At 67.2% G+C, this 107,262-nt stretch carries 95 protein-coding genes and 3 pseudogenes (1 of these 98 cut by a window edge); 41 read left to right on the forward strand and 57 right to left on the reverse strand.

Annotation, left to right across the window (positions count from 1 at the left end; all coding sequences use genetic code 11):
- Both BLW05_RS20670 and BLW05_RS20675 read right to left on the reverse strand, forming a co-directional pair.
- On the reverse strand, nucleotides 1–91 hold the start of the coding sequence (locus BLW05_RS20670; RefSeq protein WP_143044876.1) for a carbon-nitrogen hydrolase family protein. Its footprint begins 725 nt before the window's first position; 91 of the gene's 816 nt are visible here — the first part of the coding sequence; the start codon lies at nucleotides 89–91; its stop codon lies beyond the left edge, outside the window.
- Between the two features lie 19 nt (nucleotides 92–110).
- Nucleotides 111–4,271 carry a YhdP family protein gene (locus BLW05_RS20675; protein ID WP_093165443.1) on the reverse strand — a complete coding sequence of 1,387 codons (4,161 nt, stop codon included), beginning with the start codon at nucleotides 4,269–4,271 and terminating at the stop codon, nucleotides 111–113.
- A gap of 25 nt (nucleotides 4,272–4,296) precedes the next feature.
- Between BLW05_RS20675 and glnE the strand changes: the two genes are divergently transcribed.
- Both glnE and BLW05_RS20685 read left to right on the forward strand, forming a co-directional pair.
- Nucleotides 4,297–7,083, forward strand: a complete 2,787-nt coding sequence (gene glnE / locus BLW05_RS20680) for a bifunctional [glutamate--ammonia ligase]-adenylyl-L-tyrosine phosphorylase/[glutamate--ammonia-ligase] adenylyltransferase (RefSeq protein WP_093165444.1) — start codon at nucleotides 4,297–4,299, stop codon at nucleotides 7,081–7,083.
- Entirely contained in the window at nucleotides 7,076–8,119 is a 1,044-nt protein-coding gene (locus tag BLW05_RS20685) for a septal ring lytic transglycosylase RlpA family protein (protein ID WP_256330415.1), read from the forward strand. Before glnE ends, BLW05_RS20685 begins: the two co-directional genes overlap by 8 nt.
- Nucleotides 8,120–8,250: 131 nt before the next feature.
- Here the strand turns inward: BLW05_RS20685 and BLW05_RS20690 are convergent, their stop codons facing one another.
- Complete coding sequence (locus BLW05_RS20690; RefSeq protein WP_093165445.1) at nucleotides 8,251–9,108, reverse strand: ferritin family protein; 858 nt, start codon at nucleotides 9,106–9,108, stop codon at nucleotides 8,251–8,253.
- Between the two features lie 141 nt (nucleotides 9,109–9,249).
- On the opposite strand from BLW05_RS20690, the gene BLW05_RS20695 reads away from it, so the two are divergent.
- The gene (locus tag BLW05_RS20695) at nucleotides 9,250–9,825 is read left to right on the forward strand and encodes a glutathione peroxidase (RefSeq protein WP_371126954.1); all 576 of its coding nucleotides are present in this window, start codon (nucleotides 9,250–9,252) and stop codon (nucleotides 9,823–9,825) included.
- A gap of 293 nt (nucleotides 9,826–10,118) precedes the next feature.
- Here BLW05_RS20695 and BLW05_RS20700 read toward each other — a convergent pair whose 3' ends face one another.
- Entirely contained in the window at nucleotides 10,119–10,730 is a 612-nt protein-coding gene (locus BLW05_RS20700; RefSeq protein WP_093165447.1) for a glutathione S-transferase N-terminal domain-containing protein, read from the reverse strand.
- A gap of 165 nt (nucleotides 10,731–10,895) precedes the next feature.
- Here BLW05_RS20700 and purB point away from each other — a divergent pair, with 165 nt between their 5' ends.
- Together purB and BLW05_RS20710 are read left to right on the forward strand one after the other, a co-directional pair.
- Nucleotides 10,896–12,275, forward strand: coding sequence for an adenylosuccinate lyase (gene purB, locus BLW05_RS20705; protein WP_093165448.1), 1,380 nt, complete (start codon nucleotides 10,896–10,898; stop codon nucleotides 12,273–12,275).
- A gap of 82 nt (nucleotides 12,276–12,357) precedes the next feature.
- On the forward strand, nucleotides 12,358–12,918 hold the full coding sequence (locus tag BLW05_RS20710; protein ID WP_093165449.1) for a YaeQ family protein: 561 nt from the start codon (nucleotides 12,358–12,360) through the stop codon (nucleotides 12,916–12,918).
- Between the two features lie 130 nt (nucleotides 12,919–13,048).
- Here the strand turns inward: BLW05_RS20710 and BLW05_RS20715 are convergent, their stop codons facing one another.
- Both BLW05_RS20715 and BLW05_RS20720 read right to left on the reverse strand, forming a co-directional pair.
- On the reverse strand, nucleotides 13,049–13,354 hold the full coding sequence (locus tag BLW05_RS20715) for a hypothetical protein (protein ID WP_093165450.1): 306 nt from the start codon (nucleotides 13,352–13,354) through the stop codon (nucleotides 13,049–13,051).
- 4 nt (nucleotides 13,355–13,358) lie between these two features.
- The gene (locus BLW05_RS20720; RefSeq protein WP_093165451.1) at nucleotides 13,359–13,829 is read right to left on the reverse strand and encodes a DUF3717 domain-containing protein; all 471 of its coding nucleotides are present in this window, start codon (nucleotides 13,827–13,829) and stop codon (nucleotides 13,359–13,361) included.
- Nucleotides 13,830–14,241: 412 nt separating this feature from the next.
- Here BLW05_RS20720 and BLW05_RS20725 point away from each other — a divergent pair, with 412 nt between their 5' ends.
- The 3 genes from BLW05_RS20725 to BLW05_RS20735 are packed head-to-tail and all read left to right on the forward strand — an operon-like array spanning nucleotide 14,242 to nucleotide 15,870.
- A complete protein-coding gene (locus tag BLW05_RS20725) occupies nucleotides 14,242–14,979 on the forward strand; it encodes a TerC family protein (protein ID WP_093165452.1) in 738 nt (245 codons plus the stop codon).
- A gap of 56 nt (nucleotides 14,980–15,035) precedes the next feature.
- Nucleotides 15,036–15,500 carry a hypothetical protein gene (locus BLW05_RS20730; RefSeq protein ID WP_093165453.1) on the forward strand — a complete coding sequence of 155 codons (465 nt, stop codon included), beginning with the start codon at nucleotides 15,036–15,038 and terminating at the stop codon, nucleotides 15,498–15,500.
- A 16-nt stretch (nucleotides 15,501–15,516) separates the two neighbouring features.
- Nucleotides 15,517–15,870 carry a phage holin family protein gene (locus tag BLW05_RS20735; protein WP_093165454.1) on the forward strand — a complete coding sequence of 118 codons (354 nt, stop codon included), beginning with the start codon at nucleotides 15,517–15,519 and terminating at the stop codon, nucleotides 15,868–15,870.
- 6 nt (nucleotides 15,871–15,876) lie between these two features.
- Here BLW05_RS20735 and BLW05_RS20740 read toward each other — a convergent pair whose 3' ends face one another.
- A complete protein-coding gene (locus tag BLW05_RS20740; RefSeq protein WP_093165455.1) occupies nucleotides 15,877–17,448 on the reverse strand; it encodes a M48 family metalloprotease in 1,572 nt (523 codons plus the stop codon).
- Between the two features lie 66 nt (nucleotides 17,449–17,514).
- Here BLW05_RS20740 and moaC point away from each other — a divergent pair, with 66 nt between their 5' ends.
- The 8 genes from moaC (at nucleotide 17,515) to BLW05_RS20785 (ending at nucleotide 26,511) form a co-directional block, all read left to right on the forward strand.
- A complete protein-coding gene (moaC, locus tag BLW05_RS20745; RefSeq protein WP_093165456.1) occupies nucleotides 17,515–17,997 on the forward strand; it encodes a cyclic pyranopterin monophosphate synthase MoaC in 483 nt (160 codons plus the stop codon).
- A gap of 300 nt (nucleotides 17,998–18,297) precedes the next feature.
- Nucleotides 18,298–18,798, forward strand: a complete 501-nt coding sequence (locus BLW05_RS20755; RefSeq protein WP_305516979.1) for a type IV pilin protein — start codon at nucleotides 18,298–18,300, stop codon at nucleotides 18,796–18,798.
- Between the two features lie 19 nt (nucleotides 18,799–18,817).
- Nucleotides 18,818–19,405 (forward strand): GspH/FimT family pseudopilin, encoded by a 588-nt coding sequence (locus BLW05_RS20760; protein ID WP_093165534.1) that lies wholly within the window; start codon nucleotides 18,818–18,820, stop codon nucleotides 19,403–19,405.
- A gap of 14 nt (nucleotides 19,406–19,419) precedes the next feature.
- The gene (locus BLW05_RS20765; RefSeq protein WP_218135200.1) at nucleotides 19,420–19,863 is read left to right on the forward strand and encodes a type IV pilus modification PilV family protein; all 444 of its coding nucleotides are present in this window, start codon (nucleotides 19,420–19,422) and stop codon (nucleotides 19,861–19,863) included.
- A 5-nt stretch (nucleotides 19,864–19,868) separates the two neighbouring features.
- Complete coding sequence (locus BLW05_RS20770) at nucleotides 19,869–21,011, forward strand: PilW family protein (protein WP_093165459.1); 1,143 nt, start codon at nucleotides 19,869–19,871, stop codon at nucleotides 21,009–21,011.
- A 60-nt stretch (nucleotides 21,012–21,071) separates the two neighbouring features.
- Nucleotides 21,072–21,716, forward strand: a complete 645-nt coding sequence (locus BLW05_RS20775) for a hypothetical protein (RefSeq protein WP_093165460.1) — start codon at nucleotides 21,072–21,074, stop codon at nucleotides 21,714–21,716.
- 45 nt (nucleotides 21,717–21,761) lie between these two features.
- A complete protein-coding gene (locus BLW05_RS20780; protein WP_093165461.1) occupies nucleotides 21,762–25,760 on the forward strand; it encodes a pilus assembly protein in 3,999 nt (1,332 codons plus the stop codon).
- A gap of 7 nt (nucleotides 25,761–25,767) precedes the next feature.
- Nucleotides 25,768–26,511 (forward strand): energy transducer TonB, encoded by a 744-nt coding sequence (locus BLW05_RS20785; RefSeq protein ID WP_093165462.1) that lies wholly within the window; start codon nucleotides 25,768–25,770, stop codon nucleotides 26,509–26,511.
- A 44-nt stretch (nucleotides 26,512–26,555) separates the two neighbouring features.
- Here the strand turns inward: BLW05_RS20785 and BLW05_RS20790 are convergent, their stop codons facing one another.
- The 9 genes from BLW05_RS20790 to sucC all read right to left on the reverse strand — a co-directional run bounded on the left by BLW05_RS20790 (nucleotide 26,556) and on the right by sucC (nucleotide 35,601).
- Nucleotides 26,556–26,900 carry a hypothetical protein gene (locus BLW05_RS20790; RefSeq protein WP_093165463.1) on the reverse strand — a complete coding sequence of 115 codons (345 nt, stop codon included), beginning with the start codon at nucleotides 26,898–26,900 and terminating at the stop codon, nucleotides 26,556–26,558.
- A 464-nt stretch (nucleotides 26,901–27,364) separates the two neighbouring features.
- The gene (locus tag BLW05_RS20795) at nucleotides 27,365–27,874 is read right to left on the reverse strand and encodes a pilin (RefSeq protein ID WP_093165464.1); all 510 of its coding nucleotides are present in this window, start codon (nucleotides 27,872–27,874) and stop codon (nucleotides 27,365–27,367) included.
- 206 nt (nucleotides 27,875–28,080) lie between these two features.
- Nucleotides 28,081–28,887 (reverse strand): 3',5'-cyclic-nucleotide phosphodiesterase, encoded by an 807-nt coding sequence (locus BLW05_RS20800; RefSeq protein ID WP_093165465.1) that lies wholly within the window; start codon nucleotides 28,885–28,887, stop codon nucleotides 28,081–28,083.
- A gap of 34 nt (nucleotides 28,888–28,921) precedes the next feature.
- Nucleotides 28,922–31,165 carry a CHASE2 domain-containing protein gene (locus BLW05_RS20805; protein WP_093165466.1) on the reverse strand — a complete coding sequence of 748 codons (2,244 nt, stop codon included), beginning with the start codon at nucleotides 31,163–31,165 and terminating at the stop codon, nucleotides 28,922–28,924.
- Between the two features lie 39 nt (nucleotides 31,166–31,204).
- A complete protein-coding gene (locus tag BLW05_RS20810; protein WP_093165467.1) occupies nucleotides 31,205–31,861 on the reverse strand; it encodes an FHA domain-containing protein in 657 nt (218 codons plus the stop codon).
- A gap of 61 nt (nucleotides 31,862–31,922) precedes the next feature.
- Entirely contained in the window at nucleotides 31,923–32,735 is an 813-nt protein-coding gene (locus tag BLW05_RS20815) for a Stp1/IreP family PP2C-type Ser/Thr phosphatase (protein ID WP_093165468.1), read from the reverse strand.
- A 20-nt stretch (nucleotides 32,736–32,755) separates the two neighbouring features.
- Nucleotides 32,756–33,445, reverse strand: coding sequence for a TerC family protein (locus BLW05_RS20820; protein WP_093165469.1), 690 nt, complete (start codon nucleotides 33,443–33,445; stop codon nucleotides 32,756–32,758).
- A gap of 92 nt (nucleotides 33,446–33,537) precedes the next feature.
- Nucleotides 33,538–34,431, reverse strand: coding sequence for a succinate--CoA ligase subunit alpha (sucD, locus tag BLW05_RS20825; protein WP_093165470.1), 894 nt, complete (start codon nucleotides 34,429–34,431; stop codon nucleotides 33,538–33,540).
- Between the two features lie 9 nt (nucleotides 34,432–34,440).
- Entirely contained in the window at nucleotides 34,441–35,601 is a 1,161-nt protein-coding gene (gene sucC, locus BLW05_RS20830; protein WP_093165471.1) for an ADP-forming succinate--CoA ligase subunit beta, read from the reverse strand.
- 170 nt (nucleotides 35,602–35,771) lie between these two features.
- On the opposite strand from sucC, the gene argC reads away from it, so the two are divergent.
- The gene (gene argC, locus BLW05_RS20835) at nucleotides 35,772–36,695 is read left to right on the forward strand and encodes an N-acetyl-gamma-glutamyl-phosphate reductase (RefSeq protein ID WP_093165472.1); all 924 of its coding nucleotides are present in this window, start codon (nucleotides 35,772–35,774) and stop codon (nucleotides 36,693–36,695) included.
- Between the two features lie 12 nt (nucleotides 36,696–36,707).
- On the opposite strand, the gene BLW05_RS20840 is transcribed toward argC, so the two are convergent.
- The 10 genes from BLW05_RS20840 to recA form a co-directional block, all read right to left on the reverse strand.
- A complete protein-coding gene (locus BLW05_RS20840) occupies nucleotides 36,708–37,526 on the reverse strand; it encodes a M55 family metallopeptidase (protein WP_093165473.1) in 819 nt (272 codons plus the stop codon).
- 7 nt (nucleotides 37,527–37,533) lie between these two features.
- Nucleotides 37,534–38,598, reverse strand: a complete 1,065-nt coding sequence (locus BLW05_RS20845; RefSeq protein ID WP_093165474.1) for a DmpA family aminopeptidase — start codon at nucleotides 38,596–38,598, stop codon at nucleotides 37,534–37,536.
- Nucleotides 38,595–39,512: a glutathione ABC transporter permease GsiD gene (gene gsiD / locus BLW05_RS20850; RefSeq protein ID WP_093165475.1), complete on the reverse strand. Its 918-nt coding sequence runs from the start codon at nucleotides 39,510–39,512 to the stop codon at nucleotides 38,595–38,597. The genes BLW05_RS20845 and gsiD overlap by 4 nt, the downstream gene beginning before the upstream one ends.
- 7 nt (nucleotides 39,513–39,519) lie before the next feature.
- Nucleotides 39,520–40,443, reverse strand: coding sequence for a glutathione ABC transporter permease GsiC (gene gsiC / locus BLW05_RS20855; protein WP_093165476.1), 924 nt, complete (start codon nucleotides 40,441–40,443; stop codon nucleotides 39,520–39,522).
- Between the two features lie 37 nt (nucleotides 40,444–40,480).
- Entirely contained in the window at nucleotides 40,481–42,034 is a 1,554-nt protein-coding gene (gene gsiB / locus BLW05_RS20860) for a glutathione ABC transporter substrate-binding protein GsiB (protein WP_093165477.1), read from the reverse strand.
- 69 nt (nucleotides 42,035–42,103) lie between these two features.
- Nucleotides 42,104–43,999 carry a dipeptide ABC transporter ATP-binding protein gene (locus tag BLW05_RS20865; RefSeq protein WP_093165478.1) on the reverse strand — a complete coding sequence of 632 codons (1,896 nt, stop codon included), beginning with the start codon at nucleotides 43,997–43,999 and terminating at the stop codon, nucleotides 42,104–42,106.
- A 21-nt stretch (nucleotides 44,000–44,020) separates the two neighbouring features.
- A complete protein-coding gene (locus tag BLW05_RS20870; protein ID WP_093165479.1) occupies nucleotides 44,021–44,998 on the reverse strand; it encodes an isoaspartyl peptidase/L-asparaginase family protein in 978 nt (325 codons plus the stop codon).
- Nucleotides 44,995–45,942 (reverse strand): MurR/RpiR family transcriptional regulator, encoded by a 948-nt coding sequence (locus BLW05_RS20875; protein WP_256330416.1) that lies wholly within the window; start codon nucleotides 45,940–45,942, stop codon nucleotides 44,995–44,997. Before BLW05_RS20875 ends, BLW05_RS20870 begins: the two co-directional genes overlap by 4 nt.
- A gap of 152 nt (nucleotides 45,943–46,094) precedes the next feature.
- The gene (recX, locus tag BLW05_RS20880) at nucleotides 46,095–46,562 is read right to left on the reverse strand and encodes a recombination regulator RecX (RefSeq protein WP_093165480.1); all 468 of its coding nucleotides are present in this window, start codon (nucleotides 46,560–46,562) and stop codon (nucleotides 46,095–46,097) included.
- Nucleotides 46,552–47,640, reverse strand: a complete 1,089-nt coding sequence (recA, locus tag BLW05_RS20885) for a recombinase RecA (protein ID WP_093165481.1) — start codon at nucleotides 47,638–47,640, stop codon at nucleotides 46,552–46,554. The genes recX and recA overlap by 11 nt, the downstream gene beginning before the upstream one ends.
- Before the next feature lie 146 nt (nucleotides 47,641–47,786).
- Here recA and BLW05_RS20890 point away from each other — a divergent pair, with 146 nt between their 5' ends.
- From BLW05_RS20890 to BLW05_RS20900, 3 genes are all read left to right on the forward strand, one after another.
- Nucleotides 47,787–48,272, forward strand: a complete 486-nt coding sequence (locus BLW05_RS20890; protein ID WP_093165482.1) for a MarR family winged helix-turn-helix transcriptional regulator — start codon at nucleotides 47,787–47,789, stop codon at nucleotides 48,270–48,272.
- A gap of 126 nt (nucleotides 48,273–48,398) precedes the next feature.
- Nucleotides 48,399–49,073 (forward strand): response regulator, encoded by a 675-nt coding sequence (locus BLW05_RS20895; protein WP_093165483.1) that lies wholly within the window; start codon nucleotides 48,399–48,401, stop codon nucleotides 49,071–49,073.
- Nucleotides 49,074–49,098: 25 nt separating this feature from the next.
- Entirely contained in the window at nucleotides 49,099–50,562 is a 1,464-nt protein-coding gene (locus BLW05_RS20900) for a sensor histidine kinase (RefSeq protein WP_093165484.1), read from the forward strand.
- A 21-nt stretch (nucleotides 50,563–50,583) separates the two neighbouring features.
- Here BLW05_RS20900 and BLW05_RS20905 read toward each other — a convergent pair whose 3' ends face one another.
- From BLW05_RS20905 to BLW05_RS20915, 3 genes are read right to left on the reverse strand one after another with little or no spacing between them, the layout of a single operon-like run.
- Nucleotides 50,584–50,769: a sporulation protein gene (locus BLW05_RS20905; RefSeq protein WP_256330417.1), complete on the reverse strand. Its 186-nt coding sequence runs from the start codon at nucleotides 50,767–50,769 to the stop codon at nucleotides 50,584–50,586.
- Complete coding sequence (locus tag BLW05_RS20910) at nucleotides 50,769–51,566, reverse strand: biotin--[acetyl-CoA-carboxylase] ligase (RefSeq protein ID WP_093165486.1); 798 nt, start codon at nucleotides 51,564–51,566, stop codon at nucleotides 50,769–50,771. Before BLW05_RS20910 ends, BLW05_RS20905 begins: the two co-directional genes overlap by 1 nt.
- 2 nt (nucleotides 51,567–51,568) lie before the next feature.
- Complete coding sequence (locus tag BLW05_RS20915; protein ID WP_093165487.1) at nucleotides 51,569–52,189, reverse strand: SET domain-containing protein; 621 nt, start codon at nucleotides 52,187–52,189, stop codon at nucleotides 51,569–51,571.
- An 85-nt stretch (nucleotides 52,190–52,274) separates the two neighbouring features.
- Between BLW05_RS20915 and BLW05_RS20920 the strand changes: the two genes are divergently transcribed.
- Together BLW05_RS20920 and BLW05_RS35995 are read left to right on the forward strand one after the other, a co-directional pair.
- The gene (locus BLW05_RS20920) at nucleotides 52,275–55,190 is read left to right on the forward strand and encodes a DNA topoisomerase III (protein WP_093165488.1); all 2,916 of its coding nucleotides are present in this window, start codon (nucleotides 52,275–52,277) and stop codon (nucleotides 55,188–55,190) included.
- Nucleotides 55,191–55,207: 17 nt separating this feature from the next.
- On the forward strand, nucleotides 55,208–55,375 hold the full coding sequence (locus BLW05_RS35995) for a hypothetical protein (RefSeq protein ID WP_177142749.1): 168 nt from the start codon (nucleotides 55,208–55,210) through the stop codon (nucleotides 55,373–55,375).
- Between the two features lie 10 nt (nucleotides 55,376–55,385).
- Here the strand turns inward: BLW05_RS35995 and BLW05_RS20925 are convergent, their stop codons facing one another.
- Nucleotides 55,386–56,267 carry a gamma-glutamyl-gamma-aminobutyrate hydrolase family protein gene (locus tag BLW05_RS20925; protein ID WP_093165489.1) on the reverse strand — a complete coding sequence of 294 codons (882 nt, stop codon included), beginning with the start codon at nucleotides 56,265–56,267 and terminating at the stop codon, nucleotides 55,386–55,388.
- Between the two features lie 164 nt (nucleotides 56,268–56,431).
- Between BLW05_RS20925 and BLW05_RS20930 the strand changes: the two genes are divergently transcribed.
- The gene (locus tag BLW05_RS20930; RefSeq protein WP_093165490.1) at nucleotides 56,432–57,487 is read left to right on the forward strand and encodes a sugar phosphate isomerase/epimerase family protein; all 1,056 of its coding nucleotides are present in this window, start codon (nucleotides 56,432–56,434) and stop codon (nucleotides 57,485–57,487) included.
- Between the two features lie 10 nt (nucleotides 57,488–57,497).
- Here the strand turns inward: BLW05_RS20930 and BLW05_RS20935 are convergent, their stop codons facing one another.
- Together BLW05_RS20935 and BLW05_RS20940 are read right to left on the reverse strand one after the other, a co-directional pair.
- Nucleotides 57,498–58,580 (reverse strand): S1C family serine protease, encoded by a 1,083-nt coding sequence (locus BLW05_RS20935; protein WP_093165491.1) that lies wholly within the window; start codon nucleotides 58,578–58,580, stop codon nucleotides 57,498–57,500.
- 84 nt (nucleotides 58,581–58,664) lie between these two features.
- A complete protein-coding gene (locus tag BLW05_RS20940; protein WP_093165492.1) occupies nucleotides 58,665–59,627 on the reverse strand; it encodes a DMT family transporter in 963 nt (320 codons plus the stop codon).
- 376 nt (nucleotides 59,628–60,003) lie between these two features.
- Here BLW05_RS20940 and infA point away from each other — a divergent pair, with 376 nt between their 5' ends.
- The 4 genes from infA to BLW05_RS20955 all read left to right on the forward strand — a co-directional run bounded on the left by infA (nucleotide 60,004) and on the right by BLW05_RS20955 (nucleotide 62,311).
- Nucleotides 60,004–60,273 carry a translation initiation factor IF-1 gene (gene infA, locus BLW05_RS20945; protein ID WP_093165493.1) on the forward strand — a complete coding sequence of 90 codons (270 nt, stop codon included), beginning with the start codon at nucleotides 60,004–60,006 and terminating at the stop codon, nucleotides 60,271–60,273.
- A gap of 7 nt (nucleotides 60,274–60,280) precedes the next feature.
- Nucleotides 60,281–61,678 carry an ATP-dependent RNA helicase DbpA gene (gene dbpA / locus BLW05_RS20950; RefSeq protein ID WP_093165494.1) on the forward strand — a complete coding sequence of 466 codons (1,398 nt, stop codon included), beginning with the start codon at nucleotides 60,281–60,283 and terminating at the stop codon, nucleotides 61,676–61,678.
- A gap of 36 nt (nucleotides 61,679–61,714) precedes the next feature.
- A complete protein-coding gene (locus BLW05_RS36000) occupies nucleotides 61,715–61,885 on the forward strand; it encodes a hypothetical protein (RefSeq protein ID WP_177142750.1) in 171 nt (56 codons plus the stop codon).
- A 96-nt stretch (nucleotides 61,886–61,981) separates the two neighbouring features.
- On the forward strand, nucleotides 61,982–62,311 hold the full coding sequence (locus BLW05_RS20955; RefSeq protein WP_093165495.1) for a hypothetical protein: 330 nt from the start codon (nucleotides 61,982–61,984) through the stop codon (nucleotides 62,309–62,311).
- Here the strand turns inward: BLW05_RS20955 and BLW05_RS20960 are convergent.
- Nucleotides 62,308–63,000: a TetR/AcrR family transcriptional regulator gene (locus tag BLW05_RS20960; protein ID WP_177142751.1), complete on the reverse strand. Its 693-nt coding sequence runs from the start codon at nucleotides 62,998–63,000 to the stop codon at nucleotides 62,308–62,310. The genes BLW05_RS20955 and BLW05_RS20960 overlap by 4 nt on opposite strands.
- Before the next feature lie 97 nt (nucleotides 63,001–63,097).
- On the opposite strand from BLW05_RS20960, the gene BLW05_RS20965 reads away from it, so the two are divergent.
- The 3 genes from BLW05_RS20965 (at nucleotide 63,098) to BLW05_RS20975 (ending at nucleotide 65,215) form a co-directional block, all read left to right on the forward strand.
- Nucleotides 63,098–64,054: a VOC family protein gene (locus BLW05_RS20965; RefSeq protein WP_093165497.1), complete on the forward strand. Its 957-nt coding sequence runs from the start codon at nucleotides 63,098–63,100 to the stop codon at nucleotides 64,052–64,054.
- The gene (locus tag BLW05_RS20970) at nucleotides 64,051–64,962 is read left to right on the forward strand and encodes a c-type cytochrome (RefSeq protein ID WP_093165498.1); all 912 of its coding nucleotides are present in this window, start codon (nucleotides 64,051–64,053) and stop codon (nucleotides 64,960–64,962) included. The genes BLW05_RS20965 and BLW05_RS20970 overlap by 4 nt, the downstream gene beginning before the upstream one ends.
- A gap of 61 nt (nucleotides 64,963–65,023) precedes the next feature.
- A complete protein-coding gene (locus tag BLW05_RS20975) occupies nucleotides 65,024–65,215 on the forward strand; it encodes a hypothetical protein (RefSeq protein WP_093165499.1) in 192 nt (63 codons plus the stop codon).
- 10 nt (nucleotides 65,216–65,225) lie between these two features.
- On the opposite strand, the gene BLW05_RS20980 is transcribed toward BLW05_RS20975, so the two are convergent.
- Nucleotides 65,226–65,537: a plasmid stabilization protein gene (locus BLW05_RS20980; RefSeq protein ID WP_093165500.1), complete on the reverse strand. Its 312-nt coding sequence runs from the start codon at nucleotides 65,535–65,537 to the stop codon at nucleotides 65,226–65,228.
- Nucleotides 65,538–65,725: 188 nt separating this feature from the next.
- On the opposite strand from BLW05_RS20980, the gene BLW05_RS20985 reads away from it, so the two are divergent.
- Nucleotides 65,726–66,496, forward strand: a complete 771-nt coding sequence (locus tag BLW05_RS20985; protein ID WP_177142752.1) for a GDSL-type esterase/lipase family protein — start codon at nucleotides 65,726–65,728, stop codon at nucleotides 66,494–66,496.
- Here BLW05_RS20985 and BLW05_RS20990 read toward each other — a convergent pair.
- The gene (locus BLW05_RS20990) at nucleotides 66,437–68,791 is read right to left on the reverse strand and encodes a helicase C-terminal domain-containing protein (RefSeq protein ID WP_093165502.1); all 2,355 of its coding nucleotides are present in this window, start codon (nucleotides 68,789–68,791) and stop codon (nucleotides 66,437–66,439) included. The genes BLW05_RS20985 and BLW05_RS20990 overlap by 60 nt on opposite strands.
- A 58-nt stretch (nucleotides 68,792–68,849) precedes the next feature.
- Complete coding sequence (locus BLW05_RS20995) at nucleotides 68,850–70,145, reverse strand: Nramp family divalent metal transporter (protein WP_093165503.1); 1,296 nt, start codon at nucleotides 70,143–70,145, stop codon at nucleotides 68,850–68,852.
- A 105-nt stretch (nucleotides 70,146–70,250) separates the two neighbouring features.
- On the opposite strand from BLW05_RS20995, the pseudogene BLW05_RS21000 reads away from it, so the two are divergent.
- Nucleotides 70,251–70,482, forward strand: a pseudogene (locus BLW05_RS21000) (SDR family oxidoreductase); the annotation flags it as partial.
- Between the two features lie 16 nt (nucleotides 70,483–70,498).
- Here BLW05_RS21000 and BLW05_RS36750 read toward each other — a convergent pair.
- Together BLW05_RS36750 and BLW05_RS36825 are read right to left on the reverse strand one after the other, a co-directional pair.
- Nucleotides 70,499–77,749 carry an autotransporter-associated beta strand repeat-containing protein gene (locus tag BLW05_RS36750; RefSeq protein WP_305516998.1) on the reverse strand — a complete coding sequence of 2,417 codons (7,251 nt, stop codon included), beginning with the start codon at nucleotides 77,747–77,749 and terminating at the stop codon, nucleotides 70,499–70,501.
- A 9-nt stretch (nucleotides 77,750–77,758) separates the two neighbouring features.
- Nucleotides 77,759–77,875 (reverse strand): annotated as a pseudogene (locus BLW05_RS36825) (ESPR-type extended signal peptide-containing protein); the annotation flags it as partial.
- 312 nt (nucleotides 77,876–78,187) lie between these two features.
- On the opposite strand from BLW05_RS36825, the gene BLW05_RS21010 reads away from it, so the two are divergent.
- Nucleotides 78,188–78,667: an FKBP-type peptidyl-prolyl cis-trans isomerase gene (locus BLW05_RS21010; RefSeq protein ID WP_093165505.1), complete on the forward strand. Its 480-nt coding sequence runs from the start codon at nucleotides 78,188–78,190 to the stop codon at nucleotides 78,665–78,667.
- A gap of 3 nt (nucleotides 78,668–78,670) precedes the next feature.
- On the opposite strand, the gene BLW05_RS21015 is transcribed toward BLW05_RS21010, so the two are convergent.
- The gene (locus tag BLW05_RS21015; RefSeq protein ID WP_093165506.1) at nucleotides 78,671–78,934 is read right to left on the reverse strand and encodes a hypothetical protein; all 264 of its coding nucleotides are present in this window, start codon (nucleotides 78,932–78,934) and stop codon (nucleotides 78,671–78,673) included.
- Nucleotides 78,935–79,166: 232 nt separating this feature from the next.
- On the opposite strand from BLW05_RS21015, the gene BLW05_RS21020 reads away from it, so the two are divergent.
- Complete coding sequence (locus BLW05_RS21020) at nucleotides 79,167–80,237, forward strand: pirin family protein (protein ID WP_093165507.1); 1,071 nt, start codon at nucleotides 79,167–79,169, stop codon at nucleotides 80,235–80,237.
- Nucleotides 80,238–80,243: 6 nt separating this feature from the next.
- On the opposite strand, the gene BLW05_RS21025 is transcribed toward BLW05_RS21020, so the two are convergent.
- Complete coding sequence (locus tag BLW05_RS21025) at nucleotides 80,244–81,149, reverse strand: LysR family transcriptional regulator (RefSeq protein ID WP_093165536.1); 906 nt, start codon at nucleotides 81,147–81,149, stop codon at nucleotides 80,244–80,246.
- A 70-nt stretch (nucleotides 81,150–81,219) separates the two neighbouring features.
- On the opposite strand from BLW05_RS21025, the gene BLW05_RS21030 reads away from it, so the two are divergent.
- Nucleotides 81,220–82,221 (forward strand): bile acid:sodium symporter family protein, encoded by a 1,002-nt coding sequence (locus tag BLW05_RS21030; RefSeq protein ID WP_093165508.1) that lies wholly within the window; start codon nucleotides 81,220–81,222, stop codon nucleotides 82,219–82,221.
- A gap of 4 nt (nucleotides 82,222–82,225) precedes the next feature.
- Here BLW05_RS21030 and BLW05_RS21035 read toward each other — a convergent pair whose 3' ends face one another.
- The 3 genes from BLW05_RS21035 to BLW05_RS21045 form a co-directional block, all read right to left on the reverse strand.
- Nucleotides 82,226–83,236 carry an aldo/keto reductase gene (locus BLW05_RS21035; RefSeq protein ID WP_093165509.1) on the reverse strand — a complete coding sequence of 337 codons (1,011 nt, stop codon included), beginning with the start codon at nucleotides 83,234–83,236 and terminating at the stop codon, nucleotides 82,226–82,228.
- 88 nt (nucleotides 83,237–83,324) lie between these two features.
- Complete coding sequence (locus tag BLW05_RS21040) at nucleotides 83,325–87,662, reverse strand: DEAD/DEAH box helicase (protein ID WP_093165510.1); 4,338 nt, start codon at nucleotides 87,660–87,662, stop codon at nucleotides 83,325–83,327.
- Between the two features lie 63 nt (nucleotides 87,663–87,725).
- A complete protein-coding gene (locus BLW05_RS21045; protein ID WP_093165511.1) occupies nucleotides 87,726–88,715 on the reverse strand; it encodes an acrylyl-CoA reductase (NADPH) in 990 nt (329 codons plus the stop codon).
- Nucleotides 88,716–88,863: 148 nt separating this feature from the next.
- Between BLW05_RS21045 and BLW05_RS21050 the strand changes: the two genes are divergently transcribed.
- The gene (locus tag BLW05_RS21050) at nucleotides 88,864–90,666 is read left to right on the forward strand and encodes an NAD(P)/FAD-dependent oxidoreductase (protein WP_093165512.1); all 1,803 of its coding nucleotides are present in this window, start codon (nucleotides 88,864–88,866) and stop codon (nucleotides 90,664–90,666) included.
- Here BLW05_RS21050 and BLW05_RS21055 read toward each other — a convergent pair whose 3' ends face one another.
- The 10 genes from BLW05_RS21055 to BLW05_RS21100 form a co-directional block, all read right to left on the reverse strand.
- Nucleotides 90,667–91,014: an FHA domain-containing protein gene (locus BLW05_RS21055; protein WP_093165513.1), complete on the reverse strand. Its 348-nt coding sequence runs from the start codon at nucleotides 91,012–91,014 to the stop codon at nucleotides 90,667–90,669.
- A gap of 82 nt (nucleotides 91,015–91,096) precedes the next feature.
- Complete coding sequence (locus tag BLW05_RS21060; RefSeq protein WP_093165514.1) at nucleotides 91,097–91,774, reverse strand: nucleotidyltransferase family protein; 678 nt, start codon at nucleotides 91,772–91,774, stop codon at nucleotides 91,097–91,099.
- Between the two features lies 1 nt (nucleotide 91,775).
- Complete coding sequence (locus tag BLW05_RS21065; protein ID WP_093165515.1) at nucleotides 91,776–92,654, reverse strand: XdhC family protein; 879 nt, start codon at nucleotides 92,652–92,654, stop codon at nucleotides 91,776–91,778.
- Between the two features lie 58 nt (nucleotides 92,655–92,712).
- A complete protein-coding gene (locus tag BLW05_RS21070) occupies nucleotides 92,713–93,879 on the reverse strand; it encodes a vWA domain-containing protein (RefSeq protein WP_093165516.1) in 1,167 nt (388 codons plus the stop codon).
- Nucleotides 93,876–94,781 carry an AAA family ATPase gene (locus BLW05_RS21075; protein ID WP_093165517.1) on the reverse strand — a complete coding sequence of 302 codons (906 nt, stop codon included), beginning with the start codon at nucleotides 94,779–94,781 and terminating at the stop codon, nucleotides 93,876–93,878. Before BLW05_RS21075 ends, BLW05_RS21070 begins: the two co-directional genes overlap by 4 nt.
- A 4-nt stretch (nucleotides 94,782–94,785) precedes the next feature.
- Nucleotides 94,786–95,412, reverse strand: coding sequence for an SRPBCC family protein (locus BLW05_RS21080; RefSeq protein ID WP_093165518.1), 627 nt, complete (start codon nucleotides 95,410–95,412; stop codon nucleotides 94,786–94,788).
- A 10-nt stretch (nucleotides 95,413–95,422) separates the two neighbouring features.
- Nucleotides 95,423–97,837 carry an aerobic carbon-monoxide dehydrogenase large subunit gene (locus BLW05_RS21085; RefSeq protein WP_093165519.1) on the reverse strand — a complete coding sequence of 805 codons (2,415 nt, stop codon included), beginning with the start codon at nucleotides 97,835–97,837 and terminating at the stop codon, nucleotides 95,423–95,425.
- Nucleotides 97,834–98,325 (reverse strand): (2Fe-2S)-binding protein, encoded by a 492-nt coding sequence (locus BLW05_RS21090; protein ID WP_093165520.1) that lies wholly within the window; start codon nucleotides 98,323–98,325, stop codon nucleotides 97,834–97,836. Before BLW05_RS21090 ends, BLW05_RS21085 begins: the two co-directional genes overlap by 4 nt.
- 28 nt (nucleotides 98,326–98,353) lie before the next feature.
- The gene (locus BLW05_RS21095) at nucleotides 98,354–99,217 is read right to left on the reverse strand and encodes an FAD binding domain-containing protein (RefSeq protein WP_093165521.1); all 864 of its coding nucleotides are present in this window, start codon (nucleotides 99,215–99,217) and stop codon (nucleotides 98,354–98,356) included.
- Nucleotides 99,218–99,413: 196 nt separating this feature from the next.
- Nucleotides 99,414–100,160, reverse strand: coding sequence for a LytTR family transcriptional regulator DNA-binding domain-containing protein (locus BLW05_RS21100; RefSeq protein ID WP_093165522.1), 747 nt, complete (start codon nucleotides 100,158–100,160; stop codon nucleotides 99,414–99,416).
- A gap of 106 nt (nucleotides 100,161–100,266) precedes the next feature.
- On the opposite strand from BLW05_RS21100, the gene BLW05_RS21105 reads away from it, so the two are divergent.
- Nucleotides 100,267–100,494, forward strand: coding sequence for an oxidoreductase-like domain-containing protein (locus BLW05_RS21105; protein ID WP_093165523.1), 228 nt, complete (start codon nucleotides 100,267–100,269; stop codon nucleotides 100,492–100,494).
- 12 nt (nucleotides 100,495–100,506) lie between these two features.
- On the opposite strand, the gene BLW05_RS21110 is transcribed toward BLW05_RS21105, so the two are convergent.
- Nucleotides 100,507–101,154 carry a TetR/AcrR family transcriptional regulator gene (locus BLW05_RS21110; protein ID WP_093165524.1) on the reverse strand — a complete coding sequence of 216 codons (648 nt, stop codon included), beginning with the start codon at nucleotides 101,152–101,154 and terminating at the stop codon, nucleotides 100,507–100,509.
- 115 nt (nucleotides 101,155–101,269) lie between these two features.
- Here BLW05_RS21110 and BLW05_RS21115 point away from each other — a divergent pair, with 115 nt between their 5' ends.
- Nucleotides 101,270–101,692 carry a VOC family protein gene (locus tag BLW05_RS21115; RefSeq protein ID WP_093165525.1) on the forward strand — a complete coding sequence of 141 codons (423 nt, stop codon included), beginning with the start codon at nucleotides 101,270–101,272 and terminating at the stop codon, nucleotides 101,690–101,692.
- Between the two features lie 91 nt (nucleotides 101,693–101,783).
- The gene (locus BLW05_RS21120) at nucleotides 101,784–102,092 is read left to right on the forward strand and encodes a putative quinol monooxygenase (protein WP_093165526.1); all 309 of its coding nucleotides are present in this window, start codon (nucleotides 101,784–101,786) and stop codon (nucleotides 102,090–102,092) included.
- Between the two features lie 146 nt (nucleotides 102,093–102,238).
- Here BLW05_RS21120 and gap read toward each other — a convergent pair whose 3' ends face one another.
- Both gap and tkt read right to left on the reverse strand, forming a co-directional pair.
- Complete coding sequence (gap, locus tag BLW05_RS21125; RefSeq protein ID WP_093165527.1) at nucleotides 102,239–103,240, reverse strand: type I glyceraldehyde-3-phosphate dehydrogenase; 1,002 nt, start codon at nucleotides 103,238–103,240, stop codon at nucleotides 102,239–102,241.
- Between the two features lie 45 nt (nucleotides 103,241–103,285).
- Complete coding sequence (tkt, locus tag BLW05_RS21130; protein WP_093165528.1) at nucleotides 103,286–105,325, reverse strand: transketolase; 2,040 nt, start codon at nucleotides 105,323–105,325, stop codon at nucleotides 103,286–103,288.
- A 101-nt stretch (nucleotides 105,326–105,426) separates the two neighbouring features.
- Between tkt and speD the strand changes: the two genes are divergently transcribed.
- Both speD and BLW05_RS21140 read left to right on the forward strand, forming a co-directional pair.
- A complete protein-coding gene (gene speD / locus BLW05_RS21135) occupies nucleotides 105,427–105,816 on the forward strand; it encodes an adenosylmethionine decarboxylase (protein WP_093165529.1) in 390 nt (129 codons plus the stop codon).
- A gap of 14 nt (nucleotides 105,817–105,830) precedes the next feature.
- The gene (locus BLW05_RS21140; RefSeq protein ID WP_093165537.1) at nucleotides 105,831–106,520 is read left to right on the forward strand and encodes a nucleotidyltransferase family protein; all 690 of its coding nucleotides are present in this window, start codon (nucleotides 105,831–105,833) and stop codon (nucleotides 106,518–106,520) included.
- 59 nt (nucleotides 106,521–106,579) lie between these two features.
- Here BLW05_RS21140 and BLW05_RS36005 read toward each other — a convergent pair.
- Nucleotides 106,580–107,262 (reverse strand): annotated as a pseudogene (locus BLW05_RS36005) (hypothetical protein); the annotation flags it as partial.

Below are 107,262 nucleotides of genomic sequence, written 5' to 3' on the forward strand. Positions count from 1 at the left end.
CCTCTGCGGCTTCTGCGAGCAGCGAGTGGGCGCGCGCGAGATTGGCCTCGCGCTCGATGGCCGACACCATCTGGATTGCAGCGACTCTCATGTGTGATGACTCCTTGTCCTCATCGCGGGGCCGGCGTGGCGGGCGAACCCGCCGCTTCGGACGCCAGCCGGCGCGGCACCCGGGTGATTTTCGGGTCGGTCCAGGTGCCGTCGATCTTGAATTCCTGCGTCGCGGCCGCGACCAGCGGCCTGCTCAGCACCATCTGCGCAAGGAAGGTGCCAAGCCCGATCGCGGGATTGATCGCGGTTGCGACGAGCGCGGCGGTACCGGCGTTGATCTCGGGCACGACCACGACGCGCAGGCTTTGCGTCTCGCGCGCGAGGTCGGCGGAGCCGTCCATCAACACGGCCGCATTGACGCCCTTCATCTGCAGATTGTTGGTGGAGGCTACACCCTGATCGATCTGCACGTCGCCGCGCAGGAAATCGAAGGCGAAGCCTTCGCTGAACACATCGCGGAAGTCGAGCGTGAGCCGCCGCGGCAGGGCCTGCAGGCTGAGCACGCCGAGCAGCTTGGCAATGCCCGGGTCGGCCTTGAGGAACTGCCCCGATTCGACGTTGATCTGCAATTGCCCGGCGAGGCTCGGGTAATCGAGCGAGAAGGGCGAGCCGTTCCAGCTCACGTCGCCGTCGAGCCGGCCCCGGCCGCGCCGGACCACGTCCTTCATGCCGAACCGGCCGAGCAGCGCGCCGGCATCGGCGATTTCGAGCTTGAAGTCCATGCTGGTGCGGCGCGCGTCGCGGCCGGCACCCGTCGCGCCCGTCACGCCCGGCGCCGCCGCCCAACTGCCCTGCGCGGTGAATGTCGCATCGGGATTGATCATCGCGAGCCGGTTGAGCCGCCATTCGCGCCCCAGGCCGCCGCGGTTGACCGCATCGATCTCGGCGCGACCGAGCCGGTGCCCGAACAACTCGAAGTCATCGACCACGATGTCGAGCGCCGGCAGCGTGCTCGGTTGCTCGTCGAGCAGCGACTCGACCGCGGTGGCCTCGGAGCGCGCGATCTTCAGGCGCGCCAGCCGCGCGTACAAGCGCCCTGCCTGCGCGTGCCGGTATTCGGCATAGCCGCTGAGTTCGGTCGCATCGACGTTGGCGCGCCACACCGGCCCGTCGCGCGTGCCGCCGAGCACCACGTTATGGAGCGTCCTGCCGCCGAAGGCGAGTTCCTGCGCGCGCAACGCGATCTGCGTCGGCAGGAATTCATCCGCCGCATCGCCGCTGCCCGCATCCGATGCCTTGCCGGCCGAACTGCCGGTGGTTTCGCCGAAGAGCGCCTGCCACGCCGCGATGTCGAGCCGTTCGAATCGCAGGTTCGCGAACACCCCGCGCTCGGGCGGCGCGGCCGATTCGCCGGCGGCCAGCCCCACGCCGATGCCGCCGCGCAGCACGCGCGCGTCGTCGCCGGAGATGTCGCGCACGTAGGTCGCCGAGACGGCGCGACCGAGTTCGGCGGAGATCTGGTCGATCACCACCGGCTTCGCGCCGCCTGACCGGTTCTCGCGCGACACCACCTTCTTTTCCACCTTGAGGGGCATCGACTCCTCGGGTGCCTTGGTCAGAGGATGCGGCAGTTGCAGGCCGAGCCCCTGCAGGCTGCTGGTGACCAGGAACTCTGGCGTGCCGTCGCGCACCGAGAGATTGGCAGCGTAGGCGGTGCTGCCCGACGCGTTCTTCGCAAGGCGCGCGAGCCAGTCGACTTCGCGCGTCGCACGCAGGCCTTCGGCGGTCGCCGTGCCTTGGGCGCGGAAGCTCATGTCGCCCGACGCGCCGAAGCGGCCGCTCCCATCGAGGCGCACCGCGCCGCCCGCCGCGCGGGCCTGGATGCCGGCCAGCGAGAAGCCGGCCTCGGTGAAATTGAGCGTGCCGCGCGCCTGCGTCAGCGAAGGTGCGGCCGGCGCGAGCTGGATCTCGTTGTCGAGCAGCGCGACGCTGGCCTGCACCTTCGACTTCTCCATGGTCGCGAGAGGCAGTTCGAGCCGAAGCTTGTACTCGGCCTGGCCGGTGGCGCGCATGGCGGCCACGGTCGATTCGGCGGGGCCGGTGAGCGGCGCACCGGCCTTCAGCACTTCGCCCAGTGGTCCCTTGGCCTGCGCGTCGACCTTGAGCAGCGGCGCATGGTGTGACATGTCGGCGATCTGCGCCTCGGCCTTCGTCACCTCGACCCCGGGTGCACCGGCGATGCGGCCTCGCGCGTTGCGCACGAGCATGCCCGCGCGTTCGAAGACAAGTTCGCCGGACAGGGCCGTCAGCGCGGGCCAGGCAACGGTGGTGTGCGCGGGCGGCACGTACGCATAGGTCACGTCGGCCACGCGCGCGGCGATGCGGAAGTCGCCGTGCTTCGGGTCCATGAAGGGCATGTCGTACAGGTCGCCGCGGACCTTGAAGTCCACGGAACTCGCGGTGCCCCTGGTCACTGCGTCGCGCACGTAGTCCCGCGTCTGCTTGGGGATTTCCAGCGGCAGGTAGCGGTACACGCGCGTGCCGTCGGCGCGGCTGAGCTTGCCCTGCAGATCGAGCACGCCGGGGAAGCGCCCACGGCCGTGCGACACGGCCGGATCGCTCGTGCGCCAGCTCGCAGTCGCCTCGCCTTCCGCGTCGGCGTTGGAAAAGCGCAGGCCCGCGATCTGCAGCTGGGCTGAAGGGCCGTCGATCTTCCACTGCAGCTGTGTCGAGAGCTGGTCGATGGGGATCACCGGCTCTTCGAACACGCCCGGGAAGTCCAGGGAACCCTTGGCGATCGACGCATTGGCATTGCCGCCGGCCTGATTGGCATCGAACTCGATCGTCGCACCGTGTACGCCGGGAACGCCCACCGGTGGCCGAGGCGGCTCCGCGGCCGCCGTGTTCGCCGTGTTCGCCGGCGCGCCGGCATGCTGGCCGTTGCGGGCGGCCGCAGCGCGGGCTGGCTCGGCCGCCGGCTCGGCATGTTCGCCCGGCTGCGATGCCACGCTGAAATTGCTCACGCGACCGTGCAACTGGTACTTGTCGGGTGCGCCGGGCGAGCCTTGCCAGTTGCCATCGATGCGCTCCACGAGGCCGCGCAAGCCATAGGAATCGATGAGCTTGCGGCTCGCGTCACCGATCGGAAGCCGGTCTGCGATCAGCGCCAGCGCCGCGAGGTCGAGCCGGTCGGCACGGAAGGCGCCGCGTTCGGTCACCCGGCCTTTCGCTGGTGTGTGCTGCAACCAGACGTTGCCCCCGGGCCAGCGGATGCCGTCGTTGGTCTCGAAGTGCAGGTTGGTGGTCGAGAACTCGAAGGTGCCGTCGTCCAGCCGGCCGGCCAGGCGGCCGGTGACGCCCTGCAGCACCAGCGGCTGAAGGTCCTTGGCGAGCGAGGCGTCGACTTTCATGAGCGCGAGATCCGCGACCGCACCCGAAAGCTGGCCGTCCTTGACGTCGGCCCAGAGGCGCACGCCGCCGCTGCCTTCCCGGATCCGGGCATCGAGGTCCACGTAGCGGCCGAGGCGCGTCACATCGATGTAGGGGAGGTTGGCGAAGAGCTGGCCGCCCCAGGTCTTCCAGTTCCCCCTGCGCACGGAGAGAAGCGGCTGGCGGAAATCGCCGATCAGCGTGAAGCGCTGGCCCCAACCGGCCGGTGGGGTGGCGTCGATGCGCATCGCGTGTCTGCGGCCGCCGTTGCGGGCCACGAACTGGACGTCGGTCAGCCGCAGCGGCTCGGTCTTGCGAGCCTCGTCGATCCAGCGCACGGTGCCGCCCTGCACGACGACTTCGCGCTGCGCGAAGAACCAGTCGGCGCCATCGCCGCCGCCGCTGGTCTGGGTGGACATCTCGAGCCCCGCGATGTGCAGCCGGCCTTCGGCATCGCGCCGGACGTCGACCTGCGGCTGCTCGATGTAGAGCTGCTCGAAGCTCAGGTTCCAGAGCGAGCGCGGCGAGACACTGGCGACGACCCGCACCAGTCGCAGGGCTTCCTGCCGGCGGCCGTCTTCGAGCACCACGTCGCGCAACTCGACCGTCGGGAAGAAGCTGCCCGACCGGGCCTCGATCGAGCCGATGCGCACCGGTACGCCGATGGCGCGTGTGGCCTGCGCCTCGAGCGCGCCACGGTAGTCGCCGATTCGCGGCACAATCCAGACGTGTAGGACAACGACTGACAGCGCCAGCAGCAGCCATGCCCCGACGAGAAGCCCCAGCAGCCAGCGCGCCGCGACAGCGGTGACCTTGAGCAGACGTGAAGGGGAAGACGTCGTGTCGTTCATTGAGGATCGCGCTGTGCCGGGAATTATGACTGCCAGCCTCCAACCGGGTTCCACCCACCCCCACCCCGTGTCGCATCGGCCATCGCCACCCCCCAGCCTCCCCTCGCCCATCTCGGGCCATTCGCGATTCGTGCAGAGGTTGCGCCGGCGCTATGCCGCGGAACTCCCGCTGCTGCCGCCGGGCGCACCGGTGTTGGCGCACATGGCCGCGGCGTACGAATCCCTTCGCAACCGAGGGGACAATGTCGCCGACGCGCTGCGCACCGTGCGGCAACTCGTCATGGAGCGGCTCATCACCCTCGATTGCGACGAACAGGCGCCGCTCGCGGTCGTGACCACTGCGGTCACCGAGCTGGCCGAATTCGCCCTCGACGTCGCCTGCCACGAAGCCTGCGCGGAGCTCGACACGATGCACGGCTCGCCGATCGGCCCCAACGGCGAACGCGCCCAGCTCTGGGTCGTCGGCATGGGCAAGCTCGGCGCGCGCGAGCTCAATGTCTCGAGCGACATCGACCTGATCTATCTCTACGACCAGGACGGCGAGACCGCGGGCGATGTCGACGGACGCGGCAGGCTCTCCAACCAGGAGTACTTCGCACGGGCGGTCAAGCGCATCTATGCATTGGTCGGCGACACCACCGAGCACGGCTTCGTGTTTCGCATCGACCTCGCGTTGCGACCCAACGGCAACTCGGGCCCCAGCGTGGTCTCGCTGGATGCGCTGGAAGAGTACTTCCAGGTGCAGGGCCGCGAATGGGAGCGCTTCGCGTGGCTCAAGAGCCGCGTGGTCGCACCGCGTTCGGTGGTGACCAGCGGCTCGGCGCAGGCATTGCGTGGCGTGGTGCTGCCTTTCGTGTTCCGCCGCTACCTGGACTACAGCGTGTTCGATTCGCTGCGCACGCTGCACCGCCAGATCCGCGAGCAGGCCTCGCGCCGCAGCGCGGGCCGGCCGGAGCGCGCGAACGATGTGAAGCTGTCGCGCGGCGGCATTCGCGAGATCGAGTTCACCGTGCAACTGCTGCAGGTGGTGCGCGGGGGCCAGTTCCCGGAGCTGCGCACCCGCCCGACGCTCGATGCGCTGCAACGCCTCGCGCGCGCCAACCTGATGCCGCAGGAAATGGCGGATGCGCTGGCCTCGGCCTATGAATTCCTGCGTCGGGTGGAGCACCGCATCCAGTACCTGGACGACCAGCAGACCCATGTGCTGCCGGTCAACGACGACGACGTGCGGTGGATCGCCGAGACGCTCGGCTATGCGGATTGCTGCGCCTTTCTCGCGCAACTCGACACACATCGCGAGCTCGTCGCACAGGAGTTCGACAAGCTGCTCGGCGGCAAGGCGCCCTGCAAGGGCTGCAACGGCGGCGGGCGCAGTGCGCCGCCGGCCGACTTTTCCGACCTGATCGAGGAATTGCCCGAGGCCTTTGCGGAGCGCATCAAGGCCTGGCGCGACAACCCGCGGATACTTGCGCTGCGCGACGAAACGCGGGCACGGCTGCGCCAGCTGGTGCAGCGGACCGGCCAGTGGCTGCGCGAGCCCGACAGCGAAGCGCCGGGCAAGGTCGGCCACCACGTCGAAGGCGCACTGCGCTGGGCCGACTGGATCGAGCCCTTGCTGCGGCGCGAGAACTACATCGCGCTTCTGGTCGAGCGTCCCGCGGTGCAGGAACGTCTTCTGCGCCTGCTGGGTTCGGCGAAATGGCCCGCGCGCTACCTGATGCAGCACCCGGGCGTGATCGATGAGCTCGCGAGCGACGAGATGCTGTCGGGCCGCTTCGTGGTGTCGGAGTTCGAGCGCGAGCTGGAGGCTCGCCGCGAGTCGCTCACGCGCACCGGCGAGGCGGACGAGGAGCGGCTTCTGAACCTGCTGCGCCACGCGCATCACGCCGAGGTGTTCCGCACGCTCGCGCGCGACGTGGACGGCCGCATCACGGTCGAGCAGGTGGCCGACGACCTGAGTGCACTGGCCGACTCCGTGTTGCGCGTGACCGCGCGGTGGTGCTGGCCGCATGTGCGCAACCCGCACCGCGAGCAGCCGCAGTTCGCGATCATCGGCTACGGGAAGCTCGGCGGAAAGGAACTGGGCTACGGCAGCGATCTCGACATCGTCTTCGTCTACGACGATGACGACGACCGCGCCGGCGAGGTCTATGCCGCCTACGTGCGCAAGCTCATCAACTGGCTCACGGTGCAGACGCGCGAGGGCGACCTCTTCGAGATCGACACCGCGCTGCGGCCCAACGGCAATTCGGGGCTGCTCACGACGAGCTTCGAGGCCTACGAGAAATACCAGCTCGGCCGTGGCAGCAACACCGCATGGACCTGGGAACACCAGGCCATGACACGCGCGCGCTTCGTGCTCGGCGAGCCGTCGCTGGGCGAGCGCTTCGATCGCGTTCGAGAGGCGGTCATCACCGCGCCGCGCGACCGCGAAGCACTCAAGGCCGAGATCGTCGCGATGCGCGAGAAGGTGCGCTCGGCGCGCCCGGTGAAACCGGACCGCTTCGACGTCAAGCACAGCGCGGGCGGCATGGTGGATGCCGAGTTCGCGGTGCAGTTCCTGCTGCTGTCAGCGGCCAAGGACCACCCGGAACTGATCCCCAACGTCGGCAACATCGCACTGCTGCAGCGCGCCGAAGACGCAGGCCTGCTGCCTGAAGGCGTCGGGCAGAAAGCGGCCGCGGCGTATCGCGAACTGCGCCGGGTGCAGCATCGGGCGCGGCTCAACGAGGAGCCGACGCAGGTTCCGCTGACGTCGCTCGTGGCTGAGCGAGAAGCCATGTTGACTCTGTGGAAGGCGGTCTTTGACTGAGGCGCGGCGCCGGTCATCGCAACGTGCCCTGGCGTTGATCGCGGGCGCGACGCTTCTCTTTCTCGCCGGCTGCGCGAGCGGCCCGCGCGGCGGCCGCGACGGCGCCGAGGCCAGTCCACCCGGCAATCTCAGCCAGGTTCCCGACGCGGAGCCGCGCATCGAAGCCATCCGCGGCAACGGCGGCACCAGCAAGCCGTACGTGGTGCTGGGCAGGTCGTACGTGCCCATCGTGGACGACCGGCCCTTCCGCGAGAGCGGGCTGGCGTCGTGGTACGGCACGAAGTTCCATCGCCAGTCGACCGCGAGCGGCGAACCCTACGACATGTATGCGATGACTGCGGCGCACAAGACCCTGCCGCTGCCGAGCTACGTCCGGGTGCGCAATCCGGCCAATGGGCGCGAGGTGATCGTGCGCGTGAACGATCGCGGGCCGTTCCACGACGATCGCATCATCGACCTGAGCTACACCGCCGCGCTCAAGCTGGACCTGCTGCGCGGCGTCGCGCCCGTGGAGATCGAGCGCATCACGAACGAGGACATCCGGACGGGGGCATGGCGGCGCGGCAACGCCGACACGACGCAGTTCGCGCAGCAGGGGACGCCGGTCGCAAGGCCGATCCAGGTCGCTGCAACAGAAAGCGTCGCCGTGCCCGTGGCACTGACCGCTCCGGTCGCAGCGACGCCGGGCGTGGAAACAATGGAAGTGACGGCGCTGCCGCCGATGACGCCGATCGACGCGCCGGCTGCAGCACCGCGGAATGCGTCGCCGCTGCCCGCCGCACCAGCGGCCGCGGGCCCCTCGGCGGGATTCTGGGTGCAGCTTGGCGCCTTCAGCCAGCGCGACGGCGCCGTGCGCTTTCAGCACCAGGTGGCGCGCGACATGCCGGGACTGGCGCCGTCTCTCAACGTCTTCAGCGAGCGGGGCGTCCACCGGATCCAAGCCGGCCCCTACGCATCGCGCGACCTCGCGCGCGACGCGGCCGAGCAGGTCCGCAATGGGCTCCAGCTCGCGCCCGTCATCGTCGAACGCCGCTGATCGGGATTTCGGCCGGCGCAGCCAGGCCCATTCGTGAAACACCGAGGAACCGGCTTTGCCGGGCCGCTGGTGTTGCCCCCGGCAGGGGGTGCCCGAGCCACACGAAGTGGGCGAGGCTGGGGGCGAGCTCCTTATGCGCCTTGGTACTCGGCCTTGGGGCCGAGCGAGGCGGCGATTTCCTTGCGATAGCGGTTGAGCTCCTGCACCGTCTTGAAGCTGCGGTTCATCAGCAGGCTCAGGTTGTGCAGGATCCGGTCGCCGACCTTGGTTTCCCAGACGGCGTCGAACTTGATCTGCTTGTCGAGCCAGTGCTCGAGCCAGTTCGGATCCGGCACGCGGCTCTGGATGGTGTCGTTGGGGAACAGCGCCTTGTTGACGTGCAGGTTGGTCGGGTGCAGGGCCTGCGCGGTGCGCCGCGCGCTGGCCATCAGCACGCCGACCTTGGTGAAGGCGGCACGCGCCTCGTCGCCGAACTTCTCCAGTGCGCGACGCATGTAGCGCAGGTAAGCGCCGCCGTGGCGTGCCTCGTCCTGGCTCAGCGTGGTGTAGATGTGCTTGATGACCGGCTCGGTGTGCCACTCGGCCGCGCGGCGATACCAGTGGTTGAGGCGGATTTCGCCGCAGAAGTGCAGCATCAACGTTTCCAGCGGCGGCGCGGGATCGAAGTCGAAGCGCACGTCATGCAGCTCCTGCTCGGTCGGGGCATGCTGCGGGCTGAAGCGTTTCAGGTATTCCATCAGCACCAGGGAGTGCTTCTGTTCCTCGAAGAACCAGATGGACATGAACGCGGAGAAATCGCTGTCGTGCCGGTTGTCCCGCAAGAACATCTCGGTGGCCGGGAGCGCAGCCCATTCCGTGATCGCGTTCATCTTGATGGTCTGGGCCTGTTCTTCCGACAGAAGCGACCCGTCGAAGGACTGCCAAGGAATGTCCTTGTCCATGTCCCAACGGACGGATTCGAGTTGTCTGAAGAGTTCCGGGTACAGCATAAGTATCTTTCTTGAGCCGCAGGATTTTAATCGGGGGGGTTTGGCGGCCCCATGACAGGCGAGCGATGATGCGGTTGCGCACCGGGGCGGCACAGCGATATGCGCGGCCTTTTGCCCCCGCTATTTCGAAGGGAATTCGCAATGCGAAGCTCGATCCGTATTTGTCTCCTCGCCCTGATTTCCGGCTGTGCGGCCACGACCGCCGCCGCCCAGAACACCACACCCACCACCTGCCCCGCGATTTTGCAGCACACCTTCCCGCGGCTCCAGGACGAAAAGCCCCAGGCGCTGTGCCAATACGCCGGCAAAGTCGTTCTCGTGGTCAACACGGCGAGCTTCTGCGGCTTTACGCCCCAATACAAGAGTCTCGAGGCGCTCGACCAGAAGTACCGGTCGCGCGGGCTGGTGGTGCTGGGCTTTCCTTCGAACGACTTCGCACAGGAGTCGGGCTCGAACAAGGAAATCGCCGATTTCTGCGAAAGCACCTTCGGCGTCAAGTTTCCGATGTTCACCAAGAGTTCGGTGCGAGGACACGACGCGAACCCGTTGTTCAAGGAGCTGGCGCAGGTTTCCGGCACCACGCCGAAGTGGAATTTCTACAAGTACCTGATCGCGCGCGACGGCAAGGTCGTCGAGTCCTACTCGAGCCTCACGTCGCCGGACGATCGGGTTTTCATCCGCGACGTGGAAAAACAACTGGCGGTCAACCCGGATTGACAGTCTCTTTACCGAGGCGTCACAAATGTTTACCTCTAGGCAGGGAACCGGGTCGCAGGGCCGCGCTCATACGATTTCGGGTGCGAAACACCCGACGATTTTCATGTTGCGAGGTCTTCCAGGCGCCTGCCGTTTGGTTGAAATCCCGAGGCGATTCTTCTCCTCCTCCCTCCCTCCCTCCTTCGTTTCGGGGCGCCTCGCAACATTTTTCATCCGACTCCCGGCGTTGATCAGCGACCGGACAGCAAAAAGCCCCGCAATGCGGGGCTTTTTGCTTTGTGGCCGCCCGGGCGTCAGGGCTGGGTTTCGGCAAAGCTCGGGCGCAGCATCAGCTTGTCGTAGAGCTTGGCGAGATTGGCGTGGTCGGCGCGCCAGTCGATCTCGGGGAAGCGGTAGCTGATCCATCCCAGCGCACAGCCGACCGCGATGTCCGACAGGCTCAGGTGGATGCCGCTGCAGAAGGGCTTGTCGCCCAGCCCCTTGGACATCGCCGCGATGCCGGCGAGCACCTTGGCCCGCTGGCGATCGATCCATGCCTGGCTGCGCTCGCCCTCGCTGCGCTTGGGCCAGGTGACCTCCAGACGCCACAGGACGCCGGCGTCCATCACGCCGTCGGCCAGCGCTTCCCAGGTCTTGACCTCGGCGCGCTCGCGGCTCTGCTGCGGAATCAGCTTGCCGACCGGCGACATCGTGTCGAGGTACTCGACGATCACGCGCGAGTCGAACATCGCTTCACTGCCGTCCATGATCAGGCAAGGCACCTTGCCGAGCGGGTTGGCGCTGGAAATCGTGGTGTCGTCAGACCAGACGTCTTCGAACACGAACTGGTAGTCGAGCCGCTTCTCGGCCATGACCACGCGTACCTTGCGCACATAAGGGCTGGCAGCGGATCCGATCAGTTTCATGCGGGCATTCCCCCCATCAGGGTCATCGTTGTAGCGCTTTGATTCTATGAGAACGAGACCAGACGATCGCCCTGGCCGACGAGTGTCCGCCTGATGCCGCGCTCGACGCACCCGGCGACGGCCGACTGAAATTGCCGGGAACATGGCGCGACCTAAAATTCGCGCATGACTTTCTCCACTGTCTCCGCCCTTTCCCCGCTCGACGGCCGCTACGCGGCCAAGTTGGCGGCCCTGCGTCCGCTGATGAGCGAACAGGGCTACATGCACAGGCGCGTGCAGGTGGAAGTGGCATGGTTCATCGCCCTTTCCGACTGCGGCTTCGCCGAATTCAAGCCCCTCACCGGCGGCGCCCGCAAGTACCTGCTCGGACTCGTTTCCAACTTCTCCGAAGCCGACGCGATCGCGATCAAGCAGATCGAGAAGACCACCAACCACGATGTGAAAGCGGTCGAGTACTGGATCAAGTCCAAGTTCGAGGCCCGTCCCGAGCTGCTTGCCGCTTCCGAGTTCGTGCACTTCGCCTGCACGAGCGAGGACATCAACAACACCAGCCACGCCCTGCAGATCCAGGCGGCGCGCGAGAAGGTGGTGCTTCCCGCGATCGACGGCATCATCGCGACGCTGCGCGAAATGGCAATCAAGTTCGCCGACGTGTCGATGCTTTCGCGCACGCACGGCCAGACCGCCAGCCCGACCACCGTGGGCAAGGAAATCGCCAACGTCGCAGTGCGCCTCGCGAAGGCACGCGAGCAGATCGCCGGGGTGAAGCTGCTCGCCAAGATGAACGGCGCCGTGGGCAACTACAACGCGCACATCGCCGCCTGGCCCGATTTCGACTGGGAGGCCTTCAGCCGCAAGGTGATCGAGACGCCCGCGCCGCTGGGCCTGGGCCTGACCTTCCAGCCCTACAGCATCCAGATCGAGCCGCACGACTACATGGCCGAGATCTTCGATGCCGTGGCGCGCCTCAACACGATCCTGGTCGACTTCTCGCGCGACATCTGGGGCTACGTCAGCCTCGGCTACTTCAAGCAGCGCCTGAAGAAGGGCGAGATCGGCTCGTCGACGATGCCACACAAGGTCAATCCGATCGACTTCGAGAACGCCGAGGGCAACCTCGGCCTCGCGAACGCGCTGCTGCGCCACCTGAGCGAAAAGCTGCCGATCAGCCGCTGGCAGCGCGACCTGACCGACAGCACCGTGCTGCGCAACATCGGCGTGGCGCTCGGCTACGCAACGCTGGCCTATGCGAGCCTCGCCACCGGTCTCGGCAAGCTCGAGCTGAACGAGGAAGCCCTGGCGGAAGACCTCGACGCATCGTGGGAAGTGCTCGCGGAGCCCATCCAGACCGTCATGCGGCGGTTCGGTGTGCAGGGTGCGTATGAGCAGCTCAAGGAAGTCACGCGCGGCAAGACCGTGACTGCCGAGGCGCTGCACGGCCTCATCCGTTCGCTGGAAATTCCGGAAGCCGAGAAGGAGCGTCTTCTGGCCATGACCCCCGCGAGTTACATCGGCAAAGCCGCCGAACTGGCCCGGCGGGCATGAACGCCCCCACGCTCGGCACTTCGTGTCCTCGCTGCCCCCCGAGGGGGCTGATTCGCCTTGAGGCGGCCCGGCGGCGAATCTGATGGCACTCAAGTCCACCATCTTCAAGGCGAACCTCGCCGTCGCAGACATCGATCACGGCTACTACGCGGACCACGCGCTGACACTGGCGCGTCATCCGAGCGAGACCGACGAGCGGATGATGATTCGTCTCGCCGCGCTGGCGCTCAACGCGTACAAGCTGCAGGATGTCTGCAACGGCGATGGCACGCTGGCTTTCGGCGCCGGGCTTTCGAATCCGGACGAGCCGGACGTCTGGCTGCGCGACTTCACCGGCGAGACGAAGCTCTGGATCGAAGTCGGCCAGCCCGAGGACAAGCCGATCGTGAAAGCCTGCGGCAAGTCCGAGGAAGTGATCGTCTACGCCTTCAACCACGCTGCCGAGATCTGGTGGCGCGGCATCGAAAGCAAGCTGACGCGGCCACAGAACCTGTCGGTGTTCCGCATTCCGACCGCAGCGGCCCAATCGCTGGCGGCGCTTGCACAGCGTTCGATGCAGTTGCAGGCCACGATCCAGGAAGGCGTGCTGATGCTCGGCGACGGCACGCACAACATCGATATCGAACCACTTCGATTGAAGTAGCTTGTGCCCAGGTGGCCGGCGAAGCCAGGCCCGTTGGTGAAACACCGCGGAACCGGCTTTGCCGGGCCGCTGGTGTTGCCCCCTGAAAGGGGGTGCAGAGCCACACGAAGTGGGCGAGGCTGGGGGTAAGCTAAATGCCCGGCATCATCGCGCCGCATCGCCAGCACTGCTCGAAGCCGCCTTCGACGAGTTCGCCGCAGAGGCACTGCCAGCGCCGTTGAGGTCGGTGCCGCAATTCGTGCAGCAGGCGTTCGGCGAGATCGAGCTGGGCTTCGTCCTCGATCCAGACCTCCGGCAGACATTGATCGGGCGGCAGCTGGCCGGCCGCGGCACCCAGGTATTCGCGCTGCACAGAGGCATCGACGCCGCCCTCGCGCAGGGCATGCACCCACAGGGTCGCAATGGCGAGGTTGGGGGCTTGCGCGATGCGGCGCATGGGCTCAGCCTGCGTGCTTGTCGCTTTCGGGGACCGGCGCGCCGCCTTCGTCTTCCGGACGGACGTGTTCGGCTTCACGGGCGCGCTCGGCATACCGGTTGAAGCGCCAGGCCGAATCCTGCATCGTGATGCGGCGCCAGGTCGAGCGCTTCTCCGCCGGGGTCATGGCGGGCCAATGCTGGACTTCGTCGAAGCTGCGTCCGCAGCCCTTGCACTCATCGTCGCCCTGGCTGGTGGAGCAGATGGCGATGCAGGGCGTGTCGGGCGTGGTCTGGTACCAGGTGAGCCAGGCGTCCCAGGCCTTGGCGGGAAAGCCGACTTCGTCGACCTCGTCTTCGTGATGGAAGATCATCAGCGCATAGACCTCCGCCAGAGCGCGCAGCTCGGGTGCGAGGGTGATGCCGTCGGGCGAGGGCTTCCGGTCGCGCCAGTAATTGATGGCGGCCTCGATGTCGGTGATGTGAATGGCGGCCATGGGTCAAAAAATGCAAGGCGGCGATCATAGTCCGGCTATTTCCCGGGATCTGCAAAGGATTTGCGCGCTATCGAATACATAGCATCCAGTCCTTTTGTGGCGAGGCATTCCAGCGCCTTTCTTTTGAATCCCCCTGCGCGTCGGGTTGCCACGACCAAGTTGCGATGCTCTAATCCCGCCCACGAAGGGGAGTAGCTCCCGCCCGCTTTTCCGAGAAGCGGGTATCGCCAGGTCGTCAATACGAAGCACAACACTTCCGGCCTGTCGGGCAGCCCCACGCTGTCGAGCAAGACCTTCGATTTGACCTGTGCAGGTTCGATCGAAGCGATTGCGTGTTCCACGAGGGCGATGGTCCTCATCCGGCCGCTTCATCCGACCTGCATGGAAGGAATCGAAACGAACAGAGGACTTTATGGAACAGTTTCTGACCCCCGAGTTCTGGGTCGCGGTCGGCCAGATCATCATGATCGACATCCTGCTCGGTGGCGACAACGCCGTCGTGATTGCGCTTGCCTGCCGCAAGCTGCCACCAGCGCAACGCACGAAGGGCATTCTCTGGGGCACCGCGGGCGCGATTCTTTTGCGCGTCGTCCTGATCTTCTTCGCGCTCACCCTCTTGGCCATCCCGTTCCTGAAACTCGCCGGCGCGCTGCTGCTGGTGTGGATCGGCGTCAAGCTCCTCGCCCCGGAACATGACGATGCGCACGGCGACATCGCCGCGAGCGACAAGCTCTGGGCCGCGGTCAAGACCGTGATCGTGGCCGACCTCGTGATGAGCGTGGACAACGTGATCGCGATCGCCGGTGCCGCGCAAGGCGCCGGCGAGGGGCACCAGATGCCGCTGGTGATCTTCGGCCTGCTCGTGAGCATCCCGATCATCGTCTGGGGCAGCCAGTTGGTCATCAAGCTGATGGACCGCTTCCCGATCATCATCACGCTCGGCGGCATGCTGCTGGGCTGGATTGCCGGCACGATGGCCGTGTCGGACCCGTCCATCGCCAACCCGGCCGACTGGACCTGGGTGCCGAAGCTGCCGCAAACCGACGTGGTCCGCTATGCCGCAGGTGTCCTCGGCGCGCTGCTGGTGCTCGCGATCGGCAAGTGGCTGGCCGGCCGCCGCGCCAAGCCGGGCGAGACCGTCACGGCCTGATCCGCACTCTGGACTCAATGTCTCTGCCACTCCAACCAACGAAAGAAGGAGCACTCATGGAAAAGGTCATTCTTTACGTCGACGACCCCGCCTACGCGCGCGAGTTTCTCGCCCGGATGGCGGCCTCGGAGGCCGATGTCGAGGTGCGCCACTGGGTGCTGGTGGCCTGTGCACCGCGCATGACGCACCGCATCAGCAAGTGGGTCAGCCACAGCGCACGCGAGAACTGGCGCGGCAAGTGGTTCGCAAAAGTGCAGGAACAACTCCTGCCCTTGCTGCAGTCGCGGGGAAGCCTGGTCACGCCGGTCCTGGCCAAGGGGCCGCTGACAGACCTGACCAAGCGACTGAAGCTCGAGCATGGTGTAGCCCAGGTGATCGACGGGCGCCGACCCAAGGTGGGCGTCGATCTCGAACCCGTGGCCCCGGATGTGGCACCGCCCGGGCAATCGAGTTGGGCACTCCCGGGCGCAGTGGTCGGCATGGGCGCGCTGCTGATGCTGGCCAACGAGATGTCCGAGTAAGCGCGGCACCGGCCGAATGCGACTTCTCATCAAGTGGCTGCTGAGCGCGCTGGCGCTGCTGGCAGTCGCCTACGTCTACAGCGGCGTGCAGGTCACGACCTACACCTCGGCACTGCTGGCTGCCGCGGTGATCGGTTTCCTGAACATGTTCATGCGCCCGGTGCTGGTGGTGCTGACCCTGCCGGTCACGATCGTCACGCTGGGGCTGTTCCTGTTCGTGATCAACGCGCTGCTCTTCTGGGCCGCATCAGGGTTGCTGCCGGGCTTTCATGTCGATGGTTTCATCGCCGCCCTGATCGGATCGCTGCTCTACTCGATCCTGGGCTTGATCATCGAATCGGCGCTGGGCGGCTTGTTCTCCGAGCGCTGACCTTGGTCACCTGTTGGCGCGCATGTCCGCGGCCTGCTCCTTCACGAGTGCCTCCACTGCGCGAGCACGTGTGTCGATGATCGAGGCTTCGTAGTTGTCCACCGCAGCGCCCGGCGTTCGCGCGCTGGCGCGGATGAAGTCCTGCGCCGCCTTGAGGCGGTCCCTCGCCGCCGGATAGTCCAATGTCGCGACATTGGCCTCGGCGTCGGCGCGGATTGCGCGGACGGTGTCGTTCTGCGCGCCATAGAGGCTCGACAGGGTCCGCCATGCGGTCGCATCGCGCGGATGCGTCGCGACCCAGTCACGCAGAGGCTGAACCATCGGCGCCGGATTGCGCGTCGCCACGGCGGCTTGGGCGGCGAGCAGCATTTCCGGCCGGTCCTGGGCCTTGGGGTTGAGCAGCGCCGCGGCGGCCGGCGCGGCGCCTGCCGCCAACTCGATCTCCGCCGAGAGCAGGCGCGCGAGTCGCGCAGCCGAGGGATCCCCGGCGGTGCGCGTCTGCAGCTGCTGCGCCAAGGCACGGGCCGTCTTGAAATCACGCAGCTCGCTCGCCGAGAGCGCTGCCGCGTAGAGGGTGCCGGCCTGTTGCGCGGGCGAGCTCCGGGCGAACTCGCCGCTGGAAGGCACATCGACCCACTGGCGCAGCACATCGACGCCCGGACGGGTCAGCACGCGCGCGCGGGCGGTGATCATCGAGTGATCCATGAGCAAAGGCAGGGGCGTCTTCGTTCCGGGCTGCATCTGGAAGCGCGCCTGCATGTCCGCGATCCGCTCGCCGGTCAGCGGGTGGCTGCGCAAGTAGGGGTACGAGCCGTTGTCGTTGAGACGCGAGGCGTACTGGAGCTTTTCGAACATCGACGCCGCGCCCTGCGGGGCATAGCCTGCCTGCGACATGACGCCGAAGCCGATGCGGTCGGCCTCGCGTTCCATGTCGCGCGAGAAGCTCAGCTGGTTCTGCATGAAAGCCGCCTGGCTGCCCATCATCACGGCCTGGCCGGCGTCGGGTTGACGGCTCTTGCTTGCCGCGATCACGCCGAGGATCATGCCCGCGAGCATCAGCGGTAACTGCTTGTTCTGCGAGGTCATCATGCGCGCGATGTGGCGCTGGGTGACGTGCGACATTTCGTGTCCGAGCACCGTGGCGAGCTCGTCACGGCTGCCGACCACCGCGATCAGCCCCAGGTTGATGCCGAGGTAGCCGCCCGGCAGCGCGAAAGCGTTGATGTTGCGATCGCGGCCCAGAAGGATGGTCCAGGCGAAGCGCTCGTCCAGTTCGGGCGTGAGCTCGCCACGCACCCGGGCCGCGGCCAGCAGCTTCTGCCAGATATCGGTCACGTATTCGAGCAGCACCGGGTCGTCGATGTAGTCGGTGTCGCGGTAGAGCTCCCGGGCGATTTCGTCGCCGAGGTGGCGTTCGGCCGCGGCGGTCATTTCGCTGTCGCCCATGCTGGGCAGCTGGGCAGAAGCCGGGACGGGGAGCACCAGCTGAGCGGAGACCGCCAACGCGGCACACAGGGTTCGCAGCCGGCGACGCGCAGCAGAGCGCTGCCTGGAGGTGGAATCAGAGGATGAAGTCATCAAAGCGCGGGGTTCGTCGTCATCGTCTCGGCCTCGTATGATGCGGCACTCAGCGCAACGTTCACAATGAGCACACTCACCCATTTCGATGCCCAGGGCCGGGCCCACATGGTCGACGTGGCCGCCAAACCGGCCACCCACCGCGTGGCAGTGGCCACCGGCCGCATCGAGATGCAGCCCTCCACGCTGGCGCTGATCGAATCCGGCACGGCAAAAAAAGGCGATGTGCTCGGCGTCGCCCGGATCGCCGGTATCCAGGCAGCCAAGAAGACCAGCGACCTGATTCCGCTGTGCCACCCGCTGGCGCTGACGCGGGTGGCGGTCGACTTTGCGCTCGCGCACAGCCCCGTGCCCCAGGTCACCTGCACCGCGACCGTCGAAACGGTCGGGCCGACCGGGGTCGAGATGGAGGCGCTGACCGCGGTCCAGGTGGCGCTGTTGACCGTCTATGACATGTGCAAGGCGGTGGACCGGGGGATGACGATGACCGACATCCACGTGCTGGAGAAGCATGGGGGGAAGTCGGGGAGTTACGTCGCGGGGCGCTGAAGCGCGCGTCCAAGCGTCCATTCATCGCCTGACCGGGGCGAAGGCACCCCGCGATGCAGGTGCACACCATTTCATTACCGCCCAAGCGATCGGCAGGTCATTCCGTGCGCTCCGGTAATTAAATCTCTCATCCAAATCAGCCAATTCGCATAAACGTGCAGGAATTGGCTTGAGACCGGTCAAAAAAGACAAACGGTGTCCCGACGCTGATCAGCGGCTCTGGCTCTCAAAAAATCGGGCAACACAATGAGAAACATCTGATTCTCTGCAAGTTGCTCCGCAACCCGAAAGCCCCGCATCGTGAAAAAACAGCCCTGCTCGCGCACTTCTGTCGGACGCCTTGGCGCCCGCGGCTTCACGTTGATCGAAGTGATGATCGTGGTGGCGATCATCGGGATCCTGGCCGCCATCGCGCTGCCCGCGTACAACGACTACATCCGGCGCGGCCAGATCCAGGAGGCCTTCGGCTTTCTGTCCGACTACCGGTCGAAGATGGAGCAGTACTACCAGGACAACCGCAACTACGGCTCCAGTTCGGCATGCGCACCGGATACGACGGCCAGCAGCTGGAACAACTTCGCGCCGACCAGCGCGAAGTACTTCAGCTTCAGTTGCGCCACCAACACGGGCACCGGCGACACCACGCAACAGACCTACACCGTCACGGCGACGGGCAACGCCGGCCAGGCACTAGGCAACGTGTACACGATCAACCAGAACGGTGATCGTGCGACCACGAAGTTCAAGGGCACCACCATGAGCAACGTGACCTGCTGGCTCATGAAATCCCCCACCTGCTGACCGCTGGACGGAACGGACCATGCGCCAACGCGGCTTCACGCTCGTCGAGCTCGTCGTCACCGTCGCGGTGCTCGCGATGATCCTTGCCGTCGCGGCGCCCAATGTCGCCAGCTGGATAGGAAATGCGCGCATACGCAATGTCGCGGACACGCTCCAGAACGGAATCCAGATTGCCCGCGGCGAAGCGGTACGGCGCAATCAGAACGTGTCGTTCTGGCTGGTGGCACCGAGCAACCCCAGCGTCCTCAGCAACGATTGCACCTTGTCGAGCGTCAGCGGCTCCTGGGTGGTGAGCGTGAATTCACCGGTCGGCCATTGCGCCGACGGTCCGTCGACGACCTCCTCGCCGATGCTGGTCACGGGCCGCGCCATCGGTGATGCAGGGGGCAACGTCACCGTTGCCGCGATGCAGTCCGACGGAACCACACCCGCCACCACCGTCACGTTCGACGGCTTTGGCCGCGTCACGAATACCGACTCCATCCGGAAGATCGACGTCAAAGGAACCGGCAACAGCCTCAATCTGCAGCTCGTGGTTTCGTCGGCCGGGCTGGTTCGCATGTGCGACCCCCGCATCAGCGACAACACCGATCCGCGCAAGTGCTGAAGCGAGGAATGAAGATGCACTCCCGAAAGCTGAACCGAAGAAAGCAGCGTGCGTCTGCCGGCGATCGAGCCCGCGGCGTCGCGATGATCGAGGTGCTGGTCGCGATGCTCATCTTCATGCTCGGCGTGATCGGCCTGGTCGGCCTTCAGACCGCGATGACGCATGCACAGACCAACGCCAAGTTTCGGGCCGACGCGTCGCTGCTCGCCAACGACATCGTCGGTCGCATGTGGTCCGACCTGACCAACATGGCGAGCTACAACGGCACGGGGTGTGCGTCCAAGCCGATGTGCAAGGAATGGCAGACGAAGGTGAGCAACAGCCTGCCGGCCGGCACCGGCGCCGTCACGGTCGATGCGACGACCGGGGATGTGGCGGTCACCATCACCTGGAGCGTGCCAGGCGGCGAGTCGCACCAGTACGTGACCCACACCACCGTCGCACAACCCGGGGGCTGATCGAAATGCGGAAGTCGAACTTCAAAAGTACCGGCCAGGGCGGATTCACGCTGGTCGAGCTCATGGTCGGCCTCGTCCTCGGCATGCTGACGGTGCTGGTGATCACGCAGGTCCTGGTTCTCGCCGAGGGTAAGAAGCGCTCGGTGGCCATGGGCAGCGACGCGCAGGTGAACGGCGCAATGGCGCTCTACACGATACAGCGCGAAATCCAGATGGCGGGCTACGGCGCGACGCAGAGCCTGGACGCGCTGGGCTGTCCCGTGCACGCGCAGTTCGACACCGGTGCCCCGTTCACTTTCACGCTGGCGCCGGTCATCATCAACGACGGCGCGAACGGCGCCCCCGACACGATCACCATCCTGCGCGGGAGGTCCGCGGGGTTCTCGATCCCCATCGCCCTTGCGGGCGCCCATACCGCCACCGACAACCACTTCTCGGTCAATGCATCGTTCGGCACCACGGCCGGAACCTGGATGATCGCAGTGCCCACGGCGCAGGACGCGACCCACTGGTGCAGCCTGTTCAGCGTGACGAACGACACCTCCGACGTCACGACCACGCTGAGCCCGACCGTGGTGCCGCACGTGCTGACCAGCAGCAGCAAATGGAACCAGAACAGCGTGCTTCCCGCCGCCGGCTACGTTAAGGGCGATTACCTGTTGAACATGGGCTCGTTCGTCTCACGCACATATTCCATCAACACGACGAACAACGCCGAAGCCCTCCAGGTCGCGGATCTCTCGCTTGCCAACGGCCTGTCCTCGCCGCAAGACCTCTATCCGCAGATCGTGAATCTGCAGGCGCTCTACGGCAAGGGAACCGTCGACCCCAGCGGCAACGTCATCGTCGATACCTACGACAACGTGACGCCGCTGACCAATGCCGACTGGCGCAGGGTGGTCGCGATCCGCATCGCCGTCGTGGCGCGCAGTGCCGAATACGAGAAAGACATCGTCACCACGACTGCGAATGCACCGCAGTGGGACGTCGGATCCACCGCAACGATCACGGGCCCCACCACGACCACATGCAACGGCAGCAGCAAGTGCATCGCGCTCAAGGTGAATCAACTCACTGACTGGCAGCACTACCGCTACAAGGTCTACGACACGATCGTCCCGCTGCGCAATGTGCTGTGGAACTCCTGAACAAGCATCATGCAGCTCCCAAATTCACCCGTCTCCTCGAGTCCACGCAGCCAGCGCGGCGTGTCGCTGTTGTTCGCGCTGCTCGCCCTGGTCGCCCTTTCCCTTGCGACGCTGGCGCTGGTCCGCTCTGTCGATACCGGCGCGCTGTTGCTGGGCAACATCGGCTTCAAGCAGGACGCGACGGCCGCTGCGGACCAGGCCGCGCGCCAGGCCATCAACTGGCTGACAGTGAACAGCACGACGCTGAATACCGACATCGCCGGAAACGGCTACTACGCCAGCACGCAGGAACTCGCGGCAGACGGCGTCACGGTGAGACCCCCCGTCGACGCGACAGGCCAGCAACTCGCCACCACGGCCAACCGCCAACTGATCGACTGGGACGGCAACAACTGTCAGAGCGCGCTGAGCGGCAGCTACAACGGCTGCAGCATCCAGACGGCGAGCGCTGGCACGATCAACGGCAACACGGCCCGTTATGTCATCTTCAGGCTCTGCTCGAAGCCCGGCGACTTCACCACCGACACGACGATCAACTGCGCGCAACGGTCCACCACCTCCGCCTCGTGTGGGGCCAAGGGGGCCCAGGACTACGCCAACCAATCGCTGGACTGCTCTGCAATCACCGCGTACTACCGGATCGTCGTGCGTGCGCAGGGTGCGCGCAACACAACCAGCTTCACCGAAACGATCGTGCATTTCTGACGAGGAAGCGCGTCACCAGCGCCCACGGAGAGAGGAACTACTGCCATGAAGACCACTGCAATCGCTCCCCTGGCCCTCGTGCAACGCGGGCGCACCGTCCAGTGCGCCAGGTTGACGCTGGTGTGCGCCTTGTTGATCGCGACATTCGGGCCATCGGCCACGGCCGGCGTGACCGACCTGTCGAACCAGCCGCTGGCGACGCGCCCCAATGTGCAGGCCAAACCCAACTTGCTGTTCATCCTGGACAACTCGGGCAGTATGGGATCGGCCTACATGCCCGACGACATGAGCGGTACCAGCACCTACGGCTACTACTCGGCCCAGTGCAACGGCGTCGCGTACGACCCGACGTTGACTTACGTGCCACCGCTCAACGCGGACGGAACTTCCTTCCCCAACGCAAGCTTCATTGCTGCGAAGGACGATGGCTTCTCGTCGTCGAGCACCACGACCAATCTCTCCAATTCGAACAACTACTACTACGTCTACAACGGCAACAACGGGACCAAACAGCCGAAGATGGGCTGGACCTATGACACCAACGGTCCTCTCAACACGCCCTTCTATCAGGAGTGCACGACCTCGTCGGGTAGCTCCAGTTCCGTGTTCACGAAGGTCACGGTGGCCAGCACAGCCACCGAGGCCCAGAACTACGCCAACTGGTATTCGTACTACCGCAAGCGCTACCTCCTGATGCGGACCGCCATGGGGCGCGCCATCTCGGCGCTCGACTCGAGCTATCGCGTCGGATTCAGCACGATCAGTGACAAGTCGGCGGTGGACGGCACCAACAACTTCCGCGACGTCAAGGACTTCGACGCCACGCAAAAGACCAACTTCTACAGCAGCCTGTATGCCGCGTCCCCCAGCGGCAACACGCCGCTGCGCGGCGCGCTCTCGAAGGCTGGACGCTACTACGCCAAAAAGGTGTCCGGACAGACCTACGACCCGGTCCAGTACTCCTGCCAGCGCAACTACGCGCTGCTGTCCACCGACGGCTACTGGAACACCGGTCTCGAGAGCACGAACTCGCCGAAGTTCGGGCCGTACCAGCTCGACAACGCGACCCTGGTCGGCAACCAGGACGGCGCGGAAGTCCGTCCCATGCTGGACGAAACGGTCAATATCCTGACCAAGGTGACGACCTACTCGTCACCGGCGACGCGAAGCCAGATCTCCAACAAGCAGTCGCGAACCATCGACTGGACGAAGGTCACCAGCGCGACGAGTACCGGCCCTGGCACTCAGAACAATGGCGGCACGTCGACAACCAGCTGCACGAAGAAGGGCTACTACCTCAGCACCGTCAAGCAACGGACGGCGACGGAAACGCAGACGCAACAATTCACCACGCCGCAGGTCGGAACGTCCTCCTACACCTCGACGGTCGTGACGACGAACGGTGTCGTGACTTCCACCTCCCAGACCACGCCCACGATCGCCAATTGGGCCAACGACCCCAACAACCCGGCGACAGTCGCGATCACCGACACCAATGGCGCAGGCACCACCTCTCCGACCATCACTGATCCGATCGAGCCGCCCGCGAGTGCCTATTCGGCAGAAACCACGACCCTCTCCTGCGACAAGAATCCCTCCTTGCCGAGCGTCGGCTCGACGCACGTGGACGGCAGCTGGTCTCCCACCCTGACCTACACCTACACCACGGCCCAGGTCTCTTCGGTCGTCACCACCAGCACGACACAGACACCTTCGACCTCGGGCGGCGCATCCAACACCCTTGCGGACGTTGCCGAGTACTACTACGCGACCGACCTGCGGGACAGCACGCTCAACAATTGCACCTCGGGTTCCTCGGGCGAGAACGTCTGCTCCGACATCGTCCGCCCCGCGGCCGGCGACAACAACACGAAGCAGCACATGAACACGTTCACGATCGGCCTGGGCGTGAGCGGAACCCTGCCCTACGACCGGAACTACCTGACGCAGACCTCAGGCGCCTTCGCCGACCTGAAGAGCGGCGCGCTGAACTGGCCGGCGCCGTCGGAGACCAGCAACGGCGGCAACGCGACCAACGTGGACGACCTCTGGCACGCCGCGGTCAATGGCCGGGGCCAGTACTACTCCGCTCTCAACGCCGGCCTGCTGGCCGACGCGATCAACGGCGTGATCAACAGCGTCCAGCAGGTCGCGGGCTCTGCATCCGCGGCGTCGACCAGTTCGCTCGAACTCGTCGCGGGCAACAACAACCAGGTCTATGGCGCCAGCTATACGACCGTTTCGTGGACCGGCGACCTGCAAGCCTTCCCGCTCAGCGCCACGGATGCCACCATCACCCCGACGGCCACCTGGTCCGCCCAGGCCAAGCTCGACGCGTTGGGCGTCTCGAGCCGGAAAATCTACTTCAGCGGCATCGGTGGATTGCAGAGCTTCGCCTACGGCAACCTCAGCACGGCACAGAAGACGTTCTTCGACAACCTGTGCTCGCAGACCGTCGTGGCGTCGCAATGCGCGACGCTGAGCACCACCGACAAGACGACTGCCAATTCCGGAGCCAACCTGATCAACTACCTGAAGGGGGATCGGACCTACGAGTCCGCCGTCGCGACGGCCTCCACGGGCATCAGCGCCACAACGTCAGCGCTCTACCGGAAGCGCGACCATGTGCTCGGCGACATCATCAACGGCGCACCGGTCCATGTGGGCAAGCCGCCGTTCAAGTACGGTGATGCGGGCTACGCGGACTTCGTGACGGCGCAAAGCACCCGCACGAACGTCGTCTACGTCGCGGCAAACGACGGCATGCTGCATGCCTTCCAGGCGGACGCGACCGCCTCGGGCGGCACCGAGCTCTGGGCCTACGTCCCCACCGCGGTGTTGCCCAACCTCTACAAGCTGGCCGATTCGAACTACGCGAACAAGCACCAGTACTTCGCCGACGGCGCACCCGTCATGGGCGACATCAAGGTCGGAAACAACTGGAAGACCATCCTGGTCGCCGGACTCAACTCCGGCGGAAGCAGCTACTACGCGCTCGACATCACCGACCCGAACAATCCGGTGGCGCTCTGGGAGTTCACCGACGCGAACATGGGGCTGACCTACGGCAATCCGATCATCACCAAGCGCGCCGATGGAACCTGGGTGGTCGCATTCACCTCGGGCTACAACAACACGAGCGGCGACGGCCAGGGGCACCTCTACGTGCTCAATGCCGCCACGGGCGCCAAGCTGTTCGACATCTCGACAGGTGTCGGCAGCAGCAGCGATCCGAGCGGCCTGGCGAAGATCAACGCGTGGATCGACAACACTTCGGACAACACCGCGAAGCGCTACTACGGCGGCGACCTCAAGGGCAACCTCTGGCGGTTCGACATCGACAAACTCGTGGCGCCCAACCAGGCTGCGCAACAGCTCGCGAAGTTCCAAGTCAACACGACCACGCCGCAGCCCATCACGACCAAGCCGGAACTGGCGCAGGTCTCGGGCAAGCCAGTGGTCGTGGTGGGAACGGGCCGCTACCTCGGTGTGACTGACATCAGCGACACGACGCAGCAGTCCATCTATGCCGTCAAGGATCCGTTGACGGCCACTTCCTGGGGCGACGTGCGCGCCGATACGGCCGACTTCGTGCAGCAGACCTTCACGCTGAACGGTACCGCCGCGGCGGCCGTGTCCGCCTCGGTCTCGAACACCACGGTGGACTGGACCGCGAAGGGCGGCTGGTGGGTCGACATGCCGCACAGCGGCGAGCGTGTGGTGACCAACATGGGGCTGCAATTCAACTCCCTCGTGGTTTCATCGGCCATCCCGACCGGCGATGCGTGCTCGTCGGGGGGCTCGTCGTGGCTCTACTTCCTCAATGTGACCAACGGGGGCGTGATCACGACCAACCCCGTCGGCCAGCAATTCAGCCCCAACGCGCTGGTCGTCGGTCTGAGCTGGGTGAAGGACACCAACGGCAACGTCCGCGTCATCGTGCAGGGGAGCGACGGCAGCATTGCCGTCAAGACGCCACCCAACAAGCCGTCGAGTGGCACCGGCAGCGCGCATCGCACTTCGTGGCGGGAACTGTCGGATTGAAGGGCCAATGACGGGCGCGATTGCAGCGAGTGGGGGCATTCGCCGAGACCAGGGATGGCGGGAGAGCGAATTGCGGCGTGCATTGCCGCTGTGCGCGGCGGCATCCCTGGTCGTGCATCTGGTGTTGATCAATCTGGGGATGCCTTCTGAAAAGGCACGACCCCAGCTTGCTAACGTGGGCTCGACCGGAGCGCTGCAAGCCAGACTTATCCAGAGTCCGCGAATCGCACCTCCGGCCGCGGAGACCATGGCCTTTGCGCGCAACTCTTCCGCATCAGCGCGTCCTGAAGGCCATACCGCGGAGCCGCCTCTCCAGCGATCCGGAGAACGTCGCGGGCTGGCGCGCAGATCAATCCCTGACAACAGCGCTCCGACTGAACAAGCGCCGATCTCGTCGCACATCGCCGCGCCCGCACTTCCCACGGCTGAAGAAGAAGAGCGTGAATACGTTCCCCGACCCCAACTCTCGTCCGTTCCGGTTGCACAGGGCCCCGTCATCATTGGCGCGCCATCCGATGTATCGGACCTCGATCGGCACACTGCCGTTCTTTCACTGTTCATCGATGAAGATGGCCAGGTCCGGCGCATCAGAGCGGAGGAGCCGAGACTGCCCGAGGCTTTCGAGCAGGCCGCACGCGAGGCCTTCATGGCTGCAAGGTTCTCACCGGGGCAGGTCGATGGAAAGGCAGTGAAGTCCCGGGTGCGGGTGGAGGTTGTGTTCGACAACACGCCATTGGGGAATCTGCACTGACGAGCAGGCGCAGCCTGACTTCTGAGTTGGTCAGCGCGAGGCGTTCATGCCGTTCGTCGGAGCGCCTTCTGTCTCTTATTTGGCTTGGCCTTCAGGGTCTTCCGGGCCGCCTTGCGCAATGCCTTGCTCAACGCCTCCCCGGCGTCGTCCACGGCTTGCAGAAGCCCCTCGAACTCCGTGTTGACCGCTGCCACGAGCGCGCCCAATTCGGCCGGCGTGGCGGTGAACTCGTCGTGTTCGCGCAGGTGCATCGGGCGTATGAAGGGCTCGATGCAGACATAGGGCGCGATAAATGTCCTGATGTCACCCAAACGGTCGGCGACGTCGACGGCCAGTCTTTGGGCGGGTGTTGCGAGCGGGTGCGCAGATGCGCGAATGCGTTCAGCCAAAATGGGCCTCCAAGAGCTTCGGTTTGCTGAAACCGCTGCCCACGCTTCCAAACGAGGGCGGCAGCTCGAACGGGTTGGAAGACCGGGAAGCCCTTGCGAGAACCGGCAGGGCGTGAGCCTCCCGCTCAAGCCGCCAAAAAAATGGAGGCACGAACGACGAAGCCGCAAAACTATTGCGGTAGAGACTGCGGCTTGCGTCGCAGCAGTTACATGGGACGCCAATCCCGATCACGCCTTGACGTGACGGGCGCAGTATGGGTTCGGGGCAAGCAGACGGGGATGCAACGCTAGCACGAGCGGAACGACCGCCTACGACGCCTATTCCAACCGCGCACGAGCGCCCCCCGATCAAGCCGTTGGGCGAGAGTCAATCATCGGGGTTGTACGCGATGCGTCGGTGAGGCTCCGGCAAAGCAAGACGAAAAAAGCCGCCCGAGGGCGGCTCTTGTTCGAGTGCGAGGCGATCAGCCCTTGCACGAACCCGGCAGGTACTTCGAGGGCAGCGGATTGGTCGCTGCGGGGCCGCACTTCCAGGCAGCAACGGTCTTGCCGCCATCAGTCGTCGGGGCCAGGGCTGCGGTTGCTGCGGCATCAGTGAAGGGAATAAGCGAAATCGCGTTGGCGGTCGCGGAAGTGCTGCCGGCCAGATTCGTTTCATTGCCAACGACCGTGATTGCGCCGGTCGTGGCATCAACCGAACCAGACGCGACGTACTTGGTGGCGGTGAAGGTGCAGGGGCCAGCGGTCAGCGCAGCGGAGAAGTCAGGCGTCGTCGAGGCCTGAACGATTTCCGTGATGCTGGTGCGGCACGACGAAGCGGCCAGGACCATTTCCGAAACCTTGGCGCGGACGGTGTAGTCCTGATACGCCGGCAAAGCCACGGCAGCCAAGATACCAATGATCGCCACAACGATCATCAATTCGATAAGGGTGAAGCCGGCTTGTGCGCGGCGTGCGATGGAACGACGGTTCATTTCACTACTCCAGGTTGGTTTCTAGGGACCCCGAGGAGAGCCCCCGGTGCGCTGAAGTAACCGCAGCATCCATGCCATGCGTGCCACCGTCGCCTGGGGGCCCACTGAGCAGGAACTTGTTCACGTTCTGGTTACAACGTGTGACAAACCTTGTTGTGCGGACCGAACATGAGGTGACGTTTTTTGTCACTCCCTGCCAAAACTCGTCAAAGTTCGAACATGCCAGCAGCCTGAAGCCACCGAATGTCCCAGCCCTTGTTGCCGTCCGGGCACGATCCTTTGGTGAGCTCCTCGATCTGGCTCATGATCTCGCCGGTTTCCGCGGGCTTGGTGTGGGTGATGTAAATCGGGAAGTCCTTGCCCGGGGCGATCTGCGCCAGCTCGCCGGCCAGGGCGCAGGGCGACAGATGCAGGCTGCGCTGCGCCAGCACCTTTTCCCGGTTGCTGAACGCGGTCTCGATCACGAGCATGCCGACATCGAGCTGGTTCACGCGGTCCCAGAACGGCGCGTTGCGCTCGGTATCGCCGCTGAAGATCCAGTGGGGCCCGCCCTTGGCGGAGCGCACGGCAAAGCCGCAGGCCGGCACGGTATGAACCGCGGGCAGGACTTCGATGTTCTTGAGCGCGCTGGTGCCGAGCTGCAGTTGTTGCCCGATCACCAGGTCATGGAAGCTCACGAACGGCGCCTCGCGGCTCGGAATGCTCGCGAAATCGGGCCAGATGACGTTGTTGAAGACATGTGCCCGCAGCGCCTCGATGGTGGCGCGCAGCGCATGCACGCGCAGCGGCCGCGTGCGGCGGCTGGCGATGGCGTCGAGCATCAGCGGCAGCGCCGCCACGTGGTCGAGATGCGAATGGGTCAGAACCACGTCGTCGATCGCGGCCATCTCGTCCAGGGTGAGGTCGCCGACGCCGGTGCCAGCGTCGACCAGCAGGTCGCTATCGACCAGAAACGAAGTCGTGCGGCAGTCCTTGGCGATCGCGCCGGAGCACCCCAATACACGCACCTGCATTTCGCTAGACCTTGACCTTTCAGCTCGTCGGCTGTTATTTCGATTCGAACCGGGTCGCACCGTCCCAATCCGGGTCTTTTGGCTGCAACGCCATTGAGGCTAATCGCTGTTCGTACAGCTGGTAAAGGACTTTTTTGGCATCCATGGCGAGCAGGGGCGCAAGCATAGCTTGGCCGCGCTGCCAATCCTGCGCGCGATAGGCCGAAATCACTCCATTCCAGCGCGTGAGGGCGTCCTGATCTGCCGCGGTGGGCGTAAAGATCCGCACCAGGTTGAGTTTGCCCTGGACCCTGACGCAATCGAGTTCCTGCCAGCCAACCGACGGCGCAAGCGCCTGCGTTGCCTCCGTGGCGACGATTTCCACGCCGTAGTGCACGCCCAGACCCTCGATCCTCGAGGCGAGGTTGACCGCGTCGCCGACGACCGTGTAGCTACGGCGGATGGCGGAGCCCATGTCGCCGACGCTCATGACGCCTGAGTTCAGCCCGATGCCCACGTTGATCTGCGGCCGGCCTGTGCGGCGATTGATTTCGTTCAGCTCGCGAACCGCGGCCACCATGTCGATCGCCGCCCGGACGGCCCGTTCGGCGTGGTTCGGGGTGTCCACCGGCGCGCCCCAGAACGCCATGACGCAGTCGCCGATGTATTTGTCGACCGTTCCCCAGTGCGCGCTGATGACTTCGGTCAGGCGGCTGAAGATCACGTTCAGGAAGTCCTGCAGATCGACCGGCGCCATGTGCTCTGCCATCCGGGTGAACCCGCGCATGTCGCAGAACATCACGGTGAGTTCCCTGCTCTGGGCCCGCATGCTGTAGCGCGCGGGGTCCACCTGCATTTCGGCGACCAGTTCACGAGGCACATAGGTGCCGAACAGGTTGGCCAAACGCCGGCTTGCGCGGGCCTCGACCAGGTAGCCCCAGCTCATGTTGAGGACAAAGGCCACCCCGATCATGGCCAGCGTCGCGCCCAACGGCAGCACGAGGTTGGCGTGCAGGAAGAGCAAGGTATTGATGCCAATCACGACCGCGACGGTGAGCCCGGCGATCACTACCGCACGTTGCGCGGTGCCAAGGGAAAGCCCGAACGCCAGTACGAGGCCGGCAAGGACCAGGACGATCGACTCGTAGCCCGCGGCATAGTCGGGAACGCCTTGGAGGCGGCCATCGAGCAGGCCGGAAATGATGTTGGCATGCACTTCGACGCCCGGAAAGGCCGCGCCCGCCGGCGTGGAACGGAGATCCTCCAGCCCCGGTGCGCTGGATCCCACCAGCACGATCTTGCCCTTGAGTTCGCCGGGCGCCAGCGCCCCATGGATCACGTCGGCCGCCGGGACGTGCCGAAACGATCCTCCGTTGGCGCCGCCGGGGCCACGATAAGGAACAAGGATGCTGGCGCTGGCATCCAGCGGAACCCGCACCTGCCCACCATCATTGGCGAGCGCGAGCGACTGCATCGGCGATGCGCCGCCGCCGCCACCCGGCGCAAAGATCGGCATCAGCGCCCGGGAGTCCGTGGCCATCCGGAAGACTGCGAGGGCGAGGGACTCGTAATAGCCGGGCTGGCCGACCTGCCCGACGTAGCGCGCAATGAGCGGCACTGAGCGGACGACACCGTCCTGATCGGCGTCGAGCAGCACATTGAGAAAGCCTGCGGCGGGAGCGCTTTGGGCCAGCTGCGGGATGCTTCCGACGAACCCGTTCCACCGCGTCGCGTATTCACGCCCATCCGGGAAGCTGTCGGGCGGCAAGACCGGGGCCGGCAGTTGCCCCCTCGCTTGCGGCACCTTGCTCCGGGTGAAGTAAAAGCCCAACGCGACGGGACGGCCGGCAAGCGCACTCGCAAAGATGGCATCCGGATCCACCTTCGGCACCAACTGCCTGATCGCCTCGACGGCTTGCGGCTGGCCGGCGAAAGCGCCCTCTTCCAAGCGCTGCAAAACATCGTGTGCGGAAAATGAATCGGGCTCGACGAACAGCACGTCAAAGCCGAGCACCGTCGCTTGTTGGCGGTCGATCACTTCGGTGACGAGCTTCGCCAATTGGTCGCGACGCCAGGGCCATTGCCCCATTTGCTGCAAGCTCGCGTCGTCGATGTCGATGATCACGATGCGCGGATCGAGCGTCCGCGGCATGGTGGCGCGCAGGCGCGTGTCGTAGATGAAGTTTTCGAGCGCGTCCAGGAAGGACGAGCGCCACAAGCCGCCCGCGTGCGCCAGCGCGAGAACGATCGGCACAAGCGTGATGGCGATCCGCGCCCAGTGCTGGCGCAGCACACTCATTGCGGCGAGCTCCCGGGAGTGACGCGCCCCGGCGAACGGTCAGCTGACGACGAACTGCATCCGCGTGCCACCAAGTTCGAGCACGTCGCCATCCTGCAGCGCAACAGCCTCGCTGCCGAGCGGTTCGCCATTGAGCGCAGTGCCGCCGTCGATCGGCGCCACCACGTAGCCATGCAGGCGGCGGGTGACTGCCGCCACGGCCACACCCGGCTTGCCGATGGTTGTAACGACCTTCTGCAACGACAGTTCGCGCCCGGCCCCACTGCCGGAGAGGACACGAATGACCGCGACGCCTGCGGTACCGCCGCCGAGCGGGGCCTGCACGGTTGGTGCGGACGAAAGGGGGATCGGTCCAGAGGGCGCCGGCGGGACGACTGCACGCGTCGCGACGGAGGCATCTGCAGCGCCGGAACCGGCCACGTAACGCACCTTGTACTTGCCGACCTCGATGACGTCGTTCTGCTCGAGCGCCTGCTTCTTGATCGGCCGTCCATTGACGTAGGTGCCGTTGGTGCTGTTGAGATCTTCCAGGTAGACATCACCGCCGATCATGTGCAGCACGGCATGTTCGCCGCTGATGGCGAGGTTGTCGACAACGATGTCGTTGTACGGGCGCCGTCCCAGCGTGGTGCGGTCCTTGGCGAGCGTCACCTCCTTGATGACGACCCCGTCGATCGAAACGATCAATTTCGGCATGGCCGACTCCTGGATATCCTCTTTTTGTACACAGCGGCCCTTATTGTGGAAGTTCCTTCGTCTACGCGGGTGTCTCGGGCACTCCTGCTCCACTTGCCCGGGCCAAGACAACTGAAATGTTGTCTCTGCCGCCATTTTCATTTGCAGCTGCAACCAAAAGTGTTGCTTTTTCCGGTAGAGCGATATTCTGTAACAAAAGTGTGAAAAGCTGCGCGTCCGGGACCATTTCGCTCAAGCCGTCAGAACATAGCAGAAAGAGATCGCCCGGCCGCACGCTGTGCTCATGCATCTCGAGTTCGACGTGCCGCTCGATGCCGAGCGCACGCGTCACCAGATTGCGATGCGGCGACTGGACCGCCTGCTCCGGCGTGATGGCGCCCGCATCGAGTTGCTCCTGCAGCAACGAATGGTCGCGCGTGAGCAACTCGAGCTTTTCGCCGCGCAGGCGATAGCAACGGGAGTCTCCGATGTGGCCCACGATGACTCGCTGCTGCCCGAAGGTCGCCAGCACGAGGGTGGTCCCCATGCCCTGGAGTTGCACATTGGCGATGCCTGCCTCGAGGATCGCCGCATTGGCCTCGTCGGTGCCCGCCTGTAAAGCACGACGGATCGCCTTGGGATGCGCATGCGGCCCCGCGTGGGCCAGCCACCGCCCGAAGCTGGCCTGGAGAAGCGCGATCGCCATGCCGCTCGCCACTTCGCCGCCGTTGTAGCCGCCCATGCCGTCGGCCAGAAGAACCAGCCCCAGGGAGGCATCGAAGGCGATGGTGTCTTCGTTGTTGGCGCGCACCCGGCCTGGGTCCGTGAGCGCGGCGAAATCCCACGACAGCGCGCCGGCTGCTTCGACGGATACGGGCGCGCTCGTGTTCGACATGGGTATGCGGGTCTTGCGTATCAGGTGGCCAGTTTCTCGGTCTGACCGCGCTTTTGGAGCCAGCGGCCGATCAACACCACGAAGACGGCACCGGCCACCGCCCCGGCATAGTGGAGCCAAGGATTCGCTGCCAGGACATCGCTCAGGATCGTATCGCTCACGATCGTCTCGCCGCCGACCCAGCCGATGAGGGCGGCGCCAAGCATGACGATGATCGGGAAACGTTCCATAAGCTTGATCATGAGCGTACTGCCAAAAATCACCAGCGGAATGCTGATCGCCAGGCCAAGGATGAGAAGCACCATGCTGCCCTGGGCGGCTGCCGCAACGGCGATCACATTGTCCAGACTCATGACCAGGTCGGCCAGAAGAATAGTGCGCACGGCGGCCAACATACTGCCGTATTCCTTGTCTTCGCCTTCGCCTTCGTCTTCTTCGCTGAGCAACTGCGTGCCGATCCAGAGCAGCAGCGCGCCGCCGATGATCTGCAGGTAAGGAAGCGCCAACAGCTTTGCCGCGACCACGGTGAGCACGATACGCAGCACCACGGCGGCGCCGGAACCAAACAGCACCGCCGTGCGCTGCTGCTGCGGCGGGAGCGAACGCGCCGCCATTGCGATGACCACGGCGTTGTCGCCGGACAGGATGATGTTGATCCAGACGATCTTTAGCAGACCGATCCAGAAGTCTGTCGTTTGTAGAAATTCCATGTCTCGTATCCCACTGTTATTTGATTAAAAAAGCGCCCGCAACCTGGATTGCGGGCGCCTTCGTTCTTGTGGTTAGAACGCGAGCGGCAAACTCAGATCAGCGCCTTTAGGCGCTTTGCCAGTTCCGAGAAGTTGCGGGTGACGGTGAAGCCGCACTCCTCCATGATCGCCAGCTTCGCGTCCGCGGTGTCGGCGCCGCCGGAGATCAGCGCGCCGGCGTGGCCCATGCGCTTTCCGGGAGGCGCCGTGACGCCTGCGATGAAGCCGACGACCGGCTTCTTCATGTTTTCCTTGCACCAGCGGGCGGCGTCCGCCTCGTCGGGGCCGCCGATTTCGCCGATCATGATCACGGCGTCGGTGTCGGGATCGTCGTTGAAGGCCTTCATCACGTCGATGTGCTTCAGGCCGTTGATCGGGTCGCCGCCGATGCCGACCGCGCTCGATTGGCCGAGGCCGATCTCGGTGAGCTGCGCCACGGCTTCATAGGTCAGCGTGCCGGAGCGGCTGACCACGCCGATGCGGCCCTTGCGGTGGATGTGGCCGGGCATGATGCCGATTTTGATCTCGTCGGGCGTGATCAGGCCGGGGCAGTTCGGGCCGAGCAGCAGCGTCTTCTTGCCGCCGGCGGCTTCCTTGGCCTTCATCTTGTTGCGCACTTCGAGCATGTCGCGCACCGGAATGCCTTCGGTGATGCAGATCGCCATGTCGAGGTCGGCCTCGACGGCTTCCCAGATCGCGGCGGCGGCGCCGGGTGGCGGCACGTAGATTACCGACACGGTCGCGCCGGTCTGCTGGGCGGCTTCCTTGACGGAACCGTAGATCGGGATGTTGAAGATCGACTCGCCGGCCTTCTTCGGGTTCACGCCAGCGACGAAGCAGTTCTTGCCGTTCGCGTATTCCTGGCACTTCTCGGTGTGGAACTGGCCGGTCTTGCCGGTGATGCCCTGCGTGATGACTTTGGTGTCTTTGTTGATGTAGATCGACATGACTGTTCCTTACTTGACCGCTGCCACGACCTTCTGGGCCGCTTCCGCCATGGTGTCGGCGCTGATGATCGGCAGACCGGAGTCGGCCAGGAGCTTCTTGCCTTCGGCTTCGTTGGTGCCCTTCATGCGCACGACCAGCGGCACTTGCAGGTTCACGGCCTTGCAGGCTGCGATCACGCCGGTGGCGATGGTGTCGCACTTCATGATGCCGCCGAAGATGTTGACCAGGATGGCCTTCACGTTCTTGTTCTTCAGCATGATCTTGAAGGCTTCGGTGACCTTCTCGGGGGTGGCGCCGCCGCCCACGTCGAGGAAGTTCGCCGGCTCGCCGCCGAAGAGCTTGATGGTGTCCATGGTGGCCATGGCGAGGCCCGCGCCGTTCACCAGGCAGCCGATGTTGCCGTCGAGGCTGATGTAGGCGAGGTCGAACTTGCTGGCTTCGACTTCGGCCGGGTCTTCTTCGTCCAGGTCGCGCAGCGCCACGATCTCGGGGTGGCGGAACAGCGCGTTGCTGTCGAAGTTGAACTTGGCGTCGAGCGCGACGATGTTGCCCTTGCTGTCACGGTTCAGCGGATTGATCTCGACCAGCGAGGCATCCGTTTCCATGTAGCAGGTGTAGAGCTTCTTGAAGACGTCCGCGGCCTGGGCGGTGGAGTCGGCCGGGATGCCGATGGCGTCGGCGATCTTCTTGGCCTGGGCGTCGCCGAGGCCGGTAAGCGGGTCGACGAACTCGGTGACGATCTTCTCGGGGGTGGAGTGCGCCACTTCCTCGATGTCCATGCCGCCTTCGCTGGAGGCGATGACCGCGACCTTCTGGGTGGCGCGGTCGGTCACGACGGAGACGTAGTATTCCTTCTGGATGTCGGCGCCGTCTTCGATGTAGAGGCGGCGGACCTTCTGGCCTTCAGGGCCGGTCTGGTGGGTCTTCAGCTGCATGCCGAGGATCTCGCCGGCCAGCCTCTTGACGTCCTCGATCGACTTGGCGACCTTGACGCCGCCACCCTTGCCGCGACCACCTGCGTGGATCTGCGCCTTGACAACCCAGACGGGGCCGCCGAGCTTCTGGGCGGCCTCGACCGCCTCCTGCACTGTGTACGCCGGAATGCCTCGCGGCACAGGCACGCCGAACTTGGCAAGAATTTCCTTGCCTTGGTACTCGTGAATCTTCATGAGGGTGTCTCTCGGAACGGGGTTTGGAGAACGGGAGAATTTTGGCTGTTGCCCACAGGCCACGGCGCCGAAGGCGGGGGCGGCGGACAGCCAAGGACTGTATCATGGTGCGCCGCACCACGGCAGACCCTTCGTTGCGGTCAATACGTACTTTCTCCAGAGGCCCCACCATGCCCAAGGTCTTCATAGATGGCGAAGCCGGCACCACCGGCCTCCAGATCCGCGAGCGGCTGCAGAACATGCCGCAAGTCGAACTCGTCAGCATCGCTCCCGAGCTGCGAAAGGACGTCGCCGCCAAGCACGACCTGATGGCGGGCGTGGATCTCGTCGTTCTCTGCCTGCATGACGACGCCGCGCGCGAATCGGTGGCGCTGATCGACCAGCTCGACGGCCGCCGTCCGAAGATCATCGACGCCTCGACCGCGCACCGCGTGGCGCCGGGGTGGGTCTACGGGTTCCCCGAACTCGCAGCCGGCCAGAAGGACGCCGTCGCCCGGGCCGAGCGCGTGGCCAACCCGGGCTGCTATGCGACGGGCGCCATCGCCATGGTCCGCCCGCTGGTCGACGCGGGGCTGCTGCCGCCCGGCCTTTCGATCGCGCTGCCGTCCGTGAGCGGCTATTCCGGCGGCGGGCGCACCATGATCGAGGCCTACGAGAAGGGCGAGGCGCCGCCATTCGAAACCTACGCGCTGGGCCTCAAGCACAAGCACATCCCTGAAATCATGAAGTACACCGGCCTCACCAATCGCCCGGTGTTCATTCCTGCCGTCGGCAACTTCAAGCAGGGCATGCTGGTCCAGCTTCCGCTGCACCTGGACGACCTGCCGGACCGCCCGAAAGCTAGCGACCTGCACGACGCACTGGCCGCGCATTACGCGAAGAGCAACACGCCGGAGCAGTTCGTGAAGGTGCTGCCGCCCACGGTGGACGGCAAGCTCGACGCGATCGCGCTCAACGACACCAACCAGCTCGAGATCCGCGTCTTCCCGAACGAAGATCACCGGCATGCGGTGGTGATCGCCCGCCTCGACAACCTGGGCAAGGGCGCCAGCGGCGCGGCCGTCCAGAACCTCAAGCTGATGCTGTCGCTCTGAGGCGTGGCTGCCTCAGCGCAGCATCGTCGACATCGCTGAACAGCAGTTGAGCATGCGCACCGCCGCTTCGACGGTCGGGGCATCGAAGCGCAGTTCCGTGGACGCCACGCGCTCGAACGTCGGCCATTGGCAGAACAGGTCGGCCAGCGCGGGCGTCTGGGTGTGAAGATCGATGCGCAGCGGCGTCGCCAGCTTCAGCGGCCGCGCGTCGGCACGTGCGGCGATCCCCGCGACGACGCCGGCGCGGATGGCATCGCAGGCGTGCCCGGGTGACAACGACACGCCGCTGTTCTGCCCGGTCGCACGCTTGGTCTGCACGAAGGCCGCGCGCGGGAAGAGCGCGCGGTTCTCCTCGATGAAGGCATCGTCGCCGCTGGCCATCAGCACCGGCACGCCGTACTCGCCGGCCAGCGCGCCGTAGATGCCCGCCTCGCTCATCGGCTCGCCGTTGAACGCGACGCGTGCAAAGGCAAAACTGTTGATGGTGTGCGCCAGGATGCCGCGGCCCTGGGCGCGCGAGTGATAGCCGACCATGCACAGGCCGGCCACGCCCAATTCGACGCCCGCGGCCATGCTCAGGTAGCGCGGCTTGCCCTGGATGACCTGGGCGCGAGGGTCCAGCGCGTCGGGCAGCAGGTTGCGGAAGTCGCCATGCGAATCGTTGACATAGACCTCGGCGGCCCCGGCCTCCAGGGCGCCCGCAATGGCTGCGTTGGCCTCCTGCGTCATGAGGCGGCGCGCGCGCTCGTACTCAGGGTTGCCGGCGCGCACCTGCTGCGAGTGGTAGACGCCGGCCACGCCTTCGATGTCGACGGAGATCAGGATCTTCATGAGGAACTCATCCGGAAGAGCGGGAGAAAGCATCGGCCGGCCAGCCGGCGAGCAGATCGGTGAGCGCGGGCCGCACGTGGCCGTCGCGTCCGACGAAGGCGCGGGCATGCCACAGCGCATGCAGGATTGCCTGCTCGACGCTGTCGGCCACGGCCTGGAAGAGCCCGTCGAGCAGCGCATCGTGCAGCAGCGCGACGGCCGGCATCGGCGAGTCGGGGGTGAGCGGCACGGTGTAGGCGGTGGAAAAGGCCAGCGCAATGTCGCCGCTGCCATGGCCGAAAACCGAGCCGGTGCGCGCCAGGCCCGCGCCGGCACGCAATGCGAGACGGCGCAACTGGCGGGCATCAAGCGGGGCATCGATCGCGAGCAGCAGGATGATCGATCCCTTCTCGGGCTCGGCGACGCCAGGCGTCAATTGCCTGGCCAGCCGCGGACCCACCGCCTGCCCGGCGATCACCAGGTTCGCCAGCACGCCGAAGTTGGACAACACGAGCGCGCCCACCGTGTACGGCCCGGCGCCCGGCACCCTTACGCGCCGCGAGGCCGTGCCGATGCCGCCCTTGAGCGCGAAGCTGGACATGCCGCGCCCGGCGCCCACCGAGCCCTGAGCCACCGTCTTGCCGGCGGCGGCCAAGGCATCGAGATAGTCGGCTTCGCCGACCGCCATGCGCTGGATGTCGTTGAGATAGCCGTCGTTGCATTCAAAGACCAGGGGATTCACCGTGGGCAGGCCGCGCCCGCACTCCGGGTGGCTCGCGATGCACTGCCGGATTTGCGCCGCCGCGACCGCGGGCACCGAGAAGGTGTTGGTCAGCGCGATCGGCGTTTCCAGAAGGCCGAGTTCCTCCACCTGCACCAGCCCTACGCTCTTGCCGAAGCCGTTGAGTACCGCGACGCCGGCCGGCACGCGCTGGGCGTAGGGATCGCCCGCATGGGGGCGCACCACGGTCACGCCGGTGTGCACGTCGCCGTCGTCGAGCGTGGCATGGCCGACGGTCACGTCGGCCACATCCGTGATCGCATCGCGCGGCCCCGATGGCAGCGCGCCGATGCGCGGGACCGCGGGCGTCATAGCTTGTCGATCTTGGGGTCGAGCGCGTCGCGCAGGCCGTCGCCCAGGACGTTGAAGGCCAGCACGGTCAGGAAGATCGCGATCGCGGGGAACAGCGCGACGTGCGGCGCATTCACCATGTCGGCACGCGCCTCGTTGAGCATCGCGCCCCACTCCGGCGTCGGCGGCTGCGCGCCCATACCCAGGAAGGAGAGGCTCGCGGCCGTGATGATCGAGGTGCCCACTCGCATCGTGAAGTACACGACGATCGAGGAGACCGTGCCCGGCAGGATGTGCCGCAGCAGGATGGTGCGGTCCGGGGCGCCGATGCTGCGCGTGGCCTCGATGTAGGTCAGGTTCTTCAGCACCAGCGTGTTGCCGCGCACCAGGCGCGCGAAGGCCGGCACGCTGAACACCGACACCGCCACCACCACGTTGGTCATGCTGCTGCCCAGGATGGCGACCACGCCCAGCGCCAGCAGGATGCCGGGGAAGGCGAACAGCACGTCGGAGATGCGCATCACGATGCGGTCCCACCAGCCGCCGTAGTAGCCGGCCAAGAGGCCCGCGGCGGTGCCGATGATCGCGCCGAGCACCACGGACAGGAAACCGGCAGCCAGCGAGATGCGCGCCCCCATGAGGATGCGGCTGAAGATGTCGCGCCCGAGCGGGTCGACGCCGAACCAGTGCTCGAGCGAAGGCCCTGCGTTGATGCGGTCGTAGTCGAAGAAGTTCTCGGCGTCGTACGGCGCGATCCACGGCGCCAGCACGGCCACCAGCACCAGCAGGATGACGAACGCCAGCGCACCGAGCGCCACGTGCTGCTTGCGGAACTTGCGCCAGAACTCGCTCCACGGCGTGCGCACCGCGGCAGCGGCCGTGTCGACGGGCGCAACGCGCGGGACGGAATCGCCGTTGGCGGGAACAGTGCTCATGGCCGGCTCACTTGTTGAAACGGATGGTGGGGTTGATGAAGCCGTACAGCACGTCCACCACCAGGTTGATCAGGATGAATTCCAGCGAGAACAGCAGCACCAGCGTCTGGATCACCGGGTAGTCGCGCATGGTCACCGAATCGATCAGCAGCCGGCCGACGCCGGGCCAGTTGAACACCGCCTCGACCACGATGGAGCCGCCCAGCAGAAAGCCGAACTGCAGCCCCATCATCGTGACCACCGGAATCAGCGCGTTGCGCAGGCAGTGCTTGAGGATCACGCGCTTTTCCGCCACGCCCTTGGCGCGCGCGGTGCGCACGAAGTCCTCCTGGATCACCTCGACGAAAGAGGCCCTCGTGAAGCGCGCCATCACCGCGGCGACCGCCGCGCCCAATGTGAGCGAGGGCAGGATGTAGTGGCGCCAGCTGTCGGCGCCGACCGTGGGCAGCCACCCGAGGCCCACCGAGAAGATCTCCATCAGCACCATGCCCAGGGCGAAGGCCGGGAATGAAATGCCCGAGACCGCCAGCGTCATGCCCACCCGGTCGGGCCACTGGTTGCGGTACACCGCCGAGACGATGCCGATGCCCATCCCGAACAGCACCGCCCAGGCCATGCTGGTGATGGTGAGCATGACCGTGGGGAACAGGCGCTCGAAGATCTCCGCCGACACCGGGCGGCGCGTGCGGATCGAAGTGCCGAAGTCGCCTTGCAGCATGTGGCCGAAGAAGCTCGCGAACTGCTGGTGGAGTGGGCGGTCGAGGCCCAGGTCCTTGCGCACCAGGGCCACCGTCTGCTCGTCCGCGTCCTGGCCCGCGGCCAGACGCGCCGGATCGCCCGGCAGCATGTGGACGAACAGGAACACCAGCACCGCGACGATGAGCAGCGTCGGGATCAGGCCGACGAGTCGTTTCAGGAAATAGCTGAGCATGGGAGGCCGGTGCGTCCTGGCGTGACGTGCGTGGCGATCAGTCGCTGATCGCGATGGCGTCCATGTTGATGTTTCCGTCGGGCATCACGTGCACACCCGACAGGCGCTTGGACGTGGCCGCGAGGTTCATCTCGGTGACCAGCGGCACGCGCGGCAGATCCTTGAGGATCTGCTCCTGCGTCTTCTTGTAGAGCGCGGCGCGTTCGCCTTCGTCGGTGGTGACCAGCGCGCGGGCGATGCTCTGGTCCACCAGCTCGTTCTTGTAGAAGGACACGTTCTGGAGCTTGGGCGCCCAGGACTCCGAGGCGAACAGCGGACGCAGCGCCCAGTCGGCCTCACCGGTGGAGGACGACCAGCCGATGTAGTACAGGCGCACCTTGGCCGTGGCCGGATCGGGCCAGGCATCGACCCATTCCGTGCGCTGGCCGACCTCGAGCGCCTGCACCTGCAGCTTGATGCCCACTTGCGCGAGCTGCTGCTGCACGAACTGGAGCACCTTGTTGGTCGTCGTGTTGGCGTAGCCGCCCCACAGCACGGATTCGAAGCCGTTGGGATAGCCGGCTTCCTTCAGAAGCTCGCGCGCCTTCTTCAGGTCATAGGGAACGGGCGGCATCTTCTCGGCGTACTTCACGCCCTGCGGCACGACGCCCTCGGCCGGCATGGCAAAGCCGCTGAAGGCCACCTTCGCCAGCGCTTCCTTGTTGATGGCGTAGGCGATGGCTTCGCGCACCTTGGGGTTGTCATAGGGCTTCTGCAGCATGTTGAAGCTCAGGAAGCGGGTGATGATCGACGGCGTCACCGCGACGTTCACCTTGTCGCTCTTCTTGAGCAGCTCGACCTGCTCGTAGGGCAGCGGGAAGGCGAAATCGGCTTCGCCGGTCTGCAGCATCGCCGCGCGCGTGTTGTTCTCGAGCACCGGCTTCCAGCTCACGCTCTCGACCTTGGGGTAGCCCTTCTTCCAGTAGCCGTCGAACTTCTTGCCCTTGACGGCCTCGGTCTGCTTCCACTCGACGAATTCGAACGGGCCGGTGCCCACGGGGTGGAAGGCGATGTCCTTGTTGCCCCACTTCTTGAGCGCGGTGGGCGAGATCATCGCGGCCGAGCCGTGCGCCAGCGTGTTGATGAAAGGCGCGAAGGGCTCCTTGAGCGTGATGCGCACGGTGGAAGGATTCACCGCCTCGACCTTGCTCACGCGGTTGAACTGGTTCGCGCGCAGCAGCTTGTTCTCGGGGTTCATCACGCGGTCGAGCACGAACTTCACCGCCTCGGCATTGAAGTCGCTGCCGTCGTGAAACTTCACGCCCTGGCGCAGCTTCAGGGTGTAGACCAGTCCATCCTTCGACACCTCGTAGCCCTCGGCCAGCACCGGCACGACCTTGAGGTCCTTGTCGAACTGGAACAGTCCTTCGTAGAACGACTTGGTGACCGCGGTCGTGATGGTGGTGTTGGTGTTGTAGGGGTCCAGCGTCTCGGGCTGGTAGCCGATGGCCAGCACGACGTCCTTGGCGGCGAGCGCGCTGCCGCTGGCGGCGAGTCCAGCGAGCGCAAGGGCCACGGCCAGGAAGCGGGGCAGGTGGCGAGGGTTCTTCATGTGTCTGTCTCCTTTGAAGTCGATTGAGTGAGCGAAAGTGAAAAAGGACGCGGCAGGAGGCCTCGCGCCTCAGAAGCCACCGGCGATCGGATGCCGCGCGACGAAGTGTCCCGGGCCGACCTCCACCAGCGGCTTCGGGTCGGGCTCGTGGCCCACCGGAAAGATGGCGCTCGGAATCTCGCCCGAGAGCAGCGCGCGCTCCAGGTGGCGGCGCGTCGGATCGGCCACCGGCACCGCCGCCATCAGGCGCCTGGTGTAGGCATGCTGGGGGTTCTCGAAGATGGCGCGCCGCGGGCCGATCTCGACGATCTGCCCCAGGTACATCACCGCCACGCGATGGCTCACGCGTTCCACCACCGCCATGTCGTGCGAGATGAAGATGAAGGCCACGCCCAGTTCGCGCTGCAGGTCCAGCATCAGGTTGACGATCTGCGCCTGGATCGACACGTCCAGCGCCGACACCGATTCGTCGGCCACCACCACCCTGGGGTTGAGCGCCAGCGCGCGGGCAATCGCGATGCGCTGGCGCTGCCCACCGGAGAACTCGTGCGGATAGCGCTGCGCGTAATCCGGCGGCAGGCCCACCTTCTCGAGTAGCCAGCGCACGCGCTCGCGCGCCTTGGCGCCCTCGGCCACGCCGTGCACCAGCAGCGGCTCCATGATCGAGAAGCCCACCGTCACGCGCGGATCGAGCGAGGCGAAGGGGTCCTGGAAGATGAACTGGATGTCGCGCCGGAGCGTCTGCACCTGGCGCTCGGGCAGCGCGAGGATGTCGCGGCCGCCGAATTCGATGCTTCCGCGCCGGCTTTCGACCAGGCGCAGCAGCGAGCGGCCGGTGGTGGACTTGCCGCAGCCCGATTCGCCCACCAGCGCCAGCGTTTCTCCGGGGTACAGGTCGAAGCTGACCTTCTCGACCGCATGCACCTCGCGCGTGACGCGCCCGAGCAAGCCGCTGCGCAACTCGAATCGGGTCACCAGGTCCTTGACGCGCAGCACCGGCGGCTCGTCGCGGCGCACCGTGTCGTGCGGCCGCGCTGCTTCGCCCGGGGTGGCGGGCGAATCCACCTGCAGCAGCTCGAACTTGGCCGGCAGCTCGGTGCCTCGCATCGCGCCCAGTTGGGGCACGGCCGACAGCAGTGCGCGCGTGTAGGCATGCTGCGGCGCCTTGAAGATCTCCAACGAGGGGCCGGCCTCGACGCTGTTTCCGCGGTACATCACGAGAACGCGGTCGGCCACTTCGGCCACGACGCCCATGTCGTGCGTGATGAAGACCACGCCCATGTTCATCTCGCGCTGCAGCTCGCGGATGAGCTGCAGGATCTGCGCCTGGATGGTCACGTCCAGCGCGGTGGTCGGCTCGTCGGCGATCAGCAGCGAGGGCCGGCACGACAGGGCCATCGCGATCATCACGCGCTGGCGCATGCCGCCCGAGAGCTGGTGCGGAAAGCGCTGCAGCACGCTGCGCGCCTCGGGGATGCGCACCAGCTCCAACATGCGCAGCGCTTCGGCGCTCGCGGCCGCGCGGTCCTTGCCCTGGTGGATGGCGATGGCCTCGGCGATCTGGTCCCCGGCGGTGAACACCGGATTGAGCGAGGTCATCGGCTCCTGGAAGATCATCGCGATGTCCGCGCCGCGGATGCCGCGCATCGTGGCATTGGACGCGCGCGCAAGGTCGAGCACTTCGCCGTTGCGGCGGCGGAAGGCCATGCGCCCGCTCAGGATGTGCCCGCCGCCCCACTCGACCAGCCGCATCAGCGACAGCGAGGTGACCGATTTGCCGGAGCCCGATTCGCCGACGATGGCCAGCGTTTCGCCGCGATCGACATGAAAGGACAGCGAGCGCACCGCGTCGACGGTGCGCTCCGAGGTGGCGAAGCGCACGGTGAGATCGTCGACAGCCAACACGCGCTGTTCGGGCAGCGCGAGCGCCGGGGAGGGGGTAGGGGCACGCAGGACGGCGGACATGGTCTCTCGCGAGGTCGCGACTCAGCGGTGAATGGCGGTGATGGACGGCTCGGCGCCGCGGGCATGACCGCGGTACATGCCCTCGGTGTTGAAGCACAGGCTCAGGTGCCCCTCGCGGTCGACGGCGATCAGGCCGCCGCTGCCGCGCGCGCCGGCGATGGCCGGCAGGGTCTGCATGACGACCGCTTCGGTGGCCTGCGCCAGCGACTGGCCGGCGTAGCGCATGCGCGCGCAGACGTCGTAGGCCGCGGCGGCGCGGATGAAGATCTCGCCGCTGCCGGTGCACGAGACCGCGGCCGTGCGGTCGTCGGCGTAGGTGCCCGCGCCGATGAGCGGCGAATCGCCGATGCGGCCCACGCGCTTGTTGGTCATGCCACCGGTGGACGTGGCCGCGGCGAGGTGGCCGCGCGTGTCGAGCGCGACAGCGCCCACGGTGCCCATCTTGCGGTCTTCGTCGAGCGGCGCTTCGGCGGCAGCCGCTGCCAGCGCGGCGCCGTCGTGGTCGAGCGTGACGCGCCCTGCAGCGCGCACGCGATGCAGCTGGTCGCGGCGCGCCTCGGTGGAGAAGTACGAGGGATCGACCAGTTCCAGGCCGCGTTCACGCGCGAAGGCTTCGGCGCCGGCACCGGCGAGCAGCACATGCGCGCCGTCCTCCATCACGGCGCGCGCGGCCCGCACCGGTCGGCGGATGCGGCTCACGCCCGCGATGGCTCCGGCGCGCAGGTCAATGCCATCCATCACCGCGGCATCGAGCTCATGCGTTTCGTCGTGGGTGAACACCGCGCCGTGGCCGGCGTTGAACAGCGGACAGTCCTCGAGCATCTCGACCGCGAGGCACACGGCGTCGACGGCCGCGCCGCCGCCCAGCAGCAGCTTCTGGGCGGCCTGCACGATGGCATGCAGCGCCTCGTGGTAGCCGCGGGCGGCGTCCTGGCTGAGCGCGGCGGCACTGATGGTGCCGGCGCCACCGTGGATGGCGATGACAGGCGAGGTGTTCATGAGGATCGCTTGCGTTGGGAAGCTTGTTTGGGTCCGGCGTCCGCATCGGGCGGCATCACCTGCAGCCCGGACGCGCCATGCAGCCAGGGCGCCAGGGTTTCGACGACGCGGCCCGCCACCTGGAAGGCGCCAGGCGCACGCAGCGCGACGGCACTGGTCAGCGCCTCGATGAGGGCGAGCGCGCTGGTCTCGCAGTTGGGACGGTAGCGCGAGCGGGTCTGCGCATAGAGGGCCACGTCGGCCAGCGGCGCCAGCGGCGAGCTGGGTCGATCGGTGATGGCCAGCACCTGCATGCCGCGCGCGCGCGCGGTCTTGGCCAGTGTGACGGTATCGACGAGGTAGCGCGGAAAGGTCAGCGCGATCAGCACGTCTTCAGGGCCGCTGCGGATCAGCGCCCGCGCAGCGCTGCTGACGCCGCCCACGCCGGCCAGCGTCCGCACGTCGGCGCAGTAGGAGTCGAGGCCATGCGCGAGCAGGCCCGCGAGCCAGCCACTGGCGCCGAAGCCGACGACGGAGACGGTACGTGCCGCCAGGATGCGGCGCACCGCCTCTTCGCATGCCGCGTAGTCCAGCGACTTGCGCGTGGCCTCGACGTTGTGCTGGGTTTCCTCCAGCGAACTGGCGAAGACCTCGGCCACCGTGCTCGGCTGCGCGAGGTTGCCGCGCAGCTGCTCCACCGGCGCGAGCAGCGCCTCGAAGCCTCGCACCAGTTCGGCCCGGAAGCTCGGGTAGCCCTCGAAGCCCAGGGCACGCGCAAAGCGGTTGGCCGTGGCCACCGAGACGCCCACCGAGTTTGCAAGCTCGTCGATCGGCTGCGTGGCGACCTCCAGCGGATGGGCGAGCACGTGGTCGGCCATCTTGCGGTGCGCACGGGTCAGGCGTGGCAGGGCGTGCGCGATACGGCGCGCCACGGTGGTGTTGTCGCTGGCTTCGGGGAATTCCACGAGGGAGGGCACTTGAGAGGGCGAATGAGAATCGAATTACAAATATATCCTCTATTTGAAAATTTTTGGTCAAATTTGAGCGACAAAACCCGTTCGAAGCCCCAAAGCCGGGTAAACCCCGATCGGAGCGGGCGGCAATGGACAGGGAAAGATCAGTCGTCGAAATCGGCGCGCAGCACTTTGCCGATCACGGCGCTCGAGAAGCCTCGCGCGAGCAGAAAGCGCGCTTGCCGCGCACGCTGGGTCATGTCCTGCGGCAATTCCCCGAAGCGTCGGCGCCACACGTCGCGCGCGCGGTCCAGCTCCGTGTCCTGCAGGCTTGCCACAGCCTGCGCCACCGCTTCGGGCGCGATGCCCTTGTGCAGCAGCTCCTGGCGTACACGTGCGGCGCCGAGCCGGCCCGAGCGCTGGTGCAACACCGACTGCACCACCCTTGTTTCGCTGATGAAGTCCTTGGCCGCCAGCTCGTCGAGTGCGCGGGCCAGCGTGCCGGGCTCTTCCTCGTACTTGCGCAGCTTTCGCTCGAGCTCGGCGCGCGAATGTTCGCGCTGGCTGAGCAGGCGCAGGGCGCGGCCCTTGAGCGACGGGCCCGCCCTTCCCTCTTCCCTTTTACTTGTCACCCTTCGCAGGCTTTTCGGACGGTGCCTCGGCCGCCGCTTCCGCAGCCAGCAGCGGGATGCCCAGCGACTCGCGCACCTTGTTCTCGATCTCGCGCGCCAGCTCGCGGTTCTCGCGCAGGAATTCGCGCGCGTTGTCGCGGCCTTGGCCGATCTTCTCGCCGTTGTAGGCATACCAGGCGCCCGACTTGTCGATGATCTTGGCGTTCACGCCCATGTCGATGATCTCGCCCTCGCGGCTGATGCCCTCGCCGAACAGGATGTCGAACTCCGCCGTCTTGAAGGGCGGCGACACCTTGTTCTTGACCACCTTGACCTTGGTCTCGTTGCCGATCGCCTCGTCGCCCTTCTTGATGGTGCCGATGCGACGGATGTCCAGGCGCACCGAAGCGTAGAACTTCAGCGCGTTGCCGCCGGTGGTGGTTTCGGGCGAGCCGAACATCACGCCGATCTTCATGCGGATCTGGTTGATGAAGATGACCATGCAGTTGGTCTTCTTGATCGTGGAGGTCAACTTGCGCAGGGCCTGGCTCATGAGGCGGGCCTGCAAGCCGGGCAGCGAGTCGCCCATTTCGCCTTCGATTTCGGCCTTGGGCGTGAGCGCGGCGACCGAGTCGACCACGATCAGGTCGACCGCGCCCGAACGCACCAGCGAATCGACGATCTCGAGTGCCTGCTCGCCGGTGTCTGGCTGGCTGATGAGCAGATCCGACAGATTGACACCGAGCTTCTGCGCATATTGCACGTCGAGCGCGTGCTCGGCATCGACGAAGGCGCAGGTGCCAGCCTGGCGCTGCATCTCGGCGATGACCTGCAAGGTGAGCGTGGTCTTGCCCGAGGATTCCGGACCGTAGATTTCGATCACGCGCCCGCGCGGCAATCCGCCAACGCCCAGCGCAATATCAAGGCCGAGCGAGCCCGTGGACACCACTTGGATGTCCTCCAGCGCCTCGCCCTCGCCCAGACGCATGATCGTGCCCTTGCCAAACTGCTTTTCAATCTGGGCCAGCGCGGCCTGAAGGGCCTTGGCCTTTTCAGTGTTGGCACCGGAGATGCTTGCGCCCTTGACGACTGCGTCCATCTGGAAACTCCTTGAAATATCAATGGGTTGTATTGAATTCATCCCGCTGCGCTTAACCACAGGCTGGATGCTTGAACAGTAGTGTAGGGGCCAATGGATCGGCATTGGCCCATTTTTTGGTCAGTTTGATTTACTATCAAATCGCCATGGCCGATCAACTCTCTTCCGCAGACCACGACGCCTGGCGTCAGACCCACCTGGGCCGGTTGCTCGGCCATGCCATGCGCCGCTTCGACGAGCGCGTGCTCAGCCTGATGGCGCACGACGCGGACGTGCCCCTTGCGCTTTCGAACCTTGCGGCACGCGCGCAGGTCAGCGCCGCGCACATCCACATCACGCGGCACCTGTCGCGCGACGGCTCGCGCCTGACCGAACTGGCCGAGCGTGCCGGCATGACCAAGCAGGCGATGGGCACGCTGGTCGACCAGTGCGAGGCCTGGGGACTGGTCACGCGCGAGCCCGATCCGCTCGATGCAAGGGCCCGCCGCGTGATGTTCACCGCCGATGGCCTGGCATGGCTCGAAGCCTTCCGCAACGCGGTGGCGCAGGCCGAATCCGAGTTCCGCGCGAGCGTCGGCGACGAGATCGCCACCGTAGTAACCATCGGCCTCGAAGCCTACGCAGCCGCCTAGAATTTCAAAGGTGGGCCCGACCAAGCCAGGAACCCCGCGGAACCGGCTTTGCCGGGCCGCCGGGGTTGCCCCCGGAGAGGGGGTGCAGAGCCACACGAAGTGGGCGAGGCTGGGGGTGAACTCAAGATGCGAATACTCATTGCGGAAGACGATCAGGTGCTGGCCGATGCCCTGCTGCGCAGCCTGCGCACCTCCGGTTCGGCGGTCGATCATGTGGCGACGGGCTCGCAAGCCGACGCGGCCCTGATGACCAACAGCGAATTCGACCTGTTGATCCTCGACCTCGGCCTGCCGAACATGCACGGCCTGGAGATCCTCAAGCGGCTGCGTGCGCGCGGCTCGCAACTGCCGGTGCTCGTGCTCACCGCCGCGGACAGCGTGGAGGAACGCGTCAAGGGCCTCGACTACGGCGCCGACGACTACATGGCCAAACCCTTCTCGCTGCAGGAACTGGAGGCCCGCGTGCGCGCGCTCACCCGGCGCGGCATGGGCGGCACGAGCAATGCGATCAAGCATGGTCCGCTGGTCTACGACCAGGCCGGTCGCGTGGCGACCATCGACGGCAAGATGATCGAACTCTCTGCGCGCGAACTCGGCCTGCTCGAAGTCCTGCTGCAGCGCGCGGGCCGTCTCGTCAGCAAGGACCAGCTCGTGGAGCGCCTGTGCGAATGGGGCGAAGAGGTCAGCCTGAACGCGATCGAGGTCTACATCCATCGCCTGCGCAAGAAGATCGAAAAGGGCCCGGTGCGCATCGCGACCGTGCGCGGCCTCGGCTACTGCCTGGAAAAAATCCCTTCCTGATGCCCAGATCACCGGCCGGGCGAGCATGAAACTCTTTCAGCGCGCCCAGCGCTCCCTGTTCGGCGAGATCCTCGACTGGATGCTCACGCCGCTGTTGCTGCTGGTGCCGGTGAGCATCGGCGTGACATGGCTCGTGGCGCAAGGCATCGCCAATGCGCCGTTCGATCGGGCGCTCGAATCCAACATCCAGACCCTCGCGCGCCTCGTCGACGTGGACCACGGCCGCGTCCAGTTCGTGCTGCCGCAGCCGGCGCGCGAGATCCTCGGCGGCGACGAGGCGGATCGCGTGTACGTCCAGCTGCTCGACGAACACGGCGGGCTGCTCAGCGGCGAGCCGGACGTCCCGCCGCCCAGCTCCGACGAGCCGCCCATGCCCGGCGTGGTCTACCTGCGCAACGGCCTGATCCAGGGGCAGCAGGTGCGCATCGCTTCGCTGTGGATCGCCGGCACCAACCCCGAGGCGCCGATGGCGCTGCTGCAGGTGGCCGAGACGCGCGAGAAGCAATCGGTGCTGGCCACGGAAATCATCAAGGGCGTGCTGCTCCCGCAGTTCGCGATCCTGCCGCTGGCGGTGCTGCTGATCTGGCTGGCGCTGGTGCGCGGCATCAAGCCGCTGTCGGTGGTGGAAGCGCGCATCCGCGAGCGCCGGCCAGGCGACCTGAGCCCGCTCGACGAATCCTCGGTGCCGCTCGAAGTGGTGCCGCTGGTGCTCTCGGTCAACGACCTGCTGCGCAAGCTCAACGATTCGATCGGCACGCAGAAGCGCTTTCTGGCGGATGCGGCGCATCAGTTGAAGACGCCGCTGGCGGGCCTGCGCATGCAGGCCGACCTCGCGCAGCGCGAAGGCGCGAATGCCGAGGAACTCAAGAAGTCCCTCAAGCAGATCGGCCGTGCCAGCGTGCGCGCGACGCACACGGTCAATCAGCTGCTCTCGCTCGCGCGCGCGGAAGGCAACGGCGGCAGCATCGGCCGGCAGTCCTGCGACATCGCGCGACTCACGATCGAGGTGGTGCGCGAGGCGGTGCCGCGCGCGATCGACAAGCGCATCGACCTCGGCTACGAGGGCGCCCAGCCCGGCGCACCCGGCGTGGCGATCGACGGCAATCCGACCCTGCTCAAGGAATTGGTGCGCAACTTGGTCGACAACGCCATCAACTACACCCCGTCGACGCCGGAGCGGCCGGGCGTGATCACCGCGCGGGTGCTGGCCGACCCCTTCGGGCGCATCGTGATGCTGCAGGTCGAAGACAACGGCCCCGGCATCCCCGAAGCCGAGCGCGAGCTCGTGTTCGAGCCGTTCTACCGGGTGCTGGGCAACGAAGCCGACGGATCGGGCCTCGGGTTGCCGATCGTGCGAGAGATCGCGCGCCAGCATTTCGCGACCGTGCGGCTGGAAGACGCCCATCCGGGCCGACATCCGCCGGGCACGCTCGTCAGCCTGCGCTTCGACGGCAACGAGGGCGAACGCCGCGCCGGCGGGCCGCACTGAGCGGCGTAGGGCGTGTTCACCCTAGACCTTGCCGGGATCGACCTTGCGGATCTCGAGCATCTGCGGCCGCACCTGCTGCTGAAGGCGCTGCGGCTCACGCTCGCTGAAGCGCGCGGGCTGCGTGCCGAACAGCGCGAGCGCGCCTTGCGACCAGGCGTAGTAGCCGAGATTCGCGACGATGAGAAGAACGACCAGCAGCCGCAGCATCATGGCGTCGAAGAGGCAGGGCGCACGCTGACTTCGGCGCTGGTGATGGTCTTCATGCCGGAGGCCGTCTGCACCAGCAGTTCACCGCCCCAGCCCACGCCCTCGCAACGGCCTTCGGTGCCGTCGCTGAGCCGCACCTCGCGCCCGCGCAGCACGTCGCGCGCGGCGAAGCGCGGCGCGAAGGGGACGAAGCCCCGCGCATCGAAAAGCTGGACGTTCTCCACCAAAGGCACCGCGATCTCGCGCAGCACCTGCGCCGGCGTCGCCTGCGGGCGCCACTGCTGCAGCCAAGCCGGCGGGGTGCGCATCCCGGCGGCTTCGCGCGGGCCGATGTTGATGCCGATGCCGATCACCAGGTAGCGCTCGGCCGCGTCAGGCTGGAGGAGGGCGGTTTCGATCAGGATGCCGCCGAGCTTGCACTCGCCGACCCAGAGGTCGTTCGGCCACTTGAGCCCCAGGCCCGCGGCATTGGAGGGATCGAGGCTTTCCGCCACGCTCACACCCACCGCGAGCGACAACCCCGACCAGTCGCGCGGCGCGAGCGGCAGGCCAAGCGAGAAGGTCAGCGAGGCCGGCTGCTGCGCGTCCTGCGCGCTTTGCCAGTCCCGACCCAGCCGGCCGCGACCGGCGGTCTGCCGTTCGGCCACCAGGAACACGGGAGCGTGATTGCCGTCGCGCGCCCGCCGCATGAGCTCGCTGCTTGTCGAATCGATCTCGGCAACGACCTCGACGCTCACCCCCGGCAGCCTCGGCGCCAGGGCGCCGGCGATCTCGTCCTCGAACCAGGGCGCGGCCATGCTCAGCGCTTGCCGGACTTCAAGGACTTGGCGCTCTTGTCCTTGTCCTTTTTCTTCTTCGGTTCCTTGCGGGCCTCGCCCGCGTCCTTCTTGCCCTTGCTGGCGCTCTTGGCTTCCTTGTCCTTCTTCTTGCCCTTGCTCTTCTTTTCGTCGGACTTGGGCGCAAGCAAAGTGCCGCGACAGTTCTTTGACCCGCACCAGCAGGGGAACTCGGCCTTGAGCTTCTTCGTATAGGGCTCGTCGATGATCAGGCCGTAGTCGTAGCTGAGCTCTTCGCCCGCCGCGATATTGCGCAGGGCCTTGATGAAGACGCGGCCGTCCTGCTCGTCCGCTTCGCAGCTCGGGTCGCAGGAATGGTTGATCCAGCGCGCGGCGTTGCCTTTCACGCCGCCATCGATCACACGCTCGTCATCGATGTGGAAGTAGAACGTGTGGTTGGGTTGCGACGGATCGTGCGGATGGCGCCGGAGCGCCTCCTTCCAGGTGATGACTTCGCCCTTGTACTCGATGAGCGTTTCGCCCTCCGCGATATCCTGCACGGCGAAAACGCCGTTGCCATGGACGTCGGAGCGCCGGGTCTGGATGCGGCGGCCACCACCTGAAACGAAGGATTTGGAAGGCATCGGCGAAGTCTGATAGTTTGAATATGTACGCATGCGCGTGCGTGCGCGCACGCGAGAAGCGCCAGATTGTAAGGATGACGAGTCAATGAAGACTTTGGTGATTGCAGAGAAGCCATCGGTGGCCCAGGACATCGTGCGGGCGCTCACGCCGGTAGCCGGCAAGTTCGACAAGCACGAAGAGCATTTCGAGAACGAGAAATACGTCGTCACGAGCGCCGTGGGCCACCTGGTGGAAATCCAGGCGCCGGAAGAGTTCGACGTGAAACGGGGCAAGTGGAGCTTCGCCAACCTGCCGGTGATCCCGCCGCGCTTCGACCTGAAGCCGGTCGACAAGACCAAGACGCGCCTGGCCGCGGTGGTCAGGCAGGCCAAGCGCAAGGACGTGACCGAGCTCGTCAACGCCTGCGACGCGGGCCGCGAAGGGGAGCTGATCTTCCGGCTCATCGAGCAATACGCCGGCGGCAAGTCGTCGCTGGGCAAGCCGGTCAAGCGGCTGTGGCTGCAGTCGATGACGCCGCAGGCGATCCGCGACGGCTTCGACCAGTTGCGCAGCGACCAGCAGATGAAGGGCCTGGCCGATGCGGCGCGCTCGCGCTCGGAAGCGGACTGGCTGGTCGGCATCAACGGCACGCGCGCGATGACGGCTTTCAACTCGCGCGATGGCGGGTTCTTCCTGACCACCGTGGGCCGCGTGCAGACGCCCACGCTCTCGGTGGTGGTCGAACGCGAGGAAAAGATCCGCAAGTTCGTGAGCCGCGACTATTGGGAAGTACACGGCACCTTCCTCGCCGAAGCCGGCGAATATCCCGGCAAGTGGTTCAACCCGGACTGGAAGAAGCCGCCGCCCGGCCCGGACGGCACACCCGACCCCGAGCAGCGCGCCGACCGCGTCTGGAGCGAACGCGAAGCGCTTGAAGTCGCCGAAGCCGCACGCGGCAAGGTCGCAAGCGTCACCGAAGAGAGCAAGCCCACCACGCAGGCGTCGCCGCTGCTGTTCGACCTCACTTCGCTGCAGCGCGAGGCCAACAGCCGGTTCGGCTTCAGCGCGAAGACCACGCTGGCGCTGGCGCAGAGCCTCTACGAGCGCCACAAGGCGCTGACCTATCCGCGGACCGATTCGCGCGCGCTGCCCGAGGACTACCTGCCGGTGGTCAAGCAGACCATGGGCATGCTCGCCAACAGCGGCATGCGGCACCTCGCGCCGTTCGCGCAGCAGGCCATCGACGGCAACTATGTGAAGCCGTCCAAGCGCATCTTCGACAACGCCAAGATCAGCGACCACTTTGCGATCATTCCGACGTTGCAGGCGCCCAGCGGCCTTTCCGAGGCCGAGCAGAAGCTCTACGACTTCGTGGTGCGGCGCTTCCTGTCGGTGTTCTTCCCGAGCGCCGAATACCAGGTGACCACGCGCATCAGCACCGTGGAACATGCTGGCAAGAAGTATCCGTTCCGCACCGACGGCAAGGTGCTGGTGAAACCGGGCTGGCTCGCCATCTACGGCAAGGAAGCCCAGGACGACGAGAAAGAAGACGACAAGGACGGCAAGCGTCTGGTGCCGGTGAAACCCGGCGAGATGGTGAAGGTGCAGTCCTCCGAGATCAAGGGCCTCAAGACCCGCCCGCCGGCGCGCTATTCAGAAGCCACGCTGCTCGGCGCGATGGAAGGCGCCGGCAAGACCATCGATGACGACGAGCTGCGCGCCGCGATGACCGAGAAGGGCCTCGGCACGCCGGCCACGCGCGCGGCCATCATCGAAGGCCTGCTGACCGAGAAGTACATCCACCGCGAGGGGCGCGAGCTGATTCCCACCGCCAAGGCCTTCCAGCTCATGACGCTGCTGCGCGGCCTCGGCGTGGAAGAGCTCTCCAAGGCCGAACTCACCGGCGAGTGGGAATACAAGCTCGCGCAGATGGAGCACGGCAAGCTCAGCCGCGAAGCCTTCATGCGCGAGATCGCCGAGATGACGGAGCACATCGTCAAGAAGGCGAAGGAATACGACCGCGACACCGTGCCGGGCGACTACGTGACGCTGCAGACGCCTTGCCCGAACTGCGGCGGCGTGGTGAAGGAAAACTACCGCCGCTACTCGTGCACCGGCAAGGCCGGGCAGGAGCCCTGCGGCTTCTCGTTCGGCAAGTCGCCGGCGGGCCGCACCTTCGAGTTCGCGGAGGCCGAGCAGTTGCTGCGCGACAAGCACATCGGCCCGCTGGAGGGCTTCCGCTCCAAGGCGGGCTGGCCCTTCACTTCGGAGATCGTGCTGCGCTACGACGACGAGGCGAAGAACTGGAAGCTCGAGTTCGACTTCGGGGACGACAAGAATGCCGAGACGGGCGAGATCGTCGACTTCGCGGGCCAGGAGTCGCTCGGGCCGTGCCCGAAGTGCGGCGCGCGCGTCTTCGAGTACGGCAGCAACTACGTGTGCGAGAAGTCCGTGCCGACCAGCGACCAGCCCACGCCGAGCTGCGACTTCAAGACCGGCAAGATCATCCTGCAGCAGCCGGTGGACCGCGCCCAGGTCGAGAAGCTGCTCGCCACCGGAAAGACGGACCTGCTCGACAAGTTCGTCTCGATGCGCACGCGTCGCGCGTTCAAGGCCTTCCTGGCCTGGAACAAGGACGAAGGCAAGGTGACCTTCGAGTTCGAGCCGAGGGAAAGCAAGTTCCCGCCGCGCAAGACCTTCGCGAAGGCAGCGCCCGCGGCCGCGAAAAAGGCCGCACCCGCCAAGAAGGCGGCAGCGAAGAAGGCGGCGACACCCAAGGTGCCGCGCAAGCCCGCGGCCGGCCTGAAGCCAAGCGATGCGCTGGCTGCGGTGATCGGCGCGGAACCCGTGCCGCGCACCGAAGTCATCAAGAAGCTGTGGGACTACATCAAGGCCAACGGCCTGCAGGATGCCGCCAACAAGCGCGCGATCAATGCCGACGCGAAGCTGAAGCCGGTGTTCGGCAAGGACCAGGTCACGATGTTCGAGCTCGCCGGCATCGTCGGCAAGCATCTGAGCTGATCCAAGGAGTTGTTCGAATGAAGCCCTCCGTCACCGCACTGCTCGCGTTCTGCATGTGCCTGCTCGCGGGCTGCGCATCGCAAGGCTCGGCGAGCGGCAGCGCCGCGTCTTCGGGCGGAAGCGGCATCACCGTCTTCGGCGAGATCGACGCGGGCGTCAGCGGCTCCCGCAACCAGAGCCGCTGAGCGGGCGCGCTCAGCGCATCAGCAGCGCCTGCCGCAGCAAGCGCGCGGCGCGGTTGCGGATCCGTCCCGGCGCCGAGCGCAGCGGATTGTGCTGGTTGACCTTGGCGGTCGCGCATGCCCACAGGAAATCCTCGAGGATGGCCGTGTCGTCGAGCGTCTCGGTGCTGCCGTACTTGTGGAACTCGGGGTGCCACTGCGTGGCCGCGATGTAGCTGCGCCCCCGGTCGGGTTTGCGCCGGATGGCCTCTGCGACGCGGTCCGGAATGCTCCACGCATCGACCTCGAAGCCGGGCGCGAGGTCCTTCACGCCCTGGTGGTGGATGCTGTTGACGCGCGCCGTCTCCATGCCCGGATAGAGCTTCGACAGCCGCGACCCCGGCGAGACGCGGATGTCATGGAAGTTCTGGTCGTACGCCACGGGGTCGCGATGCCGCTGCGCATTGGGGTGCTGGGCCTCGATATCCTGATAGAGCGTGCCGCCGAAAGCCACGTTGATCAGCTGCAAGCCGCGACAGACGCCGAAGATCGGTTTGCCGACCTGCTCGAAGGCCTCCACCAGCGCGAGGTCGTAGAGGTCTCGGATCCGATCGCCGATCCATGCGTCCTTGAGCGGCACTTCGCCATAGCTGCCGGGCCAGACATCGGCGCCGCCGTGCATCACCACGCCGTCGAGCCATTCGGCGTAGTGCGACAGCTTGGTGTCGCCGCGCGCGGTCTCGCCCGTGGGGCACGGCACCATCACCACCATCGCGCCGGCGGACATCAGCCAGTGCGCGATCGACTGCTCGACGTACTGGAGCGTCTTGTTGGCGAACAGGGAGCGCGCCGGGTCCGCATGTGAGAAACAGGCTGAAAGGCCGATCTTCAGGCGGCCGGATACGGTTTGTGCCATCGTATTCCGGGAAACGTGTGGCTGGGCCACGCTGTTGACTTCCCGTTCATTCTGAAACGATTCCGCGCCCGATGCACGGCAGCGAGCACCGCGATGCGAAGTCGGACGACGCTCGCAACGCGCTCGCAATGGCATCATCGCGAGCCCAACGCAGGAGACAGACGATGAAGACCATCAAGGGGCCGGCCATCTTCCTGGCCCAGTTTGCGGGCGATGACGCGCCCTTCAACTCCCTCGACGCGATCGCCGGCTGGGCGGCAGGCCTCGGCTACAAGGGCGTGCAGATTCCGAGTTGGGACGCCCGCCTCTTCGATCTGCAGCGGGCGGCCGAGAGCAAGACCTACTGCGACGAAGTGAAGGGCACGCTGGCTCGCCATGGGCTGGAGATCACGGAGCTTTCGACGCACCTGCAAGGACAACTCGTCGCAGTGCATCCGGCCTACGACGCGGGCTTCGACGGCTTCGCCGCGCCGGAAGTGCGCAACGATCCGGTCAAACGGCAGAGCTGGGCGGTCGAACAACTTCACTATGCCGCACAGGCTTCGGCCCATCTGGGACTGACCGCGCATGCGACCTTCTCGGGCGCGCTCGCATGGCCGTATCTCTATTCGTGGCCGCCGCGTCCGCCGGGCCTGATCGAAGAGGCCTTCGACGAGCTCGCGCGCCGCTGGAAGCCGATCCTCGACCGCTTCGACGAAGTCGGCGTCGACGTCTGCTACGAAATCCACCCCGGCGAGGACCTGCACGATGGCGTGACCTACGAGATGTTCCTCGAGCGCGTGAGCAACCATCCGCGCGCCTGCCTGCTGTACGACCCGAGCCACTTCGTGCTGCAGCAGCTCAACTACCTCGACTACATCGACCACTATCACGAGCGGATCAAGATCTTTCACGTGAAGGATGCCGAGTTCAATCCGACCGGCAAGCAGGGCGTCTACGGCGGCTTCCAGTCGTGGCTCGACCGCGCCGGCCGCTTCCGTTCGCTAGGCGACGGGCAGGTGGACTTCGGCGCGATCTTCTCGAAGATGGCCGCCTACGACTTCCCGGGCTGGGCGGTCCTCGAATGGGAGTGCTGTCTGAAGCACCCCGAGGACGGCGCGCGCGAAGGCGCCGAGTTCATCGCGAATCACATCATCCGCGTCGCCGACCGCGCCTTCGACGACTTCGCGGGCGGCGGCGTCAACACCGCCGCCAACAGGCAAATGCTCGGCCTCACCTGATCGCGAGCGTCTAGATCCCTTCGGGCTTGCGCAGGGTTTGCATGCGATCGATCGAGTGGACCTTGATCTTGCGCACCTCCGAACCCTGCTGCACCGTGAGCTCGACGTCGCCTTCGGCGACCGGCCGCTTCCAGAGCTGCTTGTAGAAGGCCTCGAGGGTGGTGACCTCGATGCCGTCGATCTCCAGCACCACGTCGCCGGGGTGCAGGCCGGCTTCGACCGCCGGCCCCGCGCGATCGACCCGCACGATCTCCACATGGCCGTCGCGCTCGGAGGACGAGACGCCGAGCCAAGGCCGGATGCTCGCGCGCGTGCGGCCGTTGGTCTGCAGTTCCGCGAGCACCGGCCGAAGCAGGTCGACCGGCACGAACATGTTGCCCGGCAGCGTCCGCTCCGGACCCGCGGCCTCCAGCACGAACAGGCTGCCGATGCCGAGCAGGTCGCCACGGCTGTTGAAGAGCGCGGCGCCGCTGTGATTGGCCACCGGCGGACTGGTGAAGATCGCGCTTTCGATGTGGTATTCCCAGTAGCCCGAGAACGGCCGCGTCGCGATCAGGCGGGTGAAGCCGACCTCGGTGCCGCGGCTGCTCCCGGTGGCGACCAGCAGTGGCTCGCCATCCTTCAGACTCGCGACACCGGCCATGGGCACCGGCTCGATGCCCCGAAGCGGCACCAGCGGGCGGACGAGGCCGAAGCCCGTCGCGAGGTCATAGGCGACCTGGCGCGCCGGCAGCACGCGGTCATCCTGCGTGAGCACTTCGATGGTCTCCGCTTCGAGCAGCAGGTAGCCGATGGTGAGGATCAACCCGTCCGGCCCGATCACCACGCCCGAACCCGACCGCCGCTGGCCGAGGCTGTCGGCGGAGGTCGCGCCTTCCGTCGCGGTGACGTTGAGCGCCACGACCGCGTCGCCCGCACGCTTGAGCGCGCGCACCTGCGCATTCATCGCCGCGGTCTCGGCCGGCGTCGCAGCCATTGCCGAGAGGCCGAGCAACGCGGCCACGCATGCGGCAACGCTGCCGAGCCACCGAACGCGATCTCGGACAAGGCCCGACGCCAGCGAAGATCGAATGAGTGATCCTTGCGTCCGCATGACCGCGCTCCTTGGAACGATGGTCCCCCATGGTGCGCCGCCGGGGCGCGGCCCGCAAGCCCGAACGACTCCCGGCGGGGCCGTCTATCGGGGGTCGAGCGAGGCCCGCGCACCCGGCACCTCTTCGCGGGTCACCAGCCAGATGCCGGCGCACACCAGCAGCAGGGCGAGGGCGTTCTTCCATTCGAGAAAGCGCTCATCGAGGAACAGCGCCGACAGAAGCGTCCCGAAGATCGGCACCATGAAGTTGAAGACCGTGACCATGCTCACGCGGTTGTACTTGAGCAGCGTGGTCCACAGCGAGAACGCCGCGGATGAGAGCACCACCAGATAGCCCAGCAGCATCAGCGCGCCGAGCGTCGGCTCGCGAAGGGTGCCGCCCAGAGCGAAGCCGATCAGCAGCAGCGTGGCGCCGCCGATCGCGAGCTGGTAGCCGGTGAGCACCACCGAATCGATGCGCTGAGAGAGCTTCTTGCCGTAGATGCTCGCCGCCGACAACACCAGCGCCGCCATCACGACGGAGCCTTCGCCCAGCAGCGTGAAATCGAACTGCATCGCGCCCCGGCCGAAATTGACCACCATCACGCCAACGAAGCCGACCACGCAGCCGAGCACCTTGTTGAAGCTGAGACGGTCGTTGTGATAGATGAAGTGCGCCAGCAGCACGCTGAAGAAGGTGCCCGTCGCGTTCATGATCGAACTCTTCACGCCCGTGGTGTGCGCCAGTCCCAGGTAGAAGAAGAGGTACTGCAGGCTGGTCTGCGTGAGGCCCAGCAAGGTCATCCGGCCGAGCGAACGGCGGTCGAAGCCGAAGACCGCCCTGCGGCTGAATGCGGCAACGACAAGCAACACCAGTCCGGCGAAGAGGAAGCGATAGCCAGCGAAGACCAGTTGCGACGGAATGTCGCCCGGCGCGATCTGGAAGAGCGCATAGCCGTTCTTGATGGCTGGAAAGGCGCTGCCCCAGAGCAGGCAGCACAGCGATGCAAGAAGAAAAACGACCTTGCGGTCGCTGAAGAAAGCGCGATTACCTGGCGAACTTGTCATACAACGGGGCCAGATTATCCATGGCTCGACAAAAGTTGTACGACGACTAAGCAGGGGGGCGACGCACCGAAAAGCAACAGTTATGCCAGTCGAGTAGAATGTCGGGTTCGTTTCGATACCGCGACGAAGCATTTCGTCAGATCGCCGGCAGGGTCCGCATTCGGTTCGAAACCGCGAGACCCATGGATGCCCAGGCCGGCTCCCTCCGTGGGTCGGTGCGTCAGCGATGGCCGATGCACGTCGCTCACTGCCTTCGTACCTTGTTGAAGCGAATGGCGCGCTGTCCGCTTCGGTGGGCGCATGGCCCCGGCCGGGCCGCGCTTGAACCGGCCGACCGTTTTCCTGTCCAATTACGACAAACATTCAAAGGTAATTCATGCCAAAGGAAGAACTGATCGAAATGAACGGCGCAGTCACTGAAGTGCTGCCCGATTCCCGCTACCGCGTGACCCTCGACAACGGCCATCAACTGATCGCCTACAGCGGCGGCAAGATGCGCAAGCACCACATCCGCATCCTGGCCGGCGACAAGGTTTCGCTCGAGCTCTCGCCCTACGACCTGACGAAGGGCCGCATCACGTTCCGTCACCTGGAACGCCGTGGCCCCCCGCCTACCACGGGCGGCAACAACTCGCAGCGCCGCTGATCTTGCAGTGACCGGTCCGTCCGCCGACTTCGCGCAGCTCCCGCTTTCGCCGCAAACGCTGGCGAATCTGGCGCAGCTCGGCTACGCGCAGATGACGCCGATCCAGGCGGCCAGTCTGCCGTCGGCGCTGCTCGGCAAGGACCTCATCGCGCAGGCCAAGACCGGCAGCGGCAAGACGGCCGCCTTCGGGCTGGCGCTGCTGGCGAATCTCAATCCGCGCCGTTTCGCGGTCCAGGCCCTGGTGCTGTGCCCGACGCGTGAACTCGCCGATCAGGTCACGACCGAAATCCGCCGCCTTGCCCGAGCCGCGGAAAACATCAAGGTGGTCACGCTCTGCGGCGGCGTCGCGCTGCGCGGGCAGCTCGCCAGCCTCGAGCACGGCGCGCATATCGTGGTTGGCACGCCCGGCCGCATCATGGACCACCTCGAGCGTGGCAGCCTCGATCTCGAAGCACTCAACACGCTCGTGCTCGACGAAGCCGATCGGATGCTCGACATGGGCTTCTTCGACGACATCGCCAAGGTCGCCCGGCAATGTCCCGCAGAACGACAGACGCTGCTGTTCTCGGCCACGTACCCGGAAGGCATCGAACGGCTCGCCGCGCAGTTCATGAAGAACCCGCAGCAGATCACCGTGCAGGCGCAGCACGAGGCAGGCAAGATCCGCCAGCACTGGTACGAAGTGCGTGGCGACGAGCGCCTTCACGCCGTGAGCCTGCTGCTCAACCATTTCCGTCCGCTCAGCACGCTGGCCTTCTGCAACACCAAGCAGCAGTGCCGCGACCTCGTGCAGGTGCTCCAGTCGCAGGGCTTCAGCGCATTGGCGCTGTTCGGTGAACTGGAGCAGCGCGAACGCGACCAGGTGCTCGTGCAGTTCGCCAACCGGAGCTGCTCGGTGCTGGTGGCCACCGACGTCGCGGCGCGCGGGCTCGACATCGCGCAGCTCGAAGCGGTGATCAACGTCGACGTGACGCCCGACCCCGAGGTCCACATCCACCGCATTGGCCGTACCGGCCGCGGCGACGCGGAAGGGCTGGTGCTGAACCTCGCCGCCATGGACGAGATGGGCAGCGTCGGGAAGATCGAGCAGTTGCAGGGCCGCGAATCCGAATGGCATCCCCTGGCCGAACTCACCTCCGGGAGTGCCGGGCCCCTGCAGCCGCCGATGGCAACGCTGCAGATCACCGGCGGTCGCAAGGAGAAGATCCGCGCCGGCGACGTGCTGGGCGCGCTCACCGGCGAGGCCGGCTTCACCCGCGAACAGGTCGGCAAGATCAACGTCAACGATTTCTCCACCTACGTGGCGGTCGACCGGCGCATCGCCCGCGAGGCCCTGCGCAGGCTGTCCGCAGGCCGCGTCAAGGGCAAGACCGTCAAAGTGCGGCTGCTCGAGGATGTGGCCTAATTACGCTTTTCGCTTTCTCATCAACCAGAGCTTTCCATGTCCAGCAAAATCCGCACCGAAGCCGACCGCAAGGCGTCCCCCAAGCCCGTTCCCATGCCCGGTTACAGCCTGCCCAAGATGGGTGGCGGCCAGAAGGTGAGCCTTGAGCGTGGCACCGCGACCCGCAGCAAGAAGAACCCCGGCAAGCGCGCCAAGAAGGGCGGCTGATCGCTTCACCGGTCCGGCGCGCATGTGTGCTCCGGCTCGCTGAACACCGCAGAACGCGCCTTCCGGGCGCGTTTTTCATTGGAGCTCCCGCCGCACATGTCCGACGACTACCAGATCGAGATTCCGCCCTCGTTCTTCGCGCTCTTCACCGACCGGCGTCAGCGCCTGTACGAGCCCATCGCCGTGGTGCGTGAGCGTTACGAGGTCTGCGAAGACCTCGCGAACCATCTCGTCCAGCAGGCGCTGACGCTGCACCACGTCGAGGTTCCGTCCGAGGTTGAAATCCTCGGGAAGATCCATGCAGGCCTCGCCGCGACCGGATCCAGCTTTTCCCCCGCCGAGGCGCAATGGGTCACGCGACGCCTCGCCGAACTCCTGGGCTGGGGCGATCCGTCGTTCGACGACCCGACGCACGCTCCTGACTAGGCCCTGCGCGCCGTCTTTTTCGCAGCAGGCGCCGCCGCCTCTTCCATTGGCGGAAAGACCGGCAGCGGCCGGAAAGCCACCTGCTTCGCGGCCGCCCATTCCATGCCCAATCCACGCAGGAGGCAGCTCGCCACCTCGCGCCCGTGCTTTTCAGGTGCGCGGCCGAACGCCACGCTGCGCATCGCCTGCTGCACCGAGCCGTTGATCATGTCCATTGCAGCCGCCTCGCTCGGCACGCGGAACGCCTTCTGCTTCACGCCCAGCCGCAGATCGGCCAGCACGTAATCGCGGATCTGCATCAGCAGTTCAGGCGCCGCGACTGAAACCTCCATCAGCATCAGCGCCCACTGCGGGCTTTGCTCGGCGAGCCAGATGTAGCGCTGGATGCCGATCGCCATGCGCTGCGCGCCTTCGGCCACGCCTTGCTGGCTCTCGGTGATGCGCCGGCACAGCGTGTCGGCCAGCAGCGTCGCGACACCGCGGGCGACGTCTTCCTTCGTCTTGAAGTGGTTGTAGACCGTACCGGTCGTGACGCCCGCAACCGCGGCGATTTCCTGGATCGTCGCATCGACATAGCCGCGCGAACCGAAGACCCGGATCGCTGCCTGCACCAGCTGCACCCGCGTGCGCTCGCGCTTGAGCAGGCCGGGCCGGGCGCGCCACACACTTTCGGCCAGGGCCTCTGGCAAAGGTGCTATTGACCCGGCACCAAAATTCACGCGATCATCCATTTTTGCACGCTACATCCAATTTTGAACGAACCACCCATTTAAATAGGAGTTTGCCATGCCTCCCGATCTCCGCCTCGGCTATCTGGTCTTCGACGTGCGCCGCCCCGACCGGTGGGCGGCCTTCTGCGAACACATGCTGGGTCTCCCGGCGCCGGTCGCCAACACGGACGGGAGCACCGGGTGGCAGCTCGACGAAGCCAGCCAGCGCCTGATCGTGCGCGAAGGCCCCGCCGACGACCTGGCGGCGATCGGCCTGCAATGCGGCAGCAACGAGGCGCTCGACCGCATCTTGAACCGCCTTCACGTGGCTGGCTGCGCCGTCGAAGCAGGCGACGCGGCGCTTTGCCACGCGCGCCGCGTGCAGCGGCTGCATCGCTGCGTCGATCCATGCGGCAACGCGGTCGAACTGTTCACGGGGCCCGAGCGGTCCGCCGCACCATTCAGCTCCGCGGCCTTTCCCGAGGGCTTCCGGACCGGCGATCTGGGCCTGGGCCATGCGGTGCTCGTGTCCCATGACATCGAGCGCATGGAGGCGTTCTATGTCGAGGTACTCGGTTTCGGCGTGACCGAGCGCCTGGCGACGCGGGTTGGGCCCATGGACATCCGCGGCGTGTTCCTGCACTGCAACCAGCGCCACCATTCGCTGGCGCTCTTCGACATGCCACTGCGCAAGCGCATGCATCACTTCATGCTGCAGGCCGAGCGCCTGTGCGACATCGGGCTTGCCTTCGAGCGCGCGCGCCTTCACAAGGTGCCGCTGAGCCTGGAACTGGGCCAGCATCCCGCGCCGGACAGCACCTTCTCGTTCTATGGCGAGACGCCATCGGGGTTCGACTTCGAGATCGGCGCCGGCACGCAGACGATCCATCCCGAAGGCTGGCAAACGCATCACACCGAGATCACCAGCACCTGGGGCCACAAGCCCCGGCTGCGCCTGCAGCTGAAGATGGCTGCCGGGTTGATCGCGCAGAAGATGTCGGGCGCCACTCGCCAGGCGAAGGAGCTGGCATGAGCGCCGCGAAGGGCCGCCGCTGGCTCAGGCGCATCGCGGTCACATTCGTTGCACTGATCGCATTGGCGGCCGTCGCGATATTCGCCGGCGACCAGATCGGCCGCGCCAGGATGCAGCGCCACGTCGACGTCGCGGTGAAGGGCGTTCCCTTCCGCGATGACGCCGCGGCCATCGAGCGCGGGCGCTACCTGTTCGCCTCGCGAGGCTGCGTCGACTGCCACGGTGCGAAGGGCGGCGGCGCGGTGTTCGTCGACGACGGCAAGGGCCTGCGCATCGCGGGCCCGAACATCAGCCCCGGGCCGGGCAGCGTCGTCGCCGGGTACACGCCCGCGGACTGGGAGCGCACGATCCGCCACGGTGTCAATCCGAAGGGGCGCGCCCTGATGGTCATGCCGAGCGAGGACTACAACCGCTTCACCGACGACGACCTCGCCTCGCTCGTCGCCTACCTGCGCCAGATCGCGCCGGCCAACGGCGGTGGGCCGGTGGTCGAGCTGCCGCTGCCGGTGCGGGTGCTGTATGGCTTCGGCGTGATTCGCGATGCGGCCGCGAAGATCGACCACACGCGCCCACCCGAGCCACCCGTGCCCGACGGCGTAACCACCACGCACGGAGCCTATGTCGCCAACATGTGCCTGGGCTGCCATGGCGCGAAGCTCAACGGCGGCAAGATCCCCGGCGGTCCGCCCGACTGGCCGCCCGCGGCGAATCTCACACCGGGCGAAGGCACCGCGATGACCCGCTACCCTGACGCGGAAGCCTTCGCGAAGCTCTTCAAGACCGGCAACCGGCCGGACGGCACGGCGGTGAAGGTGATGCCCTTCGGTTCGTTGCGCGAGATGAGCGATACCGATGTGCGGGCGCTGTTTCTCTATCTGAAGACCTTGCAGCCGGCGCCCCACGGCTGAGGGCCTTGCTCAATCGATCCACGGCTCTACGATCGACCCCATTACCCCACGGAGTCCCGCCATGAGCAACGAGCTGCGCAACAAGCTGCACGAACTGCAGGAGCTGTCGACCAACGCCGCCGATCCGCAGACCCGCGCGATCATCGAGGCGCTGCGGCTTCAGACCGCCATCCTCAACGAACGGCTGTTTCGCATCGAGCTGCAGCTCAGCGAAGTCATCAAGCGCCGGGACGCGAGCGTCGACTCCGCCTGAGCGGGCTCGCTCAGCCGCGGTGCTCGGCGTTGCGCTTGCGGGTGGCGGCGGCCTTCTTCGCCGAGGCGGACCGCTCGGCGGCACTGCGCGATGCGGAGGCCGCGCCGCCCAGCCGGCCGCCCTTGTGGGCGGGCGCGTGGTTCTCGGCCTTGCCGCGGCCCGAACCGCTCTTCTTGCCGCCGCCGGTTTCGGCGTTGACCGTCGCCCAGGCGCGGCGTTCGGCCTCGCCCTTCGCGACGCCACGGTGCTCGTAGCCCTTTTCGATGTGCTCGGCCTGACGCTTCTGCTTGTTGGTGTACGACGATTTGTCACCTCTTGGCATGGTGCGGCTCCTTCAGTGGATGAGGTTCTCAATCGTTGGCCCGGCGCACGCGATGCGGGTAGGAGGTTCAGGCCGGCCCACGTCAGCAAGCGCTTGCACGACTGCGCCACGGCTGGCCGTTCGGCCGGTTCCTACATGCGCGCGATCCGGCTACCGTTACGCTTGGAGACGAAAACCAAGGAGCCAGCGTGAAACGCGCAAACATCGCCGTATTGACAGGCCTGTCCCTGCTGGTCGGGCTGGCTGCGGGGACGGCAGGCTATGCCGTCCTGCGGCTCGCACGGTCGACGAAGCTGGCGGGCCGCGGCCATTCCTACGACCAGGTCGCCGGGGCCGAAGGCTCGAGGCTGCTGGTGATCGGCGACAGCACCGGCAGCGGCGCCGGCGCGAGCGATCCGCAATTCAGCCTCCCGGGGCTTCTGTCGCGCGCGAATCCGTCGCTCACCGTGGTCAACCACGCGCAGCCCGGTGCACGCTTCGAGGACTTCCTGGCGCAGCTCGATGGCGAAGAGCCTTTCGATGCGGTGCTGGTCCTCGGCGGCGGCAACGACGTGATCCGCATGACGCGCCTGGCCGGTCTGCGCCACACCGTGGAGCGGGTCGCGCAGCGGGCCCGCGTGCGGGCCGGCCTGGTGGTGTTCATGCCGCCGGGCAACCTCGGCAACGCGCGGCCGTTCCTGCCGCCATGGGACTGGTGGATGGCCTGGCGCTCGCGGCGGCTGAATGCGATCGTCTCGGAAGTCGCGCGTGCCAACGGCGCGCTCTGCGTTTCGCTGTACCAGGAGCGCGAGGACGATCCCTTCGCGCGCCATTCCCGCCGCATGCACTCGAGGGACGGCCTGCATCCGAGCGACGCGGGCTACGAGCTGTGGCAGCGCGAGCTCGAAACGCAGGTCCAGCTATCGGCCAAGCTGCGCAAGATCGGGCGGACCGCCGCGCGGCGCGGCGCCGACTTCTGACGCGAACATCGGCTGCACGCGCCACCACGCCGGCAGCAGCGCGCGGATTTCCTGTCGCGCGAAGCGGTCGTCGAGCAGGTAGAGCACGCCCGCGTCCGTCTCGGTGCGGATGACGCGGCCGGCCGCCTGCACCACCTTCTGCAGCCCGGGGTAGACGTAGGTGTATTCGTAGCCGTCGCCGAAGAGCGCGTCCATGCGCTCGCGCATGACCTCGTTGGGCTCGTTGTGCTGCGGCAGGCCGAGGCTCGCGACGAAAGCGCCGACGAGGCGATCGCCCGGCAGGTCGATCCCTTCGCCGAACGCGCCGCCGAGCACCGCGAAGCCGATGCCCTGGCCGCCCGGCACGAAGCGCGCGAGAAAGGCGTCCCGGTCGGCCTCGCGCATGCCGCGCGACTGCGCCCAGGTCGGCACGTCGGGATGCCGGTCGGCGAAGGCGGCCGATGCATCCGCGAGGTAGTCGAAGCTGCTGAAGAAAGCCAGGTAGTTGCCGGGGCGTTGCGCGAACTGCTCCGCAATGATGTCCACCAGGGTTGCGAGCGAGCGTGGCCGATCGCGAAAGCGCGTCGACACATCCATGGCGACGCGCACCGTGAGCTGCTCGCTGCGAAAGGGCGAGTCCACGTCGAGCGTCGCGGTGTCGTCGGGCAGCCCCAGCGTGTCGCGGTAGAACGAGAAGGGCGCCAGCGTGCCCGAGAAGCAGGTGGCCGACGCACAGGCGCCGAAGCGGCCGGCAAGAAATGGCGCCGGAACGAGGTTGCGGATGACGAGCACGCGTGCGCCGTCCGGGCCCAGCGTGCATTCGAAGACCGAGTGCCGCGCGAAGGAATCGACCAGCCGGGCGAACCGCAGCACATCGAAGAAGCACTGCTGGAGCGGGCCGAGCGGCTCGTCGGGATGCGCGGTGAAATGCTCGGCCATCACCGCGACCGCGTCGAGCAGCGCGCGCGCAAACGCCTCGGGGATTTCATCGCGCGCCTCGTAGGCGGCGACCTGCTCGCGCTGCAGCAGCCGCCATTCGCGGTCGAGATTGCGCAGCGCCTTGCGGATCGGCACGGGGGCCTTCTCCATCACGCCGTCGATCGCGGTCGATGCGAGCTCCGCCGAATACATGCCGCGCGCACGGTCGAGCAGGTTGTGCGCCTCGTCGACGAGAAGGGCGACGCGCCAGTCTTCCTCTTTCGTCAGCGCATACAGGAAGGCGCTGCCGTCGAAGTAGTAGTTGTAGTCGCCGACGATCACGTCGCTCCAGCGGACCAGCTCCTGCGCGAGGTAGTAGGGGCAGACCTCGTGCTGCAGCGCGATGCGGCGCAGTTCGATGCGGTCGAGCCAGCCGGCTTGCACCGCCTCGCCGCGCGCAGCCGGCAGGCGGTCGTAGAAGCCGCGCGCCAGCGGGCAGGCCTCGCCGTTGCATGCGCGCCCGGGATGCTCGCAGGCCTTCTCGCGGGCGGCGAGCTCGAGCACGCGCAGCGGCGCGCGTTCGCGGTCGAGCGCGCGCAGCGCTTCGAGCGCCACCCCGCGGCCCGAAGTCTTCGCGGTGAGGAAGAAGACCTTGTCGAGCTTCTGCGCGGGCCTCGCCTTGAGCAGTGGAAAGAGCGTCGCCACCGTCTTGCCGATGCCGGTCGGCGCCTGCGCCAGCAGGCAGCGGTCCGACGCGGCGGCGCGGTACACCGCTTCGGCGAGATCGCGCTGGCCGGGGCGGAAGTCGCCGTGGGGGAAGGCAAGCGCTCCGAGCGCGTGGTCGATGTCCGTTCGATGCTTTGCCTCCTGCTCGGCCCAGGCCAGAAAGCGGCCGCACAGGGTCTCGAAATGCGCGCGCAGTTCGTCGCGCGTGCAGGTCTCTTCGAGCACCGTTTCTTCCTCGCTGTCGAGGTCCAGATAGACCAGGGCGACGCCCATCCGCTGGAGCTGGTCGCGTTCGCACAGCATCCACGCATAGGTCTTCGCCTGCGCCCAGTGCAGCGCGCGGTGGTTGGACTTGATGGCCGCGAACTCCCCGCGGAAGGTCTTGATCTCCTCGACGCGGCGGCGATGCGGGTCGTAGCCGTCCGCGCGGCCGCGCACGGTCAGGCGATCGAACGCCGCGGCAAGGATGACTTCGCTTTCATAGGCGGGACCCCGGCGGTTCTGCACCAGGCGGTGCCCGCCCTGGCCTTCCTGCGCGCTCGGAACCGGCACGAAGCGCAGGTCGAGGTCGCCCGCCTTCGCGGCGAAGGCGCACAGCGTCTTCACCGAAACGGTGAGCGCCGTGGCCGGACCTTCGGCGGTGGAGGGTGATTCAGGGGAAGAGGGGAGCATCGCGCTGGATGAATATACAGCGCGAGCTTACGCCCCCCACTCCCTATTGCCCGTGGACTCACATGATCGAAGTCACGAGGAGGGCGAGCGATGCCGCCGCCATCGCCGCGGTGGCGAGCCAGCCGAGCACCTTCCATTTGCGCGAGAGCACGATGCCGGCCATCACCTTCGGGCTGGAGGCGGCGATCATCACCGCGACCATCACGGGCACCGAGATCACCGCGTTGATCACCGCCGCGCCCACGAGTGCGGCGATCGGATCGAGCCCGGAGAGACTCACCGCGATGGCCAGCCCCATCGCCGCGGCGAGGATGCCGTAGAAGCTGCGCCCCTGCGAAAGCGTGAGATTCAGCCCCCGGCGTACGTGGAAGTAGCTCGCGACCGCGTCTGCGGCCGATCCGGCGAGCACCGGCAGCGCAAGCATGCCGGTGCCGACGATGCCCAGCGCGAAGAGCATGAAGGCCGCATCGCCCGCGATCGGCCGCAGCGCGGCTGCCGCCTGTTCGGTGGTCTGGATGTGGGTCTGGCCGTGCGCATGCAGGGTCGCGGCAGTGGCCGTGATCATGAAGAAAGCGATGAGGTTCGAAAAGCCCATCCCGGCGATCGTGTCGAGGCGCAGCCGCCGCAGTTGCCGCCGTATCTGCTCGGGCGCATGACGCAGCGGCTTGTCCTCGGGAATGCGACGGATCTCCTCGACCTCCTGCGAGGCCTGCCAGAAGAAGAGATAGGGACTGATGGTGGTCCCGAGAATCGCCACGACGGTGGTCACGAACTCGCGGCTCCATTGGAAGGACGGTGCGTAGATGCCCCGTGCCGCGGCGATCCAGTCCACGTCGACGGCGAACACCACCCCCACGTAGGCGAAGAGAGACAGCGTCAGCCATTTGAGGACGCGCACGTACTGGTCGTACCTCACGAACACCTGCAGCAGCAGCGAGACGATGCCGAAGCCGGCCGCGTAGCCGGCCGGATGGCCCGGCAGCACCAGCGCGGTCGCATGGCCCATCGCGCTCAGGTCGGCCGCGAGATTGATGACGTTCGCCACCAGCAGCAGCACGATGAGGCTCACCACGATCCAGCCGGGACAGAAGCGCGCGAAGTTTTCGGTGAGGTTGCGCCCGGTCACGCGCCCGATGCGCGCGCTGGCGAGCTGGATGCCCACCATCAGCGGAAAGGTCAGCACCACGGTCCAGCCCAGTGCGTAGCCGAATTGCGCGCCGGCCTGCGAATAGGTCGCGATGCCGCTCGGATCGTCGTCGGCGGCGCCGGTGATCAGCCCCGGGCCGAGCTTGGACCACCATCGCCCGCCGTCGGCGCGGACGTCGGTGCTTGCAGGGCTGGCGGGTGTGCTCATGGGCGGCTCCGGTCTTCAGGGGCGGAGGATCACTCTGGCTGGCCAGGCTCGGCCGCCGCATAGGCACAGTCCCCTGCGCGCTGTGGGACTTCGTCGAGTCCGGGCCTGCTGTACGCGGGCATCCGCGTCAACGCGGCGGCGCCGGGGCCGGTCTGGACGCCGCTGAATCCCGCCGATCGCCAGGGCGACGAGGTGAAGGACTTCGGCCGGCACACCGACATGAAAAGGCCGGCGCAGCCCGAGGAGCTGTCGCCGGCCTATGTGTTCCTCGCCGCGCCGTGCGAGCTACATCACCGGCATCGTGCTGCCGGTGACGGGAAGCGTGGGCGCGGTGTAGGTCGTTCCGGGCGTCCTCAGAACTTCCAGACCAGGTCGGCCTTCACGCCGTGGTCTTCCACGCTGTTGCCGAACTGCCCGATGTAGGAAACACCCAGCGTGAGATTCGGCTTCAGCACGAGGTCGAGGCCGCCTTCGACCACCGCCACGTTCCTCGCGATCGGCACGCCGGCCACGGTGAAGGCAGCCGGTTGCGCGGCGAGCGCGAGCGACGAGGTGTTCGACACGTCGCCGAAGGCATGACGCCAGCCGAGCATGCCGTGCACCGTCGCCTTCATGCTGCCGATATCGACGTTGTTGCTGCCACGCACGCCCAGGGTGCTGAAGGTGGTGTCGGTACTGCCGCCGCCACCGTGCAGCGAGGCCATGCCGCCGCGCTCCGCGAAGTCGTCGGTGTGCAGGTTCACGTAGGCGAGGCCCGCGAACGGCTCGATCGCGCCGGTGCCGGCATCGATGCGCCAGCCCAGTTCGCCGAAGGCCTGCGCGGTCTGCGACTTGTAGCTCGCGGTCGGCAGGTCGGCGAAGCCGGTGAAGCTCACGATGCGGCTGGTGTCGATGCTGCTGTCGGTATAGCTCGCACCGGCACGCAGGCCGAGCGCGCCCCACTGCTTGCCGCCGTACACGCCGAGGTGGTAGCTGTCGCTGCTGGCCGACGAATTGAGCGCATGCACGTCGACGTTGGCGCGGCTGTAGCCGCCGAGCGCGCCCACCCGCCAGTCGTCGCCGACCAGCGTGTCGCCGCCGATCAGGATGCCGCTGGTCGAGCGGTCCACCGTGCTGGCGTTGCCGTCGCTGCGCATGTCCCCCCACGAACCGAAGGTGCGGGCCCAGACGCCGTTCTTCCCGGCCAGGTCGGCCGGCGCTGCGACGCCTCCCTGCGCCAGGCGGGTGCGGTCGAGGCTCGCGTCGCGCACGAAGCGGCTGTCCTCGATGGTCGCGGACTTCACCGAGGCATGGACCTCGCCCGTGAGTTGCCGGAAGGCGCGCGCCGCCGTCGGCGCGTCGAGCTGGACCACCGCGTCGTACAGCGTGCCCGAGGCCGCGGCCTGCACGGCCGTGCCGGTGGCGCGCTCGTTCCCGGTGGTGGCGACCGACGAGAAGCTCACGTCGTTGCGCTTCAGGCTCAGGGTGGCGCCCTTTGCGTCGTAGCTGATCGAAGGATCGAGGAACGCGAAGTTGGCCGTGACGCTGCCGAAGGTGCCATTGACGCCGCCGGCCGCGCCGAGGATCGAATAGCTCGTCGTCGGGTTCCAGTTGCCGTCGGCCAGCACCGCGACCGTGCCGCCCTGCAGGGTGATCGTGCCGGTGGCGCGGATCTGGTCGCTGCGGCCGTCGGCGGCGGCTTCGACCTGGTAGGTCGAGCCCTGCGCCAGCGTCAGGTTGCCCGCGACGTTGAGCAGGCCGATCGAGTTGCCCGGCGCCACGGTCGCACCGGACTGCACGACCGTCGTGCCGACCGTGCCGTTGCCCTTGAGCGTCGTGCCGCTCGCCATCGTGAGCGTGCCGCCGAGCGAGCCGTTGACCGCCAGCGTCCCGGCCTGCACCAGCGTTGCGCCGGTGAAGGCGCTGCCGTTGCCGGTGTAGTTCAGCGCGCCTGCGCCGGTCTTGGTGATGCTGCCGTTGCCGGAGATCGTGTTGGCCATCGCGGCGTCGCTCGCCTGGCGGATTTCGAGCGCGGCGTTGAGGGCGATCGTGCCGGTGCCCAGGCTGCCCGCGGCGCCGACCAGCTTGCCCGCGCTGATGGTGGTGCCGCCGCCGTAGGTGTTGGCGCCCGTCAGCGTGGTGGTGCCGCTGCCGACCTGCTGCACCGCGCCGCTGCCGGTGATGGCGCCTGCGAACGTCACCGCATCGCTGCGGTTGAAGGCGAGGGTGCCGTTGTCGGTCACGTTGCCGACGATCGAGCCGGTGGTGCCGCCGTTGCCGAGCTGCAGCGTGCCGGAAGAGATCACGGTGCCGCCGGTGTAGTCGCTGGCGCCGGTGAGCGTCGTGGTGCCGCTGCCGACCTGCTTGACCGCGCCGCTGCCGGTGATGGCGCCCGCGAACGTCACCGCATCGCTGCGGTTGAAGGCGAGGGTGCCGTTGTCGGTCACGTTGCCGGTGATCGAGCCGCTCGTGCCACCGTTGCCGAGTTGCAGGGTGCCCGCCGAGATCACGGTGCCGCCGGTGTAGTCGCTGGCGCCGGTGAGCGTCGTGGTGCCGCCGCCGACCTGCTTGACCGCGCCGCTGCCGGTGATCGCGCCCGCGAAGGTCACGGCATCGCTGCGGTTGAAGGCGAGGGTGCCGTTGTCGGTCACGTTGCCGGTGATCGAGCCGGTGGTGCCGCCGTTGCCGAGTTGCAGGGTGCCCGCCGAGATCACGGTGCCGCCGGTGTAGTTGCTGGTGCCGGTCAGCGTGGTGGTGCCGCTGCCGACCTGCTTGACCGCGCCGCTGCCGGTGATGGCGCCCGCGAAGGTCACCGCATCGCTGCGGTTCAAGGCGAGGGTGCCGTTGTCAGTCACGTCGCCGGTGATCGAGCCGGTGGTGCCGCCGTTGCCGAGCTGCAGCGTGCCGGCCGAGATCACGGTCCCGCCGGTGTAGTCATTGGCCGCGGTCAGCGTGGTGGTGCCGCTGCCGATCTGCTTGACCGCGCCGGTGCCGGTGATCGTGCCGGCGAAGGTCACGGCATCGCTGCGGTCGAAGGCGAGGGTGCCGTTGTTGGTCACGTCACCGACGATCGAGCCGGTGGTGCCGCCGTTGCCCAGCTGCAGGGTACCGCCCGAGATGAGCGTGCCGCCGGTGTAGGTGTTGGTCCCGGCGAGTACCAGGGTGCCCAGGTCGGTCTTCTCGAGCTGCGCGCCGCCCGTGAGACTCGCATTCACGACCGCCGTGACCGGCAAGTTCGAGCCGTCGCCGACGCGGATGATCGCCTGCGTGCCGCTCAGGATGAGCGGGTCGCCGTTCAGCACGTAGCCGTCGGTCGCGAACTGCATGCCCGTCACGCTGATCGCGCCCTGCGAGTTGTCGACCGTGATGGTGCCGGCCGTGCCCTGGAACACCGCGAAGCCGGTCGACGAGCGCGGGGCGTTCATCGAGCCGTCCTGCGTCGTCCAGTTGCTGCCGTTCGCGGTCCAGGTGCCCGAGCCGCCGTTGACCGCGCCGTTGTTGAAGCCGGACGTGCTGCCGCCGTCCCAGAAGTTCAGGGTCTGGCCGGCCGTGTTGACCAGGTTCACCTGCTGGGCCACGGCCGTCTGCACCGAGAGCTGCGAGCCTGCCGGCGCGGTGCCGACGTCCAGCCCGTTGTCCGTCAGCGCGCCGGTGTAGTTGATGAGCCGGTACACGCCCGCACCGAAGCCGCCGAGGTCGGTGACGTTGACCTGGCCGTCGAGCGTCAGCGCGCCGTTGACCTGGAACAGCGCCTGGCTGCTCGGCGTGCCCAGCACGGCATTGATGGTCGAGCCGCTGGCGAGCGTCAGCGCGCCGGTGGTCAGCGTCTGGCCGCTGGCGCCGCGCAGCGTGCCGCCGTCGGCGACGCTCACCGCGCCGGCGATCGAGCCCGAGCCGGTGAGCGTGCCGCCGTTCGCGACATCGACCGCCGTGTTGCCGAGCGAGCCGTCGACGCGCAGCGTGCCGCCGGAAACCGTGGTGCCGCCCGTGTAGACGTTGGCGCCGGTGAGCGTCGTGGTGCCTGCGCCGTTCTTCGTCACCGCACCTGCGCCGGAGATCACGCCCGCGTAGGTCGTGTTGTCGGCGCGGTTGAACGCGAGCGTGCCGTTGTTGGCCACGTTGCCCGTGATCGATCCGCTCGTGCCGCCATTGCCGAGCTGCAGCGTGCCCGCCTCGATGGCCGTGCCGCCGGCGTAGTTGCTGTTGCCGGTGAGCACCAGCGTGCCGCTGCCGCGCTGGGTCACGGAACCGGAACCCGTGATGACGCCGTCGAAGCTCGTGTCGTCCGTGCGGTTGAAGACCAGCGCGCCGTTGTTCGACACATCGCCGGTGATCGAGCCGGTGGTGCCACCGCTGCCGACCTGCAGCGTGCCGGCGCCGATCGTGGTGCCGCCGGTGTTGGTGTTGCTGCCCGTGAGGGTCAGCGTGCCGATGCCCTGCTGGGCCAGCGTGCCGGACCCGGACACGGCGCCCGCATAGGTCAGCGCGTCGGACCGGTTGAAGACCAGCGCGCCCTCATCGACCACGTCGCCATTGAGCGTACCCGACGTGCCGCCATTGCCGACCTGCAGCGTGCCCGCGGCGATGGTGGTGCCACCGGTGTGGTTGTCGGCGGACGCCAGCACCAGCGTGCCGAGGCCCTCCTTGGTCAGCTGGCCCAGACCCGACACCGGGCCGGCGAGGATTAGCGAGGTCCCGCCGTTGGTGTCGAAGGTGCCGCCGTTGCCGCCGATCGCCACGTTGCGGTTCGTCGTGAACGTGCCGGCGGTGTTGAGCGTGCCGCCATCGAGCGACAGGCCGCCGGTGCCCAGGTTGCCGTCGGCCGCCACGGACAGCGTGCCCGCCGTGACCGAGGTGCCGCCGCTGTAGCTGTTGTTTCCGCTGAGCGTCGTGCTGCCGCTGCCGATCTGCTGGACCGAGCCCGAGCCGGAGATGTTGCCGGCAAAGGCGAGCGCATCGGAGCGATCGAAGGCCAGCACGCCGTTGTCGATCACGTCGCCGCCCAGCGTGCCCGACGTGCCGCCATTGCCGACCTGCAGGGTTCCCGATGCGATCGTGGTGCCACCCGCGTGGGTGTCCGCGGACGCGAGCACCAGCGTGCCGAGTCCCTGCTTGGTCAGCCGGCCTGCGCCCGACACGGGGCCGGCGAGGGTCAGCGAGGTCCCGGTGTTGGTGTCGAAGGTGCCGCCATTGCCGCCGATCACCAGGTTGCGATTCGTCGTGAACGTGCCGGAGGTGTTGAGCGTGCCGCCGTTGACCGACAGGCTTCCGGTGCCCAGGTTGCCATCGGCCGCCACGGACAGCGTGCCTGCCGTGACCGAGGTGCCGCCGGCATAGGTGTTGTTTCCGCTGAGCGTCGTGCGGCCGGTGCCGATCTGCTGGACCGAGCCCGAGCCGGAGATGTTGCCGGCGATGCCGATCGAATCGGAGCGATCGAACACGAGCACGCCGTTGTCGATCACGTCGCCCGTGATCGTGCCGCTCGTACCGCCGTTGCCCACCTGCAGCGTGCCCGCCGAGATGGTGGTGCCGCCGGTGTACGAAGACGGGTTGGTATTGGCGAGCACCAGCGTGCCGGCGCCCTGCTTGATCAGGCGCCCGCCACCCGACACGTTGCCGCTGAGCATCAGCGCGGTCCCGCTGCTGGTGTCGATCGCGCCGTTGTTGGTGCCGATCGTCACCGCCAGAGCCGAAACGATGTTCGCCGTGGTGTTGAGCGTGCCGCCATCGATCGTCAGGCCGCCGGTGCCGAGGCTGCCGCTGGTCGCGACGGACAGCGTGCCGCCGAGGATCGAGGTGCCGCCGCCGTAGCTGTTGCTTCCGCTGAGCGTCGTGACGCCGGCGCCGATCTGCTGGACCGCGCCCGAACCGGAGATGTTGCCGGTGAAGTTGACCGCGTTGGAGCGATCGAAGACCAGCACGCCGTTGTCGGTCACGTTGCCCGTGATCGAGCCGGTGGTGCCGCCATTGCCCAATTGCAGCGTGCCACCCGAAATCGTGGTGCCGCCGCCATAGGTGTTGCTGCCCGTGAGCACCAGCGTGCCAGTGCCGCTCTTGGTGACAGTGCCCGAGCCGGAGACGCTGCCCGTGTAGCTGGTGCTGTCCGAACGGTTGAACACGAGCGCGCCGTTGTCGGTCACGTCGCCGGTGATCGCGCCGCTCGTACCGCCGTTGCCCACCTGCAGGGTACCTGCCGTGATGGCGGTACCGCCGCCGTACGTCTCGGTGTTGGTGAGCACCAGTGTGCCGGTGCCTTGCTTGGTCAGCCGCCCCGCGCCCGACACGACGCCGCTGAGCGTCAGCGTGGTCGCGTTGTTGGTGTCGATCGTGCCGTTGCTGGCGCCGACCGTCACCGCGCGGGCCGAAGTGAAGGTCGCACTGGTGTTGAGCGTGCCGCCGTTCAGCGTCAGCGCGCCCGAAGCGTCGCCGAGGGCGCCGTCCGCACCGATCGACAGCGTGCCGCCGGTAATCGACCATGGCGTGACTGCGCTCGTGACGCCCGTCAGCGTCCAGGTGCTCGTGCCCGTCTTGGCAAAGCTCGCGAAGTTGCGGTACTTCACCGTGGCGCCGATCTCGCTGACGGCGAAGCTGTTGTTCGTCGCACCGCCGAGGACGAGCCGGTCGGTGCCACCCGCGGCGGCAACGACGTTGCCCGTGATCGACGACGACGCCGACTGGAGCTCCAGCGTGTTGCCGACGCCGGAGAACTGGATGGCGTCCGCGTTCGTGCCTGCGGCGTTGGTTCCGTTCAGGCCACCGGTGATGGTTCCGCTGTTGATGATGGTCACGCCGCCGCTGGCCTTGATGGCCACGCCGCCGGCGCCGGCCTGGCCCGCGGCTCCAGGCTGACCCGCGACCACGGCCGTGGTCCCGCCGGCGCCACCGGCGCCGCCCTGGATCGTCCCGGCATTGGTCAACGTCCGCGCCCCCGCGATGTCGACGCCCGTGCCGCCGCCGCCGCCGGAACCGGCGTTGCCGAGCGTCGCGTTGCCGCCCGCGCCGCCGATCCCGCCCTTCACCGATCCCGTCGAGCTGATCGTCACATTGCCGCCGCTGCTGGAAAGCAGCCCGGTGCCGCCTTGCCCCCCGCCGCCGCCACCGCCTCGGCCGTAGACGCCCGCCTTGCGCGCGCCGGCCGCGCCGCCGTCACCGCCGTTGCCGCCCGACAACGTGCTCGTGATCGTCAACGTGCCGGTTGTCGTGGAGACGACGCCTGCCCCGCCGCCGCCGCCGCCGCCCGCCCCGCCATCGACCCGGGAATTCCCGGATGTTTGCGAGTCCGCTCCGCCGCCGCCGCTCTGGCCCGTGGACACCGCGTTCACGGTCCTGTTGCCAGTCGTGAAGGTCGTCGTGACCGCGCCACCGGTTCCGCCGGCGGCGGTCCCCAAGCCGCCGCTCGCGCCTGCACCGCCGTTCGCACCGGCGCCGGTGGTGGTGACCCCACCGCCACCGCCACCGCTGCCGATTCCCGAGGCCGCCAGACCGGCGCCGCCTTGAGCGGTGGTGCCGCCAGCACCGGCGGTCGCCCCGGTGGTACCCGTACCTCCCTGGCCGCCGTCCGCCCAGACATTCCCGCCCGCCATCGCCGCGAACGCCACGACGCAAGCAGAAGCGAGCACTGACATGCGCGGTAGCTCAATGGCTGCGCAAGCTGTCCCCCCAACTCCCCCACGCGCCGCCGTGGCGACCTCCGATACAGCTTGGCAAACGCCCTTGGCGCGGTTGAAAACGATGCGGTGAACTCGATTCATTCCAGTCTCTTTGTTAAATGTTTACTAAAGATACAAATTGTTGAAATTGGCGTCGCATTCTGTAATCACTTAGGCCTAAAACCAACAGATCGATTGCGAATTAAGTTCTCAAAATTGAGAACAGCTGCACACGCAAGCGCACGAACCCGGCACTTAAGAAAGCGCGGGGGAAGCCGATAAAGACGAAACGGGGGTTTTCGCCCGCCCTTCGGGCAGGCAGCGCGAAAGAAGGGCATCGCGCGCTCGGGCGGGCGCCCGCGGCGGGTTCATTTATGCTGCCCGCCGTCTACAGCAGCGAGCTACCACCCAACCATGAAGATCCAGAAAGACGCCGTCGTCACCCTGCGCTACAAGGTGTCGGACGCCACCACCCAAAAACTGATCGACGAGGGCCGCAACCCCATGGTCTATCTGCACGGCGGCTACGAGAACACCTTCCCGAAGATCGAGGAAGCGCTCGACGGCAAGGAAGCCGGCTTCCAGGCCACGCTCAACCTGGCGCCCGAGGATGCCTTCGGCGCACGTGACGAGTCACTGGTGCGGACGATCGACAAGAGCGACTTCCCGCCCGGCGTGAAGGTCGGCGGCCAGCTCGAAGGGCGCAACGACCAGGGCGAGCCGCAGATCTTCAATGTGGTGAAGATCAAGGGCCCGCAGGTGATCCTCGACGGCAACCATCCGCTCGCCGGCAAGGCACTCAAGTTCAGCATGACCGTGACGGGCGTGCGCGCCGCCACGGAAGAGGAAATCGCCCACCGCCATGTGCATGGCGAGCATGGGCACCATCACTGAGCGCTATTGAATGGTTTCCGGCGCCTCGGCGAGCCGGTCCAGGCCGACGAGTTCCGCGAAGCCGCGCAGCTCCTTCTGCAGCGCTTTCTCGACCAGCGCGAGCCGCGCGAAGCACTGCACGTCCGCGTCGGACGGGCCGGGGCCGGTGCCTTCCAGCTGCGAGCGGAAGGCCCGCACGATCCGGTCCTGGGCGAGCTCGCGCGCCTGCGTCGCGGTCGTTCTCGCGGCCTCGAGCGCGGTCAGCTCTTCATCCAATGAAACGTCCATGTTCTTCCCGGGCGGATTGTTGCCTGACGGCGATTCTGGGAAGGGACAGGGGGACACCCTGTAGGCCGACGCCCCAGCATCCGCGTAGGCCGGTTCCGACGCGGCGTTGCGCCGGCGCACCCAGAGCGTTCCATCAGCGGTACTTTCGGGCGGGCCCGGCGCCCTCATATGCCATGCATCGCCCTGTCGGATCGGACGGGGCACCCCCTTAGTCAGTCAGGAAGTCAGAGCAATGACCACCACCACCAGCCCCATCGTCCAGATCAAGGCCCTCGGATTCCCGTGGGAGACGATCGACCCTTTCCTTTTCTGTGCCTATCACGATGACGCCTATCCGCGCGGCAACGCGCAGATGGGTCCTGACGCGCCGCTCGCCGGCCGGGACATCGGCCAGGACTTCAGCCGCAAGGACGGCTGGAGCATGTACCACGGGGCGACCGTGCCGGGCTTTCCGGGCCATCCGCACCGGGGCTTCGAGACGGTGACGATCGTGCGCCGCGGCCTGATCGACCATTCGGATTCGCTGGGCGCCGCCGCACGCTTCGGCGGGGGCGATGTGCAGTGGCTCACCGCCGGCAAGGGCATCGTGCATTCGGAGATGTTCCCGCTGCTCGATGCGGCGGCGCCGAACCCGCTGGAGCTGTTCCAGATCTGGCTGAACCTGCCCGCGCGCAACAAGATGGCCGAGCCGCATTTCACGATGTTCTGGGCCGAGGACGTGCCGCGCTTCACCGCCACCGACGGGGAGGGCCGCAAGACCGAGGTCGCATGCATCGCGGGCCGGATCGGCCCGGTGGACGGCGCCCCCGGCGCGGGCGGTCCGCTCGCGCCGCCACCGGATTCATGGGCCGCGCAGCCCGATGCCGACGTGGCGATCTGGACCCTGCGCCTGGAGCCCGGCGCCCGCTGGACGCTGCCCGCCGCGACGGGCAACGGCACGCGCCGGACGCTCTACTTCTTCAAGGGCCGCTCGGTGAACATCGGCGGCCAGGACGTGACCGCCCGCGCCGCGATCGAGCTGCGCGCCAACCTCGCGGTGGAGCTGCACAACGGCGACGAGGTCAGCGAGTTCCTGGTGCTGCAGGGCCGCCCGATCGGCGAGCCGGTGGCGCAGTACGGCCCCTTCGTGATGAACACGTCCGCCGAGATCGCGCAGGCGATGGCCGACTACCGCCGCACCCAGTTCGGCGGCTGGCCGTGGAAGGACGAGGCCCCGGTGCACGGCCGCGACCCGGCCCGGTTCGCGAAGCATCCGGACGGCAGGGAAGAGAAGCCGCAGGACCACGCGGCGACCACCGCCTGAGGTGCGTCAGCGCCGCACGCGCTGCCCCGCCACTTCGCGGATCAGCGCCCATACGCGCTGCGCGAGCGGCGAAGGCGCGCGGTTGCGGCGGTGCACCAGCATGATCGAGCGCTGGATCTTCGGCAGCAGCGGCCGCACGACCAGCGCCGGCAGGCCCATCGGCGGCATGGCCATCGCCGGCATCACGCTGATGCCGATGCCCTGCTCGACCATCCGGAACGCGGTGGTCGGGTGGCCGACCTGCTGGCGCACCTCGCAGCGCGCGCCGTGCGTGGCGAGCGCATCGTCGATGAGCCGCCGGCTGCCCGAGGCGTAGTCGAGCAGCACCAGCGGCTCGCCATCCAGCATCGGCCAGCGCACCGAGGCCTTCTCCGCCAGCCGGTGGCCGGGCGCCATCACCAGGCAGAAGGGGTCGTCGAGGATGGCCTCGCAGTGCAGGTCCTCCGCCGAAGGGGGCTCGACCACCACGCCGAAATCGACCTCGCCGGCGCGCACGCTGTCGAGCACGTCCTGCTGGATGCGGTCGAGCAGCACCAGCTCGATCTCCGGATCGCGCCGCGCGCATTCGGCAATGCAGGCGGGCATGAGGTTGGCCGACAGCGTCGGGCTGCTCGCGACTCGCACCTTGCCGCGCCGCGCGCCCGCCATGCCGTGCACTTCGGCCAGCGTCTGGTCGAGCTCGTCGAGCGCCCGGTCGAGCCGCAGCGCGAGCGAGTGGCCCGCCTCGGTCAGCACCACTTCGCGGGTGGTGCGGTCGAGCAGTTTCAGGCCGAGCTGCGATTCGAGCTCGACGATCGCCCGGCTCACTGCCGGCTGGGTGAGTCCGACGCGATCACCCGCGCGGCTGAAATTGCGCTCCTCGGCCACCGCCTGGAACACGCGAAGCTGCCGGAGGGTCACATTGAGGCTCATGCAGCTGATCATAGATCTATCAGATAAATCCATTTCTCTTTTGAATCCGAAGCGCGTCCAATCGCGACCCATGGCCCGTTCACGCTACCTCCCCGACAACTTCACGATCGCCCTGGTGGTCGTCGTCGCGCTCGCCAGCCTCTGGCCCGCCAGCGGCGGCACCGCGCATTTCTTCGAGCGCCTCACCACGGTCGCGATCGGCCTGCTGTTCTTCCTTCATGGCGCGAAGCTCTCGCGCGAGGCGATCCTCGGCGGCATCACGCACTGGCGGCTGCATGTGCTGGTGTTCGCGGCCACCTTCGTGATGTTCCCGGTGCTCGGGCTCGTCCTCAAGCCGATGCTGCAGCCGCTCGTCACGCCCGACCTCTATACCGGCGTGCTCTTCCTGTGCGTGCTGCCGGCCACGGTGCAATCGGCGATCGCCTTCACGTCCATGGCGCGCGGCAACATTCCTGCGGCGGTGTGCAGCGCTTCCGCGTCGACGCTGCTCGGCGTGTTCGTCACGCCCCTTCTCGTGAACCTGATGGTCGTCCAGCACGGCGCGGCCGGGGCATCGCTCGACGCAGTGGGCCGCATCCTGCTGCAACTGATGGTGCCCTTCGTCGCGGGCCACCTGATGCGGCCGTGGATCGGCGGCTGGATCAAGAAGCGGGCCTCGGTGCTGACGCTGGTGGATCGCGGCTCGATCCTGCTGGTGGTCTACACCGCCTTCAGCGCCGCGGTGATCGAGGGCCTGTGGAAGCAGGTGCCGATGTCGGCGCTCGTCGGCCTGCTCGTCGTCTGTGCGGTGATTCTCGGCCTCGCGCTCGCCATCACCGCCTGGGCCGGCCGCGCCCTCGGCTTCGACAAGGCCGACCAGATCACCATCGTGTTCTGCGGCTCCAAGAAGAGCCTCGCCAGCGGCATCCCGATGGCGAAGGTGCTCTTCGCCTCGCACGCCGTCGGCGCGATCGTGCTGCCGCTGATGCTCTTCCACCAGATGCAACTCATGGTCTGCGCGGTGCTGGCCCAGCGCTACGCGCGCAGGGCTGTCGAGTCGATCGACGCAAAGCCGGCCAAGACGCCGGCCTGATCGATCAGCGGGGGGCGTCGCCCTTCCGGTATTCAGCGGTCAGTTCGTCGAGCTTCTGCTTCAGCGCCGGATCGAGCTTGTAGTCCGCCGCCGCGATCGTCGCATCGAGCTGCTCCGGCCGGCTCGCGCCGAGCAGGGGTGCGCTGATCAGCGGATTCGCCATCACCCATGCCACCGCCAGCGTCGCGAGCGGCACGCCCGCTTCATCCGCCAGCTTGTGCAACTGGGCGACGGTCGCGAAGGACCGCTCGTTCCAGTAGCGGTCCTGGTACATCGAACCCGCGGTGCCGAGCGTGAAGCGCGTGTTGTCCTCCGGCTTCGCACCCGCCTTGTACTTGCCTGTGAGCAGGCCGCCGGCCAGCGGGTTGTAGGGGATCACGCCCAGGCCTTCCTCGGCCGCGAGCGGCAGCAGTTCGCGCTCGATCTCGCGGAACAGCAGGCTGTAGCGCGGCTGCACCGACACGACCCGCGTGAGCTTGTGCAGCTCGGCTCGACCGATCGCGCGCGCGAGCCGGTAGGCGAGGAAGTTCGAAACGCCGATGTAGCGCGCGCGGCCCGAACGCACGATCACGTCGAGCGCCTCGAGGCTCTCGTCGAGCGGCGTCTCGCGGTCGTCGTGGTGGAGCTGGTAGAGATCGACGTAATCCGTCTGCAGCCGCTTGAGCGACACATCGATCGCATCCAGCAGGTGCTTGCGCGAATTGCCCTGGTCCCAGCTCCGGGGCCCGACCTTGTTCGCGGCCTTGGTCGCGATGATGAACTCGCTGCGGCGGCTGCTGCCCTTGGCGTGCAGCCAGCGGCCGATGATTTCCTCGGTGCGGCCGGCGGTCTCCCACGTCCCGCCGAGCGGGTACACATCGGCCGTGTCGAGGAAGTTGATGCCGGCTTCGGTCGCGTGGTCGAGGATCTGGTGCGACACGGCCTCGTCGGTCTGCAGTCCGAAGGTCATCGTGCCGAGGGCGAGCCGGGACATGGTGAGGCCGGTGCGGCCGAGGCGGGTGGTGGGAATGCTCATGAAAAAGACTCTCCGTTCGCTGGGCAGGGGGCGATCATAGACAGCGGCCCGGATTCGTGCCGGACGCGCGTCCATCGTCAGCCGCGGGTCAGTCCGATGCCTGCGCCGCCAGTTCGGCAAAGCGCAACGACGGCTCCGAAGTCAGCGCACGCGCCACGGCCTGCGCATCCGCCGGCGTCAACTGCACCAGCATCTCGACCGTGCCAGCCGCGCTGGTCGCGAGCGGCACGCCATCGCGAAACACCACGCGCGATCCCGGCACGCGCGCGACCTTCGGGCCGGGCACGACAGTCCCGAGCAGGTTCGCGGGGTCGGTGGCCGCAAGGCAGACCAAGTGGCCGTCGGCGGGCCGGCGCCGCACTTCGCGCATCAGTCCTATGGCCTCGGGCAACGCGAATTGCTCGCCCGCGACACCAGCGATGAAGCGGCCGCCACGGATCTCGCCGCGCGCCTCGAGCCGTCGATAGGCGCGCACCAGATCGCGCCATGGCGGAAGCCATGACGCCTCGCGTTCCAGCACACGCCAGCACACCACGCCGTAGCGTCGCAGCAGGATGCGCGCGACCTGCTCGATGGCACTGCTCGCGATGTCGTCCGCCGCGGCCGCGCGCTGGCGCACCAACGACCAGCGGCCCGCGTCCTCGATGCCGAAGAGCGAGGTCCGCCGGCGCCGGCGCGCATGCGTCGACGCGCGCTTGGACGGCGGAATCAGCAGGGCGCGCAAACCGGCGAAGCTGTCGCAGTGCGCGCGGCCACGCACGACCAGTTCGCTGAGCGCGTCCTCGAGTTCGGTGCCCAGCAGCCGCGTGCCGTGAAGCATCTCGTCGAAGAAGGAGGCGCCGTGCTCCTTGAGGAACGCGGCGACGCGCTGCGCCCGCGAGCCGAGCGCAGCGTCATCCACCGGCGCGGGTGCAAGGCCGGTCCAGAGCGTCGCGGCGCGGCGCGGCAGCAGCAGCACCGGCGTGGAGCGCAGCGATGCGCCGCCGCCGCCCGGCCGGCCGTCGAGCGCGGGCGGACGCAGCCGCGTCCACAGCGTGCGACCGGCGGTGCACAGGTCGTCGAGCCAGGCCGGCGTGTAGTCCTTCACCCGCGCGGGCAGCAGCTCCGGCTCCCAGCTCGCGGCGGGCGCTTCGTAGCCTTCGAGCTGCGCGAGGATGCCGGCGAGCGCATCGGGCCCGCCGACCCGCGTGTCCGGCGTGACGTGCTGCCACTCGAACAGGAAGCGCGCGAAGTCGCGCGGCTCGACCGGCTCGATCTCGCGCCGCAGACGCTTGAGCGTGTAGCGGTGGATGCGCGCCAGCAGATGCCGTTCGCACCATTCGGCCGTTTCGGTGCCGGGCGTGAAGCGGCCTTGCAGCACGTAGCCTTCGCCCTGCAGTGCGGAGAGGGCCGCATCGATGCGCGACGGCGGAAGCTGAAGCTGGACTGCGAGTTCGGCCGCGGTCATCGGCCCCAGGCCGGTCAACCGCGAACGCAGCAGTTCGCGCAGCGCATCGTCCGCGCCGCCGTCCACCTGTGCGTACTCGGCCGGCGTCTCGATGCGAGGCTGCATCGATGCGTCGGGGTACAGCATCGCGATCTGCGCAAGACGCTCGGCCACCACCCACAGGCCGCCGCCGGGCATTGCGAGGCAGGTTGCGCGCCCCGATTGCGCGAGCGCGTCGAGCCACGCGGGCCAGTCGGCATTCGCCGATGCCTCCCTGCTGGTGATGACACCGAGCCCATTCAGCGCCTCGTGCATCTCATCGATGCCGCGCACGCGGGGCCACGCCTCTTCGCGCACGCTGTCGATCGCTTCCTGATCGAGCCGCCCGAGGTCGTCGGCGCTTTCCGGATCGACATAGCGGCGGCTCTGCACCGCCTGCGTGCGGCGCTCCTCGAGCGGCGCATCGTCGAGGAAGGCATAGGGCTTGGCGTTGAGCGCTTCCGCCGCGAGCGGCGAGGGCGCCGGCAGGTCGCGCGCCACGATCTGCACCTCGCCCGACTCCAGGCGCCGCAGCAAACGCAGCCAGCCTTCGGCATCCATCGCGTCGTAGAGGCAATCCTGGAGCGTCTGCGCGACCAGCGGGTGGTCGGGGATCTCGCGCGCACCGGTGAGGTTCTCGGCGCACGCGACCTGATCGGGGAACACCGAGGCGAGCAGGTCCTCCGACCGCATGCGCTGCAACTGCGGCGCCACCTTGCGGCCGCCGACGAAGCGCGGCAGCGCGAGCGAGGTGGTCGCGTTCCAGCGCCAGCGCACATTGAAGAGCGGCGCATCGAGCAGCGCCTGGATCAGCACGTCCAGCGCGGTCGCGGAATGCAGGTAGCGTCCGACCTCCTCGAGCGGAAAGCTGTGGCTCGTCGACAGCGAGAGCACGATGGCGTCCTCGGTCGCCGCAGCCTGCAGTTCGAAGTTGAACTGGCGGCAGAAGCGCTTGCGCAGTGCCAGCCCCCACGCCCGGTTGAGCCGGCTGCCGTAGGGCGAGTGGATGACCAGCTGCATGCCGCCGGACTCGTCGAAGAAGCGCTCCATGACGATGCGCTCCTGCGTGGGCAGACCGCCGAGCGCGTTCGCGGCGCGCGCGAGATGGTCGGCGATCTGCCGCGCCGCGGCCGTATCCATGCCGAGGGTGCGTACCAGCCAATCCAGCGTGGCATCGATGCCCTGTGCGCGCAGCCTGTCGGCCACTTCGCCGCGCAGGCGCGAGACGCCAAAGGACAGCTCGTCCGTGCGGCCCGGCGCCTCGCCGAGCCAGAAGGGGATGTTCGGCGGTGCGCCGAGCGCGTCTTCCACCCGCACGCGTCCCGGCTCGACGCGCAGGATGCGATAGCTCGCATTGCCGAGCTGGAAGATGTCGCCCGCGAGGCTTTCGATCGCGAAGTCCTCGTTGATCGTGCCGATCTTCTGCGCCTGCGGCTCCAGCACCACGGTGTAGTCGCCGGTCTCGGGAATGGTGCCGCCGGACGTCAGCGCGGTGAGACGGGCGCCGCGGCGCTCGCGCAAGCGGTGGTGGACCGCATCGCGATGCACGTAGCTCGCGCGCTGTCCCTGCCGGGTGGTGAAGCCGTCGGCCAGCATCCGCACCACGGCCGCATAGCTTTCGCGTGTGAGCTGCGCGTAGGGCCACGCGCGCCGAACGAGGGCGAAGAGCTCGTCCTCGCTCCATTCGCGGCTGGCGGTCTCCGCGACGATCTGCTGCGCAAGCACGTCGAGCGGCGCCGGCAGCATGTGCAGCGCATCGAGTTCGCCGCGCCGCACGCAGTCGAGCAGCGCCGCGCACTCCACCAGTTCGTCGCATGACTGCGGAAAGAGCCGCGCCTTCGGCACGCCGCCGACCGCGTGGCCCGACCGTCCGGCGCGCTGGAGAAAGGTCGCGATCGATCGCGGCGAGCCGAGCTGGCACACCAGATCGACGTCGCCGATGTCCAGCCCCAGCTCCAGCGATGCGGTGGCGACCAGCACCTTGAGATCGCCGCGCTTGAGCCGCTGCTCGGCGTCGAGCCGCGCTTCCTTCGCGAGGCTGCCGTGGTGCGCAGCCACGACCTCCTTGCCGAGGATCTCGCCCAGATGCCGCGCCGCGCGTTCGGCCATGCGGCGCGTGTTGACGAAGACCAGCGTGGTCCGGTGCTCGCGCACCAGCGCGGCGACGCGCGCGTACACCTGCTCCCATTGGTCGGTCGACATCACGGCCGCGAGCGGCGTCGGCGGCAGTTCCAGCGCGAGGTCGCGCTGCTTGGCGTAGCCGATGTCGACGATCTCGCAATCGGCGACGCCGTCCTTCACCGCGCCCGCGCCGACGAGGAAGCGCGCAATCTCGTCGATGGGCTTCTGGGTGGCCGACACGCCGATGCGCGTCAGCGGGCCCGTGCAATTGGCCTGCAGCCGTTCGAGCGAGAGCGCCAGATGACTGCCCCGCTTGCTCGCCACCACCGCATGGATCTCGTCGACGATCACGGTGCGCACCGTCGAGAGCATCTTGCGCCCCGATGCCGAGCCGAGCAGCACGTAGAGCGATTCCGGCGTGCTCACGAGGATGTGCGGCGGCTGGCGCAGGCTCTGCTGGCGCTCCTTGCTCGGCGTATCGCCGGTGCGCACCGCGGTGCGGATCTCGACGTCGGGCAGATGCAGCTTTGCGAGTTCGCGGCGGATGCCCGCGAGGGGGGCCTTGAGGTTGAGGCCGATGTCGTTCGAAAGCGCCTTCAGCGGCGACACGTAGAGCACCGTCGTCTCGTCGGCGAGGCCGCCGGACTCGAGCCCCTGCCGCACGAGGCCATCGAGCGCAGCCAGAAATGCGGTCAGCGTCTTGCCGGAACCGGTCGGCGCAGCGACCAGCGTGTGGCGCCCCGCGGCGATCGCCGGCCACGCGGCGGCCTGGGCCTCCGTCGGGCCCGGAAAGGCCGCGTTGAACCAGTTGGCGACGGCGGGGTGGAAGTTGTCTAGCACGAAACGATGAGATCAGGCCGCTCGATCCCATGTCAAGGCAAGGGGGCCGATCGATACATCTCGCTACGAAGCGCCGACATCCACCACCACGCGCCCGCGTACCTGCCCGGCGAGCAGCCGTGGCGCGAGCGCGATCACCGCCTCCAGCCCGATGGTTTCGGTGTTGGCTTCCAGCAGGTCTTTCGGCAGCTCGCTCGCCAGACGCTGCCAGGCCGCGAGCCGGCGCGCCTGCGGCGCGTAGACGCTGTCGATGCCCGCCAGCGTGACGCCGCGCAGGATGAAGGGCGCGACGCTCGCCGGCAGATCCAGACCCTGCGCGAGGCCGCATGCGGCCACGGTGCCGCCGTAGCGAAGGCTCGCGCAGACATTGGCAAGCGTATGGCTGCCGACGCTGTCCACCGCGCCGGCCCAGCGCTCTTTCTGCAGCGGCTTGCCCGGTTCGCTGAGCGTGGCGCGATCGATGATTTCGCGCGCGCCGAGCCGGCGCAGGTGCTCGGCCTCGGCGAGCCGGCCGGTGGAAGCGTGCACCTCGAAACCCAGCCTGGCGAGCAGCGCGATCGCGATGCTGCCGACGCCGCCATTCGCGCCGGTGACCAGCACCGGGCCTGAAGAGGGCGTGAGGCCCCGATCCTGCAGCGCCATCACACACAGCATCGCGGTATAGCCGGCGGTGCCGATCGCCATGGTCTGCCGCGCATCCAGGCCCGAAGGCATGGGCACCAGCCAATCCGCCTTGACCCGCGCCTTGCGCGCGAGGCCGCCCCAGTGCGTTTCGCCGACGCCCCAGCCATTGAGCAGCACAGCGTCGCCGGGCTTGTAGCGCGCGTCGGTGCTCCCGGCGACGGTGCCCGCGAAGTCGATGCCGGGCACCATCGGGAACTTGCGCACCACCGGCGACTTGCCGGTGATCGCGAGCGCGTCCTTGTAGTTGACGGTGGAACACGCAACGTCGACAAGCACTTCGCCTTCCGGCAACCGGGCTTCGTCGATGTCGGTCACGACGGCCCTCGTGGCGCCGTCGTCTGCCTTGTCGAGCAGCAGGCCTTTGAACATGCGATCTCCTCGAATGGGTGCGGCCGAGACTGGCACGTTCGCGACCGGCGCGCAAGATGCGCCACCGGCGGCGTTTGACGTCCGCCCGCGAACGGCGTACGGTTGCCGGCCGCCGCCCACACGCAGGTGCGAACGCAGGAGACAACCGATGACCGATCTGTCCGCGCATCCGACGCAGATCGCCAGCGCCTGGCTGGCCGATTTCAACTCCGCACTCGAACGCCAGGACATCGATGCGGCCGTGGCGCTGTTCGACGCAGACAGCTACTGGCGCGACCTTGTTGCCTTCACCTGGAACATCCGCACGCAGGAAGGGCCCGACGCGATACGGGCGATGCTGGATGCGCGTCTTGCCGACACGAAGCCGACTGGCTTTGTGGTCGAAGGCGACGCGACCGAGGCCGATGGGATCGTCGACGCGTGGTTCACCTTCGAGACCGCGGTCGCGCGCGGACGCGGGCACCTGCGGCTGCGCAACGGCAAGGCATGGACGCTGCTCACCACGATGACGGAGCTCAAGGGCTTCGAGGAAAGGAAGGGCGATCGCCGCATCAAGGGCGCGGAGCACGGCGCCAACACGCAGCGCAGGACCTGGCTCGAGAAGCGCGATGACGAAGCGAAGACGCTGGGCTTCACCGAGCAGCCGTACGTCGTGATCGTCGGCGGCGGGCAGGGCGGCATCGCGCTCGGCGCGCGGCTGCGGCGCCTGGGCGTGCCGACGATCATCGTCGAGAAGAACGCACGGCCCGGCGATTCCTGGCGCAAGCGCTACAAGAGCCTGTGCCTGCACGACCCGGTGTGGTACGACCATCTGCCGTACCTGCCGTTCCCGGACGACTGGCCCGTGTTCTCGCCCAAGGACAAGATCGGCGACTGGCTGGAGATGTACACGAAGGTGATGGAGCTCAACTACTGGGGCTCGACCACCGCGAAGAAGGCGCGCTTCAACGAAGCGAAGAAGGAGTGGGAAGTCACGGTCGAACGTGACGGCAAGGAAATCGTGCTGCGGCCGAAGCAGCTCGTGTTCGCGCTCGGCGTGTCGGGCTACCCGAACGTGCCGAAGATCCCTGGCGCGGAAACTTTCGAAGGCGAACAGCACCACTCCAGCGCACACCCCGGGCCCGAAGCCTGGCGCGGCAAGAAGTGCGTGGTGCTCGGATCGAACAACTCGGCGCACGACATCTGCGCCGCGCTGTGGGAGAACGGCGCGGACGTCACGATGATCCAGCGCAGCTCGACGCACATCGCACCTTCCGATTCGCTGATGGAGCTGGCGCTCGGCGGCCTCTATTCCGAAGCAGCGGTGAAGGCCGGCGTGACCACCGACAAGGCGGACCTGATCTTCGCGTCGATCCCCTACAAGATCATGGCGCCGCTGCAGGTGCCGGTGTACGAGGAGATGAAGAAGCGCGATGCCGATCTCTATTCACGACTGGAGAAGGCCGGCTTCCTGCTGGACTTCGGCGTGGACGGCTCGGGCCTCTTCATGAAGTACCTGCGGCGCGGCTCGGGCTACTACATCGACGTGGGTGCTTCGGAGCTGGTGGCCAACGGCAGCATCAAGCTCAGGAGCGGGGTGACGATCGAGCGCATCAATCCCAAATCGGTGACGCTGAGCGACGGCACCGAGCTGCCGGCGGATCTCATCGTGTACGCCACCGGCTACGGTTCGATGAACGGCTGGCTCGCGGACCTGATCTCGCCGGAACTCGCGGACAAGGTCGGCAAGGTCTGGGGACTGGGCTCCGACACGCCCAAGGACCCGGGGCCGTGGGAAGGCGAGTTGCGCAACATGTGGAAGCCCACGCAGGTGCCGCAACTGTGGTTCCACGGCGGCAACCTGCACCAGTCGCGGCACTACTCGCAGTTCCTGTCGCTGCAGCTCAAGGCGCGCATGGAAGGCATTCCGACGCCGGTGTACGAACTGGCGCCGAGCTACCACACGCGCTGATCAGACCAGCGGTCCGCGTTCGGTGATGAGTTCCATGGCCTCGTCGGCGATGCGCTCCTGATCGAACGTGAGGAAGCGGATCCAGTAGCCGGCGATATCGATGTTGTCGCCGTTCACGAGAATTTGCATCTCGATACGCCGCCCGTTCACGAAAGTGCCGTTGCGGCTGCCCAGGTCGCGGATCGTGACGACCGGCCCGTCCGTCGCCAGCGCCGCGTGAAAGCGGCTCACCCGCTGCGAGGCGAGCACGACATGGTTGTGCTCGGCCCGTCCGATGGTCATTTCGGGTTCGGTGACCGGGACCTGCGTGGTCTGGCCCTTGGGGGTCATCAGTATCAGCAATGCCATCGGGATGCGTTCCTCTTCGCACCCCCACACTAGTGGCACAGCCCGTGCGCAACAACGGGGCTGTGTTACAAGCCGTGCGCCCTCAGGTTGCCGTGGCCAGCGCCACCGGCCAGCGAAGCTCGTGGCCCGTGCGCGCGGTGAAGCCCGCGAGGTCCTCGGGCGTATCGATGTCGACGCGGTAGCGCACGTTGTCGGTGTCGAACCATCGAACGCGCTCCGGATGCGCATCTCGCCAACGCCGGCAGGCCGCGTTCGCCTCGCCGGCCAGCCATTCGTCGCGCAGCGCGGCCTCGAAGATCACCGGGTTGCCGGGCTCGCCCGCGACGCGCGGCACCACCATCGAGGCATCGCCGCGCTTCTTGAACGCACCGATGAGGGCGGTGATGTCCTGCGCGTTGATCATCGGCTGGTCGGCCAGCGCGACGATCACCGCATCGAGCCTGGTCGACAGCGCCTGCAGGCCGGTGCGCACCGACGAAGCCTGTCCGTCGTCGGGCGAAGGATTGCGCACCAGCGTGACCGGAAAATCGCGCACCGCCGCCTCGATCGCTTCGGCGTGATGCCCGAGCACCACCACCACTTCGTCGACACCCGCTCCCGACAACGCAATCAACTGCCGCCGGATGAGCGGCACGCCACCGAGTTCGAGCAGCGACTTCGGCCGTCCGCCGAGCCGGCTGCCCGCCCCCGCCGCGAGCAATACCGCACCGATCACCATGCGCGCATACAGGCCGCCGCCGCCTTTGAGGATGCAGCCCATGTCAGTGTCCGCAGCACGATGACTTCACCGCCGGCAGCGGCGGCAACTCGGCCGATGGGCCGCAGCAGCTGGCAGCAGGTTTCGCTTCGGCGCCGTGACGGTGCGACACCACCGCAGCGAGCACCGACAGGGCGATCTCCTCGGGCGTGGTCGCGGGCATCGGATAGCCGGCGGGCGCCACGATCGCCTCGACCGCATCGGCTTGTTCGCCGGCGGCGACGAGCGAGGCCTTCAGCACCTGCGCCTTTTTCGCGCTCGCGACGAAGGAGACCTGCCGCGCTGCGAGTCCGAGCGCGAGGCGCAGCGCCTGCAGGTCGCGCCGCCCCTGCGTCGCGACCACCACCCACGCACCGGGTGCGATCTGCGGCGTGACCATCGCCGGATCGTCGGTCGCGAAGACCTGCCGCGCATCGGGGTACGCACCGGCGTCGGCGTCCTGCGCGACGAGCGTCACTGCGAAGCCCACCCGCGGCGCGAGTTGGGCGAGGCTCGCGGCGACGGGCGACGCGCCGATCACGACGAGCCTTGCCAGCGGCAGGACCGGATCGACGAACAGCTCGAGCGTGCCGCCGGAATGGCAGGCCATGCCGAACTCGAGCACGTCGCCCAGATCCTTTTCTTCGCCTTCGGCGGTGGGCGCGATACGGATGAGCCGTGCATGCCCGTCGGCCAGCACCTGGCGCACCGTGCGCATCACGGCCGGTTGCGCGCAGCCACCGCCGATCCAGCCGTGGAATGCGCCGTCGGCGGTGACCACGGCCTTGTCGCCGGGATGCGCCGATGCGGGCGCGAGCGCCTTGATCACGCTGACGAGCGCGTAAGGCGTGCCGGCCTGTTGCAGCCGGTGCGCGGCATCGAGGACGGTGTCGATCTGGGTCATGGCAACTCCTTCTCCTGGCGGCGAAGACCTCGGTTGGATCGTGTTCGATGACGGTTGTTCATCGCAGGTGGCGCGCGAGTTCGGCGAGGTCGCGCAGGCTGTTCAGCCGCTCGAAGCCTTCGACCAGATTGCCGTGCGCCGCCACGTGCGCAATCGCCTGCGAGGCGGGCGGTTTGTCCGATGGATGGAACCAGCGGATGAGCGCGCCACGCCGCCGCACGTGTGCGAGTTCCTCGGCGAGCCGCTGCGGCTCGTCGGCATCGAAACCGTCGGACAGCACCCAGACCCGTGCATTGCGGGTGAGCTGCGCCCGCGCGTGCACGCGGTGAAAGTCGGCCACGCTGGTCGCGATGCGGGTGCCGCCGCCGAAGTCGGCGGTGACCGCGTTGATCTTCTCCTGCACCGCCGCCGAGTCGCTGCGCAGCAGGGGCGTCACTTCCGCCAGACGGGTGTGGAAGACGAACACGCGCGCGTTCATGGCGGACACGAAGGCGCGCGCGATGCGCAGGAAGAGCTGCGCGTGGGTTTCCATCGAGCGGCTCACATCGACGAGGATGAAGAGCCTCGGCCAGTCGCGGCGCGGGGCGCGCCATACCGGATGCAGCGGCAGGCCGCCGGTGCGCAGGCTCGCACGCAGGGTGCGGCGAACATCGAGGCGGCGGCCCTGCGGGCTGGCTCGCAGGCGGCGGGTGAGCCGCCTGTGCAGGCGCCGCGCGATGCGTTCCGCGAGACGCTCGAGTTCGGAGAGGTCCTGCGGCAGCCACTGCGAAAACGACCGGTCGTGCAGCGCGTCGGTGCGGCTCGCGCCGCCTTGCGCTCGGTCACGGCTTTCCTCTTGCGGCAGGGCGGCAGGCGGGTGCAGTGCGCTGTCGGAAGTCGACGGGCGCGCCTGCGGCGAGGCGGCGTCGAGTTGCTCGTGCAGGCTCTTCACCACCTGCGGCAGGTGGCGGCTCGGGCGCGTCGCGCCGCTCAGCCGCGTCTTCCCCTTGACACGATCGGGGTGCCAGTAGGCGTCGAACAGTTCCGGCCAGCGGCGCCAGTCGCGCGCGTCATGGCAGGCGATCGAGCGCCACGCCGCGTCGAGCCGCGCGGCGCGCTCGACCGGCACCCGCAGGGCGGCTTGCACCATCGCCTGCTGCTCCGCGATGCCGACCGTGAGGCCGTGGTCGCGCAGCAGCGCCGCGAAGCCGGCAATGCTGTCGAGCGGTCGAGCGAGTGTGTTCATGTGGGTTGCGGCGCCTTCTCGGCGACGCCGACCGTGCGCCGGCCTTCGATGAGCTGCCGCACCCGCTCCTCGCCGAGCTGGAAGCGGTCCTCGCGCGTCTTGAGCAGGCAGGCCAGCGTGCCCGCGAGCGCATGCGGATCGTCCGGCAGAGCCTTGAAGTCGAGACGGTGCAGCGCGCGCACCCAATCCAGCGTCTCGGCGATGCCGGGCACCTTTTCCAGGTCCTCGCGCCGCAGGCGCTGCACGAAGGCCACCGCCTGCTCGATCAGGGCGCTCTCGGCCTGCGGCAGCGTGGCGCGCACGATCGCGATCTCGCGCGCAAGCGTCGGGTACTCGAGGTAGTGATAGAGACAGCGCCGCCGCAGCGCATCAGAGAGCTCGCGCGTGCCGTTGCTGGTCAGCACCACCTGCGGCACGTGCTTCGCGCGCAGGGTGCCGAGCTCGGGCACGGTGATCTGGTAGTCGGCCAGCACTTCGAGCAGGAAGGCTTCGAATGCCTCGTCGGCGCGGTCGATCTCGTCGATGAGCAGCACGCAGGGCGCATCGCTCGAGATGGCCTGCAGCAGCGGGCGTTCGAGGAGGTAGTCGCGCGCGAAGAGATCGGCTTCCTTCATGCCCTGCGGCTGGGTCTCGTGAAGGCGGATCGCGAGCAGTTGCCGGCCGTAGTTCCACTCGTAGGCGGCCTGCGAGAGGTCCAGCCCTTCGTGGCACTGCAGGCGTACCAGCGCGCGGCCCTGGGCACGTGCAAGCGCATCCGCGAGCGAGGTCTTGCCGACGCCGGCATCGCCTTCGACCAGCAGCGGCCGCTGCAACTCGGCCGCCAGCCACAGCGTGGTGGCGAGCGCCTCGTCGGCGATGTAGCCGGCGCGGTGCAGGGATTCGCGCAGCTCGGCTTCGGTCATGGGATCAGGTTCGCTTGCCGCCGCGCCCCGCGAACCAGCCTTTGACGAGGGCCCACAGCATCGCGAGTGCGTTGAGCTCGCGCTGCCTGGGTGGCGCGACAGATGCGGCGGAGGCGGCGGAGGCGGCGGGCTCGGGTGCACCCGCAGGCGCGGCATCGTCGCTGGCAGGCCCCGGCAGCCCCGCCGCGACAACACGGAAGTTGTCGACGAACTGCACGAGCAGCATGTCGGAGACCGGCACCAGCAGACGGCTGCCGAACTGCGCGAACTTGCCGCTGACTGTGACGACCGCCTGCCCGGCCAGCACCGACGTGGCCGGCGTTTCGCCGGGCTCGATGGTCGCGCCCAGTTCCATCGATGCGGACGAGCCGCTGCGGTCGGCACCCTTGCCGAGCATGCGCAGCTTCTTCGCCGCGTCATCGAGTTCGAGCACTTCGATGTCGCCCGCGAAGGCCGCGTTGGCAGGGCCGACCTTGACCTTCACGTTGCCCTTGTAGTGCGTGTCGTCGACCTGTTCGGTGATTGCCGCGCCGGGCATCAGGCCGGCCACGGTCTTGACGTCGCGCAGCACCTGCCACGCGCGAGCTGCGTCCACATCGAGCGGATAGCGTTTGTCGAGCTTGACTTCCATCGTGTCCTTCTCAGAGAGCGACGCCGCTCTTTTTCAATTGCTGCCAGACGCGATAAGCGCTGTGCGGCATGACCATGTGCTTGACGCCGAGATGCGCAAAGGCATCGACCACCGCCGAAGTGAAGGTCGGGATCGAGCCGACATGCGGCGATTCGGCCACGCCTTTCGCGCCGAGCGGATGATGCGGCGACGGCGTCACGGTGTGGTCCGTCTCCCACTTGGGCGTTTCGACCGCGGTGGGCAGGAAGTAGTCCATCAGCGTGTTGCCGAGCAGGTTCCCCTGCGCGTCGAACGGCATCTGCTGGCCCATCGCGACCGCGAAGCCTTCGGTCAGCCCACCGTGGATCTGCCCTTCGATGATCATCGGATTGATGCGCGTGCCGCAGTCGTCGAGCGCATAGAAGCGGCGCACCTTGGTCTCGCCGGTGCCGCGGTCGATGTCGACCACACACAGGTAGATGCCGAAGGGGAAGGTGAAGTTGGGCGGGTCGTAGTAGTGCACCGCTTCCAGGCCGGGTTCCAGCCCGGGTGGCGCCTGGTGGTAGGCGGCCCAGCAGATGTCCTTCATGGTCTTGAACTTCGCGTCGTCGCCCTTGACCTTGAAGCGGTCGATCTCCCAGTCGAGATCGGCCTCGCCGACTTCGAGCAGGTGCGCGGCGATCTTGCGCGCCTTGGCGTGGATCTTCCTCGCCGCCAGTGCGATGGCCGCGCCGGCCACGGGCGTGGAACGCGAGCCATAGGTGCCGAGGCCGTAGGGCGCGGTGGAGGTGTCGCCTTCCTCGACCTGGATGACCTCGGAGGGCAGCCCGAGTTCGGTCGCGATGATCTGCGCGTAGGTGGTCTGGTGCCCCTGGCCCTGCGTGATGGTGCCCATGCGCGCGATGGCGCTGCCGGTGGGGTGCACGCGGATCTCGCAGCTGTCGAACATGCCGACGCCGAGGATGTCGCACATCTTGCTCGGCCCGGCGCCGACGACTTCGGTGAACGAGACCAGGCCGATGCCCATCAGCGTGGGGCAGTCGGAGTCGGCGCGCTTGGCGGCCTGCTCGGCGCGCAGGGCCTTGTAGTCGCAGGCGTCGAGCACCTTCTGCAGGGCGGTGTGGTAGTCGCCCGAGTCGTACTCGAAGCCGAAGGGCGAGGCGTACGGGAACTGCTCCTTTCGGATGAAGTTCTTCGCGCGGATCTCGGCCTTGTCCATGCCCAGCTTCTGCGCCAGGATGTCCACCATGCGTTCGATGAGGTACACCGCCTCGGTCACGCGGAAGGAGCAGCGGTAGGCCACGCCGCCCGGTGCCTTGTTCGTGTAGACGCCCTTCACGCTGCACCACGCCGCCGCGATGTCGTAGGAACCCGAGCAGATGTGGAAGAGGCCCGCCGGGTACTTGGTCGGGTCGGCGCAGGCATCGAAGGCGCCGTGGTCCGCTATCACGTTCACGCGCAGGCCGAGGATCCTGCCGTCCTGCGTGGCGGCGAGCTCGCCGTCCATGTGGTAGTCCCGCGCGAAGGCGGTGCTGGAGATGTTCTCGATGCGGTCCTCGATCCACTTCACCGGCTTGCCGAGCACGATGCTCGCGACGATCGCGCACACATAGCCCGGATACACGCCCACCTTGTTGCCGAAGCCGCCGCCGATGTCGGGCGAAACGATGCGGATCTTCGATTCGGGCAGCCCCGACAGCAGCGACACCACCGTGCGCACCACGTGCGGCGCCTGCGAGGTCATGTAGGTGGTGAGCTCGCCGCGGACCGGGTCGAAGCTCGCGACGCAGCCGCAGGTTTCGAGCGGACAGGGGTGCACGCGCGGATAGAAGATGCGCTCGGCCACGGTCACCGGTGCACTGGCGAAGGCAGCGTCGGCCGCGGCCTTGTCGCCGGCCTCCCAGGTGAAGATGTGGTTGTGATGGTCGCGCTTTCCGTGCGCGCCTTCGGTCTTGCCCGCCAGGTCTTCGCGGAGCACCGGCGCGCCCGGTTCAAGCGCGGCGAAGGGATCGATCACCACAGGCAGTTCCTCGTACTCGACCTGCACCGCTTCGACGCCGTCGGCGGCCGCGTAGCGATCCTCCGCGATGACGACTGCGACTTCCTGCATCTGGAAGTGCACCTTCTCGTCGGCGAGCACCGCCTGCACATCGCCGGCAAGCGTCGGCATCCAGTGCAGCTTGAGCGGCTTGAGGTCGTCCGCGGTCAGCACCGCGATCACGCCCGGCACTTTCAGCGCCTCGGTCTTGTCGATCTTCTTCACGCGGGCATGCGCGAGCGGTGAACGCACGATGTCCATGTGCAGCATGCCGGGCATCTTGATGTCGTCGACGTAGTTGCCCTTGCCCTGGATGAAGCGGGCGTCTTCCTTGCGCAGCCGGCTGTCGCCGAGGCCTTGCAGCGCAGCACTGCGTTCGAGCAGTGCGGGGTCGATCGGGGCGTTCATGCGGCCACCTTTTCGGTTTGCTGGAGCTTCGCGGCCGCGTGCAGCACGGCTTTGACGATGTTCTGGTAGCCGGTGCACCGACAGAGGTTGCCGCTCATGCCGGCGCGGACTTCCTCTTCCGTCGGGTTCGGGTTCTCCTGCAGGAAGCGGTAGGCCCGCATCAGCATCCCCGGCGTGCAGAAGCCGCATTGCAGGCCGTGCTGCGTGTAGAAGCCCTCCTGCACCGCATGCAGCACCGCCCCCTGCGCAAGCCCTTCGACGGTGAGCACGTCGGAGCCTTCGCACTGCACCGCGAGGTGCGTGCAGCTCTTGACCGACTGGCCGTCGAGGTCGACGGTGCAGGCGCCGCAATGCGACGTCTCGCAACCGATGTGCGCGCCGGTGAGCTGGCATTCCTCGCGCAGGAAGTGCACCAGCAGCATGCGCGGCTCGACCGCCTTCTCGACGCGCCTGCCGTTGACGTTCATGTGAACGAGTTGCTTGGTCATGAGTTGGGTCTCCGTCGTTCCGGTTCGTCTATTGGCAGCGTGCGGCGGCCTTCGCGATTGCGCGGCGGACCATCTGGCCGGCCATCGCGATCTTGTAGTCGCGGTCGCCGCGCAGGTCATCGACCGGGTCGCAGATCGCCATCGCCTTCGCGGCGGCGTCGGCCATGGATGCGGCATCGAGCGGCTTGCCGATCAGCGCGGCTTCGGCGTCCGCGGCACGCAGCGCCGTCGGTGCGAGATTGGTGAGCGCGATGCGTGCGTGGCTGACATTGGCGCCGTCCATGCGCAACACCACGGCGGCGGCGGCCGTGGCCCAGTCGCCGGTCTTGCGCTTGAGCTTCTGGTACGCATAGCCAGTCTTCGGCGCGAAGGCAGCCACGCGGATCTCGACCAGGATTTCGTCCTCCGCCATGTCGGTCATGTACGTGCCCTGGAAGAAGGCTTCGGCCTTCACTTCGCGCCGGCCCTTGGGGCCTTCGAGCACGAAAACCGCATCGAGCGCGATCGAGAGCGCCGGATGGTCGTTGGCCGGATCGCCGTGGGCGATGTCGCCGCCGATGGTGCCGCGGTTGCGCACCTGCGGGTCGGCGATTTGCTGCGCCGCTTCGGGCAGCAGCGGGACTTTCTGCCACAACAGAGGCGAACGGATGAGTTCGTTCTCGACGGTCATCGCGCCGATCACGACCGCCCCGCCGTCCTCGCGGATGCCACGAAGCGCGTCGATGCGGTTCAGGTCGATGAGGTGCGTCGGCTGCGCGAAGCGCAGCTTCATCATCGGCAGCAGGCTGTGACCGCCGGCCAGCAGCTTGGCGTCGCCGCCGAGCGTGCCCAGGAGCTGGATGGCATCGCCCACCGAGCGGGGCGCGTGATAGTCGAATCCGGAGGGAATCATCGTGCCTGTCTCCTGTTGTTCTGACGCGCAGCGCGTGCCGGGCCCGGGTTTGCGGGTCGGCGGATAAGTTAGTTCCAGCGCGCGAAAGACAGCGATTTGCCGCACGAAGGTCGGCGGTGCGTGCACGAAATGCGCCTCCGCTGCATGAAATGCGTCGGGCCGCGATGCGGAGCGGGCGCGCCCGGCTCGCGCCGGATCAGCCGCGCAAGGCCTCGATCTCCGCGATACCGAGCTGCTCCAGCAGCCGCGGGACGCTGGTGCGCGCGACCGGCAGCGGGGTCGCTTCCCCGCGCAGCTTGAGGCTGACCTTGCCGTCGTCACGCAGGATCTGCTCCGCGTAGTCGAGGTTGGCGAGGTAGCTGCGATGAATGCGCAGGAACGACACGCCGTCGAGCCGCTCGGCCAGATCGCTGATGTTGAGGTTGCAGAAGCTCGACCCCTGCGCGGTGCTGACCCAGGTGTAGTGGCCCTCCGCGCGTATGTAAGTCACCGCCTCGATGTCGACCAGCACGATGCGGTTCTGCGACACGGTCGGGATCTTCTGCAGCTGCCGCTTGGCCTGCGGCTTCTGCACCGCCGGCTCCTCGCCGGCCACGAGCTCGGTGATGTCATAGAAGATCAGTGTGTAGCTCGCGGTGTCGCCGCGAAGGTCCGACAGCTTCGCGACCTTGATGAGCAGCACCCTTTCGGGGATGTTGATGATCATCGTCATCGGCGGCGGATTGCTCACCGGGCATTCGGCCTGGTCGAGCAGGAACTTGACCTTCGGCTGCGAGCGCTCGGGGTGGAACGACAGCACCATCTTCTCGAACGGTTCCTTGTCTTCGACTGGCAGTACCCGGCGAGCGAAGCTGTTCATCGCGACGACGCGCAAGTCGCGGTCGAGCTGGACCACCCCGACGTCCGAGCGCTCGAGCAAGTACAGGGGGCTGCGACTTTGCATGCGTGTCTCCGTGGTCCGGGCCTGGATGGCCGGTGGTCCGATTGAAGCACTGTTGCGCGGCGTTGCGCAGGGGGGTGAGCCCGCAGCCCTGGGCTAGCATCGACGCGTGGTCCTGCCTGAACTCATCGATGCCGCCTCTGCCCGCGAACTGACGCAGCGGCTCGGCGATCGCCTTCGCAACGAGGGCATCGCCGGCTTCCGCGCGCCGCCGCCGGAACCCACCACTTGCTGCGGACGGGGTTGCAACGGCTGCGTCTGGGAGGGCTACTTCGCGGCGCTCGGATGGTGGCGCGACGATGCGCTGGAGCTGCTCACGCAGGCGCGAGGCGTCTAGGGCTCGTTCGCCCTAGAGGCCTTTCTCGACCATGTCCAGCAGGCGCTGCCCGAGTGCATCGACCTGCGCACGCGGCAACCCGCGCAAGGGACCGTCGATGACGAGCATCGCCAGGCCGTGGACCGCAGACCACGCCAGGTATTCAGCGCCCGGACGACGCGAGGCCGGCATGGCGCCGGCTTCGACGAGGCGATCGAGCGCGGCACCGAGGAGCTGGAAGGGATTGAGCCCGCTGTCGCCGCTCTTGGCCTGATCGGGTTGCGCCCCGACGTCCACCTGCGTCGCGAAGGCGGTGCGGAAGAGGCCGGTTTCCAACTGCGCGAAGCGCAAGTAGCCGGTGCCCACTGCGCGTACGCTCGCGCGCGCGAAGGCAACCTGATCGCGCGTCGGGCTCAGCGTGGCGAGCTCGGTCTCCATCGCGCGCGCGACTGCGGCCAGCGCGGCCGCCCTGACCGCCTGCAGGAGCGCCTGCCGGTTTTCGAAGTGCCGATAGGCCGCATTGGGAACCACACCCGCGCGCCGCGTCGCCTCGCGCAGCACCACGGCCTCGGGGCCGCCATCGCGTGCCAGCTCGACGCCCGCCTGGAGCAGTGCGCGCCGGAGATCGCCATGGCGGTAGGTGCTGCGCGCAGGCGGTGCGGAGGTGGCCCGGATGGTCATGCGGTCTTTCATGTGGACAGCGTCCATTATCTTTGCTATGGTCTTGTGGACGTTGTACACAAACGCAACGGTTTCCCCATTCGATCTTCTCCATCCCATCGAAAAGGAGTTCTCCATGCAGGTCCAGCCCTATCTGATGTTCAACGGCCGCTGCGAAGAAGCGCTCGAGTTCTACAAGAAGACGCTCGGCGCGCAGGTCACGATGCTGATGCGTTTCAGCGAGAGCCCGGAACCGCCGCCGCCCGGATGCGCCCCGGTCGACGGGCAAAAGATCATGCACTCGGCCTTCACGGTCGGCGAATCGACCGTGATGGCGTCCGACGGGATGACCGTGGACGGCAAGCCGGTGTTCCAGGGCATTTCCCTCTCGCTGGTCGCAAAGGACGAGGCGGAAGCCAGGCGCCTCTTCGACGGGCTGGGCAACGGCGGCCAGGTGCAGATGCCACTGGGGAAGACCTTCTTCTCGCCGGCGTTCGGCATGCTGGCGGACCGCTTCGGCGTGTCCTGGATGGTCGTGGTGATGCAGGACCCGGCCTGATCGCGGCGCGCCTCCGAGGCGACAGGCGCGGGCGGCCGGCTGCCCGTACATTCGGCGGTTCCATCCCTGAGAACCCAAGGAGCAACCGCCCATGATTCACGTCGTCGCCGTCATCACCGCCAAGCCCGGCCAACGCGACAAGATCCTCGAGGCCTACCGCGCCAACCGGCCGGCCGTGCTGGCCGAGGAAGGCTGCATCGAATACACCGCCACCGTGGACGCGGCCGGAATGCCCGCTTCAAAGGGCACCTTCGGACCGGACACCTTCGTGGTGGTCGAGAAATGGGCAACGCTCGCCGCGCTGCAGGCCCACGCCGCCGCCCCGCACATGGCCGCCTACGGCGCCAAGACCAAGGAATGGACCGAGAGCCGCGTGATCCACGTCCTGGAACCCGCCTGATCCACAGCCCCAAAGCAAAAAAGCGCGCCCTCGGGCGCGCTTTTTCGTTCGCAGGCTCCCGCGGAACCGGCTCCGCCGGGCCGCCGGGTGCGCCCCCTTGAGGGGGTGCAGAGCCACACGAAGTGGGCGAGGCTAGGGGTGGTCCGTTACTTCGAAATGACTCGGACCATCTCGAGGCACTTGTTCGAGTAGCCCCACTCGTTGTCGTACCAGCTCACGAGCTTGACGAAGGTGCCGTCGAGCGCAATGCCGGCTTCGGCGTCGAAGATCGAGGTGCGCGGGTCGCCGCGGAAGTCGGTGGCGACGACCTTGTCCTCGGTGTAGCCCAGCACGCCCTTGAGCGCGCCTTCGCTCTGCGCCTTCATCTCGGCGCAGATTTCCTTGTAGGTGGCGGCGTTCTCGAGTTCCACCGTGAGGTCGACCACCGACACGTCGGAGGTCGGCACGCGGAAGCTCATGCCCGTGAGCTTCTTGTTCAGCTCGGGGATCACCACGCCCACGGCCTTGGCGGCGCCGGTGCTCGACGGGATGATGTTCTCGAGGATGCCGCGGCCGCCGCGCCAGTCCTTGTTGCTCGGGCCGTCGACGGTCTTCTGCGTCGCGGTGGCGGCGTGCACGGTGGTCATCAGGCCGCGCTTGATGCCCCACTTGTCGTTGAGCACCTTGGCGAGCGGCGCCAGGCAGTTCGTCGTGCAGCTGGCGTTGCTGATGATCGCTTCGCCCGCGTACTTCTTGTCGTTCACGCCGTAGACGAACATGGGGGTGTCGTCCTTGCTCGGGGCCGACAGCAGCACCTTCTTGGCGCCGGCGTCGATGTGCTTCTGCGCGGTTTCCTTGGTGAGGAAGAGGCCGGTGGATTCGAGCACGATGTCCGCGCCGACTTCGTTCCACTTCAGTTGCGCGGGGTCGCGCTCCTGCGTCAGGCGGATCTTCTTGCCGTTGACGATCAGCGTGTTGCCTTCGACATTGATCTCGCCCTGGAAGCGGCCGTGCACCGAGTCGTACTGGAGCATGTAGGCCAGGTACTCGGGTTCGAGCAGGTCGTTGATCGCGACGATCTCGATGTCGTTCTTGAAGTTCTGCACCGCGGCGCGAAGCACGTTGCGACCGATGCGACCGAAGCCGTTGATACCGAGTTTGATAGCCATGTCATTTGCTCCTGGATGATTGAAAACCGAAAGAGGCGATCGAGATCAGCGCTTGAGCGCCGCTTCGACCGTGGCAGCGACGTTTTCTGCCGTGAACCCGAAATGCTTGAACAGCACGCCCGCGGGTGCCGATTCACCATAGGTGTCGATGCCGACGACGGCGGCGACACCGTACTTCCACCAGCCGTCCGTGGCGCCCATTTCCACGGCGATGCGCGGCGTTCCCTGGGGCAGGACGCTCTTCTTGTAGTCGATGCTCTGGCGGTCGAAGGTGGTGGTCGAAGGCATGGAGACCACGCGCACCGGGATCTTCTTCGCGGCCAGCAGTTCCTGGGCCTTGAGCGCCAGTTGCACTTCGGAGCCGGTCGCGATGATCACGGCCTTGGCCTTCTTGCCCTGGAGCGGCTCGGCCAGCACGTAGGCGCCCTTGCTGATGTCGCTCAGGTCGCTCTTGGGCGAGTAGGGCAGGTTCTGGCGCGACAGCAGCAGCGCGGTCGGGCGGCTGGCGTTCTGCAGCGCGACGGCCCAGGCCACGGCGGTCTCGGCCGTGTCGCCGGGGCGCCAGACATCGAGGTTCGGGATCAGGCGCAGCGACGCGGCGTGCTCGATCGACTGGTGCGTCGGGCCGTCTTCGCCGAGGCCGATGGAGTCGTGCGTGAAGACGTGGATCACGCGCTGCTTCATCAGCGCCGCCATGCGGATCGCATTGCGGCTGTAGTCGCTGAAGGTCAGGAAGGTGCCGCCGTACGGGATGTAGCCGCCATGCAGCGCCACGCCGTTCATGATGGCCGCCATGCCGAACTCGCGCACGCCGTAGTTGATGTGGCGACCCGGCAGGCCGTCGGGGAACTGCTCGTTGCCTTCGCTGCGCACCACCGCACCCTTGTCGTCGAAACGCAGGCTCGGCGTGCTCTTGGTGTTGGTGAGGTTCGAGCCGGTCAGGTCGGCGCTGCCGCCGAGGAGTTCGGGCAATGCGGCGGTGAAGGCTTCGAGCGCGAGCTGCGACGCCTTGCGCGACGCGACCGTCTCGGCCTTGGTGTGCGCAGCGACGATCGTGTCCAGGGCTGTCTGGTGGAAGTTCTTCGGCAGCTCGCCCTTCATGCGGCGGGTGAACTCGTTCGCGAGATCGGGGTACGCCTGTGCGTAGGCTGCGAACTTCTCGTTCCAGGCGGCCTCGGCCTTCACGCCGGCGGCCTTGGCATCCCACTCCTGGTAGACCGCCTCGGGCAGTTCGAAGGGCGCATGCGTCCACTGCAGCGCGCTGCGGGTCAGGCCGATCTCGTCGGCGCCGAGCGGCTCGCCGTGGGCCTTGGCGGTGTTGGCGCGGTTCGGGCTGCCCTTGCCGATCTGCGTCTTGCAGATGATGAGGGTCGGCCTGTCGTCGTGCTTCTTGGCCTTCTCGATGGCCTTCGACACGTCCTTGGTGTCATGGCCGTCGATCGGGCCGATCACGTGCCAGCCGTAGGCCTTGAAGCGCTCCTCGGTGTTGTCGATGAACCAGGGCTTGACCGGGCCGTCGATGGAAATGCCGTTGTCGTCGTACAGCGCGATCAGCTTGCCGAGCTTCCATGCGCCGGCCAGCGCCGCGGCTTCGTGGCTGATGCCTTCCATCAGGCAGCCGTCGCCGAGGAAGGCGTAGGTGTGATGGTCGACGATGTCGTGGCCCTTGCGGTTGAATTCCGAAGCCAGCAGCTTCTCGGCGAGGGCGAAGCCGACCGCGTTGGTGATGCCCTGGCCCAGCGGGCCGGTGGTGGTCTCGACGCCGGGGGTGATGCCGGTTTCCGGGTGACCGGCAGTCTTGCTGTGCAGTTGGCGGAAGTGCTTCAGCTCTTCGATCGGAAGGTCGTAGCCCGTGAGATGCAGCACCGCGTAGATGAGCATCGAGGCATGGCCGTTCGACAGCACGAAACGATCGCGATCGAACCAGTGCGGATTGGCCGGGTTGTGCTTGAGATGTTCGCCCCACAGCGCGACGGCCATGTCGGCCATTCCCATGGGTGCGCCCGGATGCCCCGAGTTTGCGAGTTGTACGGCATCCATTGCCAACGCGCGGATCGCGTTGGCCATCAAGGCTTGGTTGGCCATCTGTGGCTTCCTGGGAGCAAGTTAGGGGGAACCCGGCATTTTAGCGGGCGAGGTCGCGCCCCCTCCCGGCGGCCCGCCGATGGGCTGCTAGAGTGCCGGCCATGCATGGATTGCACCTCACCGCCGATCTGCACGATTGCCGTTGCGCGGCGCACTGGCTGCTCGACGCGCAGGCGCTTGGCGCGGCCTGCGTCGATGCGGCGGAATCGGCCGGCCTCCAGGTGGTCGGCGAGCTCTTTCACGCCTTCCCGGCCACATCGCAAGGGCCAGGGGGCGTCACGGCCACGGTGTTGCTCGCCGAATCGCATCTGTGCGTTCACACCTGGCCCGAGCAACGCGGCGTGACGCTCGATGTCTACGTGTGCAATTTTGGCGGCGACCATTCGGCGAAGGCGAGGGCGGTGATGGATTCGCTGGAGGCGCTCTTCGAGCCCCATCACGCCGAGCGGCAAGCCTTGCAGCGCGGCTCGATCAAGGCCGAAGCCGCATGACGAACGTGAAAGCGATGATCCTCGCCGCCGGGCGCGGCGAGCGCATGAGGCCGCTGACGGACGCCTTGCCCAAGCCACTGCTCGAAGTCGCGGGCAAGCCCCTGATGCAATGGCCCATCGAGGCGCTGGCCGCCGGCGGGTTCACGGAGCTTGTGGTCAACACCGCGTGGCTCGGCGAGCAGATCCCGGCGCGCTTGGGCGATCGGTTCGGCGGATGCACCATCGCCTATTCGCACGAGGGCATGGATTTCGGCGGGGCGCTCGAAACCGCCGGCGGCATCGTTCGCGCGCTGCCGATGCTGGGTGACGTCTTCTGGGTCGCCGCGGGTGATGTGTTCGCGCCGGATTTCCGCTTCACGCGCGAGGCGGTGGAACGGTTCGTGGCGAGCGGGCATCTCGCCCATCTGTGGCTGGTGCCGAACCCGGCGCACAACCCGAAGGGTGACTTCGGCATCGCCGACGACGGTCGCGCGCTGGGCGAGGCTTCGCGGAAGTACACCTTCTCGACGATCGCGCTGTACCGTGCCGCGTTTTTCGCACCCCCGCTCTGCGACATCGAAACCGGGAATCCGCTAGGCATCAAGGCGGCTTTGGCGCCGCTGCTGCGTGCTGCAATGGGATCCGGCCTCGTCGGTGCGGAGCTCTACACCGGGCGCTGGGCCGATGTCGGCACGCCCGAACGGCTGGCCGAGCTGAACAGATAGAAAAACGGCCCGCTCGAAGCGGGCCGTTTCGTTCCACAGTGCCTGTCGCGAAGCGCGTGTCAGGGCACGTTCGACGAATTCATCTGGAAGGGCTTGCCGGGCAGCGCCATCGCACCGCCGTATTCGGCCGCGGCACCGTTGATCGCGTTGATCGCGCAGCCGGTCGGCCACGGGCAGAGTCCGCCGTCAGCGAAGGTCACCTGGCCGTAGCGGTAGTTGCGCACCGCCTTGCCCGTGTAGTCGAGCGCGCTCAGCACGTAGTTCTCGTTGGAGAAGTTGTCCGAATCCTCCACCGCGATCAGGTCCTTCATCTCGCTGTGCTGGATCGTGCGCACGATGCTGCCGCTGTTGCCGTTCGAGGCGAAGCGCACCCAGTTGATCTTGTTGTCGCCACGGGAGGCCACGATGACCTGCTGGCTGCCCGCATCGAGGCTGGTATTGGTCGGTTCACCCTTGGAGGTCGCAAGCGACGTCGGGTTGCGGCCGATGCCCGTCACGGTGCCCACTTCGGCGATGTTGCTCGCCGGCGGATTGGCCGTCATGTTGTAGCCGTCACCCGGCGCGAAGCCATTCAGGCTGTAGATGTGCAGCGTGCCGTCCTGCGTCGCGACCCAGGCCCGCGTCGCGTAGCGCTCGGAGACCGTGGTCTTCACCGCGGTCGGACGCGCGCCCAGCGACACCGTCTTGACCACCGTCGGCTTCTGCGAGGCTTGCACGTCGAAGGTGAACGGCCACTGGTTGG

This window comes from Variovorax sp. YR216 (genome assembly GCF_900107745.1).
In the GTDB taxonomy this organism is placed as follows: Bacteria; Pseudomonadota; Gammaproteobacteria; order Burkholderiales; family Burkholderiaceae_C; genus Variovorax.

What these genes read in the sequence shown, in the direction of transcription:
- BLW05_RS20675 (WP_093165443.1), bottom strand. Translation starts at nt 4,271, where the DNA reads ATGAACGACACGACGTCTTCCCCTTCACGTCTGCTCAAGGTCACCGCT.
- glnE (WP_093165444.1), top strand. Translation starts at nt 4,297, where the DNA reads ATGACTGCCAGCCTCCAACCGGGTTCCACCCACCCCCACCCCGTGTCG.
- BLW05_RS20690 (WP_093165445.1), bottom strand. Translation starts at nt 9,108, where the DNA reads ATGCTGTACCCGGAACTCTTCAGACAACTCGAATCCGTCCGTTGGGAC.
- BLW05_RS20695 (WP_371126954.1), top strand. Translation starts at nt 9,250, where the DNA reads ATGCGAAGCTCGATCCGTATTTGTCTCCTCGCCCTGATTTCCGGCTGT.
- BLW05_RS20700 (WP_093165447.1), bottom strand. Translation starts at nt 10,730, where the DNA reads ATGAAACTGATCGGATCCGCTGCCAGCCCTTATGTGCGCAAGGTACGC.
- purB (WP_093165448.1), top strand. Translation starts at nt 10,896, where the DNA reads ATGACTTTCTCCACTGTCTCCGCCCTTTCCCCGCTCGACGGCCGCTAC.
- BLW05_RS20710 (WP_093165449.1), top strand. Translation starts at nt 12,358, where the DNA reads ATGGCACTCAAGTCCACCATCTTCAAGGCGAACCTCGCCGTCGCAGAC.
- BLW05_RS20715 (WP_093165450.1), bottom strand. Translation starts at nt 13,354, where the DNA reads ATGCGCCGCATCGCGCAAGCCCCCAACCTCGCCATTGCGACCCTGTGG.
- BLW05_RS20720 (WP_093165451.1), bottom strand. Translation starts at nt 13,829, where the DNA reads ATGGCCGCCATTCACATCACCGACATCGAGGCCGCCATCAATTACTGG.
- BLW05_RS20725 (WP_093165452.1), top strand. Translation starts at nt 14,242, where the DNA reads ATGGAACAGTTTCTGACCCCCGAGTTCTGGGTCGCGGTCGGCCAGATC.
- BLW05_RS20730 (WP_093165453.1), top strand. Translation starts at nt 15,036, where the DNA reads ATGGAAAAGGTCATTCTTTACGTCGACGACCCCGCCTACGCGCGCGAG.
- BLW05_RS20735 (WP_093165454.1), top strand. Translation starts at nt 15,517, where the DNA reads ATGCGACTTCTCATCAAGTGGCTGCTGAGCGCGCTGGCGCTGCTGGCA.
- BLW05_RS20740 (WP_093165455.1), bottom strand. Translation starts at nt 17,448, where the DNA reads ATGACTTCATCCTCTGATTCCACCTCCAGGCAGCGCTCTGCTGCGCGT.
- moaC (WP_093165456.1), top strand. Translation starts at nt 17,515, where the DNA reads ATGAGCACACTCACCCATTTCGATGCCCAGGGCCGGGCCCACATGGTC.
- BLW05_RS20760 (WP_093165534.1), top strand. Translation starts at nt 18,818, where the DNA reads ATGCGCCAACGCGGCTTCACGCTCGTCGAGCTCGTCGTCACCGTCGCG.
- BLW05_RS20765 (WP_218135200.1), top strand. Translation starts at nt 19,420, where the DNA reads ATGCACTCCCGAAAGCTGAACCGAAGAAAGCAGCGTGCGTCTGCCGGC.
- BLW05_RS20770 (WP_093165459.1), top strand. Translation starts at nt 19,869, where the DNA reads ATGCGGAAGTCGAACTTCAAAAGTACCGGCCAGGGCGGATTCACGCTG.
- BLW05_RS20780 (WP_093165461.1), top strand. Translation starts at nt 21,762, where the DNA reads ATGAAGACCACTGCAATCGCTCCCCTGGCCCTCGTGCAACGCGGGCGC.
- BLW05_RS20785 (WP_093165462.1), top strand. Translation starts at nt 25,768, where the DNA reads ATGACGGGCGCGATTGCAGCGAGTGGGGGCATTCGCCGAGACCAGGGA.
- BLW05_RS20795 (WP_093165464.1), bottom strand. Translation starts at nt 27,874, where the DNA reads ATGAACCGTCGTTCCATCGCACGCCGCGCACAAGCCGGCTTCACCCTT.
- BLW05_RS20800 (WP_093165465.1), bottom strand. Translation starts at nt 28,887, where the DNA reads ATGCAGGTGCGTGTATTGGGGTGCTCCGGCGCGATCGCCAAGGACTGC.
- BLW05_RS20805 (WP_093165466.1), bottom strand. Translation starts at nt 31,165, where the DNA reads ATGAGTGTGCTGCGCCAGCACTGGGCGCGGATCGCCATCACGCTTGTG.
- BLW05_RS20810 (WP_093165467.1), bottom strand. Translation starts at nt 31,861, where the DNA reads ATGCCGAAATTGATCGTTTCGATCGACGGGGTCGTCATCAAGGAGGTG.
- BLW05_RS20815 (WP_093165468.1), bottom strand. Translation starts at nt 32,735, where the DNA reads ATGTCGAACACGAGCGCGCCCGTATCCGTCGAAGCAGCCGGCGCGCTG.
- BLW05_RS20820 (WP_093165469.1), bottom strand. Translation starts at nt 33,445, where the DNA reads ATGGAATTTCTACAAACGACAGACTTCTGGATCGGTCTGCTAAAGATC.
- sucD (WP_093165470.1), bottom strand. Translation starts at nt 34,431, where the DNA reads ATGTCGATCTACATCAACAAAGACACCAAAGTCATCACGCAGGGCATC.
- sucC (WP_093165471.1), bottom strand. Translation starts at nt 35,601, where the DNA reads ATGAAGATTCACGAGTACCAAGGCAAGGAAATTCTTGCCAAGTTCGGC.
- argC (WP_093165472.1), top strand. Translation starts at nt 35,772, where the DNA reads ATGCCCAAGGTCTTCATAGATGGCGAAGCCGGCACCACCGGCCTCCAG.
- BLW05_RS20840 (WP_093165473.1), bottom strand. Translation starts at nt 37,526, where the DNA reads ATGAAGATCCTGATCTCCGTCGACATCGAAGGCGTGGCCGGCGTCTAC.
- BLW05_RS20845 (WP_093165474.1), bottom strand. Translation starts at nt 38,598, where the DNA reads ATGACGCCCGCGGTCCCGCGCATCGGCGCGCTGCCATCGGGGCCGCGC.
- gsiD (WP_093165475.1), bottom strand. Translation starts at nt 39,512, where the DNA reads ATGAGCACTGTTCCCGCCAACGGCGATTCCGTCCCGCGCGTTGCGCCC.
- gsiC (WP_093165476.1), bottom strand. Translation starts at nt 40,443, where the DNA reads ATGCTCAGCTATTTCCTGAAACGACTCGTCGGCCTGATCCCGACGCTG.
- gsiB (WP_093165477.1), bottom strand. Translation starts at nt 42,034, where the DNA reads ATGAAGAACCCTCGCCACCTGCCCCGCTTCCTGGCCGTGGCCCTTGCG.
- BLW05_RS20865 (WP_093165478.1), bottom strand. Translation starts at nt 43,999, where the DNA reads ATGTCCGCCGTCCTGCGTGCCCCTACCCCCTCCCCGGCGCTCGCGCTG.
- BLW05_RS20870 (WP_093165479.1), bottom strand. Translation starts at nt 44,998, where the DNA reads ATGAACACCTCGCCTGTCATCGCCATCCACGGTGGCGCCGGCACCATC.
- recA (WP_093165481.1), bottom strand. Translation starts at nt 47,640, where the DNA reads ATGGACGCAGTCGTCAAGGGCGCAAGCATCTCCGGTGCCAACACTGAA.
- BLW05_RS20890 (WP_093165482.1), top strand. Translation starts at nt 47,787, where the DNA reads ATGGCCGATCAACTCTCTTCCGCAGACCACGACGCCTGGCGTCAGACC.
- BLW05_RS20895 (WP_093165483.1), top strand. Translation starts at nt 48,399, where the DNA reads ATGCGAATACTCATTGCGGAAGACGATCAGGTGCTGGCCGATGCCCTG.
- BLW05_RS20900 (WP_093165484.1), top strand. Translation starts at nt 49,099, where the DNA reads ATGAAACTCTTTCAGCGCGCCCAGCGCTCCCTGTTCGGCGAGATCCTC.
- BLW05_RS20905 (WP_256330417.1), bottom strand. Translation starts at nt 50,769, where the DNA reads ATGCTGCGGCTGCTGGTCGTTCTTCTCATCGTCGCGAATCTCGGCTAC.
- BLW05_RS20910 (WP_093165486.1), bottom strand. Translation starts at nt 51,566, where the DNA reads ATGGCCGCGCCCTGGTTCGAGGACGAGATCGCCGGCGCCCTGGCGCCG.
- BLW05_RS20915 (WP_093165487.1), bottom strand. Translation starts at nt 52,189, where the DNA reads ATGCCTTCCAAATCCTTCGTTTCAGGTGGTGGCCGCCGCATCCAGACC.
- BLW05_RS20920 (WP_093165488.1), top strand. Translation starts at nt 52,275, where the DNA reads ATGAAGACTTTGGTGATTGCAGAGAAGCCATCGGTGGCCCAGGACATC.
- BLW05_RS35995 (WP_177142749.1), top strand. Translation starts at nt 55,208, where the DNA reads ATGAAGCCCTCCGTCACCGCACTGCTCGCGTTCTGCATGTGCCTGCTC.
- BLW05_RS20925 (WP_093165489.1), bottom strand. Translation starts at nt 56,267, where the DNA reads ATGGCACAAACCGTATCCGGCCGCCTGAAGATCGGCCTTTCAGCCTGT.
- BLW05_RS20930 (WP_093165490.1), top strand. Translation starts at nt 56,432, where the DNA reads ATGAAGACCATCAAGGGGCCGGCCATCTTCCTGGCCCAGTTTGCGGGC.
- BLW05_RS20935 (WP_093165491.1), bottom strand. Translation starts at nt 58,580, where the DNA reads ATGCGGACGCAAGGATCACTCATTCGATCTTCGCTGGCGTCGGGCCTT.
- BLW05_RS20940 (WP_093165492.1), bottom strand. Translation starts at nt 59,627, where the DNA reads ATGACAAGTTCGCCAGGTAATCGCGCTTTCTTCAGCGACCGCAAGGTC.
- infA (WP_093165493.1), top strand. Translation starts at nt 60,004, where the DNA reads ATGCCAAAGGAAGAACTGATCGAAATGAACGGCGCAGTCACTGAAGTG.
- BLW05_RS36000 (WP_177142750.1), top strand. Translation starts at nt 61,715, where the DNA reads ATGTCCAGCAAAATCCGCACCGAAGCCGACCGCAAGGCGTCCCCCAAG.
- BLW05_RS20955 (WP_093165495.1), top strand. Translation starts at nt 61,982, where the DNA reads ATGTCCGACGACTACCAGATCGAGATTCCGCCCTCGTTCTTCGCGCTC.
- BLW05_RS20965 (WP_093165497.1), top strand. Translation starts at nt 63,098, where the DNA reads ATGCCTCCCGATCTCCGCCTCGGCTATCTGGTCTTCGACGTGCGCCGC.
- BLW05_RS20970 (WP_093165498.1), top strand. Translation starts at nt 64,051, where the DNA reads ATGAGCGCCGCGAAGGGCCGCCGCTGGCTCAGGCGCATCGCGGTCACA.
- BLW05_RS20975 (WP_093165499.1), top strand. Translation starts at nt 65,024, where the DNA reads ATGAGCAACGAGCTGCGCAACAAGCTGCACGAACTGCAGGAGCTGTCG.
- BLW05_RS20980 (WP_093165500.1), bottom strand. Translation starts at nt 65,537, where the DNA reads ATGCCAAGAGGTGACAAATCGTCGTACACCAACAAGCAGAAGCGTCAG.
- BLW05_RS20990 (WP_093165502.1), bottom strand. Translation starts at nt 68,791, where the DNA reads ATGCTCCCCTCTTCCCCTGAATCACCCTCCACCGCCGAAGGTCCGGCC.
- BLW05_RS20995 (WP_093165503.1), bottom strand. Translation starts at nt 70,145, where the DNA reads ATGAGCACACCCGCCAGCCCTGCAAGCACCGACGTCCGCGCCGACGGC.
- BLW05_RS36750 (WP_305516998.1), bottom strand. Translation starts at nt 77,749, where the DNA reads ATGTCAGTGCTCGCTTCTGCTTGCGTCGTGGCGTTCGCGGCGATGGCG.
- BLW05_RS21010 (WP_093165505.1), top strand. Translation starts at nt 78,188, where the DNA reads ATGAAGATCCAGAAAGACGCCGTCGTCACCCTGCGCTACAAGGTGTCG.
- BLW05_RS21015 (WP_093165506.1), bottom strand. Translation starts at nt 78,934, where the DNA reads ATGGACGTTTCATTGGATGAAGAGCTGACCGCGCTCGAGGCCGCGAGA.
- BLW05_RS21020 (WP_093165507.1), top strand. Translation starts at nt 79,167, where the DNA reads ATGACCACCACCACCAGCCCCATCGTCCAGATCAAGGCCCTCGGATTC.
- BLW05_RS21025 (WP_093165536.1), bottom strand. Translation starts at nt 81,149, where the DNA reads ATGAGCCTCAATGTGACCCTCCGGCAGCTTCGCGTGTTCCAGGCGGTG.
- BLW05_RS21030 (WP_093165508.1), top strand. Translation starts at nt 81,220, where the DNA reads ATGGCCCGTTCACGCTACCTCCCCGACAACTTCACGATCGCCCTGGTG.
- BLW05_RS21035 (WP_093165509.1), bottom strand. Translation starts at nt 83,236, where the DNA reads ATGAGCATTCCCACCACCCGCCTCGGCCGCACCGGCCTCACCATGTCC.
- BLW05_RS21045 (WP_093165511.1), bottom strand. Translation starts at nt 88,715, where the DNA reads ATGTTCAAAGGCCTGCTGCTCGACAAGGCAGACGACGGCGCCACGAGG.
- BLW05_RS21050 (WP_093165512.1), top strand. Translation starts at nt 88,864, where the DNA reads ATGACCGATCTGTCCGCGCATCCGACGCAGATCGCCAGCGCCTGGCTG.
- BLW05_RS21055 (WP_093165513.1), bottom strand. Translation starts at nt 91,014, where the DNA reads ATGGCATTGCTGATACTGATGACCCCCAAGGGCCAGACCACGCAGGTC.
- BLW05_RS21060 (WP_093165514.1), bottom strand. Translation starts at nt 91,774, where the DNA reads ATGGGCTGCATCCTCAAAGGCGGCGGCGGCCTGTATGCGCGCATGGTG.
- BLW05_RS21065 (WP_093165515.1), bottom strand. Translation starts at nt 92,654, where the DNA reads ATGACCCAGATCGACACCGTCCTCGATGCCGCGCACCGGCTGCAACAG.
- BLW05_RS21070 (WP_093165516.1), bottom strand. Translation starts at nt 93,879, where the DNA reads ATGAACACACTCGCTCGACCGCTCGACAGCATTGCCGGCTTCGCGGCG.
- BLW05_RS21075 (WP_093165517.1), bottom strand. Translation starts at nt 94,781, where the DNA reads ATGACCGAAGCCGAGCTGCGCGAATCCCTGCACCGCGCCGGCTACATC.
- BLW05_RS21080 (WP_093165518.1), bottom strand. Translation starts at nt 95,412, where the DNA reads ATGGAAGTCAAGCTCGACAAACGCTATCCGCTCGATGTGGACGCAGCT.
- BLW05_RS21085 (WP_093165519.1), bottom strand. Translation starts at nt 97,837, where the DNA reads ATGAACGCCCCGATCGACCCCGCACTGCTCGAACGCAGTGCTGCGCTG.
- BLW05_RS21090 (WP_093165520.1), bottom strand. Translation starts at nt 98,325, where the DNA reads ATGACCAAGCAACTCGTTCACATGAACGTCAACGGCAGGCGCGTCGAG.
- BLW05_RS21095 (WP_093165521.1), bottom strand. Translation starts at nt 99,217, where the DNA reads ATGATTCCCTCCGGATTCGACTATCACGCGCCCCGCTCGGTGGGCGAT.
- BLW05_RS21100 (WP_093165522.1), bottom strand. Translation starts at nt 100,160, where the DNA reads ATGCAAAGTCGCAGCCCCCTGTACTTGCTCGAGCGCTCGGACGTCGGG.
- BLW05_RS21110 (WP_093165524.1), bottom strand. Translation starts at nt 101,154, where the DNA reads ATGACCATCCGGGCCACCTCCGCACCGCCTGCGCGCAGCACCTACCGC.
- BLW05_RS21115 (WP_093165525.1), top strand. Translation starts at nt 101,270, where the DNA reads ATGCAGGTCCAGCCCTATCTGATGTTCAACGGCCGCTGCGAAGAAGCG.
- BLW05_RS21120 (WP_093165526.1), top strand. Translation starts at nt 101,784, where the DNA reads ATGATTCACGTCGTCGCCGTCATCACCGCCAAGCCCGGCCAACGCGAC.
- gap (WP_093165527.1), bottom strand. Translation starts at nt 103,240, where the DNA reads ATGGCTATCAAACTCGGTATCAACGGCTTCGGTCGCATCGGTCGCAAC.
- tkt (WP_093165528.1), bottom strand. Translation starts at nt 105,325, where the DNA reads ATGGCCAACCAAGCCTTGATGGCCAACGCGATCCGCGCGTTGGCAATG.
- speD (WP_093165529.1), top strand. Translation starts at nt 105,427, where the DNA reads ATGCATGGATTGCACCTCACCGCCGATCTGCACGATTGCCGTTGCGCG.
- BLW05_RS21140 (WP_093165537.1), top strand. Translation starts at nt 105,831, where the DNA reads ATGATCCTCGCCGCCGGGCGCGGCGAGCGCATGAGGCCGCTGACGGAC.